Origin of the sequence: Sandarakinorhabdus sp., assembly GCF_040398665.1 — a bacterium.
Lineage (GTDB): Bacteria > Pseudomonadota > Alphaproteobacteria > Sphingomonadales > Sphingomonadaceae > Sandarakinorhabdus.
Genome location: NZ_JBBATQ010000004.1, coordinates 198234 through 310924, shown reverse-complemented (window position 1 = coordinate 310924; position 112691 = coordinate 198234). Strand labels below are relative to the sequence as shown.

116 protein-coding genes, 2 tRNA genes and 1 pseudogene (2 of these 119 cut by a window edge) are annotated in these 112691 nt (G+C 64.7%); 79 read left to right on the top strand and 40 right to left on the bottom strand.

The window, feature by feature from the left end; translation table 11 throughout:
* The 33 genes from fusA to ABWP22_RS07915 all read left to right on the top strand — a co-directional run.
* On the top strand, positions 1–1536 hold the 3' portion of the coding sequence (fusA, locus tag ABWP22_RS08075) for an elongation factor G (protein WP_353199444.1). The gene continues 558 nt to the left of window position 1, outside the view; the window shows 1536 of its 2094 coding nt (coding positions 559–2094); the start codon falls outside the window, past its left edge; it ends in the stop codon at positions 1534–1536.
* Between the two features lie 150 nt (positions 1537–1686).
* Positions 1687–2877, top strand: a complete 1191-nt coding sequence (gene tuf / locus ABWP22_RS08070; RefSeq protein WP_353199443.1) for an elongation factor Tu — start codon at positions 1687–1689, stop codon at positions 2875–2877.
* Between the two features lie 226 nt (positions 2878–3103).
* Positions 3104–3418, top strand: coding sequence for a 30S ribosomal protein S10 (gene rpsJ, locus ABWP22_RS08065; protein ID WP_017666958.1), 315 nt, complete (start codon positions 3104–3106; stop codon positions 3416–3418).
* Between the two features lie 106 nt (positions 3419–3524).
* Positions 3525–4280, top strand: coding sequence for a 50S ribosomal protein L3 (gene rplC, locus ABWP22_RS08060; protein ID WP_353199442.1), 756 nt, complete (start codon positions 3525–3527; stop codon positions 4278–4280).
* 2 nt (positions 4281–4282) lie between these two features.
* Complete coding sequence (rplD, locus tag ABWP22_RS08055; protein WP_353199441.1) at positions 4283–4906, top strand: 50S ribosomal protein L4; 624 nt, start codon at positions 4283–4285, stop codon at positions 4904–4906.
* Complete coding sequence (locus tag ABWP22_RS08050; protein ID WP_353199440.1) at positions 4899–5198, top strand: 50S ribosomal protein L23; 300 nt, start codon at positions 4899–4901, stop codon at positions 5196–5198. The genes rplD and ABWP22_RS08050 overlap by 8 nt, the downstream gene beginning before the upstream one ends.
* 16 nt (positions 5199–5214) lie before the next feature.
* On the top strand, positions 5215–6057 hold the full coding sequence (rplB, locus tag ABWP22_RS08045; RefSeq protein ID WP_353199439.1) for a 50S ribosomal protein L2: 843 nt from the start codon (positions 5215–5217) through the stop codon (positions 6055–6057).
* A gap of 6 nt (positions 6058–6063) precedes the next feature.
* On the top strand, positions 6064–6339 hold the full coding sequence (gene rpsS, locus ABWP22_RS08040; RefSeq protein ID WP_353199438.1) for a 30S ribosomal protein S19: 276 nt from the start codon (positions 6064–6066) through the stop codon (positions 6337–6339).
* On the top strand, positions 6339–6728 hold the full coding sequence (gene rplV / locus ABWP22_RS08035; protein ID WP_353199437.1) for a 50S ribosomal protein L22: 390 nt from the start codon (positions 6339–6341) through the stop codon (positions 6726–6728). Before rpsS ends, rplV begins: the two co-directional genes overlap by 1 nt.
* A complete protein-coding gene (gene rpsC, locus ABWP22_RS08030) occupies positions 6728–7423 on the top strand; it encodes a 30S ribosomal protein S3 (protein ID WP_353199436.1) in 696 nt (231 codons plus the stop codon). Before rplV ends, rpsC begins: the two co-directional genes overlap by 1 nt.
* 13 nt (positions 7424–7436) lie before the next feature.
* On the top strand, positions 7437–7865 hold the full coding sequence (gene rplP, locus ABWP22_RS08025; RefSeq protein WP_353199435.1) for a 50S ribosomal protein L16: 429 nt from the start codon (positions 7437–7439) through the stop codon (positions 7863–7865).
* A 5-nt stretch (positions 7866–7870) separates the two neighbouring features.
* A complete protein-coding gene (gene rpmC, locus ABWP22_RS08020; protein WP_353199434.1) occupies positions 7871–8083 on the top strand; it encodes a 50S ribosomal protein L29 in 213 nt (70 codons plus the stop codon).
* 3 nt (positions 8084–8086) lie between these two features.
* Positions 8087–8323: a 30S ribosomal protein S17 gene (gene rpsQ / locus ABWP22_RS08015; protein WP_353199433.1), complete on the top strand. Its 237-nt coding sequence runs from the start codon at positions 8087–8089 to the stop codon at positions 8321–8323.
* A 74-nt stretch (positions 8324–8397) separates the two neighbouring features.
* A complete protein-coding gene (gene rplN, locus ABWP22_RS08010; RefSeq protein WP_353199432.1) occupies positions 8398–8766 on the top strand; it encodes a 50S ribosomal protein L14 in 369 nt (122 codons plus the stop codon).
* Entirely contained in the window at positions 8766–9086 is a 321-nt protein-coding gene (rplX, locus tag ABWP22_RS08005; RefSeq protein ID WP_353199431.1) for a 50S ribosomal protein L24, read from the top strand. The genes rplN and rplX overlap by 1 nt, the downstream gene beginning before the upstream one ends.
* A complete protein-coding gene (gene rplE, locus ABWP22_RS08000) occupies positions 9079–9657 on the top strand; it encodes a 50S ribosomal protein L5 (protein ID WP_353199430.1) in 579 nt (192 codons plus the stop codon). The genes rplX and rplE overlap by 8 nt, the downstream gene beginning before the upstream one ends.
* Positions 9658–9660: 3 nt before the next feature.
* Positions 9661–9966, top strand: a complete 306-nt coding sequence (gene rpsN, locus ABWP22_RS07995; RefSeq protein ID WP_353199429.1) for a 30S ribosomal protein S14 — start codon at positions 9661–9663, stop codon at positions 9964–9966.
* Positions 9967–9976: 10 nt separating this feature from the next.
* Entirely contained in the window at positions 9977–10372 is a 396-nt protein-coding gene (rpsH, locus tag ABWP22_RS07990) for a 30S ribosomal protein S8 (RefSeq protein ID WP_353199428.1), read from the top strand.
* 1 nt (position 10373) lies between these two features.
* On the top strand, positions 10374–10907 hold the full coding sequence (gene rplF, locus ABWP22_RS07985) for a 50S ribosomal protein L6 (protein WP_353199427.1): 534 nt from the start codon (positions 10374–10376) through the stop codon (positions 10905–10907).
* Complete coding sequence (gene rplR, locus ABWP22_RS07980; RefSeq protein ID WP_353199426.1) at positions 10904–11257, top strand: 50S ribosomal protein L18; 354 nt, start codon at positions 10904–10906, stop codon at positions 11255–11257. Before rplF ends, rplR begins: the two co-directional genes overlap by 4 nt.
* Position 11258: 1 nt before the next feature.
* Positions 11259–11972, top strand: a complete 714-nt coding sequence (rpsE, locus tag ABWP22_RS07975) for a 30S ribosomal protein S5 (protein WP_353199425.1) — start codon at positions 11259–11261, stop codon at positions 11970–11972.
* Positions 11973–11995: 23 nt separating this feature from the next.
* Positions 11996–12178: a 50S ribosomal protein L30 gene (rpmD, locus tag ABWP22_RS07970; RefSeq protein WP_353199424.1), complete on the top strand. Its 183-nt coding sequence runs from the start codon at positions 11996–11998 to the stop codon at positions 12176–12178.
* A gap of 42 nt (positions 12179–12220) precedes the next feature.
* Positions 12221–12763: a 50S ribosomal protein L15 gene (rplO, locus tag ABWP22_RS07965; RefSeq protein WP_353199423.1), complete on the top strand. Its 543-nt coding sequence runs from the start codon at positions 12221–12223 to the stop codon at positions 12761–12763.
* 109 nt (positions 12764–12872) lie between these two features.
* A complete protein-coding gene (secY, locus tag ABWP22_RS07960) occupies positions 12873–14225 on the top strand; it encodes a preprotein translocase subunit SecY (protein ID WP_353199422.1) in 1353 nt (450 codons plus the stop codon).
* Positions 14222–14869: an adenylate kinase gene (locus tag ABWP22_RS07955; protein ID WP_353199421.1), complete on the top strand. Its 648-nt coding sequence runs from the start codon at positions 14222–14224 to the stop codon at positions 14867–14869. The genes secY and ABWP22_RS07955 overlap by 4 nt, the downstream gene beginning before the upstream one ends.
* Before the next feature lie 164 nt (positions 14870–15033).
* Positions 15034–15402 (top strand): 30S ribosomal protein S13, encoded by a 369-nt coding sequence (gene rpsM, locus ABWP22_RS07950; protein ID WP_353199420.1) that lies wholly within the window; start codon positions 15034–15036, stop codon positions 15400–15402.
* Positions 15403–15451: 49 nt separating this feature from the next.
* On the top strand, positions 15452–15841 hold the full coding sequence (gene rpsK / locus ABWP22_RS07945) for a 30S ribosomal protein S11 (RefSeq protein ID WP_353199419.1): 390 nt from the start codon (positions 15452–15454) through the stop codon (positions 15839–15841).
* Between the two features lie 107 nt (positions 15842–15948).
* A complete protein-coding gene (locus tag ABWP22_RS07940) occupies positions 15949–16998 on the top strand; it encodes a DNA-directed RNA polymerase subunit alpha (protein ID WP_353199418.1) in 1050 nt (349 codons plus the stop codon).
* Between the two features lie 126 nt (positions 16999–17124).
* On the top strand, positions 17125–17538 hold the full coding sequence (rplQ, locus tag ABWP22_RS07935; protein WP_353199417.1) for a 50S ribosomal protein L17: 414 nt from the start codon (positions 17125–17127) through the stop codon (positions 17536–17538).
* A 68-nt stretch (positions 17539–17606) separates the two neighbouring features.
* On the top strand, positions 17607–18110 hold the full coding sequence (gene secB, locus ABWP22_RS07930; RefSeq protein WP_353199416.1) for a protein-export chaperone SecB: 504 nt from the start codon (positions 17607–17609) through the stop codon (positions 18108–18110).
* Positions 18111–18194: 84 nt separating this feature from the next.
* On the top strand, positions 18195–19766 hold the full coding sequence (gene murJ, locus ABWP22_RS07925) for a murein biosynthesis integral membrane protein MurJ (protein ID WP_353199415.1): 1572 nt from the start codon (positions 18195–18197) through the stop codon (positions 19764–19766).
* Entirely contained in the window at positions 19763–20770 is a 1008-nt protein-coding gene (gene trpS, locus ABWP22_RS07920) for a tryptophan--tRNA ligase (protein ID WP_353199414.1), read from the top strand. Before murJ ends, trpS begins: the two co-directional genes overlap by 4 nt.
* A gap of 95 nt (positions 20771–20865) precedes the next feature.
* Positions 20866–21582: a DUF4136 domain-containing protein gene (locus tag ABWP22_RS07915; RefSeq protein ID WP_353199413.1), complete on the top strand. Its 717-nt coding sequence runs from the start codon at positions 20866–20868 to the stop codon at positions 21580–21582.
* A gap of 209 nt (positions 21583–21791) precedes the next feature.
* Here the strand turns inward: ABWP22_RS07915 and ABWP22_RS07910 are convergent, their stop codons facing one another.
* The 7 genes from ABWP22_RS07910 to ABWP22_RS07880 form a co-directional block, all read right to left on the bottom strand.
* Positions 21792–22262 carry a hypothetical protein gene (locus ABWP22_RS07910; protein ID WP_353199412.1) on the bottom strand — a complete coding sequence of 157 codons (471 nt, stop codon included), beginning with the start codon at positions 22260–22262 and terminating at the stop codon, positions 21792–21794.
* A 148-nt stretch (positions 22263–22410) separates the two neighbouring features.
* On the bottom strand, positions 22411–22674 hold the full coding sequence (locus ABWP22_RS07905; RefSeq protein ID WP_353199411.1) for an ATP synthase F1 subunit epsilon: 264 nt from the start codon (positions 22672–22674) through the stop codon (positions 22411–22413).
* A gap of 108 nt (positions 22675–22782) precedes the next feature.
* Positions 22783–24231: a F0F1 ATP synthase subunit beta gene (gene atpD / locus ABWP22_RS07900; RefSeq protein WP_353199410.1), complete on the bottom strand. Its 1449-nt coding sequence runs from the start codon at positions 24229–24231 to the stop codon at positions 22783–22785.
* Positions 24232–24244: 13 nt separating this feature from the next.
* A complete protein-coding gene (locus ABWP22_RS07895) occupies positions 24245–25126 on the bottom strand; it encodes a F0F1 ATP synthase subunit gamma (RefSeq protein WP_353199409.1) in 882 nt (293 codons plus the stop codon).
* 10 nt (positions 25127–25136) lie between these two features.
* Complete coding sequence (gene atpA, locus ABWP22_RS07890) at positions 25137–26666, bottom strand: F0F1 ATP synthase subunit alpha (RefSeq protein WP_353199408.1); 1530 nt, start codon at positions 26664–26666, stop codon at positions 25137–25139.
* Positions 26667–26678: 12 nt separating this feature from the next.
* Positions 26679–27239, bottom strand: a complete 561-nt coding sequence (locus tag ABWP22_RS07885; protein WP_502951100.1) for a F0F1 ATP synthase subunit delta — start codon at positions 27237–27239, stop codon at positions 26679–26681.
* Between the two features lie 115 nt (positions 27240–27354).
* On the bottom strand, positions 27355–27741 hold the full coding sequence (locus ABWP22_RS07880; protein WP_353199407.1) for a hypothetical protein: 387 nt from the start codon (positions 27739–27741) through the stop codon (positions 27355–27357).
* Positions 27742–27798: 57 nt separating this feature from the next.
* On the opposite strand from ABWP22_RS07880, the gene ABWP22_RS07875 reads away from it, so the two are divergent.
* Positions 27799–28539 carry a hypothetical protein gene (locus tag ABWP22_RS07875; protein WP_353199406.1) on the top strand — a complete coding sequence of 247 codons (741 nt, stop codon included), beginning with the start codon at positions 27799–27801 and terminating at the stop codon, positions 28537–28539.
* On the opposite strand, the gene ABWP22_RS07870 is transcribed toward ABWP22_RS07875, so the two are convergent.
* From ABWP22_RS07870 to ABWP22_RS07860, 3 genes are all read right to left on the bottom strand, one after another.
* Positions 28540–30837, bottom strand: a complete 2298-nt coding sequence (locus ABWP22_RS07870; protein WP_353199405.1) for a patatin-like protein — start codon at positions 30835–30837, stop codon at positions 28540–28542.
* Between the two features lie 110 nt (positions 30838–30947).
* Positions 30948–32195 (bottom strand): M20/M25/M40 family metallo-hydrolase, encoded by a 1248-nt coding sequence (locus ABWP22_RS07865; RefSeq protein WP_353199404.1) that lies wholly within the window; start codon positions 32193–32195, stop codon positions 30948–30950.
* A gap of 42 nt (positions 32196–32237) precedes the next feature.
* The gene (locus ABWP22_RS07860) at positions 32238–32720 is read right to left on the bottom strand and encodes a GNAT family N-acetyltransferase (protein ID WP_353199403.1); all 483 of its coding nucleotides are present in this window, start codon (positions 32718–32720) and stop codon (positions 32238–32240) included.
* Between the two features lie 116 nt (positions 32721–32836).
* Here ABWP22_RS07860 and radA point away from each other — a divergent pair, with 116 nt between their 5' ends.
* The 9 genes from radA to ABWP22_RS07815 all read left to right on the top strand — a co-directional run bounded on the left by radA (position 32837) and on the right by ABWP22_RS07815 (position 41431).
* Positions 32837–34216, top strand: coding sequence for a DNA repair protein RadA (gene radA, locus ABWP22_RS07855; protein ID WP_353199402.1), 1380 nt, complete (start codon positions 32837–32839; stop codon positions 34214–34216).
* Positions 34217–34255: 39 nt separating this feature from the next.
* A complete protein-coding gene (locus ABWP22_RS07850) occupies positions 34256–34936 on the top strand; it encodes a CvpA family protein (RefSeq protein WP_353199401.1) in 681 nt (226 codons plus the stop codon).
* Entirely contained in the window at positions 34933–36282 is a 1350-nt protein-coding gene (gene cysS, locus ABWP22_RS07845; protein ID WP_353199400.1) for a cysteine--tRNA ligase, read from the top strand. Before ABWP22_RS07850 ends, cysS begins: the two co-directional genes overlap by 4 nt.
* A gap of 39 nt (positions 36283–36321) precedes the next feature.
* The gene (locus ABWP22_RS07840) at positions 36322–36555 is read left to right on the top strand and encodes a DUF433 domain-containing protein (protein WP_353199399.1); all 234 of its coding nucleotides are present in this window, start codon (positions 36322–36324) and stop codon (positions 36553–36555) included.
* Positions 36552–36938, top strand: coding sequence for a DUF5615 family PIN-like protein (locus ABWP22_RS07835; protein ID WP_353199398.1), 387 nt, complete (start codon positions 36552–36554; stop codon positions 36936–36938). Before ABWP22_RS07840 ends, ABWP22_RS07835 begins: the two co-directional genes overlap by 4 nt.
* Before the next feature lie 10 nt (positions 36939–36948).
* Positions 36949–37380, top strand: a complete 432-nt coding sequence (locus tag ABWP22_RS07830) for an iron-sulfur cluster assembly scaffold protein (protein ID WP_353199397.1) — start codon at positions 36949–36951, stop codon at positions 37378–37380.
* The gene (locus ABWP22_RS07825) at positions 37377–39167 is read left to right on the top strand and encodes a monovalent cation:proton antiporter-2 (CPA2) family protein (protein ID WP_353199396.1); all 1791 of its coding nucleotides are present in this window, start codon (positions 37377–37379) and stop codon (positions 39165–39167) included. The genes ABWP22_RS07830 and ABWP22_RS07825 overlap by 4 nt, the downstream gene beginning before the upstream one ends.
* A 139-nt stretch (positions 39168–39306) precedes the next feature.
* Positions 39307–40356 (top strand): phosphotransferase family protein, encoded by a 1050-nt coding sequence (locus ABWP22_RS07820; RefSeq protein WP_353199395.1) that lies wholly within the window; start codon positions 39307–39309, stop codon positions 40354–40356.
* Between the two features lie 4 nt (positions 40357–40360).
* A complete protein-coding gene (locus ABWP22_RS07815) occupies positions 40361–41431 on the top strand; it encodes an Rv3169 family protein (RefSeq protein WP_353199394.1) in 1071 nt (356 codons plus the stop codon).
* Between the two features lie 4 nt (positions 41432–41435).
* On the opposite strand, the gene ABWP22_RS07810 is transcribed toward ABWP22_RS07815, so the two are convergent.
* Positions 41436–42209 carry a molybdopterin-dependent oxidoreductase gene (locus ABWP22_RS07810; protein ID WP_353199393.1) on the bottom strand — a complete coding sequence of 258 codons (774 nt, stop codon included), beginning with the start codon at positions 42207–42209 and terminating at the stop codon, positions 41436–41438.
* Positions 42206–43045: a cytochrome b/b6 domain-containing protein gene (locus ABWP22_RS07805; RefSeq protein WP_353199392.1), complete on the bottom strand. Its 840-nt coding sequence runs from the start codon at positions 43043–43045 to the stop codon at positions 42206–42208. The genes ABWP22_RS07810 and ABWP22_RS07805 overlap by 4 nt, the downstream gene beginning before the upstream one ends.
* On the opposite strand from ABWP22_RS07805, the gene ABWP22_RS07800 reads away from it, so the two are divergent.
* Positions 43044–44087 carry a magnesium transporter CorA family protein gene (locus ABWP22_RS07800; RefSeq protein WP_353199391.1) on the top strand — a complete coding sequence of 348 codons (1044 nt, stop codon included), beginning with the start codon at positions 43044–43046 and terminating at the stop codon, positions 44085–44087. The genes ABWP22_RS07805 and ABWP22_RS07800 overlap by 2 nt on opposite strands.
* 3 nt (positions 44088–44090) lie before the next feature.
* Here the strand turns inward: ABWP22_RS07800 and ABWP22_RS07795 are convergent, their stop codons facing one another.
* The gene (locus ABWP22_RS07795; RefSeq protein ID WP_353199390.1) at positions 44091–44468 is read right to left on the bottom strand and encodes a hypothetical protein; all 378 of its coding nucleotides are present in this window, start codon (positions 44466–44468) and stop codon (positions 44091–44093) included.
* A 26-nt stretch (positions 44469–44494) separates the two neighbouring features.
* Here ABWP22_RS07795 and ABWP22_RS07790 point away from each other — a divergent pair, with 26 nt between their 5' ends.
* From ABWP22_RS07790 to ABWP22_RS07760, 7 genes are all read left to right on the top strand, one after another.
* On the top strand, positions 44495–45604 hold the full coding sequence (locus ABWP22_RS07790) for a serine hydrolase domain-containing protein (protein WP_353199389.1): 1110 nt from the start codon (positions 44495–44497) through the stop codon (positions 45602–45604).
* The gene (locus ABWP22_RS07785) at positions 45601–46089 is read left to right on the top strand and encodes a UPF0262 family protein (protein WP_353199388.1); all 489 of its coding nucleotides are present in this window, start codon (positions 45601–45603) and stop codon (positions 46087–46089) included. The genes ABWP22_RS07790 and ABWP22_RS07785 overlap by 4 nt, the downstream gene beginning before the upstream one ends.
* Entirely contained in the window at positions 46089–46643 is a 555-nt protein-coding gene (gene dcd / locus ABWP22_RS07780) for a dCTP deaminase (protein ID WP_353199387.1), read from the top strand. The genes ABWP22_RS07785 and dcd overlap by 1 nt, the downstream gene beginning before the upstream one ends.
* A gap of 51 nt (positions 46644–46694) precedes the next feature.
* Positions 46695–47570, top strand: a complete 876-nt coding sequence (rarD, locus tag ABWP22_RS07775; protein WP_353199386.1) for an EamA family transporter RarD — start codon at positions 46695–46697, stop codon at positions 47568–47570.
* A gap of 68 nt (positions 47571–47638) precedes the next feature.
* Positions 47639–48454: an enoyl-CoA hydratase gene (locus ABWP22_RS07770; protein ID WP_353199385.1), complete on the top strand. Its 816-nt coding sequence runs from the start codon at positions 47639–47641 to the stop codon at positions 48452–48454.
* Positions 48455–48495: 41 nt separating this feature from the next.
* Positions 48496–49779, top strand: coding sequence for a UDP-N-acetylglucosamine 1-carboxyvinyltransferase (gene murA / locus ABWP22_RS07765; protein ID WP_353199384.1), 1284 nt, complete (start codon positions 48496–48498; stop codon positions 49777–49779).
* Complete coding sequence (locus ABWP22_RS07760) at positions 49772–50176, top strand: DUF2948 family protein (RefSeq protein ID WP_353199383.1); 405 nt, start codon at positions 49772–49774, stop codon at positions 50174–50176. Before murA ends, ABWP22_RS07760 begins: the two co-directional genes overlap by 8 nt.
* 103 nt (positions 50177–50279) lie before the next feature.
* Here ABWP22_RS07760 and ABWP22_RS07755 read toward each other — a convergent pair whose 3' ends face one another.
* The 8 genes from ABWP22_RS07755 to ABWP22_RS07720 form a co-directional block, all read right to left on the bottom strand.
* Entirely contained in the window at positions 50280–50798 is a 519-nt protein-coding gene (locus ABWP22_RS07755) for a biotin transporter BioY (RefSeq protein ID WP_353199382.1), read from the bottom strand.
* Positions 50798–51232 (bottom strand): cytochrome c maturation protein CcmE, encoded by a 435-nt coding sequence (gene ccmE, locus ABWP22_RS07750; RefSeq protein ID WP_353199381.1) that lies wholly within the window; start codon positions 51230–51232, stop codon positions 50798–50800. Before ccmE ends, ABWP22_RS07755 begins: the two co-directional genes overlap by 1 nt.
* The gene (ccmD, locus tag ABWP22_RS07745; protein WP_353199380.1) at positions 51229–51381 is read right to left on the bottom strand and encodes a heme exporter protein CcmD; all 153 of its coding nucleotides are present in this window, start codon (positions 51379–51381) and stop codon (positions 51229–51231) included. The genes ccmE and ccmD overlap by 4 nt, the downstream gene beginning before the upstream one ends.
* A complete protein-coding gene (locus ABWP22_RS07740) occupies positions 51381–52109 on the bottom strand; it encodes a heme ABC transporter permease (protein WP_353199379.1) in 729 nt (242 codons plus the stop codon). The genes ccmD and ABWP22_RS07740 overlap by 1 nt, the downstream gene beginning before the upstream one ends.
* 53 nt (positions 52110–52162) lie before the next feature.
* A complete protein-coding gene (locus ABWP22_RS07735; RefSeq protein WP_353199378.1) occupies positions 52163–53602 on the bottom strand; it encodes a serine hydrolase domain-containing protein in 1440 nt (479 codons plus the stop codon).
* A gap of 172 nt (positions 53603–53774) precedes the next feature.
* Entirely contained in the window at positions 53775–56414 is a 2640-nt protein-coding gene (locus ABWP22_RS07730) for a valine--tRNA ligase (RefSeq protein ID WP_353199377.1), read from the bottom strand.
* A 49-nt stretch (positions 56415–56463) separates the two neighbouring features.
* On the bottom strand, positions 56464–56751 hold the full coding sequence (locus tag ABWP22_RS07725; protein WP_353199376.1) for a DUF2497 domain-containing protein: 288 nt from the start codon (positions 56749–56751) through the stop codon (positions 56464–56466).
* 50 nt (positions 56752–56801) lie between these two features.
* Complete coding sequence (locus ABWP22_RS07720; RefSeq protein WP_353199375.1) at positions 56802–57443, bottom strand: protein-L-isoaspartate O-methyltransferase family protein; 642 nt, start codon at positions 57441–57443, stop codon at positions 56802–56804.
* A gap of 131 nt (positions 57444–57574) precedes the next feature.
* Between ABWP22_RS07720 and ABWP22_RS07715 the strand changes: the two genes are divergently transcribed.
* The 5 genes from ABWP22_RS07715 (at position 57575) to ABWP22_RS07695 (ending at position 62610) form a co-directional block, all read left to right on the top strand.
* A tRNA-Cys gene (locus ABWP22_RS07715) sits at positions 57575–57648 on the top strand.
* A 208-nt stretch (positions 57649–57856) separates the two neighbouring features.
* On the top strand, positions 57857–59089 hold the full coding sequence (locus tag ABWP22_RS07710) for a tyrosine-type recombinase/integrase (RefSeq protein WP_353199374.1): 1233 nt from the start codon (positions 57857–57859) through the stop codon (positions 59087–59089).
* 1 nt (position 59090) lies between these two features.
* Positions 59091–59579, top strand: a complete 489-nt coding sequence (locus ABWP22_RS07705) for a hypothetical protein (protein ID WP_353199373.1) — start codon at positions 59091–59093, stop codon at positions 59577–59579.
* A gap of 92 nt (positions 59580–59671) precedes the next feature.
* The gene (locus tag ABWP22_RS07700) at positions 59672–59860 is read left to right on the top strand and encodes a helix-turn-helix domain-containing protein (RefSeq protein ID WP_353199372.1); all 189 of its coding nucleotides are present in this window, start codon (positions 59672–59674) and stop codon (positions 59858–59860) included.
* 392 nt (positions 59861–60252) lie between these two features.
* On the top strand, positions 60253–62610 hold the full coding sequence (locus tag ABWP22_RS07695) for a DUF3987 domain-containing protein (RefSeq protein WP_353199371.1): 2358 nt from the start codon (positions 60253–60255) through the stop codon (positions 62608–62610).
* A gap of 515 nt (positions 62611–63125) precedes the next feature.
* On the opposite strand, the gene ABWP22_RS07690 is transcribed toward ABWP22_RS07695, so the two are convergent.
* Entirely contained in the window at positions 63126–63353 is a 228-nt protein-coding gene (locus ABWP22_RS07690) for a helix-turn-helix domain-containing protein (protein ID WP_353199370.1), read from the bottom strand.
* Between the two features lie 454 nt (positions 63354–63807).
* Here ABWP22_RS07690 and ABWP22_RS07685 point away from each other — a divergent pair, with 454 nt between their 5' ends.
* A complete protein-coding gene (locus tag ABWP22_RS07685) occupies positions 63808–64488 on the top strand; it encodes a transferrin-binding protein-like solute binding protein (RefSeq protein ID WP_353199369.1) in 681 nt (226 codons plus the stop codon).
* A 230-nt stretch (positions 64489–64718) separates the two neighbouring features.
* The gene (locus tag ABWP22_RS07680; RefSeq protein WP_353199368.1) at positions 64719–65639 is read left to right on the top strand and encodes a porin family protein; all 921 of its coding nucleotides are present in this window, start codon (positions 64719–64721) and stop codon (positions 65637–65639) included.
* A gap of 594 nt (positions 65640–66233) precedes the next feature.
* Here the strand turns inward: ABWP22_RS07680 and ABWP22_RS07675 are convergent.
* A complete protein-coding gene (locus tag ABWP22_RS07675; RefSeq protein WP_353199367.1) occupies positions 66234–67928 on the bottom strand; it encodes a class I adenylate-forming enzyme family protein in 1695 nt (564 codons plus the stop codon).
* Between the two features lie 116 nt (positions 67929–68044).
* On the bottom strand, positions 68045–69133 hold the full coding sequence (locus ABWP22_RS07670) for a peptidyl-alpha-hydroxyglycine alpha-amidating lyase family protein (protein WP_353199366.1): 1089 nt from the start codon (positions 69131–69133) through the stop codon (positions 68045–68047).
* A 354-nt stretch (positions 69134–69487) separates the two neighbouring features.
* Here ABWP22_RS07670 and ABWP22_RS07665 point away from each other — a divergent pair, with 354 nt between their 5' ends.
* Entirely contained in the window at positions 69488–72355 is a 2868-nt protein-coding gene (locus ABWP22_RS07665; RefSeq protein WP_353199365.1) for a TonB-dependent receptor plug domain-containing protein, read from the top strand.
* Positions 72356–72462: 107 nt separating this feature from the next.
* On the opposite strand, the gene ABWP22_RS07660 is transcribed toward ABWP22_RS07665, so the two are convergent.
* The 6 genes and pseudogenes from ABWP22_RS07660 to ABWP22_RS07635 form a co-directional block, all read right to left on the bottom strand.
* Positions 72463–73776 carry a M28 family peptidase gene (locus ABWP22_RS07660; RefSeq protein ID WP_353199364.1) on the bottom strand — a complete coding sequence of 438 codons (1314 nt, stop codon included), beginning with the start codon at positions 73774–73776 and terminating at the stop codon, positions 72463–72465.
* 41 nt (positions 73777–73817) lie between these two features.
* Entirely contained in the window at positions 73818–75599 is a 1782-nt protein-coding gene (locus tag ABWP22_RS07655; RefSeq protein ID WP_353199363.1) for a DUF4231 domain-containing protein, read from the bottom strand.
* A 184-nt stretch (positions 75600–75783) separates the two neighbouring features.
* Complete coding sequence (locus ABWP22_RS07650; protein WP_353199362.1) at positions 75784–76872, bottom strand: PEPxxWA-CTERM sorting domain-containing protein; 1089 nt, start codon at positions 76870–76872, stop codon at positions 75784–75786.
* 121 nt (positions 76873–76993) lie between these two features.
* Positions 76994–77086: pseudogene (locus ABWP22_RS07645) on the bottom strand (PEPxxWA-CTERM sorting domain-containing protein); the annotation flags it as partial.
* 67 nt (positions 77087–77153) lie between these two features.
* Positions 77154–79010: a toll/interleukin-1 receptor domain-containing protein gene (locus ABWP22_RS07640; RefSeq protein WP_353199360.1), complete on the bottom strand. Its 1857-nt coding sequence runs from the start codon at positions 79008–79010 to the stop codon at positions 77154–77156.
* A 4-nt stretch (positions 79011–79014) separates the two neighbouring features.
* Positions 79015–79320 (bottom strand): hypothetical protein, encoded by a 306-nt coding sequence (locus tag ABWP22_RS07635; protein WP_353199359.1) that lies wholly within the window; start codon positions 79318–79320, stop codon positions 79015–79017.
* 75 nt (positions 79321–79395) lie between these two features.
* Between ABWP22_RS07635 and dgcA the strand changes: the two genes are divergently transcribed.
* Together dgcA and ABWP22_RS07625 are read left to right on the top strand one after the other, a co-directional pair.
* Positions 79396–80385 carry an N-acetyl-D-Glu racemase DgcA gene (gene dgcA / locus ABWP22_RS07630; RefSeq protein WP_353199358.1) on the top strand — a complete coding sequence of 330 codons (990 nt, stop codon included), beginning with the start codon at positions 79396–79398 and terminating at the stop codon, positions 80383–80385.
* A 42-nt stretch (positions 80386–80427) separates the two neighbouring features.
* Positions 80428–83208, top strand: coding sequence for a [protein-PII] uridylyltransferase (locus ABWP22_RS07625; protein WP_353199357.1), 2781 nt, complete (start codon positions 80428–80430; stop codon positions 83206–83208).
* A 6-nt stretch (positions 83209–83214) separates the two neighbouring features.
* Here the strand turns inward: ABWP22_RS07625 and ABWP22_RS07620 are convergent, their stop codons facing one another.
* The gene (locus tag ABWP22_RS07620) at positions 83215–83418 is read right to left on the bottom strand and encodes a hypothetical protein (RefSeq protein ID WP_353199356.1); all 204 of its coding nucleotides are present in this window, start codon (positions 83416–83418) and stop codon (positions 83215–83217) included.
* A gap of 245 nt (positions 83419–83663) precedes the next feature.
* On the opposite strand from ABWP22_RS07620, the gene ABWP22_RS07615 reads away from it, so the two are divergent.
* The 6 genes from ABWP22_RS07615 to ABWP22_RS07590 all read left to right on the top strand — a co-directional run bounded on the left by ABWP22_RS07615 (position 83664) and on the right by ABWP22_RS07590 (position 90713).
* Positions 83664–84290, top strand: a complete 627-nt coding sequence (locus tag ABWP22_RS07615) for a biliverdin-producing heme oxygenase (RefSeq protein WP_353199355.1) — start codon at positions 83664–83666, stop codon at positions 84288–84290.
* Positions 84283–86910, top strand: a complete 2628-nt coding sequence (locus tag ABWP22_RS07610) for an HWE histidine kinase domain-containing protein (protein ID WP_353199354.1) — start codon at positions 84283–84285, stop codon at positions 86908–86910. The genes ABWP22_RS07615 and ABWP22_RS07610 overlap by 8 nt, the downstream gene beginning before the upstream one ends.
* Positions 86911–87003: 93 nt before the next feature.
* A complete protein-coding gene (gene scpA, locus ABWP22_RS07605; RefSeq protein WP_353199353.1) occupies positions 87004–89142 on the top strand; it encodes a methylmalonyl-CoA mutase in 2139 nt (712 codons plus the stop codon).
* 56 nt (positions 89143–89198) lie between these two features.
* Positions 89199–90029, top strand: a complete 831-nt coding sequence (locus tag ABWP22_RS07600) for a TauD/TfdA dioxygenase family protein (RefSeq protein WP_353199352.1) — start codon at positions 89199–89201, stop codon at positions 90027–90029.
* A gap of 61 nt (positions 90030–90090) precedes the next feature.
* Positions 90091–90315 carry an AbrB/MazE/SpoVT family DNA-binding domain-containing protein gene (locus tag ABWP22_RS07595; RefSeq protein WP_353199351.1) on the top strand — a complete coding sequence of 75 codons (225 nt, stop codon included), beginning with the start codon at positions 90091–90093 and terminating at the stop codon, positions 90313–90315.
* Positions 90315–90713 carry a type II toxin-antitoxin system death-on-curing family toxin gene (locus ABWP22_RS07590; RefSeq protein ID WP_353199350.1) on the top strand — a complete coding sequence of 133 codons (399 nt, stop codon included), beginning with the start codon at positions 90315–90317 and terminating at the stop codon, positions 90711–90713. The genes ABWP22_RS07595 and ABWP22_RS07590 overlap by 1 nt, the downstream gene beginning before the upstream one ends.
* 34 nt (positions 90714–90747) lie before the next feature.
* On the opposite strand, the gene ABWP22_RS07585 is transcribed toward ABWP22_RS07590, so the two are convergent.
* On the bottom strand, positions 90748–91602 hold the full coding sequence (locus ABWP22_RS07585; RefSeq protein WP_353199349.1) for an SDR family NAD(P)-dependent oxidoreductase: 855 nt from the start codon (positions 91600–91602) through the stop codon (positions 90748–90750).
* Positions 91603–91774: 172 nt separating this feature from the next.
* Here ABWP22_RS07585 and ABWP22_RS07580 point away from each other — a divergent pair, with 172 nt between their 5' ends.
* The 6 genes from ABWP22_RS07580 to ABWP22_RS07555 all read left to right on the top strand — a co-directional run bounded on the left by ABWP22_RS07580 (position 91775) and on the right by ABWP22_RS07555 (position 96076).
* Entirely contained in the window at positions 91775–92089 is a 315-nt protein-coding gene (locus tag ABWP22_RS07580) for a hypothetical protein (protein ID WP_353199348.1), read from the top strand.
* Positions 92090–92304: 215 nt separating this feature from the next.
* On the top strand, positions 92305–93042 hold the full coding sequence (locus ABWP22_RS07575; protein ID WP_353199347.1) for an ice-binding family protein: 738 nt from the start codon (positions 92305–92307) through the stop codon (positions 93040–93042).
* 91 nt (positions 93043–93133) lie between these two features.
* On the top strand, positions 93134–93556 hold the full coding sequence (locus ABWP22_RS07570) for a protein tyrosine phosphatase family protein (RefSeq protein WP_353199346.1): 423 nt from the start codon (positions 93134–93136) through the stop codon (positions 93554–93556).
* On the top strand, positions 93553–93936 hold the full coding sequence (locus ABWP22_RS07565) for a hypothetical protein (protein WP_353199345.1): 384 nt from the start codon (positions 93553–93555) through the stop codon (positions 93934–93936). The genes ABWP22_RS07570 and ABWP22_RS07565 overlap by 4 nt, the downstream gene beginning before the upstream one ends.
* A complete protein-coding gene (locus ABWP22_RS07560; protein WP_353199461.1) occupies positions 93936–94868 on the top strand; it encodes a sterol desaturase family protein in 933 nt (310 codons plus the stop codon). Before ABWP22_RS07565 ends, ABWP22_RS07560 begins: the two co-directional genes overlap by 1 nt.
* Positions 94865–96076: a nitroreductase family protein gene (locus ABWP22_RS07555; RefSeq protein WP_353199344.1), complete on the top strand. Its 1212-nt coding sequence runs from the start codon at positions 94865–94867 to the stop codon at positions 96074–96076. Before ABWP22_RS07560 ends, ABWP22_RS07555 begins: the two co-directional genes overlap by 4 nt.
* Before the next feature lie 28 nt (positions 96077–96104).
* Here ABWP22_RS07555 and ABWP22_RS07550 read toward each other — a convergent pair whose 3' ends face one another.
* The 3 genes from ABWP22_RS07550 to ABWP22_RS07540 all read right to left on the bottom strand — a co-directional run bounded on the left by ABWP22_RS07550 (position 96105) and on the right by ABWP22_RS07540 (position 101616).
* Positions 96105–97829 carry a DEAD/DEAH box helicase gene (locus ABWP22_RS07550; protein ID WP_353199343.1) on the bottom strand — a complete coding sequence of 575 codons (1725 nt, stop codon included), beginning with the start codon at positions 97827–97829 and terminating at the stop codon, positions 96105–96107.
* 152 nt (positions 97830–97981) lie between these two features.
* A complete protein-coding gene (locus ABWP22_RS07545; protein ID WP_353199342.1) occupies positions 97982–100891 on the bottom strand; it encodes a TonB-dependent receptor in 2910 nt (969 codons plus the stop codon).
* 236 nt (positions 100892–101127) lie between these two features.
* Positions 101128–101616, bottom strand: a complete 489-nt coding sequence (locus ABWP22_RS07540; RefSeq protein ID WP_353199341.1) for a hypothetical protein — start codon at positions 101614–101616, stop codon at positions 101128–101130.
* Positions 101617–101811: 195 nt separating this feature from the next.
* On the opposite strand from ABWP22_RS07540, the gene ABWP22_RS07535 reads away from it, so the two are divergent.
* The 4 genes from ABWP22_RS07535 (at position 101812) to ABWP22_RS07520 (ending at position 106877) form a co-directional block, all read left to right on the top strand.
* Complete coding sequence (locus ABWP22_RS07535; RefSeq protein WP_353199340.1) at positions 101812–103251, top strand: FAD-binding oxidoreductase; 1440 nt, start codon at positions 101812–101814, stop codon at positions 103249–103251.
* A gap of 136 nt (positions 103252–103387) precedes the next feature.
* Positions 103388–104146 carry a SapC family protein gene (locus ABWP22_RS07530; RefSeq protein WP_353199339.1) on the top strand — a complete coding sequence of 253 codons (759 nt, stop codon included), beginning with the start codon at positions 103388–103390 and terminating at the stop codon, positions 104144–104146.
* 83 nt (positions 104147–104229) lie between these two features.
* Complete coding sequence (locus tag ABWP22_RS07525) at positions 104230–104643, top strand: hypothetical protein (RefSeq protein WP_353199338.1); 414 nt, start codon at positions 104230–104232, stop codon at positions 104641–104643.
* Positions 104644–104768: 125 nt separating this feature from the next.
* Positions 104769–106877 (top strand): TonB-dependent receptor, encoded by a 2109-nt coding sequence (locus ABWP22_RS07520; protein ID WP_353199337.1) that lies wholly within the window; start codon positions 104769–104771, stop codon positions 106875–106877.
* 224 nt (positions 106878–107101) lie between these two features.
* Here ABWP22_RS07520 and ABWP22_RS07515 read toward each other — a convergent pair whose 3' ends face one another.
* Entirely contained in the window at positions 107102–107974 is an 873-nt protein-coding gene (locus ABWP22_RS07515; RefSeq protein ID WP_353199336.1) for an N-formylglutamate amidohydrolase, read from the bottom strand.
* A gap of 111 nt (positions 107975–108085) precedes the next feature.
* Here ABWP22_RS07515 and ABWP22_RS07510 point away from each other — a divergent pair.
* Positions 108086–108160, top strand: a tRNA-Val gene (locus ABWP22_RS07510).
* A 40-nt stretch (positions 108161–108200) separates the two neighbouring features.
* Here the strand turns inward: ABWP22_RS07510 and ABWP22_RS07505 are convergent.
* The 4 genes from ABWP22_RS07505 to ABWP22_RS07490 form a co-directional block, all read right to left on the bottom strand.
* Positions 108201–109367 (bottom strand): glycosyltransferase, encoded by a 1167-nt coding sequence (locus ABWP22_RS07505; RefSeq protein ID WP_353199335.1) that lies wholly within the window; start codon positions 109365–109367, stop codon positions 108201–108203.
* A 100-nt stretch (positions 109368–109467) separates the two neighbouring features.
* Entirely contained in the window at positions 109468–110004 is a 537-nt protein-coding gene (locus ABWP22_RS07500) for a DUF2141 domain-containing protein (RefSeq protein ID WP_353199334.1), read from the bottom strand.
* Positions 110001–110966 carry a hypothetical protein gene (locus tag ABWP22_RS07495; RefSeq protein ID WP_353199333.1) on the bottom strand — a complete coding sequence of 322 codons (966 nt, stop codon included), beginning with the start codon at positions 110964–110966 and terminating at the stop codon, positions 110001–110003. The genes ABWP22_RS07500 and ABWP22_RS07495 overlap by 4 nt, the downstream gene beginning before the upstream one ends.
* Positions 110967–111062: 96 nt before the next feature.
* The gene (locus ABWP22_RS07490) at positions 111063–111824 is read right to left on the bottom strand and encodes a 3'(2'),5'-bisphosphate nucleotidase CysQ (RefSeq protein ID WP_353199332.1); all 762 of its coding nucleotides are present in this window, start codon (positions 111822–111824) and stop codon (positions 111063–111065) included.
* A 140-nt stretch (positions 111825–111964) separates the two neighbouring features.
* Here ABWP22_RS07490 and ABWP22_RS07485 point away from each other — a divergent pair, with 140 nt between their 5' ends.
* Positions 111965–112691: the 5' portion of a spinster family MFS transporter gene (locus ABWP22_RS07485; RefSeq protein ID WP_353199331.1), read on the top strand. Its footprint extends 575 nt past the window's final position; the window shows 727 of its 1302 coding nt (coding positions 1–727); its start codon is at positions 111965–111967; the stop codon falls past the right edge of the window.

Sequence of the window (112691 nt, the reverse complement as noted above, 5' to 3'; positions counted from 1 at the left end):
CAGAACCGCGCCATCGTCTGGCTGGAAGAATCATTGGGCGCCAAGTTCGAATACAAGGACATCCCGGCCGACATGGCCGATGAAGCCGCTGCGGCGCGTTCCGAATTGATCGAAATGGCTGTCGAGCAGGACGACGCGCTGATGGAGGCCTATCTGGAAGGCACCGAGCCGACGACCGCGCAGCTGAAGGCGCTGATCCGCAAGGGCACGCTGAATTTCGATTTCGTGCCGGTTCTGTGCGGTTCGGCGTTCAAGAACAAGGGTGTGCAGCCCTTGCTCGATGCGGTCGTGGATTATCTGCCCAGCCCGCTCGACATTCCGCCGATGCACGGCATCAACCTGAAGGATCAGGACGAAATCCGTGAAGCGTCGGATGACGCGCCGTTCTCGGCGCTGGCCTTCAAGATCATGACCGATCCGTTCGTCGGCACGCTCACCTTCGCGCGCATCTATTCCGGCAAGCTGGAAGCAGCCTCGACGGTGCTGAACAGCGTGAAGGACAAGCGCGAGAAGATCGGCCGCATGCTGCTGATGCACGCCAACAACCGCGAAGACATCAAGGAAGCCCTGGCCGGCGATATCGTCGCGCTGGTCGGCCTGAAGGATGTCACCACCGGGGACACGTTGTGCTCGGCGCTGAAGCCGATCATCCTGGAGCGCATGGAATTCCCCGAGCCGGTGATCGAAGTCGCCGTGGAGCCGAAGACCAAGGCCGACCAGGAAAAAATGGGCATCGCGCTCAACCGCCTGGCGCAGGAAGATCCGTCTTTCCGCGTATCGTCCGACAACGAAAGCGGCCAGACGATCATCAAGGGCATGGGCGAACTGCACCTGGAAATCCTGGTCGATCGCATGCGCCGCGAGTTCAAGGTGGAAGCCAACGTCGGCGCGCCGCAGGTCGCTTATCGTGAATCGCTGGCCCGCAAGGTGGATGTGGATTACACCCACAAGAAGCAGTCGGGCGGCTCGGGCCAGTTCGGGCGCATCAAGTTCACCGTCGAACCCGGCGAGCGCGGTTCGGGTGTGTTGTTCGTCGATGAAGTGAAGGGCGGCAACGTTCCGCGTGAATATATCCCCGCGGTCGAAAAGGGCATCCGCGAAGTGGCTTCGTCGGGGCACCTGATCGGCTTCCCGCTGATCGACTTCAAGGCGACCCTGTATGACGGCGCCTACCATGACGTCGATTCGTCGGCACTTGCGTTCGAAATCACCGGCCGCGGTGGCATGCGTGAAGCGGCTGACAAGGCCGGGATCAAGATCCTGGAACCGGTGATGAAGGTTGAGGTGGTGACGCCCGAAGATTATCTGGGCGACGTCATCGGCGATCTCAACAGCCGTCGCGGCCAGATCCAGGGCACCGACAGCCGTGGCAACGCCCAAGTGGTCGAGGCCATGGTGCCGCTGGCCAACATGTTCGGATATGTGAACAACCTGCGGTCGATGTCGCAGGGGCGTGCGCAATATTCGATGCAATTCAGCCACTATGACGAAGTGCCGTCGAACGTGGCCGAGGAGATCAAGCTCAAGCTGGCTTGATTTTTCGGGAAAGCCGGCTAGTGACCGCGCCTTGCACGGCGCGCTGATTCGGCCGGTGTCCCCCAGACACCACCGCCAAGGCGCTTCCAACGGAAACGTCCGGCATCATTGAACGTCTCACAAATGTGAGCAAGGAAGAAGGTTACGGCCATGGGCAAAGCAAAGTTCGAGCGGAACAAGCCGCACTGCAACATCGGGACCATCGGTCACGTCGACCATGGCAAGACCTCGCTGACCGCCGCCATCACCAAGGTGCTGGCCGAAACCGGTGGCGCCACCTTCACTGCCTATGACCAGATCGACAAGGCCCCGGAAGAGCGTGAGCGCGGCATCACCATCTCGACCGCGCACGTCGAGTATGAAACCGTGAACCGTCACTATGCCCACGTCGATTGCCCCGGCCACGCCGATTATGTGAAGAACATGATCACCGGCGCCGCGCAGATGGACGGCGCCATCCTGGTGGTGTCGGCCACCGATGGCCCGATGCCGCAGACCAAGGAGCATATCCTGCTCGCCAAGCAGGTCGGCGTGCCGCAGATGGTCGTGTTCATGAACAAGGTCGATCTGGTTGACGATCCGGAAATCCTGGAACTCGTCGAGCTGGAAATCCGCGAGCTGCTGTCCAAGTATGATTTCGACGGTGACAACATCCCGATCATCGCCGGTTCGGCCGTGAAGGCGCTGGATGGCACCAACGAAGAGATCGGCCGCGCGGCCGTGCTCAAGCTGATGGCCGCCGTTGACGAGTGGATCCCGCAGCCGGAGCGTCCGCTGGACAAGCCGTTCCTGATGCCGATCGAAGACGTGTTCTCGATCTCGGGCCGTGGCACCGTGGTCACCGGCCGTGTGGAAACCGGCATCGTCAAGGTTGGCGAAGAACTGGAAATCGTTGGCATCAACGACACCCGCAAGACGGTGTGCACCGGCGTCGAAATGTTCCGCAAGCTGCTCGACCAGGGCCAGGCTGGCGACAACATCGGTGCGCTGCTGCGCGGCGTGGGCCGTGAAGAAGTCGAGCGCGGCCAGGTGCTGTGCAAGCCCGGCTCCATCAAGCCGCACACCGAGTTCACCGCCGAAGTCTATGTGCTGTCGAAGGATGAAGGTGGCCGTCACACGCCGTTCTTCGCCAACTACCGCCCGCAGTTCTATTTCCGCACCACCGATGTCACCGGCACCGTTGAGCTGCCGGAAGGCACCGAAATGGTGATGCCCGGCGACAACGTGCAGCTGAAGGTCAAGCTGATCGCCCCGATCGCCATGGAACAGGGCCTGCGCTTCGCCATTCGCGAAGGCGGCCGTACCGTCGGCGCCGGCGTGGTTGCATCGATCATCAAGTGAGTGTAGAGGGCCGTTTCCCTAGGGAAACGGCCCTGATTCGTTGACGCGCAATCGTTGCTGCGTCAGCCCGGATCGGAGCCTCGACTGGATCAGACCAGCCTGGTTCTGAAAGCCCGGGGACAGAGTTTCAAGCGGCCGGTGCAACCCCGACCTTCCGATCGGGGTTGCACCGGTCCGCGTTTTTTTCCGTGCCGCAAGGCAGGGCTGTTTGAACAAGATTGGTATCATGGACGCACAGAACATCCGCATTCGCCTGAAGGCTTTTGACCATCGTGTGCTCGATCTGGCCACGGGTGAGATTGCCGACACTGCAAAGCGGACGGGTGCTGCGATCCGTGGTCCGATTCCGCTGCCGACGCGCTTCGAGAAGTTCACCGTGAACCGCTCGCCGCATGTCGACAAGAAGAGCCGTGAACAGTTCGAGGTGCGCACCTACAAGCGTCTTCTCGACATTGTTGACCCGACCCCGCAGACGGTGGACGCGCTGATGAAGCTCGATCTGGCCGCCGGCGTGGACGTGGAAATCAAACTCGGCAAGTAACCACCCGACCAAATACGCGGAGCGACTTTGGAAGGGTCACGCCCCATCCCGGTGCAAGCCGGGAACCTGGAAACAGGAGTTGGGCCTCTGATGAAAGGAATTGATCATGCGCACAGGCGTGATCGCGAAGAAAATGGGGATGACGCGGATCTTCCGCGACGACGGCCGGCACGTGCCCGTAACCGTTCTCGCCCTCGAGAATAACCAGGTCATCGCGGTGAAGACCGACGAGACCGATGGCTACACGGCCGTGCAGCTTGGCGCCGGCACGAAGAAGGCCAAGAACACCACCAAGCCGGAGCGCGGCCATTTCGGCAAGGCCGAAGTGGAGCCCAAGGCCAAGGTCGCCGAATTCCGTGTGGCCGATGATGCCGTGCTGGAAACCGGTGCCACCATCAGCGCCGATCACTTCATTCCGGGCCAGCTGGTCGATGTCACGGGCATCACCCAGGGCAAGGGCTTTGCCGGCGTCATGAAGCGCTGGAACTTCGGCGGTCTGCGCGCCACCCACGGTGTCTCCGTGTCCCACCGCTCGCACGGTTCGACTGGCCAGCGCCAGGACCCGGGCAAGGTGTTCAAGGGCAAGAAGATGGCCGGGCACATGGGCGCTAAGCAGCGCACCCAGCAAAATCTTGAAATCGTTTCGACCGACGTCGAGCGCGGTCTGTTGTTCGTGATGGGCTCGGTGCCCGGATCGAAGGGCGGCTGGCTGCTCGTCAAGGACGCCGTGAAGGTGCCGCGCAAGGCCGACGTGCCGTATCCGGCGTCGCTGCGTGTGGTCGCCAACGATGTCGCCAACGATGCCGCTCCGGTCGAGGCTGATGCCGCACCGGTCGCTGCTGACGAAACCACGGAGTCCTGATCATGAAGATTCAGGTAACAACCCTGACCGCGGCTGATGCCGGCGAGTTGGAACTGTCGGACGCCGTGTTCGGCAAGGAGCCGCGGCTCGATATCCTGCACCGTGTGGTGACCTGGCAGCTTGAAAAGCGCCGTGGTACCGCCCGCAAGGCACGGGAACGCAGCGAAGTTGCGCGCACTGGCAAGAAGCTGGGCAACCAGAAGGGCGGCGGTCGGGCCCGTCACGGCAACCGCGCTGCGCCGCAGTTCATCGGCGGCGGCAAGGCCCATGGTCCGCGCAAGCGTGATTTCGATCCGTCGCTGAACAAGAAGATCCGCCGCCTCGGCCTGGCCACCGCGCTTTCGGTGAAGGCCCAGGAAGGCAAGCTGATCGTGGTCGAAGACCTCAATCTGGGTGAAGCCAAGACCAAGGCCTTCATCGCATCGATGAGCGCCCTGGGCATCACGTCCGGCCTGTTCATCGATGGTGCGGCTGTGGACACCGGGTTTGCGCGGGCTTCGGCCAATGTGCCCCACATCGACGTGCTGCCGGCGATCGGCGCCAACGTCTATGACATCCTCAATCACGACACGCTGGTGCTGACCCGCGCTGCCGTTTCGGCACTGGAGGCCCGGGTCAATGGCTAACATCGACATCAAGCATTACGACGTGGTCGTGAAGCCGGTGATCACCGAAAAGTCGACCCTGGTGTCCGAGTACAACCAGGTTGTCTTTCAGGTCGCCCGCGATGCCACCAAGCCGCAGATCAAGGCCGCCATCGAAGCGCTGTACGGCGTGAAGGTGCTGGCCGTGAACACCCTGGTTGCCAAAGGCAAGACCAAGCGGTGGCGCGGCCAGGAATATCGCCGGTCGGACGTGAAAAAGGCCGTCGTGACGGTCGCCGATGGCGATCGCATCGATGTGACCACCAGCATCTGAGGGCGGGAACTTAGCAATGGCACTCAAGAGCTATAATCCGACCAGCCCGGGCCAGCGTGGCCTGATCCTGGTCGATCGTTCGGCCCTGTTCAAGGGCCGGCCGCTGAAGACTCTCACCGAAGGTCTGAAGAAGACCGGCGGCCGCAACAACAAGGGCCACGCCACGGCGCGCGGCATTGGTGGCGGTCACAAGCGCCTGTATCGCGTCGTCGATTTCAAGCGCCGCCTGTGGGACGTTGCCGCGACCGTGGAACGGCTGGAGTATGACCCCAATCGTTCGGCGTTCATCGCACTGGTGAAATATGCCGACAAGGAAGGCACCCAGGCCTATATCATCGCGCCGCAGCGCCTGAACGTTGGTGACAGCGTGATCGCCGGCAAGAAGGTCGACGTGAAGCCGGGCAATGCCATGGAAATCGGCCAGATGCCGGTTGGCACCATTGTCCACAATGTCGAGCTGAAGCCCGGCAAGGGTGGCCAGATGGCGCGCGCCGCCGGCACGTTCGTCCAGGTGGTGGGCCGCGACAAGGGCATGGTGATCATCCGTCTGAACAGCGGTGAACAGCGTTACGTGCGTTCCGAATGCATGGCGACGGTTGGCGCGGTGTCGAACCCCGACAACAGCAACCAGAACCTCGGCAAGGCCGGCCGCAATCGCTGGCTGGGCTATCGTCCGCTGACCCGCGGTGTGGCCAAGAACCCGGTCGATCACCCGCACGGCGGTGGTGAAGGTCGTACGTCCGGTGGTCGTCACCCGGTGACGCCATGGGGCAAGCCGACCAAGGGCATGAAGACGCGTTCGAACAAGGCGACGGATCACATGATCATCCGGTCGCGCCACGCCAAGAAGAAGAGGTAAGCGCGCATGAGCCGCTCCGTCTGGAAGGGTCCCTTCGTGGACCTGTCATTGCTGAAGAAAGCCGAAACCGCGCAGGCTTCGGGGGTGCGTTCGCCGATCAAGACCTGGTCGCGCCGCTCCACCATCCTGCCGCAGTTCGTCGGGCTGACCTTCAGCGTCTACAACGGCAAGAAGCACATCCCGGTCATGGTCAATGAAGACATGGTCGGCATGAAGCTTGGTGAATTTGCGCCGACGCGCTTCTTCCCCGGCCACGCTGCTGACAAGAAGGGCAAGCGCTGATGTCCAAGCCCAAGTCCCCCCGCAAGGTTGGCGACCGCGAGGCGCTGGCCATTGCCACCACCATTCGCGGTTCGGCCTACAAGCTGAATCTGGTTGCCGGCCTGATCCGTGGCCGCAAGGCCGCCGACGCGCTCAACATCCTCACCTTCTCCAGCAAGGCGATGGCGGTTGATGTGCGCAAGGTGCTGGCTTCGGCCGTCGCCAATGCCGAAAACAACCATAATCTCGATGTTGATGCGCTTTATGTGAAGGAAGCCAGCGTCGGCAAGGCGATCAGCATGAAGCGGTTCACGCCGCGTGCCCGCGGCCGCGCCGCATCGATCACCAAGCCGTTCAGCCGCCTGCGCGTTGTCGTGCGCGAGATGGACGAAAGCGGGAGCGCCGAATAATGGGTCACAAAACCTCCCCCATTGGTCTGCGCCTGCAGATCAACCGCACCTGGGACAGCCGCTGGTTCGCCAAGGGCGCCGAATATGGCAATCTGCTGCTGGAAGATCTGCGCATCCGCGAGTTCATCCTGAAGCATCACGCCCAGGCCGCAATTTCCAAGGTGGTGATCGAGCGTCCGGCCAAGCTGGCCCGCGTGTCGATCTTTGCCGCGCGCCCCGGCGTGATCATCGGCAAGAAGGGCGCTGACATCGAGAAGCTGAAGAAGCAGATCGGTCAGATGACCCGCAGCGATGTCAGCTTGAACATCGTCGAAATCCGCAAGCCGGAAATCGATGCCAAGCTGGTGGCCGCCGGTGTTGCCGATCAGCTGGAGCGCCGCATCGCCTTCCGCCGTGCCATGAAGCGCGCCGTGCAATCGGCGCTGCGTCTGGGCGCCGAAGGCATCAAGATCACCTGCTCGGGTCGTCTGGGCGGTGCCGAAATCGCCCGCATCGAATGGTATCGCGAAGGCCGGGTGCCGTTGCACACGCTGCGCGGCAACGTCGATTATGCCGAACACCAGGCCCATACCGCCTATGGCGTGTGCGGTGTGAAGGTGTGGATTTTCAAGGGTGAAATCCTTGGCCACGATCCGATGGCCCAGGATCGCCTGATGATGGAAGCCCAGACCTCTGGCGTCCGTCCGGCGCGCTGAGGAGTAGTCAGACATGTTGTCCCCCAAGCGCACAAAATTCCGCAAGGCCTTCAAGGGCCGCATCCATGGCACGGCCAAGGGCGGTACCGCGTTGAACTTCGGCGCCTTCGGCCTGAAGGCCATGGAACCGGAGCGGATCACCGCCCGCCAGATCGAAGCGGCCCGCCGCGCGATTTCGCGTCACATCAAGCGTCAGGGACGCTTGTGGATCCGCATTTTCCCGGATCTGCCGGTGTCGTCCAAGCCTGCCGAAGTCCGCATGGGTTCCGGCAAGGGTTCGCCCGAATATTGGGTGGCGCGCGTCAAGCCGGGCCGCATCATGTTCGAACTTGATGGCGTGCCGCACGATGTGGCCGCCGGTGCCTTCGAGCGCGCGGCAGCCAAGCTGCCGATCAAGACCAAGATGGTGGTGCGCCTCGGCGAACCGACCGGCCAGGATTGAGAGCCATGGGAAACAAGATTTTCGCTGATCTGAAGATTGCATCCGACGATCAACTCGCCACCCGGCTTTCCGAGCTGAAGCGCGAGCAGTTCAACCTGCGGTTCCAGGCGGCCACCGGCCAGCTGGAGCGGCCGGGCCGGGTGCGCGAAGTACGCCGCACCATCGCTCGCATCAAGACCCTGCAATCAGGCCGCAAGGCCGTGCAGGCGGGAGCATAAGAGATGCCGAAACGTGTATTGCAGGGCACCGTGGTGTCCGACAAGGGTGACAAGACGGTCGTCGTGCTGGTGGAGCGCAAGGTTGCGCACCCGGTGTACGGTAAGATCATCCGTCGCTCGAAGAAGTATCACGCCCACGATGAGGGCAATGTGATCAAGGCCGGTGATACGGTGCGCATCGAAGAATGCGCGCCAATGTCCAAGCTGAAGACGTGGACCGTACTCGAGAAGGTTGGCTGAGCCAGTCCTTTCGGGATTTTCAAGAGGCGTCTGCCGGTCGGAATCGGCAGACTTATGAGTGAAGGATCGAAAACATGATCCAGATGCAGACGAACCTCGATGTGGCGGACAACAGCGGCGCCAAGCGGGTGATGTGCATCAAGGTCCTGGGCGGCTCCAAGCGTCGCTTTGCCGGCGTGGGCGACATCATTGTCGTGTCGGTGAAGGAAGCGCAGCCCAAGGGCAAGGTGAAGAAGGGTGATGTGCATCGCGCTGTCGTGGTGCGCACCGCCAAGGACATCCGCCGCGCCGATGGCTCGGTGATCCGTTTTGACAGCAATGCTGCCGTGTTGATCAACAAGAACGAGGAGCCGATCGGCACCCGTATCTTTGGCCCCGTGGTGCGCGAGCTGCGCGCATCGGGCCACATGAAGATCATCAGCTTGGCGCCGGAGGTGCTGTAATGAGTGCTGCGAAGATCAAGAAGGGTGACACGGTCATCGTCCTGTCCGGCAAGGACAAGGGCAAGGAAGGCACCGTGACCCGCAACCTGCCGCGCGATGGCAAGCTGGTGGTGTCGGGTGTCAACCTGATCACCCGCCACAACAAGCCGACGCAGGCGAACCCCAATGGCGGCATCGAGCGCATCGAAGCGCCGATGGCGGCCTGCAAGGTGGCGATCAAGGACCCGACCACGGGCCAGCCGACCCGCGTCGGTTTCGAAATGATCGACGGCAAGAAGGTGCGCGTCGCCAAGAAGTCGGGAGCCCGGATCGATGGCTGATAATCCCACACCGCGCATGCAGACGCTGTACAACGACAGCATCCGCGCGAAGATGACCGAGTTGTTCGGCTACAAGAACGTCATGGAAGTTCCGCGCGTCGACAAGATCGTGCTGAACATGGGCGTTGGCGAGGCCACGCAGGACAAGAAGAAGGTCGAGCAGGCCGCCGGTGAAATGGCGCTGATCGCCGGGCAGCGCCCGGTCATCTGCCGCGCCAAGAAGTCCGTCGCGCAGTTCAAGCTGCGTGAAGGCATGCCGATCGGCTGCAAGGTCACGCTGCGTCGCGATCGCATGTATGATTTCCTGGACCGCTTCGTCACGATCGCGCTGCCGCGCGTTCGCGATTTCCGTGGCCTGTCCGCCAAGTCGTTCGATGGCCGGGGCAATTATGCCTGCGGTATCAAGGAACAGCTGATCTTCCCGGAAATCAACTATGACCGGATCGAGAAGATCCGCGGCATGGACATCATCGTGACGACCACCGCGAAGACCGACGAGGAAGCGCGTGCGCTGCTCGCGCTCTTCGGGTTCCCGTTCATTGGCTACACTCTTGAAAAGCAGGCGGCCTGAACCATGGCAAAGCTGTCGATGATCAACAAGAACGAGAACCGCAAGGCGCTCGTGGTGAAATATGCCGGCAAGTTCGCCGTGCTGAAGGCGATTGCTGCCGACAAGAGCCGTCCCGATGAGGAACGGTTGATGGCGCGCCTGAAGATGGCGGAACTGCCGCGCAACGCGAACCCGACCCGGGTGCGCAACCGTTGCGAACTCACCGGGCGCCCGCGCGCCTATTACCGCAAGTTCAAGCTTTCGCGCATCATGCTGCGGGAACTGGCCAACAAGGGCCTGATCCCCGGTGTGACCAAGTCGAGCTGGTAAGGATAGACCCATGTCAATGTCTGATCCTCTGGGCGACATGCTCACCCGGATCCGCAACGGCCAGCAGGCCCGCAAGGATTCGATTCTCACCCCTGCATCCCGGCTGCGTGCCCGGGTGCTGGATGTGTTGCAGCGCGAAGGCTATATTCGCGGCTATTCGTCGGTGCTCAATGGCGTGCACCAGAATCTGCGCATCGACCTGAAATATTTTGAAGGTCGTCCCGCCATCCAGCATGTTGCCCGCGTGTCGAAGCCCGGCCGCCGCGTTTACAGCGGCGCCACCGAGCTGCCGCGCGTCCGCAACGGGCTGGGCATTGTCATCGTTTCGACGCCTCAGGGCGTTCTGTCGGACGCGGAAGCGCGCGACAAGAACGTCGGCGGCGAAATCCTCTGCCAGGTGTTCTGATATGTCGCGCATCGGAAAAAAGGCCGTTGCCATTCCGGCCGGCGTCACCGCCACCATCAACGACCGCATATTGTCGGTGAAGGGTCCCAAGGGCGAGATGTCGATGCCGCTGGTCGACGACATCAGCTACACCATCGATGCCGGCCTGATCGCCGTGCAGCCGGCCAGCGACACCAAGCGCGCCCGTGCCTTCTGGGGCATGCAGCGCACACTGGTTTCCAATCTGGTGACCGGGGTGACCGAGGGTTTCACCAAGGTGCTGTTGATCACCGGGGTCGGCTATCGCGCGTCGGTGCAGGGGGCGAACCTGAAATTGCAGCTTGGCTACAGCCACGATGTCGATTTCGCCATCCCCGAAGGCATCACGATCAAGACGCCTGATCAGACCACGGTGGAAATCAGCGGGTCCGACAAGCAGCGTGTTGGCCAGGTCGCCGCCGAGATCCGCCGCTGGCGCAAGCCGGAGCCGTACAAGGGCAAGGGCATCAAGTATCGCGGCGAGTTTATCTTCCGCAAGGAAGGGAAGAAGAAATGAGCAAGCTCACCCCCTTCAACCAGCGCCGGCGCCGTGTGCGCACCGCCATCCGCCTCAAGAGCGGTGGTCGGCCGCGCCTGTCGATCCATCGTTCGTCGCAGCACATCTATGCGCAGGTCATCGACGACGACAAGGGCATCACCCTTGCCGCCGCATCGAGCCTGGAAAAGGACGTGCGCGATGTATCGGGTGCGACGATGGCTGCCGCTGCCGACGTCGGCAAGCGCCTGGCCGAGCGGGCCAAGGCGGCCGGCGTGTCGGCTGTGGTGTTCGATCGTGGCGGTTTCCTGTTCCATGGCCGCGTGAAAGCCCTGGCCGATGGCGCCCGCGAAGGCGGGCTGGAGTTCTGAGATGGCTGATGAAATCGAAGTGAGCGGCGCAGCGCCGGAAGCCGAAAACCGCGGTCGCGGCAATCGTGGACGCGGTGGCCCCGGTGGCGGCGGTGATCGTGGCCGTGGTGGCGGTGATCGTCGTGGCGGCCCGAACGACCGCAACAAGCGCGGCCGTGACAACAATGGCGAACCGCCGGGCGAAGAGCTGATCGAAAAGCTCGTGCACATCAACCGCGTGTCGAAGACCGTGAAGGGCGGCAAGCGCTTCGGCTTTGCGGCACTGGTCGTCGTCGGTGATGGCAAGGGCCGGGTTGGTTTCGGCCATGGCAAGGCGCGCGAAGTGCCGGAAGCCATCGCCAAGGCGACGGCGGCCGCCAAGAAGGCGATGATCCGCGTGTCGCTGCGCGATGGCCGCACCCTGCACCATGATGGCTACGGCCATTTCGGCGCCGGCAAGGTCTATGTGCGGTCGGCGACGCAGGGGACCGGCATCATCGCCGGTGGCCCGATGCGTGCGGTGTTCGAATCGCTGGGTGTGGCCGACGTGGTCACCAAGTCGGTGGGCACCAATAACCCGTACAACATGATCCGTGCCACCTTTGCGGCGCTGTCCGGCCAGGTCAGCCCGAAGAGCGTCGCCCAGCGCCGCGGCAAGAAGGTGGTGGATCTGCTGGCACGGCGCGGCGATGTTTCGGCCAAGACGGCTGAAGCTGACGCTGAAGCAATTGCCTGAGCAGGGGCTTGAGGAACAACACCATGGCCAAAGTGAAAGTCACCCAGATCGGTTCGCCGATCCGCCGCACGCCGGTTCAGGAAAAGAACCTGATCGGCCTGGGTCTCAACAAGATGCATCGTTCGCGCGAGCACACCGACACGCCGGAAATCCGCGGCATGATCAAGCGCGTGGCGCATCTGTTGAAGGTCGAAGAACTGGCGTAACTGCCACATTATCAAGCGCGTAAGCGAAAGCGAGTGCATCACATGACGACGAAACTCAGCGACCTTCACGACAATCCCGGCGCCCGCAAGAAGCGCGTGCGCGTCGGCCGCGGCATCGGTTCCGGTGTCGGCAAGACCGCCGGTCGCGGCCAGAAGGGCCAGACCAGCCGCTCGGGTGTGGCGATCAAGGGCTTTGAAGGCGGCCAGATGCCGCTCCACATGCGCATCCCGAAGCGTGGCTTCAACAATATCTTCCGCAAGGATTATGCCGTGCTCAATCTGGGCACGCTGCAGTCGGCGATCGATGCCGGCCGCATCGATGCCGGCCAGTTGATCGACGCGCAGGCGCTGGTTGATGGCGGCGTCATCACCCATGCCCGCGACGGTGTGCGCCTGCTTGGCGTCGGCACGTTGACGGCCAAGGTCACGCTCAAGCTGGCCGGTGCTTCGGCCACGGCCAAGGCCGCTGTTGAAGCCGCCGGTGGCAGCATCGAAGTGCCGCCGCCGCCGCCGGAGCCGCTGACCAGGGACGAGCAGAAGGCGGCCCGCGCTGCCGCTCGCGCTGCCAAGGCGGCCGGCAAGTAAGCTTTGCATTCGGGTCAACGGACCCCATGGCAATTGCGCCGCGTGTCGCCTACATGGAACGGGCACGCGGCGCTTTGCCGTTCTGGACCAGCATGATCGGGTGAGTGCCATGGCGACAGCCGCCGAACAAATGTCTGCGAACCTTTCGTTCGCCAATTTCTCCAAGGCCACCGAGCTGAAGAACCGCATCTGGTTCACGCTCGGCGCGCTGGTGGTATTCCGCCTGATCAGTTTCGTGCCGTTGCCCGGCATTGATCCGCTGGCGCTGTCCAGCCTGTTCAACCAGACGCGCGGTGGTGTGCTGGATTTCTTCAACATGTTCTCGGGCGGCGCCCTGGAGCGCATGAGCCTGATCGCACTCGGCGTCACGCCCTATATCACGGCCTCGATCGTGGTGCAGTTGCTCACGTCGCTGATCCCCAGCTTCATCTCCCTGAAGAAGGAAGGTGAATCCGGTCGCAAGACGCTGAACCAGTACACACGCTATGGCACCGTGTTCCTCACCATCGTGCAGGGCTATGGCATCGCTGTCGGCCTGGAAAGCTGGGGCGCCGGCACCGGTGCGTCGGCCGTGCTCGATCCGGGCTGGTTCTTCCGCGTCTCCATCGTGATCTCGCTGCTTGGCGGCACGATGTTCCTGATGTGGCTTGGCGAACAGATCACCAGCCGGGGCATCGGCAACGGCATCTCGCTGATCATCATGGCCGGCATCGTCGCGCAGTTGCCGATTGCGCTGGGCACCATGTTCGAACAGGGCCGCACCGGCGCGCTGTCGGTGGGCTTCGTGTTCCTGGTCGCCGTGCTGGCGCTTGGCACCATCGCCTTCATCTGCCTGATGGAGCGCGCGCAGCGCAAGATCCTGATCCAGTATCCCAAGCGCCAGACCGGCAATCGCACCTTCCAGGGTGATAGCAGCTTCCTGCCGTTGAAGATCAACACCGCCGGTGTCATCCCGCCGATCTTCGCGTCGTCGCTGCTGCTGATGCCGCTGACCGTGGCGCAGTTCTTCAGCCAGCAGGGCTCGATGCCGGAATGGATGACGACGGTGACGACCGCGCTGCAGCACGGCGCGCCGCTGTACATGTTCCTCTATGCCGCCGGCATCATCTTCTTCAGCTTCTTCTACACCGCCGTGGTGTTCAACCCGGAGGAGACCGCGGAGAATCTGAAGAAATACGGCGGCTTCGTGCCGGGCATCCGGCCCGGTGCGCGCACCGCGGATTATCTGGATTATGTGCTCACCCGGCTGACGGTGATCGGCGCTGCCTATCTGACGCTGATCTGCCTGCTGCCGGAATTTCTGATCAGCGAGTTGAAGGTGCCGTTCTATTTCGGCGGCACCTCGCTGCTGATCGTGGTGAACGTGACGATGGATACGGTGGCACAAATTCAAAGCCACATGCTCGCCCACCAATATGAGGGACTCATCAAGAAGTCCAAACTCAGGGGGAATCGCCGTTGAATCTGATCTTGCTGGGCCCGCCGGGAGCGGGCAAGGGCACCCAGGCCAGCCGCCTGGTCAAAGAGCGCGGCATGGTCCAGTTGTCGACGGGCGACATGCTGCGCGCCGCCGTTTCCGCCGGCACGCCGGTCGGCCTGGCCGCCAAGGCGGTGATGGAAAGCGGTGGCCTTGTCTCTGACGAGATCGTCAACGGCATCCTGTCGGAACGGCTGGACCATCCTGACGCGCGCGCCGGCTTCATTCTTGATGGTTATCCGCGCACCGATGTGCAGGCCGACGCGCTTGATGCGATGCTCAGCGCCAAGGGCCTCACCCTCGATCATGTGATCGAGCTGGTGGTGGACGAAGATGTGCTGGTCGATCGCGTCACCGGCCGTTTCACCTGCGCCAAGTGCGGCGAAGGCTATCATGACCGGTACAAGCTGCCGGCGGTCGACGGCGTGTGCGATGCGTGCGGCAGCGGCGATTTCAAGCGCCGTTCCGACGACAATGAAGGCACGGTGCGCCAGCGCATGGCCGAATATCGCGCCAAGACGGCTCCGATCATCCCGCATTATTCGGCCCGCGGCATCGTTGCCCGCGTGGACGGCATGGCCAGTATGGACGATGTCGCGGCCAGCATCGATGCCATTGTGGATGTGTGAACGCCGGCCGGCACAGCAGGCTTGACAAACGCTCGACTCCTGCCTAACCCGCTCGCTTCCGCATGGACGGACGTTGACCGGCGGCCCGTCAGGGTGGTCGGCACGCTGCTTTGAGATGGTGGTTCCCTGCCCCGAACCGCCGTGGAGCATGAAAGGATCAATCTGTGGCACGTATTGCGGGTGTTAACATCCCGACCAACAAGCGCGTTGAAATCGCCTTGACCTATATCCACGGCATCGGCCGCACCACCGCCAGCCGCCTGGCATCCGAACTCGGCTTCCCGCCGGAGCGCCGGGTGCAGGAACTGACCGACGCCGAGATCCTGCTGATCCGCGAAAAGATCGATCGCGAACTGACCGTCGAAGGTGATCTTCGTCGTCAGAATTCGATGAACATCAAGCGGTTGATGGACCTGGCCTGCTATCGCGGCCTGCGCCATCGCAAGGGCCTTCCGGTCCGCGGCCAGCGCACGCACACCAACGCCCGCACCCGCAAGGGCAAGGCCAAGCCGATCGCCGGCAAGAAGAAGTAAGCGCGTCACCGCCGCTCTTCTTCATCACAGGCTTTAAGGGAAATTCGAAATGGCTCGCGAAGTAGCACGCATCAAGCGCCGGGAGCGCAAGAACATCACCAGCGGCGTGGCGCATGTCAACGCCAGCTTCAACAACACCATGATCACCATCACCGATGCGCAGGGCAATGCGATTGCCTGGTCGTCGGCTGGCACCTGTGGTTTCAAGGGCAGCCGCAAATCGACGCCGTTCGCGGCGCAGATGGCTGCCGAAGATGCCGGCAAGAAGGCCGCCGAACACGGCGTCCGCACGCTGGAAGTGGAAGTGCGCGGCCCGGGGTCAGGACGCGAATCGGCTTTGCGGGCGTTGCAGGCGGTGGGCTTCACCATAACGGCGATCCGCGACGTGACGCCGATCCCGCACAACGGCGTGCGCCCACCCAAGCGCCGCCGCGTCTGAATCATCTGCCCTGGCGCCGGGGCCCCGACGGCGCTTGCGTTCCATACCCAACGTATAACGGGACGAGCGGGTGACGATCCGCTCCTTCCAAGACCGAGGTGAACACTGTGGCAGTCATCGCCAAGAACTGGACTGAACTCAAGAAGCCCAACCGCCTGGAACAGCGCGCGACGGGCGACGGCAAACACAAGTCGGCCTTCGTGGCCGAGCCTCTGGAGCGTGGCTTTGGCCTGACGCTGGGCAATGCCCTGCGCCGGGTGCTGCTGTCGTCGCTGCAGGGTGCGGCTGTCACCGCCATCAAGATCGATGGCGTGCTGCATGAATTTTCCAGCCTGACTGGCGTGCGTGAAGACGTGACCGATATCGTGCTGAACATCAAGCAGGTGGCGATCCGCATGGCGGGCGACCAGGCCAAGCGCGTTTATCTGAACGCCACCGGCCCCGGCCCGGTCACCGCTGGCCAGATCGCCGTGACCGGCGACATGGAAGTGATGAACAAGGGTCTGGTGATCTGCACGCTCGACGAAGGTGCGACGCTCAACATGGAACTGACGGTGGAAACCGGCAAGGGCTATGTGCCGGCCAGCGCCAACCGTCCGGCCGATGCGCCGATCGGCCTGGTGCCGGTGGATGCGCTCTATTCGCCGGTGCGCCAGGTCAGCTACAAGGTGGACAACACCCGCGTTGGCCAGGAACTGGATTATGACAAGCTGACCATCACGGTGGAAACCGATGGCAGCCTGTCACCCGACGATGCGCTGGCCTATGGTGCCAAGATCCTCCAGGATCAGCTGCAATTGTTCGTCAACTTCGAAGATGCCGCCGTCGCGGCACCGGTCACGCATGCCACCACCGGCAGTGTCGTTGAAGTGGACGACAGCGCCAGCATCAACCGCTATCTGCTGAAGAAGGTGGACGAGCTGGAATTGTCGGTGCGTTCGGCCAATTGCCTGAAGAACGACAACATCATCTACATCGGCGATCTGGTGCAGAAGACCGAAAGCGAGATGCTGCGCACGCCGAACTTCGGCCGCAAGTCGCTGAACGAGATCAAGGAAGTCTTGTCCCAGATGGGCCTGCGCCTTGGCATGGAAATCGCTGGTTGGCCGCCTGAGAATATCGAGGAAATGGCCAAGAAGCTGGAACAAGAGTTCTGATCTCTGGCCGCCCGGTGACGGGCGGCCATCGTTCATGACGCGTCATGACTGGGGGCATCTGGCTGGCCCCACCATCAGCCTGGATCGGGGTGCCTGATACGGCCCCGATACGAACGGAGAAGACCCATGCGCCACGGCGTTGCCCATCGCAAACTCGGCCGGACCAGCGCGCATCGCATCGCGATGCTGCGCAACATGTCGGCCAGCTTGATCAAGCACGAGCAGATCAAGACCACGCTGCCCAAGGCCAAGGAATTGCGCCCCTACATCGAGAAGCTGGTGACGCTGGCCAAGCACGGCGGCCTGTCCAACCGTCGTCTGGCGCTGGCTCGCCTGGGCGATGAAGCGCAGTTGTCCAAGCTGTTCGACGAACTGGCGGCACGCTATGCCAACCGCGAAGGTGGCTATATCCGCGTGGTCAAGGCCGGTGTGCGCCGTTCCGATGCCACGCCGATGGCGATCATCGAGTTCGTCGATCGCAATGTCGACGCCAAGGGCCAGGATTCGGGTCCGGTGCAGGAATTTGGTGCGGACGATTAAGCGTTGGGCGGCTGAGGCGTTGGCCGCCAAAGCCCGCACAAGCGTGTTTGCCAGAAGGAACCGCCAGCATGACCGACGAAATCGATCTGGGCGCATCGCCTGAAAATGGGTTTGGCGAAGGCAGCTTCGACAGTGAGGCGATGCCGCAGGTTTCGATCATCACGCAATATGTGAAGGATCTGTCGTTCGAAAATCCGAACGCGCCGGCCAGCCTGCAGATGGGCGGCCAGCCGCGCATCGACGTCAATGTCGGCGTCAATGCCCGCAAGGCAGCCGACAATGTGTTCGAAGTCGAGCTGAAGATCACCGCCAAGGCCGATGTCGATGGCACCGCCACCTTCCTGGTTGATCTGCTCTATGCCGGCCTGTTCGGCTTGCAGAATGTGCCGGAAGAAGCGCTGGAGCCGTTCTGCATCATCGAAGCGCCGCGCATCCTGTTCCCGTTCGCCCGCCGCATCATTGCCGATGCCGTGCGCGACGGCGGCTTCCCGCCCCTGATGCTCGATCCGATCGATTTCGGTGCGCTCTATCTGGCGCAGCAGGGCGGCAACGGCCAGATCGGCAACGCTTGATCCCCTCTCCCCTTGCGGGAGAGGGCGACTCGCCGTAGGCGAGCGGGGTGAGGGGTCCTTCGCCTTGTTTTGCGCGATAATCGGATGAGCCTCGTCCGCGCCTCTGCCACCATCGGCAGCTTCACTCTGCTTTCCCGCATCGCCGGTTTTGTCCGCGATGTGCTTCAAGCGACTTTGCTGGGCGCGGGCCTGGCCGCCGATGCCTTCCTGATCGCCCAGCGCCTCCCCAATCTGTTCCGCGCGCTGTTTGCCGAAGGCGCGCTGGCCGCCGCCTTCGTGCCGATGCTCAATCAACGGATGGGCGCTGAAAACGGCGGCGTCGATGCTGCCCGCCGCTTTGCAGAGGCGGTGCTGGCGGTGTTGCTGCCGTTCCTGTTGCTGTTCACCATCGTGATGGTGGTGGCGACCGCGCCGGTAGTTTGGGCGCTCACAGGCGGCTTCCCCGATGCAGCGCCGGAAAAATTTGCGCTCACCGTGCACTTCACCCGGCTGACCTTCCCCTATCTGATGCTGATCAGCATCGTGTCGCTGCTCGGCGGCTTGCTCAACGCGGTCGGTCGGTTCGCGGTCAATGCCGCAGCACCCATCCTGCTCAATCTGGTCTTGATCGCCGGGCTGTTCTGGTCGGCCGGCAGCGATGCCGTGGCCGTGGCCGGGGTGCAGGCGATCTGCGTCACCCTGGGCGGTGTGGCCCAACTGATCTGGCTGATGTGGTCGTGCCAGCGCGCTGGTTTCGGCCTGCGGCTGCGCGTGCCACGGCTGACCCCAGAGGTGAAGGCGCTGCTGCGGCTGATCCTGCCAGCCGCGCTCGGGGCAGGGGCGGTGCAGATCAACCTGCTGATCTCCACGGCGTTGGCGGCGCGGTTCCTGGGCGAAGGCGCCGTAAGCTGGCTCTATTATGCCGACCGGCTGAATCAATTGCCGCTGGGCATCATCGGCATCGGGGTGGGCACCGCGCTGCTGCCGGCGATGTCGCGGCTGCTCGCCGCCGGGGACGCCAGCGCGGCGCTGGCCCAGCAGAATCGCGCCATCGAACTGGTGCTGCTACTTACCCTGCCGGCTGCAGCAGGCCTGGCGCTGGTGGCCGCGCCGATCATCGGCGTCCTGTTCCAGCACGGTGCCTTCACCGCGCTGGATACGCGGCAGACGGCCGCGGCGCTGGCGGCGTTCGCGCTCGGCCTGCCGGCCTATGTGCTGATCAAGGTGCTCACGCCGGGCTTTCACGCGCGCAGCGACACGCGCACGCCGGTTCGGGTGGCGCTGGGGGCGATGCTGGTCAATCTGGCGGCCAATCTGCTGCTGGTGTGGCCGTTCGGTCATGTCGGCATTGCGCTGGGCACGGCGATCGCGGCGTGGGGCAACGCCGGGGCGCTGTGGTGGCTGCTGGTCCGGCGTGGGCAGTTCGCGCTGGATGAACGGGCGCGGCGCAGCCTGCCGCGCCTGGTGATTGCCACGGTTGCGATGCTGGCGGTGCTGGCGGCGGCCCAACACGCGATGGCGGCCTTTGCCACGCCCGATGCCGCCGTGCCGATGCGCATCCTGGCGCTGGCGCTGTTGCTTGGCATGGGCGGCTTGGCCTATCTGGGGGCCGCGCGAGCACTGGGCCTGTTCACCTTGTCAGGCCTCGCCGCGCAATTGAGACGGAAGCGCCAATGAAACGGGTTTTTTCGGGCATCCAGCCCACCGGCAATCTGCATCTCGGCAATTATCTGGGGGCCATCCGCAATTGGGTGCGCATGCAGGATGAAGCCGAATGCATTTTCAGCGTGGTCGATCTGCATGCCATCACCGTGGCGCAGGATCCGGCGACGCTGCGCCGCGGCATTCGCGAGATGGTGGCGGCACTGATTGCGGCGGGCCTCGATCCCGAACGCTGCATATTGTTCCCGCAGAGCCGGGTGCGCGTGCACGCCGAGCTGGCCTGGGTGCTGATGTGCACGGCACGGGTCGGTTGGCTCAACCGCATGACGCAGTTCAAGGAAAAGAGCGGCAAGGATCGTGAAGGCGCTTCGGTGGGCCTTTATACCTATCCGGTGCTGCAGGCCGCCGACATCCTGGCGTATCGCGCCACCCATGTGCCGGTGGGCGAGGACCAGAAGCAGCATCTGGAGCTGGCGCGCGACATCGCCATCAAGTTCAACAATGATTTCGGGCCCAGTTTCGGCGGGGAGCTGTTTCCGCCGCCCGAACCGGTGATCGAAGGCCCGGCGACGCGGGTGATGTCGCTGCGTGACGGCAGCGCCAAGATGTCCAAGAGCGATCCCAGCGACCAGAGCCGCATCAACCTGACCGACGATGCCGACACCATTGCCGCCAAGATCAAACGGGCCAAGACCGATCCGGAGGCCCTGCCATCGGAACCGGCCGGGCTGGCCGGGCGCGCCGAAGCGACCAATCTGGTCAACCTGATGGCGGCGCTGACGGACCGCAGCATTGCCCAGGTGCTGGCCGACCATGGCGGCCAGGGCTTCGGCGCCTTCAAGCCGGCGCTGGCCGACGTGATGGTGGCGAAACTGGCGCCGATCACGGCGCGCTTCAACGCGCTGAAGGACGATGCCAGCGCCATCGAAGCCATCTGCGCGCGCGGGGCCGATCGGGCGCGGGCGATTGCCGAACCGGTGCTGGCCGATGTGCACCGGGCGGTGGGCTTTACCGCCTGAGCGTGGTATCACATTAACTGTCGTTCATGTGGCAGTCAGTTGCGTTGTTGCATGGAAGGCGCATAACATTGTCACCACCTCATCCAGGGTCACATATGAACATTCGCTTCGCACCCCGTCATCTCACGCCGCTGCTGGCCGCGCTGGCCCTGAGTGCCTGTGTCGCGCCGTTCGAAGCGCGCGTGGCGCGGTTTCAGCAGTTGCCGGCCCCTTCGGGCAACAGCTTCGTGATCGAAGCCCGCGACAAGGCCAATGAAGGCGGCTTGGAATTTGCCACCTATGCCAATCTGGTCCGCCAGAAACTGGTGGCGGCCGGCTATCAGGAGGCTGCCAGCGCCGATGCGTCGGCGCTGACCGTGCAACTGGATTACAATGTCACCGCACCGCGTGAGAAAGTGCGCACCCGGCCGGGCATCGGCTGGGGCGGTATGGGCTGGGGCGGTTTTGGCGGCGGCTTTGGTGGCTGGGGCGGCGGTTGGGGCGGCGGCTGGGGCCCCTATTGGGGTGCCGGCTGGGGCGGTGGTTTCGGCGGCTGGGGCGGCGGCTTCGGTGGCGGCTGGAACAATGATGTCTATTCGGTCACCACCTATAACGCCGTGGTGGCCCTGCGCATCAACCGCAACACGGACAAGCGCAGCGTGTTCGAAGGCCGCGCCGAAACGGTGAGCAGCAGCAACAATCTGACCAAGCTGGTGCCCAATCTGGTCACCGCAATCTTCACCAATTTCCCCGGCAACAGCGGCGAGACGGTCTCGGTGCGGTTCGATCCGGCCAAGCCGGGCGTGGCGCCGACGGTCAAGCCGATGCGCTGAGGCTCCGCGCTGGATATTGAGGGGGCGCGCCGGGAAACCGGGGCGCCCTTTTTTGTCTCCCTCTCCCTTGATGGGAGAGGCGACCCGCTGACTTCGGCGAGCGGGTGAGGGTGTTGCTTTATATGATCGGGCGGGGATCACCCACCCCGCTCGGCTGGCGCCGAGTCGCCCTCCCCTGAAGGGAGGGACCCAAAGTGCAGCAGTTGCCCCTACTGCGGCGGAGTCGGCTCGCTATAGCCCATGCGGTTGGTGCGATCCTGTGCCCAGGCTTCGACCTGCCGGCGATCGCAGCCGGTGAAGCCGGCCGGCCCGACGGCGCTGCAACTGCCGATGCTGTTGCCGGCACCGCCCGCGCCATCGCCCAGCAGCATCGCCCGATTCTGGGTGAGCACGCTGGTGCGGGTTTCGGCACGGCGCAGGCGTTCCGGGATGCGATAGATTTCCGCTTCGGGCAGGCGGGCGCACACCACCACTTCATCGGGGGAATTCGGCTTGGGGCAGGCCTCGTTGCCGAACACCGTCACCATGCGCTGGCGCGGCTGGCTGCCATCGCCGGCGGGAATGTCGGCAGGCTTCAACATGCTTGGCCGCGGCGGTGCTGTGGTGGGGTTGGCCGGCGTCGGCTGGGAAAGGGCCGGCACAGCGACCAGCAGTGCGATCAGGGCAGGCAGAGGGCGCATCGCATCAGGCTCCAGCAACGTGTAACCGCACAAGATTAGGCGGTTTTGCCGACGGGGGAAACCGGCAATCACGTGGGCGAAGTTGCCCGTGCGGGCCTGTCTGGCGGCTGAACCGCCCAGTTCAGCCGATCTTTCTCAGGCGATTTTTTCAGGCGATTTTTTCGGCCAGGATGGTCAGGCCCTGCGGTGTCACTTCGGCAAAGCCGCCCTCGATCTCGTAACGCTCGGTGGGGCCGCTGCCTTCGGTGGCATAGACTTCGATGGTGCCGGGGCGAATGGTGCTCATCATCGGCGCGTGGCCGGGCAACACGCCGAAATCGCCTTCACTGCCGGGCACGACCACCATGGCCACCTTGGCCTTGGCAATGCGCCGTTCCGGGGAGACGAGTTCGAAATCGAGAAGGTCTGCCATGTTCCGCTCCGCTCCCCTCCCGCTTGCGGGAGGGGCTGGGGGTGGGTTTTTCGGTCAGGGTGGGTCTATTCCCACCCCCGACCCCTCCCGCAAGCGGGAGGGGAGAACTCAGGCCGCGTCGGCGGCCAGCTTCTTGGCCTTGGCCACCGCGTCTTCGATGGTGCCGACCATGTAGAAGGCCGCTTCCGGCAGATGATCATATTCGCCGGCGACGATGGCCTTGAAGCCCTTGATCGTGTCTTCCACGGCCACCAGCACGCCGGGCGAACCGGTGAAGATTTCGGCGACGTGGAACGGCTGGCTCAGGAAGCGCTGGATCTTGCGGGCGCGGCTGACGGTGAGTTTGTCCTCTTCCGACAGCTCGTCCATGCCGAGAATGGCGATGATGTCCTGCAGCGACTTGTACTTCTGCAGCACTTCCTGCACCGAACGCGCGACACCATAATGTTCTTCGCCGACAACGCGCGGGGACAGCACGCGGCTGGTCGAATCGAGCGGATCGACCGCCGGATAGATGCCGAGTTCCGAAATCGCGCGGCTGAGCACGGTGGTGGCATCAAGGTGGGCGAACGAGGTGGCCGGCGCCGGATCGGTGAGATCGTCGGCGGGCACGTAGATCGCCTGCACCGAGGTGATCGAGCCCTTGTTGGTGGAGGTGATGCGCTCCTGCAACTGGCCCATGTCGGTGGCCAGCGTCGGCTGATAACCCACGGCGGACGGGATGCGGCCCAGCAGCGCCGACACTTCGGAACCGGCCTGGGTGAAGCGGAAGATGTTGTCGACGAAGAACAGCACGTCCTGGCCTTCGACATCGCGGAAATATTCGGCGATGGTCAGGCCCGAAAGCGCGACACGGGCGCGGGCGCCGGGCGGCTCGTTCATCTGGCCATAGACCAGCGCCACCTTGGAGCCTTCGGAGATGGCATTGCCATCGGCATCCTTGGCGATGACGCCGGCATCGAGGAATTCATAATAAAGATCATTGCCTTCGCGGGTGCGTTCCCCCACGCCGGCGAACACGCTGGTGCCGCCGTGACCCTTGGCGATGTTGTTGATCAGTTCCTGGATCAGCACGGTCTTGCCGACGCCGGCGCCGCCGAACAGGCCGATCTTGCCGCCCTTGGCATAGGGCGCCAGCAGATCGATGACCTTGATGCCGGTGACCAGAATGGCGGCTTCGGTCGATTGATCGACAAAGTCCGGCGCCTGGGCGTGGATGGGGGCGGTGTTGGTCTGATCGATCGGGCCGCGCTCGTCGATCGGTTCCCCGATGACGTTCATGATGCGACCGAGCGTGGCCGGGCCAACCGGCACGCGGATCTGGCTGCCGGTGTCGGTGACTTCCTGGCCGCGGACCAGGCCGTCGGTGGCGTCCATGGCGATGGTGCGCACGGCGTTTTCACCCAGATGCTGGGCAACTTCCAGCACCAGGCGGCGATCGCCGATGCGGGTTTCCAGGGCGGACAGGATGGACGGCAGTTCGCCTTCGAAGGTCACGTCGACAACGGCGCCGATGACCTGGCTGATGCGCCCGACATTGTTCGTGGTGTTGGCCATGGTGGCGTGCTCCTTAAAGCGCTTCGGCGCCCGAGATGATCTCGATCAATTCCTTGGTGATCGCGGCCTGTCTCGTGCGGTTGTAGGTGATGGTGAGGCGGTTGATCATGTCGCCGGCGTTGCGCGTGGCGCTGTCCATGGCGGTCATGCGGCTGCCCTGTTCGGATGCGGCATTTTCCAGCAGCGCGCGGAAAATCTGCACGGCGAGGTTCTTCGGCAGCAGATCGGCGAGGATGGCCTCTTCGTCCGGCTCATATTCCACCGACGCGTCGGCGCCGGATTGGGCATCGCCGCCGGCGGGCAGCGCGGCGGGAATGATCTGCAGCCGCGTCGGCGTCTGCACCAGGGCGGAGCGGAAGGTCGAGAAGAACAGATGCGCCACGTCGAATTCGCCGGCTTCATAGCGGCGCACGACATCTTCCGACACGGATTTGGCATCGGTGAAGGCCAGGGTCTTCACATGGGTCATGTCGACCGTGTCGATGATGAGCTCCTTGTGGGTGCGTGCGAACGGCGCGCGGGCCTTCTTGCCGACAAACATCAACTTGACGGTTTTGCCCTCGGCCAGCAGTTCGTCCATGGTGCGGCGCGCCAGCTTGGCGATGTTGCCGTTGAAGCCGCCAGCGAGGCCGCGCTCCGACGAGCAGACCACCAGCAGATGCAACTGATCCTTGCCGGTGCCAGCCAGCAGCTTGGGCGATTCCGGGCCAACCGTGACGCGTGACGCGAGGCTCGCCATTACTGCTGCCATCCGCTCCGAATAGGGGCGCGCGGCTTCGGCGGCTTCCTGCGCACGGCGCAGCTTGGCCGCGGCGACCATTTTCATCGCCTTGGTGATCTTCTGGGTCGACTTCACCGAAGTGATGCGGACCTTCAGGGCTTTCAAGCTGGGCATCGTGCGTCGTTCAGGCGAAGGTCTTGGCGAAGGCGCCGATGACGTCCTTCAGCTTGGTGACCGTGTCCGGGCTCAGATCCTTCTTTGTGCGGATGTCGGTCAGCACATCGGCATGCGCCGACTTGATGTGGCTCAAGAGCGAGGCTTCGAAACGGGTGACGGCGTTGGCGTCCACCGTGTCGAGGAAGCCGTTGACGCCGGCAAAGATGCTGACGACCTGCTCTTCGAACGGCATCGGCTTGAACTGGTCCTGCTTCAGCAGCTCGGTCAGGCGCTTGCCGCGGTTCAGCAGCTTTTGCGTCGAGGCGTCGAGATCGGAGCCGAACTGCGCGAACGCCGCCATTTCACGATACTGGGCCAGCTCCAGCTTGATCGAGCCGGCGACCTTCTTCATCGCCTTGGTCTGCGCGGCGGAACCGACGCGCGACACCGAAAGGCCGACGTTGATGGCCGGGCGGACGCCCTGATAGAAGAGTTCGGTTTCGAGGAAGATCTGGCCATCGGTGATCGAAATCACGTTGGTCGGGATGTACGCCGACACGTCACCAGCCTGGGTTTCGATGATCGGCAGCGCGGTCAGCGAACCGGCACCCAGATCGTCATTCATCTTGGCGGCGCGCTCCAGCAGGCGGCTGTGCAGATAGAACACGTCACCCGGATAGGCTTCGCGGCCCGGCGGACGGCGCAGCAGCAGCGACATCTGGCGATAGGCGACGGCCTGCTTGGACAGATCGTCATAGACGATCACGGCATGCATGCCGTTGTCGCGGAAATATTCGCCCATGGTGCAGCCGGTGTAGGGTGCCAGGAACTGCAGCGGGGCCGGCTCCGACGCGGTGGCGGCCACCACGATCGAATATTCCATCGCGCCGTTTTCTTCCAGCGCGCGCACGATCTGCGCCACGGTCGAGCGCTTCTGCCCGATGGCGACATAGATGCAATAAAGCTTCTTCGATTCGTCGTCGCCAGCGTTCACCGTCTTCTGGTTGATGAACGTGTCGATGGCCACGGCGGTCTTGCCGGTCTGGCGATCGCCGATGATCAGTTCGCGCTGGCCGCGGCCGACGGGGACGAGGGCGTCGAGCGCCTTCAGGCCGGTCTGCATCGGTTCGTGCACGGACTTGCGCGGGATGATGCCCGGCGCCTTCACTTCGACGCGGCGGCGTTCGGCAGCGACGATCGGGCCCTTGCCGTCGATCGGATTGCCCAGGCCATCAACGACGCGGCCGAGCAGGCCCTTGCCGACCGGCACGTCGACGATGGTGCCGGTGCGCTTGACAGTATCGCCTTCCTTGATCTGGCTGTCCGACCCGAAGATCACGACGCCGACATTGTCGGTTTCCAGATTGAGCGCCATGCCCTGGATGCCGCCGGGAAATTCGACCATTTCGCCGGCCTGGACATTGTCCAGCCCATGCACGCGGGCGATGCCGTCGCCGACACTCAGCACCTGGCCGACTTCCGAGACTTGCGCCTCGGTGCCGAAATTGGCGATCTGATCCTTGATGATCCGCGAGATTTCGGCGGCGTTGATGTCCATGTCAGGTCCTTCTTAAGCCTTGAGCGCCTGGCCGAGCATGTCGAGCCGGGTGCGAATCGAAGAATCAATCATGCGGCTGCCCACGCGGACGACCAGCCCGCCCAGGATCGCCGGATCGACGGTGATGTTGAGCGCCACGTTGCGGCCGATGCCGGCCTTCAGCTTGGCAGCCAGCGCCTGTGCTTGCGTGTCGGTCAGCTTGTGGGCGGCGGTGACATCGGCGGTCACTTCGCCCTTGCGCGCGGCATTCAGCGCCGCAAAATCGCGGATGATCGCCGGCAGCAGCGCCAGCCGGCGATTGGCGGCGAGCACGCCGAGAAAATTCTTGGTCAGGCCATCGATGTTCAGCCCATCGGCCACACCGGCGACGGCTGCGCCGGCCGCGCCGCGCCCGACCACCGGGCTGTTCACCAGCGCGGCGAGATCGGCCGATTCGGCCAACGCCTCCTTCAGCGACGTCAGGCTGGATTCAACCGCGCCCAACGACTTGCCTTCAATGGCCAGCGTGAACAACGCACGCGCATAGCGCCCGGAAAGGCCGGTGGCCACGCTTGAGGAAATTTGTACGTCCAAGGCTTTGGCCCCGCTGTGATCATATATGACAAAGGGCACGGCAGGTGACCCCGCCGATGGTGGGGCGCGACTAGCATCGGGCTTGGCATGTTGCAAGGCAGCATATGGGCAGGAATCAGGCGCCTTGGCGTTTCACCCGCATCGGCATCGCCGCAAACGCCACCTGCCCGGCCAGGCCCAGCATGCCGGCCGGGGTGGCAAAGCTGGCCAGATACACGCAAGGCACCCGCCCGAACGCCAGCGCCAGCCCGAACTCAGCGAGCATCAGCCACACGAATGCCGAACCGCCCATCACCGCCCGCCCCGCCAGCCCCAGCTTCTGCCGGGCCAATAGCCGCCCGCTGCACCACCAACTGACCGCCAGGACAATCGGCGTTTCAATCGCCACCGCCGTGACCGCGCCAACCAGTGGCGCGAGCCACAAGGTGCGCACCGTGCCGAGCGCGAAGGCGACGGCAAATACGCCGGCGAAGTAGCACCAGCCAGTGATGAGCGCTGTCATGCCCGAAGTGTAGCACATATTGCCGCTGGGCCGGCACGGCGTTACCCTTGGCTTTCCATGCCCTGGCTGTTTCACATCTTCCTTGCCATCCACGTTGGCGCCGGCGTGGTGGCGCTCACCAGTTTCTGGGGGGCGGTGGTGACGCGCAAGGGTGGCCCGGCGCATCGGCGCTGGGGATTCGTGTTTTCGGCTTCGATCTACACGGCGGCGAGCCAGGCGCTCGGCATGGGCGCGCTGTCGCTGGTGTGGCCGCTGGCCATGCATCCTGAGTTGACCGATGCGGTGCTGTATCGCGGCATGTTCGGCACGATGATGGTCTATCTAGGCCTGCTGGCCGTCTCCATGACCAGATACGGCCTGGTGATGGTCGCCAACCGGCGGGATCACGACGCGAATCGGCACTGGTCGATGCTGGCGTTGCAGGGCACCACCATGGTCGCAGCCGGCATCTGCCTGGCGCACGGGGCGTATCTGCTTAACCGCAATGGCCCGGTGATGGAGCCGGTCCTGATGGTGATGGTCTCGCTTTTGGGGTTCGGCACCACCATCACCTATTTCCGCTACATCTTCGCTCCGCGCCCGGCGGCGCGCGCCTATATTCCCGAACATTTCAAGGCGATGGTCGCCACGGGCATCGCCGCCTACACGGCGTTCCTGTCAGTCGGCCTGATCGAGATGTTCCCCACCCACGCCTTCAACCCGGCGATCTGGGCGATCCCCAGCATGGGCGGCATGGCCATCATCATCCATTATCTGCGGCAGTATAAGCCGGCCGGCAAAGCCCAGCCCGCCGAATAGTCAATCCGGACCGAGCGCGGCCGCCAGCGCCGCAAATATGTCGTCGATGCCGTTCAGGTGCGGGCGTTCGGTGGTGACGATGGCGCGAAACGCTTCGCGGCGGATGCCGGCCAGCACCTGGCCGGTTGGCCTGGCCGCTTCGGGCAGGCTGGAGACGACCAGATCGATCATGCGTTCGGCGCCATGCAGGCGACCCCACAGATAATCATGCTCGCGGTAGGCGCGGCAGAAAAACGCGCCGAACGCCTTGAATTGTGCGCCTTTCAGATGGCGGCCGCCCACGCTGGCCAGCGCCATGCAATCATCGGGGCTGACGCGGTCGACCTTGATCTCGTCCAGCTCATCGCCGCCGCCATCGGCGATCAGCGGCAGGATGGCGATATCGAAGAAGGCAAAGCCCAGATAGGCGGCCAGCGCCTCGCGCCGCAGTCGGCGCGGCAGGCCGGTGCTGAGCAAGGCCACCAGTGCGGCATCGCTGCTGTCGTCCAGCGCCTTCAGATCGAGCGCGACCGCCAAAGCCGCCAGCGCCGCCGCCGGATCCCCGATCGCGCCGGCACAGGCGGCGCGGGTGGCGGGATCAAGCCGGCCGATGCCGCCGCGAGCCAGATGCGGGCCGAGGATGGCGTAGATGCCGGCCTTCACCGTGCCCAGCGCTTCGCCGGTGCGCTCGTCGGCGCCGGCCATCGCCATGTTGACCCGCCGGATCAGGAAGCGCAGGCGGCGGATGCGGAAATCCAGATCAAACTGGCGCAGGAACAGCACATGGGCCGATGCCGGCCCGGCCTTGCCCAGCGTCTGTTCGGGTTCGGCGATGCCGGCGGCCTGCACATGGTGCCACAGCGCGCTGCGCGCCCGCGCTGCGTCGATGTCCCCGGTCTTGGCGATCTGGTCGGCCAGGCGTTCCACGACGGTGGCGAATTTCAGCCGGCCATAGGCGCCATAGGCAAAGCCGGCCTGCCGCGCGGCTTCGCCGTTCATGCGGCTGCGCCATTCGGCCAGCCGGCTGGTGGTGGGCGAAAACAGCAGCAGGCGCATGCCGATGGCCGCATCGATGGCCAGATCGACCTGCGGGATCATGCCGATCACGATATGGCGCAGGCGGCGGGCACGCACCGATATGGCTTCGATGGCGGTCAGGCTGTCGCGGATCGGTTGCTGGCGCGGGATATCGGCCAGGCTGCGCAGGATGGTGGCGAAAAATCCCGGCGGCACGTCGCCGTCCGGGCCAGGACCGGGGTCGTGCATGCCGGGTTTGGGATCAAGATAGACGAAGCGGCGATCAACCTCGCGGTGCGCCGGGCGGCCGGGCAGCGCCGCCAGCGCCGGGCCGAACGGCCGATTGTCGAGCACGGCGCCATCGATGAGATCGACCAGCGCCGGATCGCGGCGGCCGGGAAAGTTGCGCGCCAGAAATGCCGCGCGCCCCGGCCAGGCCAGGCCGCGCGCCGCCAGCACCGCATCGATTTCGGACACGCGGGCCGGCGGGAAGGCACCGGGGAAACTGGCGGTGGCGCGGGCGGCCAGCACGAGTTCACCGGTTTCGCCAAGATGCCGATCCTCGCCGTCGCCGGGGCAGGACAGGCCAAGCACCAGGCGATGCTCCGGCTCGGTGACTTCCAGTGGGCTGTTCAGCCGCAGCCGCTGCGGCGCGCCATGATAATCGGTGACGGTGACGAACAGATCGAACGGGTGCAGGCGCGGCAGCAGCGGCGGCGTGCGGGTGCCGGCCGCCATGGCGGCGAAGGCATCGGCGAGCAGCCCCGAAAATGCCGCGCCTGAAAAGGGCGGCTTGAACCAGCGGCTGCGCATCAGGCGGGACAATTTGCGCTTCACCTCGGCATGGGCCTGCACTTGCGCCCTGTCGTCCGCTGCCAGCCCGCGCCGGCGCACCCACCACACCAGCGGGATCGCCCACAGCTTGGAAAAGCTGCGCGAGGCCGCCGCCGGATCGAGCAGCACATCGGAATCGGCGCCATCCAGCCACAGCGCGCGGATGGCATCCAGATCATGCCCCTCCACCAGCGCGCGCGCCAGCAGCACGCCATTGATGCCGCCGGCCGAAGCCCCCGCGACGATGTCGCAGATCACCCGCAGATCGAGGCCGGGAATGGCATCGAGCAGCGCCTGGTAAACAATCTCGGTGTCGCGCGCCGGCGGCATGTCGGCGGCGTCCGGTGCATGCCGGCGCATGGAGGCGCGGGTGAGCTTCCACACTTCCTTGGTGAGGCCGTGCATGTACACCGCCAGGCTGACCCCGCCGTAACAGACCAACGCGAGGCGCAATTCCTTGGTTTGCACGCATGCTCCTGTGCGGAGCTAGTGTAACGGGGTGTAACCAGTCGGCAAGCGTCGGATTTTCTGGGGTGCGCGCCCGGCCTCTTCTCCCCCGGTGGGCGCGGTTGCCAGGCTCAGCGCTTGATGTCGGCGGCAGCGACCACGATGTCGAAGGCCGTGGTGATGCCCTTCACGAAGGCGCCGCGCTCGACATTCACATATTCATCCAGCGCATGGGCGCGAAAGCCGCCGCCGCCGGCCGAAAGCGTGATGGCCGGAATGCCAAGGCTGATCGGGATGTTGCTGTCGGTGGAACTGGCGCCCAATTCGCTGCTGTAGCCGCCGGCGCCGAGGATGCGCGCGGCGGTGGTGATCAGCGGATCGGTGGCGGGCGTGGTGCCGGCGGGACGATCGCCGATCAGTTCGGGCGTGGCGCTGATCTTGCCGAAACGCGTGTCGCGTGCGGCGTTTTCGGCGGCGACATTGTCCGCGATCAGTTTCAGGAACTGCGTTTCCACCGCCTGCAGATTGGCCGGCGAGGCGGAGCGCATGTCGAACTCCATGGTGATCTCGTTGGGGATCGAGTTCACCGACGTGCCGCCGGTGACGGTAGACGCCGAATAGGTCGTCTTCACATCCGTGGGCGGCACGATCTTGTAAAGGCCGCTGACCGTGCCGGCCATTGCCACCATCGGGTTGACGATGCCGAACGCGCCATAGCTGTGGCCACCCGGCCCCTTGAAGGCGACGCGATAGCGCCGCGAGCCGACGCCGGCATTGGTGATGCGCCCCACCGTGCTGCCATCGAAGCTGATGAAATCACCGATGCGCGGTTTCAGCGGGCTGGCGGAAAACAGATGGCGCACGCCGCGCAGATCGCCCTGGCCTTCCTCCCCCACATTCGCCACGAAGATGATGTCACGCGGCGTGACGATCTTGCCGGCATCCATGGCGCGCACGAACGCCAGCAGCGCGGCCAGCGTGACCGTGGTGTCGCCAATGCCCGGCGCGTGCAGCGTGTCGCCTTCGCGGCGCACCTTGGTGTTGGTGCCTTCCGGGAAAACAGTGTCGAGGTGGGCGGCGACCATCAGCGCCTTGGCGGTGCGGTTCTTGCCGGGGCGGATGCCGATCACATTGCCGACCGCATCGACATGCACGTCTGTCAGGCCCAGCGCCTTGAACTTTTCCGCCATGCGGAGCCCGCGCACATTTTCCTTGAATGGCGGCGCCGGGATCTCGGTGAGCTCGATCAGCTCGGCGATGGTGGTATCATAATCGGCCGCCAGCTTGGCATGTGCGGCGGCCAGATTGGCGGGCTGGGCGACGGCGGGCGTGGCCAGTGCGGCGGCCAGCAGGAGCGGTAGGGCGATGGAAGGTTTCATGCGCGCATCTGGCATGGCGCAGCGCCGCAATGCAACAGCCGGTCAGAGCTTCTGATACATCACATAGGCGTCGACATCGCCGGCCTGCGGATGGGCAAAGGCACCGGGCAGGCGGCCGACGATGGCAAAGCCCATCGACTGCCAAAGATGCACCGCCGGTTCGTTGGTGCTCACCACGAAGTTGAACTGCATGGCGCGATAGCCTTGGGCACGGGCCTGATCCAGCGAATGGGCGCACATGCTGCGGGCCACGCCCCGCCCGGCCGCGGCCGCAGCGGTGACATAACCGCAATTGCAGACATGGCTGCCGCCGCCGGTCTGGTTGCGGCGGATATAATAGGTCCCCACGATCGCGCCGTCGGCCTCGGCCACAAACGTCGTCTTGTCCGGCGCCAGCCAATAGGCGATCGCGTCGGCCTCCGACATGGCGGGATCCTGCGTCAATGTCGTGCCGGCCCGGATTGCCGGCAGGATGATGGCGGCGATGGCGGCGCGATCGGCCGGGGTGGCGGGGCGGATGTGCATTGCGGCGCTTTAGCGAACCGGGGTTGGCATGCAAACACTGGGCAAGCCTGCCAAGCCCCTTGCGGGGAGGCCAGCCTCTGCTTATTGTTCCGCCTATGTTCCATATGTGAGGTGCCATGGCCAAGGGCAAATCCCGTTATGTCTGCCAGGCGTGCGGCGCGGTGTCGTCGCGCTGGGCGGGGCAGTGCGGCGATTGCAAGGAATGGAACACGCTGGCCGAAGAAGCCGCGCCGGTGTTCACGCCCTTTGCCGCCAAACAGTCGTTGCAGGCCGGCGGGCGGCGCATTGCGCTGGAAAGCCTGGCCGATGATGTGGCGCTGCCGGCGCGGCTGTCCACCGGCATCACCGAGCTTGATCGCGCGCTGGGCGGCGGGCTGGTGGCGGGCAGTGTCACGTTGATCGGGGGTGATCCCGGCATCGGCAAATCCACCCTGTTGCTGCAGGCCGCCGGGCGCATGGCGCGCGGTGGCACCGCGGTCGCCTATGTGTCGGGCGAGGAAGCCGCCGATCAGGTGCGGCTGCGCGCGCGCCGGCTGGGGTTGGCCAAGGCCGATGTCGCGCTGGCGGCCGAAACCAATGTGCGCGATATCCTCACGACGCTCACGGCGCTGCCGCAGCCGCCGGGCATGCTGGTCATCGATTCGATCCAGACCATGCACAGTGACACGCTGGAAGGCGCGCCGGGCACGGTTTCCCAGGTGCGCGCGTCGGCGCAGGAGCTGATCCGTTATGCCAAATTGTCGGGCACGGCGCTGATTCTGGTCGGCCATGTGACGAAGGACGGGCAGTTGGCGGGCCCGCGCGTGCTCGAGCATATGGTCGATACCGTGCTTTATTTCGAAGGCGAGCGCAGCCACCAGTATCGCATCCTGCGCGCCGTGAAGAACCGCTTTGGCGGCACCGACGAGATCGGCGTGTTCGCCATGGGCGCCGATGGGCTGGAGGAGGTCGCCAACCCATCGAGCCTGTTCCTGACCGCACGCGAAGGCCAGGACAGCGTGACCGGCGCCGTGGTGTTCGCCGGGCTGGAAGGCACGCGGCCGGTGCTGTGCGAAATCCAGGCGCTGGTGGTGCGGGTGCCGACCGGCGCCACGCCGCGCCGGGCGGTGGTTGGCTGGGATTCGGGCCGGCTGGCGATGCTGCTGGCGGTGTTGGAGGCGCGCTGCGGCCTGGCCTTCGGCGGCCACGAAGTCTATCTGAACGTCGCTGGCGGCCTGCGCATTGCCGATCCCGCCGCCGATCTCGCGGTGGCCTGTGCGCTGGTGTCGGCGCTCACCGATCGGCCGCTGCCGGTGGATGCGGTGGCATTCGGCGAAGTGGCGCTGTCCGGCGAATTGCGCCCCGCCGGCCTTGCGTCGCTGCGGTTGAAGGAGGCGGCCAAGCTCGGCTTTGGCCGGGCATTCGTGCCGGCTGGCACCGGCGGCGCCGGCACCATGCAGGTGGGCGGATTCGCCACGCTGAATGCGCTGGTCGATCACCTGGGCCGCCCGCAATGACATTTGCGCGGCCGTGTCATTCGGGTAAGGCACTTCGCTATGGAAATACTCGCTGCCCTTACCGGATTTGATTGGCTGGTCGTGCTGATTGTCGGCACCACGGCGGCATTTGGCCTGATGCGCGGCTTCATCGCCGAGTTCGCCAGCCTGGCGGCGTGGGTGGCGGGCTTTGTCGCGGTGCGCATGGTCTATGCCCCGGCACGGGCGGTGTTCGTGGAGGCCAGCGGCAGCGAGATGCTCGGCACGCTGGCGGCCGTGCTGGGGCCGTTTCTGCTGGCGGTGCTGTTGGTGAAGTTGCTCGGCAGCTTTCTGTCGAGCAGCGCCAAGGGCAGCCTGATCGGCCCGTTCGATCGCATGTTGGGGCTGGGCTTTGGCCTGGTGAAGGGCTTCCTGGTCGCCAGCCTGGCCTTCCTGCTGCTCACCCTGACGCTGACGATCCTGCCTGGCAAAGCGGATCGCCCGGCGTGGCTGGCCAAGGCACGCACAGCGCCGACATTGGCGTTGGTGGCCAATGCCATGGTCGGATATGTTGGCGATGCGTGGCGGCAACAGCAGGCGCCGAACGGCTCTGCCGGCAGCGACAATCCGCACGCCGGCCTGCCGGGCTTCGGCCCTGATGGCGAACCGGATGCCGAGCCCGGTTACGCCCCCGCTGATCGTCGTTCGCTCGACAGCCTGCTTGACCGGCAGGAGAAAACCACGCCATCCACCGCCATATGAGCCTTCGCCTCTACAACACCGCCGCCCGCGCCAAGCAGGATTTCGTGCCGATCGATCCGGATCGGGTGACCCTGTATGTTTGCGGCCCGACGGTTTATGGCCGCGCCCATATCGGCAATTTCCGCCCCGCCGTGGTGTTCGACGTGCTGCAACGGCTGCTGCGGCACATCTATGGCCCGGACAAATTGGTCTATGCCCGCAACATCACCGACATCGACGACAAGATCATGGACAAGGCGCGCGCCCAAGGCGTCCGCATCGAGGTGATCACCCAGCGCTATGAAGCGCTGTATCTGGAAGATGCCGCCACGCTGGGGGTGGAGCGCCCCGATCTGCACCCGCACGCCACCGGCAGCATCCCGGCGATGGTGGCGATGATCGAAACGCTGGTGGCCAAGGGCCATGCCTATGCCGCCGAGGGCCATGTGCTGTTCGATGTGGCGAGCCATGCCGATTATGGCCGCCTGTCGCGCCGCCCGCTGGAGGAAATGATCGCCGGCGCGCGCGTCGAAATCGCGCCCTACAAGCGCAATGCTGCCGATTTCGTGCTGTGGAAGCCGTCAACGAAGGATCAGGCCGGTTGGCCATCGCCATGGGGCCGTGGGCGGCCGGGTTGGCACATCGAATGCTCGGCGATGATTGCGGAAAGCCTGGGCGAGACCATCGACATCCATGGCGGCGGCATCGATCTGACCTTCCCGCACCACGAGAATGAATGCGCGCAAAGCGCCTGCGCCCATGATGGTGCGCCGCTGGCCAATATCTGGATGCACAACGGCTTCCTGAATTTCGGCGGGGCTGAGAAAATGTCCAAGTCGCTGGGCAATGTGCAGAGCGTCGGCGAGTTGACGGCGGCGGGTTGGTCGGGCGATGAGCTGCGCCTGGCGTTGCTCAGCGCGCATTATCGCCAGCCATTGTTGTGGGATGAGGCGCTGCTTGGCCAGATGCGCGGCCGGCTCGACAAATGGCTGCGCCGGTTGGGCGATGTGCCGCGCGGGGTGCGGCCGCCGCCGCCGCCGGCCGTGATCGAGGCGCTGTCGGACGATCTCAACACGCCTGCGGCGCTGGCGGCGATTGCCGGCGTGGAGCACGACCGCGAGGCGCTGCTGGGGGCGCTGGCGTTTCTGGGCCTGCCCGGCCTCGCGCCGGAACGCAGCCGCAGCGCCGCCGATGCGAAGGGCCATGCCGATCCCGATGCGGCCCGCATCGATGCGCTGGTGGCGCAGCGCACGGCGGCGCGCCAGGCCCGCGACTGGGCAGAATCGGATCGATTGCGCGATGCCCTGGCGGCGGAGGGCGTTGCTGTGGAAGACAGCGCTGGCGGGACGACCTGGCGGCGGGCCTGACGGGTGCAAACGCCTCGCAATTCTGCTAGAGGCACGGTCATGGCCACCAAGCTCTCCGCCCCGCCGCCGCCGCGCTTTGTCGAGGTCGTGTCAGATCCCGAAATCCTCGGCGGCTGGCCGGTGATTCACGGGACGCGGATTCCGGCGGAAACCATTGTCGCCTGCATCAAGGCCGGCGAGAGCGACTATGATATCGTTGTGGCCTATCCCTATATGCCATTGGGCGGCATTGATGCGGTGCGGCGTTGGGCCAAGGCGCAGGGTCTGCTTTGATCCGCTTGCTGATCGATGAATGCCTGTCACCGGCGCTCGCAGCCGAAGCGTTTTCGCGGGGTTTTGAAGCCCATCATGTCAACTGGCTGGGGCTGACCAGCCATTCGGATCGCGCCTTGTGGCCGCAGATCATCGGCGGTGATTTCACCTTTGTCACCAACAATGCCCGCGACTTCCTGCGCCTGTATCGTGGGGTCGATGTGCATGCCGGCCTGCTGGTGATCCTGCCCTCGGTTGGCACCGCCGAACAACTTCGCCTGTTTGCCGCCGCGCTGGATGCCATCATCGCCGCCGGCAGCGACATCACCGGCGAACTGGTTGAGGTGGACCGCGACGGCACGGTGCGATTTCGCCGCTATCCCGACCCACTCGGCAACGATTAGAGTGGGTGCCATGGCCGACACGCTTTATTCCGCTGCGATCCTGCGCCTGAAACTGGCGGGTGAAGTCGCGACCCGCCTGGCCACCGCCGATGGCAGCGCGGCGCGCGTGTCGCCGGTGTGCGGCAGCAAGATCGTCGCCGATGTCACGCTGGATGGGCAGGGGCGTATCGCGGCGCTGGGGTTGGATGCCAGCCGGGCCTGCACGCTGGGCCAGGCCTCGGCGGCGGTGGTGGCGGCGATGGCACCGGGGGCGGACGCGGCACAATTGGCGGCAATTCGCGCCGGGCTGGCGGATTTTCTGGGCCAGCGCGCCGATGCAGCCCCCGATGGCTGGCAGATGTTCGCCCCGGCCCGCGCGCACCGCGCCCGCCACCCGTCCATCCTGTTGCCGCTGGATGCCGTGCTGGCGGCGCTGGCCGCAGCCGGCCAGGCGGCGGCATGACCGAGGCCGGGCCCAATCTGCTGCGCGATGTCGTTGTCTATCTGGCGGCGTCGGTGCTGCTGGTGCCGCTGTTCATCCGGTTTCGGCTCGGCGCCGTGCTCGGCTATCTGGCGGCCGGCATATTGATCGGGCCGTCGCTGCTCGGCCTGGTCGGCAATGCCGAACAGACGCTGCATTTTGCCGAATTCGGCATTGTGCTGCTGTTGTTCGTGATCGGGCTGGAACTGCAACTGGCGCGGCTGTGGGCGCTGCGCAGCGATATCTTCGGGCTGGGCCTGGCCCAGGTGCTGCTTTGCGGCCTGGCGATTACCGGCCTGCTGCTGGTCACCACCAGCCTGACCTGGGAAGCGGCGCTGGTTGTCGGCCTGCCGCTGGGCCTGTCGTCCACCGCCCTGGTCATGCAACTGCTCAACGAACGGCAATTGGCGGCCACGCCGTTCGGGGAGCGCAGCTTTGCCATGCTGCTGTTCCAGGATCTGGCCATCGTGCCGCTGCTCACCATCGTGGCCGCCCTGTCGCGAGCGCCGCGAATCGATCCCGAACCGGGCTGGCTGGTTGCCGTCAAAACCCTGGGTGCGCTGGCATTTCTGGTGGCGGTGGGGCGCTGGGTGTTGCCGCGCCTGTTCCGCATCATCGGCACGCTGGGCGCGCGTGAGGCGTTCGTGGCTGCCGCCCTGCTCAGCGTGCTGGGCAGTGCGCTGTTGATGGCCAGCCTGGGGCTGTCCATGGCGCTTGGCGCGTTCGTCGCCGGCGTCATGCTCGCCGAATCGCCGTACCGCCATGCGCTGGAGGCCGATATTGAACCGTTCCGCGGCCTCATGCTCGGCCTGTTCTTCATCGCCATCGGCATGAGCCTCGATTTGGCGGTGGTGGCAGCCAACTGGAGCCTGATCGCGGCGCTGGTGGTGGGCGTGCTGGCGCTGAAGACCGCCGTGATCGCCGGCCTGGCCCGCAGCTTTGGCACTGGTTGGCGCCAGGCCCTCAAGATGGGCGTGCTGCTGGCGCAGGGCGGCGAGTTCGGCTTCGTGCTGTTTGCCGAAGCCGAACGCGGCCTGCTGATCAGCCATTCGGCGGCGCAACTGTTCGGCGCGGTGGTCACCTGCTCGATGGCGCTCACGCCGCTGCTGTTCCGGCTGGCTGGGCAGGCCTTTGCCGTGAAGGATGATCCCGGCAGCCGTGATGGCCCGGAATCGGCCGGCACTGCCGACCATGGCGGCCATGTCGTGCTGGTCGGCAGCGGCCGGGTGGGCCAGGTGATCGCCCAGATGCTGCGCGCGCGCGGGGTGGACATCACCGCCATCGATCTGGATGCCGAACTGATCGACGTGTCGAGCCGCTTTGGCAACAAGGTGTTCTGGGGCGACGGCACCAGGCTGGACATCTTGCGAACTGCCGGCGTCGATCGCGCCAGCGCGCTGGTGTTTGCCATCGATGGCGCGTGGGATCCGAAGCTGGTGCTGGAACCCATCCGCGCGCAATGGCCCGATCTGCCGATCATCGCGCGCGCCTTTGATCGCATGCACACCATCGCCCTGCGCCAGGCCGGTGTGGAGCATGTGACCCGTGAGACGCTGGAAAGCGCCGTCGCCATGGGCCGCGACGTGCTGGCCAACATCGGCACGCCCGCCACGCAGATCGACACCATCGAAACCGAATATCGCCGCCGCGATGCCGAACGGCTCGATCTGCAGTTGATCAGCGGCGACATGATGTCCGGCGCGGACACCATCATCCGCGAACAGATTGATCTTGACCCGGCCGCCCTGGGCGAAATCCCGCCGGCCTGAAAAGCGCCCAGGCCAGCCGGGTTGTTGCCACGCTGCCGCCCTTTCCCCTGATGCTTGTGGCAGTGATCGGCGGCGCCAGCCGGAAAGGCCATTGCCGCCATCCGCCGCGCTGCCTATCGCTTGCCGGGGAGACGGCAAGATGAGCGGGTTTCCGGCGCATCCGGACGAGATCACATCGGACTGGTGGGCCGCGATTTTGGGCCGGGCGCCGGAACGCTGGCGGTGGGAGAAGATCGGCACCGGCCAGGTCGGCGACAGCGTGCGGTTTACCCTCGATTTTTCGGATGGCCTGGGGCCGACGACGCTGGCCGGCAAATTTGCCGCCGCCGATCCAACGAGCCGCGGCACGGCCGCCATGCTTGGCCTGTATGCGCGCGAAGTGCGCTTCTACCAGGCGCTGGCTGCACAGTTGCCGATCCGCACGCCCAAAGCGTTGTTCAGCGACATGGATGCGGACGGGACATGCTTTTTCCTGCTGTTCGAGGATCTGGGGCCGGCGCGCGGTGGCAACCAGATTGCCGGCTGCACGCTGGCCGATGCCCGGGCGGTGGTGCAGCAGGCGGCCCGCCTGCACGCGCCGAGCTGGCACAATCCGGCCATCCTCGATCTTGCCTGGCTGCAACCCGATCCCGATGCGGCCGCGCAGGTCAGGGCGCTTTACCCCAAGGCGCAGGCGGTGTTTCGCGAACGCTATCGTGACCTGCTCGAACCCGAATACATGAATTTGTGCGAGGAACTGGCCGAGATCATGGCCACGAACCACCGGACGCCGCCAAGAACCAGTCTGGTCCACGGCGATTTCCGGCTCGACAACATGATGTTCGATATCCAGGGCGGGGCCGAAGCCGTCGCCGTGCTCGACTGGCAGACGCTGGCGATCGGCACCGGGTTGACCGATGTCGCCTATTTTCTGGGCTGCGGGATCGGCGACATTTTGCGCCGCGCCCATGAACGCGAACTGCTGGCGCTTTATTGTGCGGAAATGACCGGGCGCGGTGTGCCGCTGGGCATCGATGCGATTTGGGATGATTATGTGCTGGGTGGCCTGCACGGGGTGTCCACCGCCGTGTTCAGCAGCGCCTTCGTTGTGCGCACCGAACGCGGTGATGCCAATTTCCTGTCCATGGCGCGCGGCGCCTGCGCGCTGTGCCTGGAACATGGCAGCATCGCGCTGATGAAGAAGGGTTGATGTGATGGCACTGAGCCGCGGCGACGATTATCCGATCCACCAGACACCCGATCCGGTCGCCTTCGCGGGCACGGACCGCAATTTCTATGATCGCTATTTCTTCAACGGCTATGCGCCTGATGGCAGCAGTTTCTTTGCGGTCGCCTTCGGCATCTATCCGCATCTGGATGTTGCAGATGCACATTTCTGCGTGGTGAAGGACGGGGTGCAGCATTGCCTGCACGCCAGCCGCAAGCTGGGCATGGAGCGGATGGACCTCGCCTGTGGGCCGATCCGGATCGAAGTGGTCGAACCGCTGAACCGCCTGCGCGTGATCGTCGATGGCGAAGGCCTTGCTGCCGACATCGTCTTTGCCGGTCGGTCGTTTCCCATCGCCGAGCCGCGCTTCACATGGCGCGTCGGGCCGCGCACGATCATGGATTACACCCGCCTCACCCAGAACGGCCATTATGAAGGCTGGATCGCGATCGATGGTGCGCACGCGCCGCTGGCCGCCGGCAGCATGGGCACCCGCGATCGCAGTTGGGGTGTGCGCCCGGTCGGTGCGCCCGATGCGCAGTTCAGCGGCGGCGTGCCGCAGTTTTTCTGGCAGTGGACGCCGATCAACATGCCGCGGCGCAGCCTGTTCTTTCACCTGAACGCGCATGCCGATGGCCGGGCGTGGAACACGCGCGCCGTGGTCGCGCCCGATGGCTGCGGCGCGGATGGCTTCATCGAACATCACGAACCGCGCATGGACACCGGGCTCGCACCGGGCACGCGCTGGCCGGCGCCCAGCGTGCTTTCGGTCGGCGGGGAAAGATTCCGGCTGGAACCGATCAGACGGTTCCAGATGCGGGGCCTTGGCTATACCTCGCCGCGCTGGGGCCACGGTCTCGATCATGGCCTGCTGGCGGTAGAGCGCGAGGCCATCGACCTTGCCGGCACCGATCCGGCGCGGCCCGACAATCTGCACGTGCAGATGCTGTGCCGCGTGCACGGGCCGGATGGCGAGAGCGGCCTCGGCGTGTTCGAGCAGTTGGCAATCGGCGATTACGAACCACTGGGCCTGTCAGGGCTGGCCGGCGCGCGCTGAGCCGTCAGATCCCCGCGTACCATTCATAGCCACGGTCCGGCCAGTAACCGCCCTTGCCGCTGCCGAACGGGGCGAGGCTGTCCACGGCGAGGATCTGCATCAGATATTTGGCCTGCTTGTACCCCAATTGGCGCTCGACGCGCAGGCGGATGGGGGCGCCGTGGCCGGCATCCAGCGGCTGGTGGTTGAGCTGGTGGGCGAGGATGGTCTGGGGGTGGAAGGCGTCGACGAGGTCCACGCTTTCGTAATAGCGGCTGGCGGATTGCAGGCCGCCTTTGGACGCTTCGCCGCCATAATCGTCGGCGCACAGGAAGACGATGTAGCGCGCGCCATCGCGCAGGCCGGCGGCTTTCAGGATGCTGCCGAGCGGCACGCCGGTCCATTGGCCGACTGCGCTCCAGCCTTCGACGCAATCGTGGCGGGTGATCTGGGTGCGTTGCGGCAGGCGGGCGAGGTCGGCCAGGCTGAGCGAGAGTTCGCGTTGCACCAGCCCGCCCACCTTCAGTCGCCAATCGGCAAAGCCGCCGGCTTCGAGGCGCTGCCATTCGGGATTGGTCGGCCGGCGCGTGCCGTTCATCTTGAAGACCGGTGAGATATCGGAGGCGGCGAATTCGCGGGCCAGGCCATCACGGCCGACCAGCCGTTGCCAGCGATAGGTCGCCTGTTCGCCGGCGCCGACGATGGATTTCAGCGTGGGGTTGCTGGCCAATGAATCGCAGCCCGACAGCAGCAGCCCGGCGGGCAGGGCGGCGAGCAGGTTGCGGCGACGCAGGATCATTTGGTGCCTCCAATGGTCATGCGGCCGGTGATCATCGCGCCCAGCCCACGGATCGGCCCGGCCAGCACCACCAGCACCAGATGCAGGATCAAGAAGCCGGCGATGCCGCTGGCCGCGATGAAGTGCACCGATCGTGCCGATTGCCGGCCACCCCACAGCGCATCCAGAAACGGGAAGGCGGCGTTCAGCCCCGGCGACATCGCCATCCCGGTGAGGATCACCATCGGGATCAGCCCCAGCGTCACCCCGGCATAGGCGAGTTTCTGCAGCACTTCATAGCGCAGCGCGGCTTCGCCCTTGGGGAAGTTGAGGCGAAGATGCTGCACGATGTCGTGCCACAGATGCGCCGGTGCCAGTTCGCGCGCCTTGGGGATGATTTCACGCCACAGCCGGCCCGACAGGATCGCATAGCCCAGCCAGATCAGGCCGTTGACGATCAGCAGCCAGGCGGCGGCGAAATGCCAGCTGCGCGCCGTGGCCAGATCGCGGCCCGACGGGAAGGTCGCCCAGTGCGGGAAGGCGACGATGTTCCAGCTTGTGCCGCGTTTCGACACGCCGAGCACGCCGCTGGTGTCAAAGCGTCGGTCGCCAATGTCCACCCAGCCCTTGGGCGCCGCCATCATGCCGCCCACGCCCACTTCCAGCCATTGCCGCTCCACCTGATCCAGCGAGCCGCCATGGCCCCAATAGAGGCGCGGGTGGGCGCCGAAGATGTTCATCCCCGTCATCAGCAGGAAGAAGATCGCCAGTGCGTTGCCCCAATGGGTCAGCCGCACCAGCCAATGGTGGCGCAGCACGCGGCGGGGCAGGATTTGGGGGGAAGGGGCGCTGGCCATGGTCTGTCCTTCGCTCGATATCGCCAAGGGGTTACATCTGATCGCGGCCTGCGCCATGAAGAACGCCATGTTGCGCATTTATTCGCCCACCGACAACCGGACATTTGCCGATGGCGAGGCGTTGCCCGCCGACGCCGTGTGGATCGATCTGTACAATCCGACGCCAGCCGAAGAAGCATTGCTGGAAGCCGCGCTGGGCATCGATATCCCCACCGTTGATGACATGGCGGAAATCGAAACCTCCAGCCGGCTCTATCTGGACAATGATGCCATCGTGCTCACCGTCACGCTGGCGACCGGGATCCTCGCCGAAACGCCGGAAACCTGCCAGGTCAGCTTTGTGCTGGGCCGCCATCATCTGGTGACGGTGCGCTATCACGCGGTGCGCAGCTTTGAAAATTTTGCCGCCCAGGCGACGCGCAGCCCCGAATTGTGCGCCGGGCCGGCGGCGGCGCTGATGGCGTTGATGGATACCATCGTCGATCGGCTGGCCGACGGGTTTGAACATGTCGGCCGCGAAGTGGATGCGATTTCCCGCGCTGCCTTCCGCCGCGCCGATCCCGGCGCCCGTGGCCGCCAGGTGCGGCGATCGAACCTGGCGCTGCAATCCCTGCTCACCCGGCTGGGCGCCGCGCAGGACAGCTTGAGCAAGGCGCGCGAATCGGCGGTGTCACTGAGCCGGGCGCTGTCGTTCCTGTTGTTTGCCGCGCCGAAGGACGCCAGCCTTGCCCCCCATATCAAGACGCAGTTGCGCGATCTGGCCTCGCTGACCGATCAGGCCAATTTCACCGGCAACAATCTCACGTTCCTGCTCGATGCCACCCTGGGCCTGATCTCGATCGAACAGAATGTCGTGTTGAAGATTTTTTCGGTGGCGGCGGTGGTGTTCATGCCGCCGACGCTGGTGGCCGGCATCTATGGCATGAACTTTGCCTTCATGCCCGAATTGCAATGGCATCTGGGCTATCCGCTGGCGCTGCTCATCATGCTGGCCTCGGCGGTGTTGCCCTATCTGATCTTTCGCTGGCGCGGCTGGATGTGACCCTTATGGCGCGTCCAGCGAGCAGCCATATTCCGGATCGAAACGCGCCGTGCGGCTGGCAAGCAAAGCCACGGATGCCGTGATGGTGCGCGCGGCGCTGTCTTCGCTGACCTTGACGATTTCGGTGCCCGGCTCGCGATCGGTTTCGCAACTGGCCATGTCGCGGCCGCCGACATAGCGGCAGGCACACACGACATGCGCGATATAGCCGGTGGCGAGCTGCGCTTGTTTGCCGGTGGTGGAATATCGCAGGCCCAGCCAGCCGCCTGCAGCCGCGCACAACAGCAGCAGCGGCGCCCAGATCAGCCAGCGCCGGCGTGTCGGGGCGGGCGGCGGCGAGGGTGGTGGGGCAGATGGATCGAGCGTGTCACTTGCCAGCATGGGGGCAGGGCCTCTAGCGTGTAGGGATGATACGGTGCAGCATCCAGATCGCCCTCGCAAGCCTGTTGCTGGTTGGGCAGGCGGCTGCGCAAGCACCGGGGCAGGCGCCGGTCGCTGCACCCTCCGTCATTCCCGCAGCGCAGCCGGTGTCGGCGTTGCCGGCAGCGGATGCATTTTTCACCGATCCGCGCATGGGCGAAACCCGCGCGCTGATCGTGCTGCAGGATGGCAAGCGCATTTATGAACGTTATGGCACCGGAATCGGGCCGGGCACGCGATTGATCAGCTGGTCGATGGCCAAATCCATCACCTCGACCCTGATCGGCTTCCTGGTCGCCGATGGCCGGTTGCAGCTCGATACCCCGGCGCCGGTGCCGGCATGGCGAAATGATGCGCGGGCGAAGATCAGCTTGCGCCAGTTGCTGCACATGGCGTCGGGCGTGAAGCATCTGGAAGCCGGGCCGGCGCCGGAACTGGCCGATACCAACCGCGCGCTGTTCGCCGATCTGTCGGGCGATATCTACAAGGCGGCCGTGGCCGAACCGGCCGAAGTGGCGCCGGGCACCCGCTTTCAATACAACACGCTGACCACGCACATCCTGGCGCGCATCGTGGCAGACACGGTGGCGCCGGCTGCCAGAACGCCTGCGGAGCGCCGCCGCGCGGTGCGGGATTTCATCAGCCAGCGGCTGTCGGCACCAGCCGGCATGAACAGCCTGCTCTGTGAATTTGATCCCCAGGGCAATCTTTATGGCGGATCGTTGTGCCATGCCACCGCGCGCGATTGGGCGGCGTTCGGGCAATTGTATCTGGATGGCGGCGTCGTGGCCGGAACCCAGGTGGTGCGCCCCGATTGGGTGCGCTTCGTGACCACCCCGTCGCCCAGCAACACCGGCTATGGTGGGCAATTCTGGCTGAACCGCAAGCAATCCAGTGGCATGGACAATGCGCTGTTCTGGCAAAAGGGCCCGGCGGATGCCTTTGCCGCCATCGGGCATCTCGGCCAATATGTGATCGTGGTGCCGTCAAAGCGGCTGGTCATCGTGCGACTGGGCAAGACCCAGGATGAGGGGCTGCAACCGGTGCGCGACGGGCTGGCGCGGCTGGTCAATGGATTTGCGGCAACAGCACCATGACGGCCGATTATCGCTGCATCGATATCAAGCTGGATGAACGCACGATCCTGTGGCGCAATGCCGATATCGAACAGGAACGCCGCGTCGCCATCTTCGATCTGCTGGAAGGCAATATATTCAAGCCGGTCGCCGCGTCCGAGGCCGGCCACCACGGCCCCTATAAATTGCTGCTCGGCGTGGAGGATGGCCGGCTCGACGTGACGGTGAGCGATACGCTCGACCGGCCGGTCGATGCCTTCCAGGTGGCGCTGAGCCCGTTCCGGCGCACCATCCGCGAATATTTCGCCATCTGCGACAGCTATTACCAGGCCATCCGCCAATCCAGCCCCGGCCAGATCGAAACCATCGACATGGCGCGGCGCGGCATCCACAACGATGCCGCCGAACTGCTGAAGGAACGGCTGGAAACACGCGCCATCGTCGATTTCGATACGGCGCGGCGGCTGTTCACCCTGATCTGCGTGCTGCACATAAAAGGTCACTGATGTCCGTATTGTCCGACCGCTGGATTCGCGAAACCGCCTTGCGCGATGGCATGATCGAACCCTTCGTGGAGCGGCAGACGCGCGGCGGCTGCATTTCCTATGGCCTGTCCAGCTATGGCTATGACGCGCGGGTGGCCGATGAATTCAAGATCTTCACCAATGTCGATTCGGCGGTGGTGGACCCCAAGGATTTCAACCCGAACAGCTTTGTCGATCGCAAGACCGATGTGTGCGTGATCCCGCCCAACAGTTTCGCGCTGGCGCGCACGGTGGAATATTTCCGCATCCCGCGCGATGTGCTGGTGATCTGCCTGGGCAAGAGCACCTATGCCCGTTGCGGCATCATCGTGAACGTCACCCCGCTGGAACCGGGCTGGGAAGGCCATGTCACGCTGGAGTTCAGCAACACCACCCCGCTGCCGGCGCGCATCTATGCCAACGAAGGCGCCTGCCAGTTCCTGTTCCTGAAAGGCAACGAACCCTGCGAGGTCAGCTACGCCGACCGGGCCGGCAAATATATGGGCCAGAAGGGCGTGACATTGCCGAAGCTGTAGAGAATCGGCGCGGGGCTAGCGCTCCGGCGCAGCGCCCGCTAACCGGCAGTCGTGAGTTCCCGTCCCGCCCCTTCGCAGGCCCGCATCGGCTTTTTCGCCGGCATGGGCGCTTATCTGATCTGGGGCGTGATGCCCCTCTATCTGCGGCTGCTCCATGGTGTACCGGCACAGGATGTGCTGGCGCATCGCATCCTGTGGTCGGTGTTGGTGGTGGTGCTGCTGATTGCCGGGCTGCGGGGCTGGGACAAGGTGGTGGCGGCGTTGCGCCAGCCGCGCCTGCTGCTGATGCTCTTCGCCTCGGCCGTGTGCATCACGGTCAACTGGTTCGTCTATACCTGGGCGGTGCTGGCCGGGCATGTCATCGATACGTCGCTGGGTTATTTCATCAACCCGCTGGTTTCGGTGCTGTTCGGGGTCGTGCTGCTCGGCGAACGCCTGTCGCGCTTGCAATGGGTGGCGGTGGCGCTGGCGGCGCTGGGCGTCGCCGTGCTGGCCGTCGAGCGCGGCGCGCTGCCGCTGGTCAGCCTGGGGCTGGCACTGTCGTTCGGCATCTATGGCCTGATCCGCAAGCAGGCGGCGGTGGATGCCGCCACCGGGTTGTTCGTGGAAACCCTGATGCTGGCGCCGTTTGCGGCCGTATGGATCGTCGGCACGCCGCATGGCTTCACGGGCTGGCCGGCACCCACCTTGATCACGCTGGCGCTGGGCGGCGTGGCCACTGCGGTGCCGTTGCTGCTGTTCGGCATCGCGGCGCGGCGGCTGCCGCTGTCCACCCTGGGCTTGATGCAGTATATGGCGCCCACCATGGTGCTGGTCGAAGCGGTGCTGATCTTCGGTGAAGTGCTCGATCCGGCCCGGCTGGCGGCCTTCTGCTGCATCTGGGCGGGCCTCGCTGTCTACACGCTGTCGCTGCGGCGCACGGCCTAGCCACAATCAGGGTGTCGGATCGCGGCCCTTTGGCGCAACATCGGGTTCTGTCAGCAGGAAACGAAACCATGGCTTGTTCCGATGTGCTTTACGGCGTCGATGCCGGGGTTGCCACGGTGACTCTCAACCGGCCGGATCGGCTGAACGCCTGGTGCGCTTCGCTTGATGCCGATGTCCGCGCGGCGATGCGGGATGCCAGCGATGATGATGCGGTACGGGTGATCATCCTCACCGGGGCCGGTCGGGGTTTCTGTGCCGGCGCCGACATGAATGTGCTGCAGGGTATCCAGGATGGCGATACATCAGCCCGCCCCGGCCCGCCGGCGCCGTGGGATGCGGCCGCCCGTGCGGATTTTCAGAAACAATATAGCTGGTTTCCTGCCGTGCCCAAACCGATCATCGGCGCCATCAACGGCCCGTGCGCCGGGCTGGGCATGGTGCTGGCCCTGTATACCGACATAAGGTTCGCGTCGGATGCGGCGGTGTTCTCCACCGCCTTTTCGCGCCGCGGGCTGATTGCGGAGCACGGCATTTCCTGGCTGCTGCCGCGCTTGATCGGCATGGCCAATGCGGCCGACCTGCTGTTTTCGGCGCGCCGCATCGACGCCGCCGAAGCCAGAGCGCTCGGCCTGGTCAGCCGCGTCATCGCGCACGCGCAATTCATGGCCGAAGTCACCGCCTATGCCCGCATGCTGGCCACCGAAGTTTCGCCGCGATCACTGCGCGAAATGAAGCGCGAGCTGTGGAATGCCCAGTTCCAGGGCCTGGGCGAAGCGATCGAGGCCGCCAATGCCGATATGGCCGGCAGCTTTGCCAGCGCCGATTTCAAGGAAGGCGTTGCGCATTATCTGGAGAAGCGCCCGGCCGCTTTCACCGGGCAATAGCGCCCCTTCCCCCTGCGCAGCCTTCCGGCTAACAGCGTAACATGGACCAGATCGTCATTCGCGGGGGCCGCCGCCTCCAAGGCCGCATCCAGATTTCCGGCGCCAAGAATGCCGCGCTCACGCTGATGCCGTGCGCGCTGCTCACCGACGAGCCGCTGACCTTGCGCAACCTGCCGCGGCTGGCCGACATCGACAGCTTCGGCCACCTGCTCAACAACCACGGGCTTTCGACCACCATCGAAGGCACCAGCCCGGATGAATTCGGCCGGGTGATGACCGTGCGGGCCAACCGCATCACCTCCACGGTCGCGCCCTATGATATCGTCCGCAAGATGCGCGCGTCGATCCTGGTGCTGGGGCCGTTGCTGGCGCGGGCCGGCACCGCCACCGTGTCGCTGCCCGGCGGCTGCGCCATCGGCAACCGTCCGATCGATCTGCACCTGAAGGCGCTGGAACATCTGGGCGCCGAAATCGAGCTCGCCGCCGGCTATGTGAAGGCGACCGCGCCCAAGGGCGGCCTGCCCGGTGGGCGTTATGTGTTTCCGGTGGTGTCGGTGGGGGCCACCGAAAATGCCGTGATGGCCGCCGTGCTGGCCAAGGGGCCGTCGATCCTGGAAAATGTCGCGCGGGAACCGGAGATTGTCGATCTGTGCAACTGCCTGGTGGCGATGGGGGCGAAAATCGCCGGCATCGGCACCGAGAAGCTCACCATCACCGGCGTGAAGGAACTGCACGGCGCCACCTATGCGGTGATGCCCGATCGCATCGAGGCGGGTTCCTATGCCTGCGCCGCCGCCATCACCGGCGGCGAGATCGAGCTGGTCGGCGCATCGGCGAATGATCTGGGCGTGACCATCGACATGTTGCACGAAGCCGGTGTGTCCACCCAGGCCACCGACGATGGCATCATCGTGCGCCGCGATGGGCCGATGCACGGCATCAACGTTTCGACCGCGCCCTATCCCGGCTTTGCCACCGATATGCAGGCGCAGTTCATGGCGATGCTCGCGGTGGCCGATGGCGCGTCGCTGCTGACCGAAACCATCTTCGAAAACCGCTTCATGCATGTCCCGGAACTGGCGCGCATGGGGGCGGACATCACCGTGCGCGGCCGCAGCGCCGTGGTCCGCGGCGTGCCGCGCCTGACCGGCGCGCCAGTGATGGCCACCGATCTGCGCGCCTCGATGAGCCTGGTGCTGGCCGGGCTGGCGGCGGAAGGCGAAACCACGGTGGCGCGCGTCTATCACCTCGATCGCGGCTACGAGCGGCTGGAAGAGAAGTTGCAGGCCGTGGGCGCGGATATCGAGCGCATCGGCGATGGCTGAGTCTGCTCGCCTGGCCCTGCTGGGCCACGAACCGGCTGATATCGAGACGTTTTCGGCGCTGTTGCAGGATGCGACGCTGCGGCTGGCCGATGCCGGCTTTGATCGCAAGGCCCGGCGGCTGGTGTGCCTGGTCAACCGCTATCGCCGCGAATCGCCTGCATCCAGCCGCATCCGCTGCGCCTTGCGCGTCGAAACCGTGCAGGTTGTGCAGCGCACCGGCTGGCCCAATGATCCCGACGCCGTGACCGTGATCCTGTCGCTGGCGCAAGATGGCGACTGGCTGATCATCACCTGCGCCGCCGGCATTGCCCTGCGCGCCCACATCGAAGTGGTGGACCTGGTGCTGGAGGATATCGGCGAGCCGTGGGGCACGACGCGGGTGCCCAGCCACGATTGAATTCCCAGCCCCTCCCGCGAGCGGGAGGGGCGTGGTTCGCGCTTGCCCCTTCTTCTCCCCTCCCCCTCGCGGGAGGGGCTGGGGGTGGGCCTCACCGCCAGGCTCAAGCCGCAGTTTTGAACCGCCGCCCCACCACCAGCAACACCGCCATCGCCACAATCGACTTCACCCCCGCACCCGGCAGCAACACCGCCAGCGCCGCCAGATCGCCGCCGCGCATGGCGATTACTGCGCCGCCCAGCGCCAGCAACAGGCCATGCCCGGCCAGCATCAGCAGCAAGGTCGGCCGCCAGCGCCAGCCCGGCGCCCAGCGCATCGCCAGCCGGCAGGCCAGCGGCAGCGCGATCAGGAATCCGGCGCTGAAGCCGCTCATCGCGCCGATGCCGCCCTTAACGCCGGCCAGCACCGGCAGGCCCAGCGCCGCCAGCGCCAGCCAGGCGATGACGCCGGCCACGCCTGCGCCGCCGGCCAACGCACCCGCCAGCACGACGATCAAGCTTTGCAGGGTGATCGGTACCGATCCCGGTGGCAGGGCCAGCGGCGCGGCGGCGCACAGCAGGGCGCAGGTGCCGATGGCACCGGGCAGAGCCGAAATCGGTCGGTCTACCTTGGTCCTGGCCATCAAGTGCCGGCGGATACCGCGCCGGTCTTCTTCATCGCACCGGCCACTTCGGGCGGCATATATTTCTCGTCATGCTTGGCCAGGATGGTGTCGGCGGTGAATTGTCCGGTGGCCGCATCGATCTTGCCTTCGGCGATCACGCCCTGGCCTTCGCGAAACAGGTCGGGCAGGATGCCGGTGTAAGTGACGGGCACGGTCTTTGCCATGTCGGTCACCACGAAATGCACCGTGGCGCCGTCGCGCTGCAGGCTGCCCTTTTCGACCATGCCGCCCAGACGGATGGCGGCGGTGGGCGCCGGACCCTTGGCCAGATCGGACGGGGCATAGAAGTAAGTCGCCTTCTCACCCAGCGTCGAGAAGGCCAGCGCACCGGCCCCGCCCAGCGCGGTGAGTGCGCCGACGACCAGCCACAGGCGTTGATGTTTGGCTTTCATCGACGTTTGCTTTCCTCGGCCTTTTTCTCGGCGCTGCGCATGGAGACAAAGGCCCAGACCAGCAGCCCGATGAGGCCGACCAGCGTCAAGCCATAGGCCGGCCAGATGAAATTGGCCCACAGATCGGGGCGGGCGACGACTCCGTCCATCAGGCCACCGCCTCCGCCAGCCGCCGGCTGCGCGCATCGATGCGCTGCTGCGCCAGCATCGCCCGCATCCGCATCAACACGATGGCGCCAAACAGGAAGCTGAAGCCGGCGACCGACAGCAACAAGGGCGTCAGCAATTCCGGCGCAATCGAGGATTTGGCATTCACCACCGAAATGCTGCTGCCCTGGTGCAGCGTGTTCCACCATTCCACCGAATATTTGATGATCGGCAGGTTGATCACGCCCACCAGCGCCAGGATCGCCGCCGCGCGGCTCTCGCCGCCCTTTTCCGCCTCGCTGGCCGACAGCGCCAGATAGCCGAGATAGAGGAACAGCAGCACCAGCATCGAGGTCAGCCGCGCATCCCACACCCAATAGGTGCCCCAGGTCGGCTTGCCCCACAAAGCGCCCGACACCAGGCAGATGGCGGTGAAGGCCGCGCCGGCCGGGGCAATGGCGCGCGCCGCGATGGTGGCCAGCGGGTGGCGCCAGATCAGCGCGGTGGCGGATGCAATGGCGAGGCCCAGATAGCCGCCAGCACCCAGCCAGGCGGCGGGTACATGCACATACATGATGCGCACGCTTTCACCCTGCTGGTAATCCGGCGGGCTGGCGAACAGGCCGATCCACAGGCCGGCGGCGGTCAACGCCAGGCCGAGCAACGCCAGGATCGGCGTGGCAACACGGGCGATCTTCAGGAATCGCGCGGGGTTCGCAAAACGGTGCACGCGCGCCTTCTAGCAGAAGGCGAAGGGGAGGGAAGGGGGCGCGATGGCGCGCTTTACCATCCGTCGATGCGCGTGCTCCAGCCATCGCCCAGGAACATGCGGGTGATCTTGCCGTCCTTTTCCTCGAATCGCACCACCTCGCCGATGGAACTGCCGCCGGTGGGCGCCATCAGCTTGAACTGGCCGCCGCCCAAGGGCTCCAGCACGCTGCGGGTTTCCGCGGCGGCGGCGGTTGCGCCCAGCAGCACCAGTTGCTGATTGAGCAGCACCACCTGCGTCACGCCATCATCGCCGCCGCGATAGCGCCCGGCAAAGCGCGCCCAGGCCGGGTCCCAGGCGGGCGTCGCCTTGGGCTTGGCGGCCTTGGCCACCGCTTCGCCCACGGTGATCATCAACTGGCGGGCGATGTCGGACGGGTTCGAATCATTGGTGTTGGTCAGCACGATCACGCCGACCTTGTCGTCGATCTGCGCCAGCGTCATCGTGGTGTTGCCGGGATAGCCGCCGCCGTGGCCGGCGTAGGTGCGATCCTTGAAGCGGCTGTGATCGAAACCCAGGCCAGACCCCGACTGCCAATTTTCATCGACCGACCGCACGCGCAGCGCCTCGCGCCACGATCCAGCCGACAGGATGTTGTTGCCGCCGGCCTTTGGCGCGCGGCGGAACTGCGCGGCGATGAATTTGGCCAGATCATTGACGTTGGACGACAGGCCGGTCGCCGCCGCCATGCCCTTGGCATCGACAAAGCCCATCACGCGCCTTGTGCCTTCCGGGGTGCGCACCGCATAGGGCGTGGCGAGGCCGGGATCTTGCTTGTCGATGCTGGTGGCGTTCATCTCCAATGGTTTCAGGATGTTGGCGGTCACATAATCCGCCCAGCGCTGGCCGGTGATCTTTTCCACCACCAGACCGGCGACAGCAAAGGCGAGGTTGGAATATTTCCAGCGCGTCTGCGGCGGGAAGCTGGCCTGACGATCCGGCATCAGCTTGATCAGCTCGGCCTCGGTCGGGAAATTGTAGCTCGACCAGTGATCGCTGGCCTCACGTTGCAAGCCGCTGCTGTGGGACAAGAGCTGCTCGACGGTGATCGGGCCATCGTCGGGTCCGGCCGGCTTGGGCGTGAACCACGGCAGATATTTCACCACCGGATCATCCAGCCGCAATTTGCCGGCCTCGCGCAGTTGCAGGATGGCGATGGCGGCGAACAATTTGGAATTGGATGCGATGCGGAAGCGCGTGTCGGCGGTCATCGGCTTTTTGGCGGCGATGTCGGCGTAGCCGAAGCCCTGGCTCCACACGAGTTGCTGATCCTGCACGACGCCCACCGCCACGCCGGGCAGGCCGCGATAGGCGATCTGGCCTTCCAGCCAGGCGCTGAACAGGCGCTCGGCGGCCTGCACGTCGGGGTTGGCAGCGATTGCGGTGGCTGGCGGCGCGGTTTGCGCAAGGGCGGGTGTGGTGGCGAGCAGCAGCGCGATGGCGAGATGTTTCATGGATGGTCCCCCGGTTGTGGGGACAGGCTAGCAGGTTGGTGCGGGCCGCCAAGCCCCACCCCCAACCCCTCTTGGCTGCGGGAGGGGCGCGGATTGGGCGTGAAGGAAGCGTGCGCCACAAGCCGACACGGCTCCCCTCCCGCAGCCAAGAGGGGCTGGGGGTGGGAAAAGCCTACCCCAACCGCGCTAGCGCCGCGGCCAGCCGCTCCGCCTCAGCGCTGCGCGCTTCATGGTCTTCGCGGGCCTTCTCCACCGCTTCCGGCTTGGCCTTTTCGGTGAAGCCTGGGTTGCCCAGCCGCCCGGCCAGCGCGTCGCGTTCCTTGATCGCGGCGGCCAGTGCCTTGTCCAGCCGGGCCTTTTCGGCGGCCAGATCGATCACGTCGCCGATCGGGATCAGGAAGGTCGCTTCGCCGTGCACCAGTTGCAGGCGGCCACCTTCCGGCGCCGCGCCCGCCGTCACGCGCGCCAGCCGCTCGATGGCGGGCGCATTGGCGGCCAGCCGCGCGGTGGTTTCAGGCGAAGCGCCCTCCACGGCAAACGGCAGCTTCGCCGATGGCGGCACATTCACCTCGGTACGCGCCGAACGGATTTCGCTGATCAGCCCGATCAGCCAGTCGATATCCGCGCTGGCCGCCGCGTCTTCCGGCAGCGCAGCGGTCGCCACCCATTGCGCCAGGATCAGATCATCGCGCGTCCCCAACTGGTGCCACAATTCCTCGGTGAGGAACGGCATCACCGGGTGCAGCATCACCAAAATCTGATCGAGCGCCCAGCCTGCGGTGCTGCGGGTTTCGGCGGCAACATCCGCATCCGCACCTTCGGCCAGCAGCGGCTTGATCAGTTCCAGATACCAGTCGCAGAAGCGGCTCCACACCAATTTGTAGATGGCGTCGGCATAGGCATCGAAGCGGAAATCGGCGATCGCCTGTTCCAGCGCGCGGGCCGTCTGCTTCACCTCGCCGATGATCCAGCGGTTGACCGGCTGGGTCGCGGCCGGCGGCATTATGTCCGGGTGCCCGGCGATGCCGTTCATCTGGGCAAAGCGCGCGGCGTTCCACAACTTGGTGGCGAAGTTGCGATAGCCTTCGATGCGGCTCTCGTTCAGCTTGATGTCGCGCCCCTGCGTTTCCATCGCGGTCAGCGTGAAGCGCAGCGCATCGGCACCATATTTGTCGATCAGCACGAGCGGATCGACGGTGTTGCCCTTGGATTTGCTCATCTTCTGGCCCTTGGCGTCGCGCACCAGGCCGTGGCAATAAACGGTGCGGAACGGCACCTCATCCATGAAATGCAGCCCCTGCATCATCATGCGGGCGACCCAGAAGAAGATGATGTCAAAGCCGGTGACGAGCACGTCGCCGGGGTAGTGACGGGCAACGTCCGGCGTTTCCGCCGGCCAGCCCAAGGTCGCGAACGGCCACAGCGCGGAGGAGAACCAGGTGTCGAGCACGTCCTCGTCGCGGGTCAGTGCCACGTCGCCGGCCTGGGCCTGCGCTTCGGCTTGCGTCTCTGCCACGAACACCCGACCGTCGGGCGCATACCAGGCCGGAATCCGGTGCCCCCACCACAGTTGGCGGCTCACGCACCACGGCTGGATATTCTCCATCCAGTTGAAATAGGTTTTTTCCCACGTCGCCGGCACAAAGCGCGTGCGGCCATCGTGCACGGCGGCCAGCGCATCCTTGGCCAGTTCGCCGGCATTCACATACCACTGGTCGGTCAGCCACGGCTCGATCACCACACCGCTGCGGTCGCCATAGGGCATCTGGATGGTCTTGTTCTCGATGCGCTCGATGCGGTCGAGGGCTTCGAGATCGGCCACCACCTGCTTGCGCGCCGCCTCGCGGGTCAGGCCCACATAGGCTGCCGGCACGCCGTCCGCCACGCAGATATTGGCTTCGGCATCGAGGATGTTGATCCAGCCGATGGCCTTGTTGCGTTCATACACCGCCCAATCGTTGAAATCATGCGCCGGGGTGATCTTCACCGCGCCGCTGCCCAATTCGGGATCGGCGTGTTCATCGGCAATGATCGGAATCCGCCGACCGGTGATCGGCAGTTCCACAAATTTGCCAATCACCGAGGCATAGCGCGCGTCCTCCGGATGCACGGCGACCGCGGTATCGCCCAGCATGGTTTCCGGGCGCGTGGTGGCCACGATGATATGATCGGCGCCGCTGTCCAGCACCGCGCCATCGGCGAGCGGATAGCGGATGTGGGTGAAGGTGCCGGCGACTTCGCGGGTTTCCACCTCAAGGTCGGAAATCGCGGTCTTCAGCTTCGGGTCCCAGTTCACCAGCCTTTTGTCGCGGTACAGGAGCTTCTGGTTGTACAGTTCCACGAACACCTTGATCACGGCCGCATTGAAGCCGTCGTCCATGGTGAAGCGTTCATTGGCCCAATCGCAGGACGCGCCCAGCCGCCGCAATTGCCCGGTGATGGTGCCGCCGGATTCGGCCTTCCATTCCCACACCTTGGCTTCGAATGCGGCGCGGCCCATGGCGGTGCGGCCCGGTTGCTGCGCTTCGGCCAGGCGGCGTTCCACCACCATCTGGGTGGCGATGCCGGCATGATCGGTGCCGACGATCCAGCGCGCATCGCGGCCATTGAGCCGGTGCCAGCGGATGAGGATATCCTGCAACGTGTTGTCCAGCGCATGGCCGATGTGCAGACTGCCCGTGACATTCGGCGGCGGGATGACGATGGTGAACGGCTGCGCGTCAGGGCGCGCCGGGCGGAAGCGGGCGTTGCGTTCCCAATGCGCATACCAGCGCTGTTCAAAACTGGCGGGGTCGAAAATACGGTCGATCATGCGACGGCGATAGCCGCTGGCTGGCGGCGGGGAAAGCCCGAAGGCTTGGCTACAGCTTCCCGGTCAGCCGGCGGATTTCCTCGCGGGCGACCTTCTCGACGATTTCCGGCATGTTGGCATCCAGCCAGGCCTTGATGTGCGGTGCCATCATGTCGCGAATCAGCGCATCCAGGGTGATGCTTGCCATGTCCGGCGGCAGGGTGACGCTGGCCAGCGGCACGATGTCGGGTTCGGGGGTCGCGGGCGGCGCTGACAGTTCCGGATCAGGCTCCGGCCCGGTCACGCGGGCGCGGATGGAAGCCAGAATGGCATCGATGGAGGCCGGCGGTTCAGACATGCCCTCTTGTTACGCCATTGCGACAGTTACGGCCAGAGCGACCCGGCTGCTCAGAAGGCAAAGGCGGGAGCGCGCGCAAAGCCGGGCAGCGGCGGCGCGGCCATCTCGATGAACGCCAAGCCGGCCGGTTCGCCGGTTGGCGTCAACGGCCCGACATAGGCGCGGCCAACGCCAGACTGGCGGAGCACCGCAGCGATCCGGCCACCGGGTGCCAACTGCGCGGCAATCGCCGGCGGCACGGTTTCGATGCTGCCTTCGAACAGGATCAGATCATAGGGCGCGCCCGCCGCCCAGCCTTCAGCCAGCGGGCCGACCAGGCTCGTCACGCCGGCCGCCGCCGCCATGGCGACCAGCGCAGCATCGTTTTCGAGCGCGCTGACCCGTGCGCCCAGCCGCGCGATGATGGCGGCCGAATAGCCGCTGGCACTGCCGACCACCAGCACATGTTGCCCTGGCTGCACCGCGGCATGCTGCAACAGCAGCGCCAACGCCAGCGGGGCGAGCAGGCAACGGCCGCGTGCGACTTCGTGGGCGGCGTCGGCATAGGCCAGTTCGGCCAGCCCAGCCGGCAAATAGGGCTCGCGCGGCACATCGGCAAAGGCAGCCAGGACCGCGGCGTCGGTGACCGCCACGGTCTTCAACTGCGTGTCCACCATGGTCTGGCGCTGAGCAGAGGAACCGATTGTCGTCATGGCGCTGTCTTTGCCTCGCGGCGGCGCGGCGCGCAATGCTGATGTTGCAAAGCGATCGGTGGCGCGAATCCTGCCAGCGAATCCTGATTGCCCATCGCCACCCGGCTTGCTAGGGACGGCGTCCACCGAGAGGCCCGATGGCGGAGTGGTGACGTAACGGACTGCAAATCCGTGCACCCGGGTTCGATTCCCGGTCGGGCCTCCACTTTCTTGACCAGTCACGTTCGACTGCGTCTGGTAAATACAACGAAAATCATTATATTAGCGGCATAAACGGCCGTTGGCGTTCAATGCTGTTCGCCTGCTACCACCTTGTTTTGGGGGCCACTTAGGGGGCCACTTTGGGGCCAGCGGCTTACTGCTAACATGAGTGGCCCCCACATAGGGCCACATCCGAAGAAGCTTGGCGCATCATGGCTCTGACAGACGTTGCGATAAAGAACGCGAAATCGCACGAAAAACCCTACAAAATGGGCGATGCAGGCGGCTTGTTCCTGCTGGTGCAGCCCTCAGGCGGCAAGCTATGGCGCTTGAAGTACCGAGTCGACGGCCGAGAAAAGAAGCTCGCAATCGGTCCCTACCCGGAAATCAGCCTCGCTGAGGCACGCCGGCGGCGTGATGATGCTCGAACGTTGATCGTCACAGGCAAAGACCCGTCTCGCGAGAAGCAGCGCGACAAGGTTCGGTCTCGCGCACAAGCCGAAAGCACGTTCGCCGCGATCACAAAGGAGTATTGCGCCAAGCGCAAACGAGATGGCGACAAGGCTTGGGCAGCAGCTACTGCAACGCGCAGTGAATATCTTTTGTCCTTGCTCGACAGTTCTATCGGTCGTGTGGCCATCGCCGAGATCAAGCCCCCGGACGTGCTCGCTGCCGTCCGCAAGATTGAGGACAAAGGTAGGCGCGAAAGCGCGAGGCGCACGCTCCAACTGGCTAGCGCCGTGTTCCGCTACGCGGTAGCGACAGGCCGGCTGGCTTCTGATCCGACCCGCGATCTTCGTGGCGCCCTAACTGCGCCTACTGTTAAGCATTATGGGGCGATCATCGACGCTAAGCTGGTTGGCGAACTGCTCCGGGTTATTGATGGCTATGTTGGTCAGGGGCTCACAAAGCTGGCCTTGCAGCTTGCACCTCACGTATTCGTCCGCCCCGGTGAGTTGCGCCATGCGGAGTGGAGCGACGTCGATCTAGATGGCGCGCTTTGGGTGATCCCGGCGGAGAAGATGAAGATGCGCAAGGCGCATCACGTGCCACTGTCCCGACAGGCCCTAGCCGTCCTAAGTGAGGTGCGGGCTGTCACTGGTCCTTCGGGTTATGTCTTTCCGTCAATGCGGACGCGGTCCCGTCCCATGAGCGAGAACACGATCAACGCTGCGCTTAGGCGGCTGGGGTATGCATCCGACGAAATGACAGCGCACGGCTTCCGGGCCATGGCATCAACCCTACTGAACGAATCGGGAAATTGGCATCCCGATGCCATCGAGCGGGCACTTGCTCACAGCGATAAGGACAAGGTCCGCGCCGCTTATCATCGGGGCCAACACTGGAAGGAGCGCGTCGAGATGGCCCAATGGTGGAGCGACTACCTCGATCAGCTTCGGAAGGGCGCAGAGATCGTGCAGTTCCCTGAGCGGAAGGTAGGCTGAGATGGCGACCCACGATCATGATGATCTTCTGGATAAGCTACGAACGTTTGCTAGCGATCCAGCCAGAACGGAGTTCACGCGACCCAACCTGATTGCCTTGCTTGACGTCCTTACCGACCATCTTGATGGAGCACTGGCCACCAGGGAGGGAGAGTTGGAGGACGGTACGCTAGTGGAGGCCCAGCACCCTGTGGCGGCGCAGTTGTCTGGGCTGACAGCGGCGCTGCGTGATTTAGACCAAGGGCTGACAGACCCGGTGCTGAAGCGGATAGGCGGCAAGAAAAATTCCGCTAGGCCATGGCGCTTAAAGCAGGACGACGATGCTTTGTTTGAGGCGCTGGAAGTATTCCAACGGATGCAAAACCTCCCCGACCTAAAGGCGGCCGCGGAGCGTTTAGCGGTGAAGCTTCAGTTCACCGGATACAGGCGTAGGGGGAAGGGAATGAACGGATCGAGCCTTAAGTCGCTGTATTACAAGCACCGGTGGTAGCTGGTTACTGCGATTTACGTTCACTGCGTTGAGCGTAAATTTGACCTGACACACATGTTCCGACGGCCGCTTTTGGCCGTTGGAGTGTCCAGATGAACATCAACAACCCTCACCCGCTGGCATATTCGATCAAGGATGCTTGCTCCGCTTCAAGCCTTGGCCGCACAACCCTGTATTCTCACATCGCAGCAGGACGCCTGAAGGCCATCCGCGTTGGCGGTCGCACGCTGATACCTGCGGAAAGCCTGCACACCCTTCTGAGCGGGGAGGCAGCAGAATGACCTGCCATCTCAATGATTACGACTATGGGCACGCTGGGTGCTGCGGATGTGAACGCGATCTTGACCTTGCAACTGCGCCTTTTTCTCTGAACTGCCGGGAGGGGAACATAGGGCTTTACTTCTACTTCTGCCGGGAGTGTTTCAGTAGCTTGCAAGCGCGAGGGCTAGCGGCTTGTGACGAGGCCGTTGCGCGCGTGCTTAGACTGGGACGGGCCGCGTTGCCTGACCGCACCGGTTTTGCAGTGACCACGTCTCTCGCTCTGCAAGCGCATGACGGTGACTTGGTTGGCGCTTATGAAGTCGGCCCCAAGTTGCCGCGTATCGTTCACGACGCAATCGTGGCTAGTCAAACTGACGTCGCAATTGTTCCTCCCTTTGACTGGGAGGCGTAAATGGACAGCGCTATCGATTATATCGCTCATGGGATTGCACTTATTGATATCCCGCCTCGCCAGAAAGGGCCAAACAGCACCGGCTGGAACGAGGAGAAGAACGCCATCACCGACCCGAAGAGGGCCAGTGAACTTTGTGGCAATATAGGCATTGCTCACGCATACTGTTCGCCGTTGCCCACAATGGCACTCGACATTGACGATCTCCAAAAGGCACGCGCTTGGTTGGCGGAGCGCGGGATCGATTTAGACACGCTCCTCGATGCGGATGACGCTGTTCAGATTTCGTCGGGTAAGAAGGACAGTCGGAAGCTTCTTTACCTGTTACCGGCAGATGCTTCGCCTATCCCGATGAAGAAGATTGTCGATCCAGAAACGAGGGACACGGTCTTGGAGTTCAGGTGCGCTTCTGCGAATGGTCTTACTGTGCAGGATGTGCTGCCCCCGTCTATCCATCCGGATACCGGAAGGCCCTATCAATGGGCAGGCAAGGGTAATTGGCGGTCTATCCCAACCATCCCTTTGGCTCTGTTATCTGTCTGGCAGTCGTTGCTGAACCCTGCTGCGGAGCAGTCGCTTGGCGAGCGGGCCTGTGCAGAAGATAGTTCTATGGTCACGCTGCCGGCTGAAACCATCCAGCATCTTCGCAGTGCCCTTCTGTCGATGCGGTCAGATGACCATGGGCTTTGGGTCAAGGCCGGCTTGGCGCTGAAGGGCTTGGGCAACGTCGGACGCGGGCTCTGGTTGGAATGGTCGCAGACGTCCGAAAAATCCCAAGATCGTGGGCCACTTCATCTCAGCAGGACATGGGATGGCTTCACCCCAAAAAGCATTGATTACCGATCCGTCTTTGCCGAGGCCCAGCGCCAAGGCTGGGTAAACCCGACCAAGGTTTATGCCTCGCCTATTATGGCCGCCGCTGAAGATGCAGACGGCTGGGCTATGCCCCAACCGCTGCCGGGCGAGCTCCGGCGTGTCAAAGCGCTAGACGTGGGCTGCCTGCCATCAACCGTTCGAGACGCGGTTCAAGATATAGCAGAGCGCCTCTCATGCCCGGTTGATTATGTGGCGGGGTCCTTGTTGGTTGGTGCCGGTGCTCTCGTCGGCAACCGGGTCGGGATCATGCCCAAGCAGCATGACGAGACGTGGGAGGTCTACCCTGCGTTCTGGGGCGGCATCGTTGGTCCACCGGGCTCTATGAAGACGCCCGTACAGCAAGAGACGATGAAACCCCTTCGGCACGTCGAGGAACAGGAGAGCATCGGCTACGCATCTGCCCTTGCGAAGTACCAGGTAGAGAAGAAGCAGTTCGACAAGGCGCTAGCAGCGTTCAAGGCCGGCAAGCTGGGGACCGTCCCGGTGGAGCCGCAGGAGCCGAAGAAGCCGCGCCTGATCGTCAACGACACCACCTACCAAGCCTTGGGGGACATACTGGCGGCCAACCCGCGCGGGGTTCTTGTCCACGGGGACGAACTATCAGGCTTATTGCAGAGTCTCGACACGGCTGGACAGGAGGCAGCGCGGGGGTTTTATCTCTCCGGCTGGGGCGGAAACGGCACATACTCATTCGACCGTATCGGTCGTGGCAGCATCCGTCTGACGCATTATGCCTTGTCGGTCTTCGGTGGGTTCCAGCCTGACAAGATCAAGCATTATGTCCGCATGGCCCAAAGCGGTAGTGCGCAGAACGACGGGCTCCTTCAGCGGTTCCAGCTGCTTGTTTGGCCGGATCAAGTCGAGGATTTCGTACTGGTAGACAGATGCCCCAATCAGGAAGCGTTGGCGGCGATGAACCGGGCGATACTTGGGTTGCGGACCGAACCTACGAGCGGCAAACGTAACAAGCATGGTTCGCGGCTGCTGCATTTCGATGAGGACGCACAGGTCAGCTTCAACGCGTGGTACGCGGCCAATGAAGCGATGCTGCGCAGGGATGACTTGGGGCCGGCAGAGCAAAGCCATTTTGCTAAGTACCGCAGCTTGCTCCCCGGGCTGGCGCTGCTTTTCCACCTGCTTGAGGGGCATGCCGGTGAGGTGTGCAGTGCGTGCCTGTCAGGCGCGCTTGGTTATGCGAAATATCTGAAGTCGCACGCTATGCGGGTGTACGGCGCTGTGCACAGCGTGGATGGGGCTGGCGCACATGCTCTGGCAGGACGGCTTCTACGCGGCGAACTGCAATCCGGCTTTAGGGCGCGTAGTGTGTACGCCAAAGGTTGGCGCAACCTGTCAGAACAATACAAGGTCCAGCAGGCGGTTGACCAGTTGGTCGAGCTAGGCTGGCTGATGGAGCGGGGCGTCGAAACGGGCGGCAGGAAGACGGTTGCTTACGACGTCAACCCGCGCATCTTCGCGCAGTGAGTGTGTGGCGACCTTTTGTCGGTTTTGTAGGTACCCCCCTAACACATTTTTCCACTCTTCCAGCTCGTAGTAGCGTGCTGAACGGGGTGGGGGTAACCGACAAAACCGACAAAAGCCCCCCTGCTTGCATAGGGTATGCGCCGATTAAAGTTTTTGCCCGTCGCGGCCGCCTCTCGCCAAGTGTAATGTAAGGAAACCGACATGCTGCTGCCAGGCGTTGGAGACACCGTCAAACAGTGTACGGCACGCGCCAAACACTCGGGAGCTAGGTGCAGAAATCCTGCCGTGGTCGCTTGGGGGAGCTCTGGGCGGGTCTGCCGCATGCACGGCGCGCGCAGGTCAGAGACGGTCAGGCGAGGTGCAAACCATCCGCAGTATAGGCATGGCGGGGAGACGCTGGGGGCCAAGGCCGAGCGCAGCCGGGTGCTTGTGGAACTGCGGGAACTTGAGGCACTATCATTCGCGTTGGGACTGGCCAGTGGGCCGAGGTGGCGTGGGCGCAAACCTAAAACGGTCTAAGGGGCGCTGTGCTTTAGTAGGTCCACCGGCGTGCAACCCAGCGCTGCCGCCACCCTAACGATGACGCTTAGGGAAGGGTTTTCCTGACCGCGCTCTATGCCCCCAAGATAGCGAACATCCACCCCGACGCGGTCAGCGAGCTCCTCTTGGTTCAGACGCAACGCCCTCCTCCGCAAACGCAAGTTTGCGCCCAGAATTTTAGCCCAAGGACATTCGTGCCGCACCTGGCAAAGGAGTGGCGTTGCGCACCCAAAAACAAGGAACTATAAACCTGATTCGTTAAACTTAGGTGGGGAGCAGTCCATGGGGGAAGACGCAGAACGGCATGAAGCTGGGGCGAGCCCCGCCTTCCAAAGCGCCGTCACTCGTGCCGCCCAGAGCGCGAGGCAGCTTAGCTCTCTAGGTAAGCCATTTTCTCCCCGCTACGTTGCCATGCTCATTGCGCCATGTCTGCTTTCGGCCTGTGGCGGTTCATCTGGCGGGGGCAGCGTTAATTCAACTCCTATCCCACCGGCCGCAAATCCCGCGCCGCAGTTCACAAGTTTCCAGGCTGTGCAGTCAGGTGTTACCACTACGGTATCGGGTACAACGCGAGAAGGTAGCATTGCCGTAGACGCAACAGGTGCTATCCTACAAAGCGGCGTCTCCAATCCGACCCAAGGCGCCGCAACCGTAAATTTGAACGTTAACAGTGCCCGGCAGACAAAATCACTGCGTATTGATGGAGCATTGTCGAGCTTTAATTTTAATTCTGGCAGCGTGAATACGGCTGGACTGCTCTTCGGTGGTGCCCAAATCGGCGTGCTGGCTTCTAATGCGGTCGGTTCTGAGCAAGCCGCATGGCTCGACCCGTACGCGGCCAACTTTAATTACCAATCGTTTGGGGTCTGGGGAACTGGCCTAGTGGCAGGCTCAACTGGTAAATATGGCGTCGCTTCGGTCGGCGCAGCGACTGGCGGCAGTGCAATCCCATCGGCAGGCACCGTTGCCTTCCGAGGGATCGCTGCGGGCATTTACACAGACGGCTCAGCCTCGCGTTACGCCGCCAATGCAACGTTCAACGTCAATTTCGGCGCAAGAACAATTGAATTTACAACTAGCAACCAAACTATAACTGATATCAGGACTAACCTAACTATACCGCTTACTTGGTTGGATTTAAATGGAACGATGACTTATGCTGCAGGCGCCAATAACTTCTCGGGCAACGTCGCAGCCAGAGGCCAGACGTCATTTCAAAACCTGACAGGTGCCGCGTCTGGCCAGTTCTACGGCCCGAATGCTAACGAGCTTGGCGGAACCTTCTTCCTTCGCGGCTCGGTAAATACACTAGTTGGGGGCTTTGGCGCAAAGCAGTGAGGACAATCCTGTTGGCTGGCGCTGCTATATCGGCGGCATCCACGGCCCAGACAGTTGACGCAGAGGTCCAAGCTAGGTTTATAAGAGCCCTAGCGTTAGCAGATGCTGGGCAGTTCCGCTTCGCTGCAACTGAGTTGGGTTCTCTGTATCTGAAGGCACCGACGCCGCGTATTCGGTTGGAGCTGGCCAGGGTTCTTATGCTCTCGGGTCAGTTATCCGATGCTCGGTCCTTGTTCCTGAAGGCGTATGCGGACAATCCGCCGCCCGATGTGAAAGCAAATATCATTGAGCTTGTCCGACGAATCGACCAGCGGAGAGGTCGTTTAGCGCTTAACTTGGGCGCCGCCTTCTACGCCAATCCCCTGCAACAGCCCGGTGCTTTTGGCTTCACCGTCAACGGGGTCGATCTGGATTATGCCCCGGACAGTCAGTACCGGAACCAGTGGGGTATGACCTATGGCGCGTCCTACACAAAGAGTATTGCCTCGTGGGACCTTGCGCTGAGCGGCTCGTTTCGGGATTTACCAGGCACTCGCGCTGATCGATTAATTGGCGAGGCATCCGCCGGGAAACGTCTTGGAGGGGGGCAGTACGAGCTCCGCGCCGGCCTCACACACCTAGGCCAAACAGGCCTGTCCTTCTCCTTGCCATTCGTTGAAGGTCGCATCGCCAAACGGCTTTCGGTCAACATGTCCCTCCAACCCTCCTTGCGGGTCGGGCGCTTTATCTCAGAAGCTGGGGGCGGGATTTCTGGATGGCAGTATGATGTGTTTGCACCTGTAACTTATAGCCCTTCACCGGCGAAGACCTTTGCGGTCGGCCCAACGCTGCTCAGACAAGAGGCCCGGTTTGGAGAGCAGGGGTTCTATTCCTACGGCGCGCGTGGTGTTGCCTTGTGGCGCTCAGGCGCTATTAATTTGGAAGGTCTCCTTCAGGGTCGCATGTCACAGTACGACCAAGACGATCCGTTTTGGGGCGTGAGGCGCGTTGATAAGACCCTTAACACTGGTGTTTATTTGAACTCGGATAGGATCGAGCTTGCAGGATTGCTACCAACGATTGGCGGCACCTGTGACCTCAACTGGTCGACCATTTCGTTCTTCAACCAACGAGGTTGCGCCCTAGCTTTTGAGTTACGCAGGCAGTGGTAGCAGAGGGTTGCTTTAAGACCGTGAGTGCCAAGGGGCAGTGCAGAGGAAACCTCGAAACGGAATAAGCAGATCAGTATGTACTAAGGAAGCGTGGGTCCCATATCTGGGAAAAGGGGGGTACCCCCGGGGTGGGGTCTGGCTGAGCAGGAATTTGAAGGGGGGTGGGGGTGCGACACTGTAGTTGCGCCGCCTTGCAGATAGTCACTTTGTTCAATCGCGTTCGCCTACAACCGCTCCCTTTGGGGGCCATATCGGGGGCCACCTCGCTTCTATCTCTGGAATATTTTCATATATTCATAGTCTTATGAGAATATTGCGATTCCCGGTCGGCCTCCAGTGAATGTTTCCAATGTGACAAGTCAGTCGACGACGGAGAGGGTGTCTCGCCTTCTTAGCGACCGGCGCCACCTGCGCTTCTGACGGTCGGTCTCGACAGGCTGATCTGGCGGGGTATTCCTGCTGGATCACGAGCCGCTTTCGCGGAGAATCCCTGCGGCGCGTTCTGCACCGCAGGAACCCGTATCGGGGTGATGTCCACGATTGCGGCGCGATCCGGCTCGCCCGCGTCCGTCCCGGGCAGCACGCCAGGGCCAATCAAGGTGTCGGCAGATCCTGGCTCAGCCGGTCGCGCAACTCGCGCCTCAGGAACTTGCCGCTGGCATTGCGCGGCAGCGGCTCGGTCATGAACAAGATGTGGCGCGGCACCTTGTAGTTGGCGATCAGGCCGCCGCAGAAGCTGCGCAGCCCGGCGTCATCCAGGCGTTCGCCGGGTTTCAGCAGGACAGCCACGCCGACTTCCTCGCCGAGCCGGTGATCGGGCACGCCGAACACACAGCATTCGGCGATCGCGGGATGGCGGTAGATGGCGGCTTCCACTTCGGCGCAATAGACATTCTCGCCGCCGCGCAGCACCATGTCCTTCTTGCGATCCACGATGAAGATGAAGCCATCCTCGTCGATGCGGGCAATGTCGCCGGTGTGCAGCCAGCCATCCGTGATCGCGGCCGCCGTCGCTTCGGGGCGGTTGATATAGCCCTTGATGACAGCGGCGCCCCTGACCCAGAGTTCGCCGATGTCGCCCGGCGGCACGGTGTTGCCGGCGTCATCGACGCATTTGGCTTCATAACTGGGCATGGCGGGACCGGCGCTGTCGGGCTTGTCGACAAAGAAGTCGCCAGAGACGGATGTGATGATGCCGCAGGTTTCGGTCATGCCGTACCCGGTGCTCGGCCGGGCGCTTGCCACCCTGGATTCGATCTTGTGCACGAGATCCGGCGGCACCTGGGCACCGCCGCCCGACATCGCGGTCAGGCTCGACACATCGGTGGTGGCGAAATCCGGATGGTTGATGAGCTCGCGCGCCATCACCGGCACGCCGCCGATCGAGGTCACGCGCTCCCGCGCGATGATGCGCAGCGCTTCGCCGGCGTCCCAACGGTACATCAGCACGATGGTGCCGCCGGCCGCAGTGGTCGCATAGGCGCCGCAGTTGTTGGCGGTGACGTGGAACAGCGGCGTCGTCAGCAAGGACACCGGCACCGGCGGCGACGCCGGCGGCGCGACGTCCGTGGCCCGCTGCACCGCCAATGCTGTCGAAGCACCGGCATAGAGCATGTTGTACAAATTGGTGATGCAGCCGCGATGGGTCAGCTGTGCGCCCTTGGGGAAGCCGGTGGTGCCCGATGTGTAGAAGATGCAGGCATCGGCATCGGGATCGATCGCCACCTCGGGCATGGCACCGCCATGGGCGATGACATCGGCGAGCGACGACACGCCCGGCTCGGGCCCGCGCAGCCGCACCCCAACGAGTGTCACCGCCGGCGGCTCGGCGATTTCCCTGAAGCGATCGAGTCGCTCAGCATCGAGGAACAGGGCCTTTGGCGCCGAGTCTGCCAGCGCGTAGGCCATTTCCTCGGCCGTCCACCAGGCGTTCATGCCGACGACGGCAAGGCCTGTGCTGACGCAGGCCCAATAGATCAGCAGCCATTCGGGATAGTTGCGCATGGCGATCGCCACCCGGTCGCCCGGCTGCACGCCCTGCGCCGCCAGCCAGGCGGCGATGGCATCGACGTGGCCATGGGCCTCGGCATAGGTCAACCGCTCGTCGCCAAAGACGAGATAAGTCCTGTCGGCGAAGGGCTTGGTCGATTGCCACAAGGCCCGCACATCGGGCAGCGCATGGCGAAAGGCGCGCACCGCGATGCCATTGACGTCGATCCTGATGATCTCGAACGCGCCACCGGGGCCCGTCAGCTCTTCGCGCGCTTTCGCCAGTTCCGCGTAGTGCATGGATCTCCCCGGGGCTTTGTTGTTACCAGACGGTGATACACGCGATCGGGTGTCCGGCAAGCTATCTAGAGCCATCGGATAAGAGGCCGCTCCCCCGCCCCGGCTGAACAGCGCGGCTAGGGGTGCAGTGTCAGTTTCTGGAGCCGCCAGTTGAGCAGTTCGGCAACGTACAACTCGTTCTCGGCGGGACAGGCGATCTCGTGGATCCAGCCGAACTGCCCCAGTTGTTTGCCGGATCCGCCGAGCCAGCCCAGCACCTTGCCATCGAGCGAAAGCTTGTAAATTCGGCCAGGCCACGCATCGGAAACATAGAGGACCTGCTTGCCGTCGCGGTCGCGCGGCGTGATGCACAGCGCCCACGGCGCACCCGGCATCATCGTCTTGGTTGCCACCGTGTCGGGGCCGGCGGGTGGCACGACCGGGCGGTTGCCGATCGCCGCCGGCGCGTCGGCGGGGGAGGGGACATTGATCTGGATGATGCGCAGCAAGGTGCCGGCGGTGTCGAACACCTGAATGCGCCGGTTGCCGCGGTCGGCAACGTAAACCTCGTCACGCGCATCGACGGCAATCGAATGCAGCGTGTTGAACTGTCCGGGCGCGCTGCCGAAGCTGCCCCACGAGCTTAACCAGCGGCCATCCGGCGCGATCTTGGCGACGCGCGAATTGATGTAACCGTCGCTGATATAGGTGTTGCCCTGGCTGTCCCACGCCATGTCGGTCACTTCGCGAAACTGCCCGTCAACGGCCGGCAGCGGCGGCTTGGGATGTTCGAGCGGGCGGGCGTTTTCGTCGCTGGCTTCGGGCTTGCGGCCGAAGACCATGGCGACGCGCCCGGCGGGGTTGAACTTCACCACCATGTTCGATCCCTTGTCGGCCGCCCAGATATTGCCGGCGGCATCGACCCGCGTCGCATGGGCATAGGACCAGGCATAAAGATTATGCCCGATCTCGCGCACGAATCGCCCGTTGGCATCGAATTCGAGCAGTTGGGCGGCGGCCGCGGCATAGGCCGGGCCCTGCGTGTTGCCACGCTGGAAAACATAGACCTGGCCTGCTTTTCCGAGCGCAACACCAGCGACTTCGCCCAAATGAAGGTCGGCCGGCGGCTTGAGGAAGTCGACGGAGTCAAAACGAATTTCCGGGACGTCCTGCGCCGAACTGGCCGAGGCCAGCAGCACGGCACAAAAACCAATCGCTCGCAACATGATGCATCTCCCCCTGATGTCAGGTCCGATATAGCCCCTCTGTGCCGGTCACGGTAGCTGCCTTCGAAACGAGGTGCGGGCGGCCCTGGCCGCGGTCCGACCATGCCGCAGCCCGCCGAACCGCCGGGCGCCCTGCGGCGCCATGTCCGGGCAGAAACGGCACACAAGCCGCCATTTTTCGGCCGTTTGCTGCAATTGTAAGGCACAATACGTCATTTCCCCCGCAGCATTGCGGCGGTTCTTCGTCTCTTCCCCTCAGATTGGTTTGCCTGGCACTGGTGCCAGCAATGGGGGGTAGCCTGAATGCACAATGCTTGTCGATTTTCCCGGTTCGGGGCAACGTCTCTGGCGGTGATGGCCGCAGCGCTGGCGGCAACGCCGGCGGCTGCCCAGGCGGCCGCACCCGCGCGGCCGGCAACGGCGGCTTCCGCGCCGGCAGCCGTTGCCAGCGCCGAGCAGACCGAGATGCCGGCGGAAATGGTCGTGACCGGATCGCGCATCGTGCGCGACGGCACCCAGGCGCCGGTGCCCACCACGGTGGTGACGATCGAGGATATCCAGGCCCGCAACCCGACCAACATCGCGGATTATGTCAACCAGTTGCCGGCGATCGGGCAGGGCCAGTCGCCGCGCGCCACCACGCTGTTTGCCAACGCCAATGGCGGCGCCAACCAGATCAGCGCGCGTGGCCTGGGCATCAACCGTACGCTGGTGCTGCTCGATGGCCGCCGCGTCGTCGGTTCCGGCCTGTTGCCGGCGGTGGACATCAACCTGCTTCCGCAAAACCTGGTCAGCCGGGTCGATGTGGTGACCGGCGGGGCCTCGGCGGCTTACGGTTCGGATGCGGTGGCCGGCGTGGTCAACTTCATTCTTGATACCAAGTTCACCGGCCTGAAGGGCAGCGTCAACTATGGCATCACCGATCGCCGGGATGGCCAGATCGTCAACGGGGATCTGGCCTATGGCACGGCCTTTGCCGGCGGCCGCGGCCATCTGCTGTTGAGCGGCAATTATTACGAAGGCGAGCGCATCGATTTCTTCGATGAACCGCGCGACTGGTTCCAGCCCGGTCTGCGCCTGCTGCAGAACCCGACCTGGACCGCCACCAACGGCCAATCCGGCCAGATCGTGCGCACCGATGCCGGCTTCACCAGCACGCCCGGTGGCGTGATCATCGGCGGGCCGCTGGCCGGCACCAATTTCCTGCCCGGCGGCACGACCAACCAGTTCCAGTTCGGCACCGCCGCCCTCACCCAGGGCAGCGTGCAGGCCGGCGGCACGGTGGAGCCGCTGTCGGTGCGCGGCGCGCTGCTGCCCGACGACAAGCATTGGAGCCTCTATGGCCGCCTCAGCTATGAAGTGACCGACAATGTGAACGCCATTGTCGAGGCCAGCTATGCCGGCAACGACACGATCAACTGGTCGGCGGTGTACAACCGTCAAGGCTCCGGCGCGACCGGCGCGCTGCTGATCACGCGGGACAACCCGTTCTTGCCCACGGCCGTGCGCCAATCGATGGACGCGCAGGGCGTCACCTCGTTCCGCCTGAACCGCCTGTTCTATGACATGATCAACCGGCCCGGCGAACATATCGGCGAGGCCGGCTACAACCGCCGCCAGAGCCGGATCCTGTTGGCGCTGGAAGGCAAGTTTGCCGACAGCGGCAAGTGGCGCGCCTATTACCAGCGTGGCCGCAGCCAGGTGTGGTACACGCGCGACAACAACGTGATCATCGATCGCTTCAACCAGGCGGTGGACGTGACCGGCAATCCGGCGCTTGGTGGCGTGCCCGGTGTCGCCGTTGGCGCGCCGGTGTGCCGCTCCACGATCACCGCAAACAGCAACGGCTGTGTTCCGATGAACGTGTTTGGCGAAGGCGCGCTCGGCAAGTCCGCGATCGCCTGGGTGACCGGCGAAAGCGATGGCTTCCGCACCCGGCAGGATCTGGACATCGCGCTCGATGTCTATGCGATCGACGGCCAGTACAGCCCGTTCAGCACCTGGGCCGGCCCGGTGTCGCTGGCGGCGGGGTTTGAATATCGCAAGGAATCCTTTGCTGCCACATCGGATGCAGTCTCACAGGCGCGGCGCTGGAACGTCGGCAATTTCCAGCCCGGCGCCAATGGTTACAATGTGAAGGAATTCTTCGGCGAAGCCCTGGTGCCGCTGTTGAAGGATTCGGCGGTCGGTGATCTGGAGCTCAACGGCGCCGTGCGCCGCACCGATTATTCGACCAGCGGCGAAGTGACGACGTGGAAGGTGGGCGGCGCCTATCGCTTTGGCGATCTGCGTCTGCGCGCCACGCGATCGCGCGACATTCGTGCGCCCAACCTCAATGATCTTTATGCGCCGCAAAGCCAGTTCGTGAACCAGTTCCTGGATCGCAGCCAGCCGACCAGCCCGTTGGTGCAGTTCATCACGTTGAGCGGCGGCAACCCGCGGCTGACGCCGGAAATCGCCGACACCTGGACGGCTGGCGGGGCCTATCAGCCAGGTTGGGCGCCGGGCCTGACCGTCACGGTCGATTGGTACAAGATCAGCATCAAGGATGCGCTCTTCGGTGTCGGCGGCCAGTTGTTGCTCGATCTCTGCTATGGCTTCAACCGCCCGGCCAGCCCGGCCGCCTGCCAGTCGATCGTGCCCGTGGCGGGCAGCGCCGGCCTGACCGGCGCCACCTTGCTGACCGGCGCCATCAATGCCCAGAATGTGGATGTGGAAGGCATTGATTACGAAGTCAGCTATCGCACCCAGCTCAGCAATATTTCCGAAAAGCTGCCGGGTTCGCTGTCCTTGCGTGTGCTGGCGACCCAGCGCTTGCAGGATCAGACCAACCTGCCCGGTGACAGCCAGCCGCCGGCGCTGGGCACGTTCGGCAGCCTGAAATGGCGCGGGTTCGGCTCGGCCACCTATTCGGTGGGGTCCAGCCGCACCACGATCACCGGGCGCTACCTGGGCTCGGGCACGGTAAGCAATGACGCGGAAACCAGCCGCAACGGCATTCCGGCGGCGTTCAACCGCGTGCCGGCCCTGTGGTATTGGGAAGTGTCGCAGAATGTCGACGTGAAGGTGGGCAACACCAAGGTGACGCTATTCGCCGTTGTCGAAAACCTGTTCGACCGCAATCCGCCGGCGATCCCGTCGAACGGCACGTCGTTCGGCACCTCGCCGATCTATGATCTGCTTGGCCGCAGCTATCGCCTCGGCTTCCGCTTCAAGATGTAAGCCGGCGCTGCCGGGCGCTGCCCGGCGCGGCACTGCCAATGAAAAGCCCCGCGCCGGATCGTCCGGCGCGGGGCTTTTTCTTCGGGTTCGGCCCGGCGGGCCGCCGCTTATTGCGGCGCGCGCTGCGCGCGACCGCCGAAGGTGACGATGCTTTGGGCACCGCTGGCCGAAAGCGAAGATACGCCGACGAAATGATCGTCGACATTGATGTCCTTCAGCACGCTTTGCGTCTCGGCGGCCGGCACGTCGCGGCTCTGTGTCCAATCCTGGGCGTCGTTGCGGCGCCAGTGCACGCGATAACCGGCCGCGCCGGGCACTGCCGCCCATGTCACCTTGATGTCGCTGCCCACCGCGCCCTGCAACGCCACATCAGCCGGGGCCGCCGGCGCCGCTGCCAACCGCTGGATGGCGGCCACGTTGATCGCGGTCACCGAGGCCAGATATGGGAAATCCATCTTGTCCACGGTATCGCCATATTCGACGCCGGCCGCGGTGCGCAGATCCTGGTGCTGCTGGTTGTAATTCTCGATCCCCACCGTGAAGCGCACCGCCGGGAAGCCGAGCCGCAAGAAGGGTTCATGATCGCCGCCGCGCCCAAAGCGATCCGGCCGGCGATCGACAAACACATCGATGCCGCCGGTGATGCCGGCTGCAACATGGTCGATGGCCTTGGCCAGGGCGCGGCTGGGGCCGTCATCCTCGCCGCCATTGCCGCGGCGCAGCGCCTGTTCCGCTTGGCTTTCCGAAATGCGGATGCCTTCGGAAAACACCCGCACGCGGTCGGCGACGCGGCTGCCGTTCTGGCCCACGGTGTTGCCGACGATGTCGTTGTTGAGCACTGCGCTCACCACCCAGCCGCGCGCTTTGGCGGTTTCGGCCAGCAACGTCCCGCCGAGCAGGCCCTGCTCCTCGCCCGACAGCGCGGCATAGATGATGGTGGCATCGAACTTCTGTTTGGAAAGCAGCCGCGCCGCCTCGATCACCAGTGCCACACCCGACGCATCGTCGTTGGCACCCGGTGCATCGCTGGTGGCATTCATCACATCGCTGACCCGGCTGTCGATATGGCCCTGCACGATCACCACGCGGTTCGGATCGCGTCCCTGCTGGATGCCGAGCACGTCGACCACCCTGGCACCCTTGGGCGAACGATCATTGGTGAACAGGCGTTCCAGCGTCGAAACCGTGATGCAGCCGCCGCAGCCGGCGCCGATCTTCGTCATCTCGGCGGCATACCAGCGCCGGGCGGCACCGATGCCGCGCGTCGGATGATCCGCATCCGACAAGGTGTGGCGGGTGCCGAAACTCACCAGTTTCTCGACATCGGCCTTCAGGCGGGCGGCGTCCGGCGCGGTTTGCGCCGAAACGGTGGCGGAAGCCAGGCTGGCCAGCAGGCCAATCCGAATCAGGTGGGTGATCATTCAGTGTCTTTCGCGTTTGAGTGAAGGGATGGTGAAACTGGTCAGGATGGCACCGCAAGCTTGCGATCGGCATAGCTGGACCGCCATTCCGCCAGATCGGCCAGCATGATGGCGGCGGCTTCTTCAAGCGCGCGGGCGGCAAAGCCGGGCGCGAGCCCGTCACGGCGCAGCAGATCGGCGACGCGCGCCAGCCGCTCCGCCGTGGCCTGCGATCGCCGCGCCACGCCCGCAAAATCGCCGGCACCGCGCAAGCCGAACAAGGCACTGCCCAACGTGGGCAGGGCGGCACCGAGCAGGCTGAGCTCCAGGCTGAACGGCTTGATCGTGGCATAAGCGAACACCAGCCCGAGCAGCGTGCCAACACCCACGAGTCCGGTGAGGATCAGCAAGGTTTCGCCACTGTTGTGCAGCCGGTGATCCAGCCGGTGCATGCGGTGATGCACGATATGATGATAGGCGATCTGCCCATCCAGTTCATGCGCCACGATGTGCCGGGTCAGGGCGGTGAAGGCGGCCTTGTCGGCCGGCGCGGGCGGCCGCGGCAGCCCCTGCCAGATTGCCAGCGCATACCAGTCGGTCCAGCGGCGTGGGCCGACAAGATCGTGCCCCGGCGGGCTGGCGGCGCCCAAAAGGCGCAGGCTGCGCTGCAGCCGCAGGGTTTCGGCGAGATAGCGGTAATCCAGCCACCGCCGGTGCCATGACTGGCGGTTGCCGATGCTGGTGTTGAGCACCACCGCGCCCACCACCAGCAATTCCAGGATCAGCAGCACAGTCTTGCTGCCCGGCAGCAAGCCGGCGAGCAGCGCCAGGATCACCGCCACCGCGGCACCGAGGAAATTGAACACCATGCCGCTGCGGAACACATGGGCATAATGGGTGGCGAGGCCATCGGCCCAGGCAAAGGCCGCCTCCAGCCGATCATGTCCGGTGGCCGGCACGCCGGCGTCGGCACAGCCCTGCGCATGGCCGGCCCAATCATCGCGATTGGCCTGCAGATAGGGGGTTGCCTGCAGGAACCCGCGTTTCAGTTTCTGCACGCCGGTCACCGCCAGCAGCAGCGGCCATTCCGCCCGCCAGCGCCGCAGATGTTCGGTTTCGCCCAGATAGATATCCAGTTCACTGGCCGGCAGCGGCGGGGTGAGCAGCACCGCCAGCACCCGCGCCAGCGCCGCATCATCCAGCGCTGCCATCGGCACCGTATCCAGCCGCAGCCGTTCGGGCGGCACCGCATCCAGCCCGGCCCACAGCAGTTCGGGCGCGCCGCCCGTGCTGGGCACATGCACCACCGGCACGCCGCGCCGCACCGCCTCGGCCACCACCGCCGCGGTGCCGCCGGGCCCGCGTTCCGGTTCGCCATCCCACACCGCGATCAACAGATCGCAGCCGGCAACCGTCACATCGCTGGCCAGCACATAGGCCGCGTCCCCCGCTGCGGCGTCCATGGGTGCCTCCCACACATACGCCGCTTGATCGAGCAGGGCGGCAAGGCCGGCTTGATCGGCGGGCGCCATGGTCTGGGCATATTGCGCACGTGGGAACGGCAGCACCACCTGCAGGGCATAGCCCTGTGCAAGTGCGGCCCGCGCGGCGATCTGGTCGGCCCCGGCAGCCAGGCCGGAGATCAGCGACAGGCGAGCTGGATCATCGGCAAAATGATTGCGATGCAGGGCGGCAATCGTCGCCACATCGGCCTGCACGCGCGCCAGCAGTGCGCCGATGGCCGCCGCCAGCACAGGCGCCACCACCGGATCCAGCACGCGGTGACCGGTGATGGCCACGGTCAGCGCCAGCCCTGGACGCGGCGGGTGGTGCGCGGCGGTCACGCCCGGCCCCTGCGGCGCTGCCGCCGGCCGTTATCGGCCAGCCTCTGGCTGTAACATCGCATCGCCGCCCACCCCGATTGCCGCCGCCGGATCGCGCCGACATGCAGGATTTTGGGTAAAGACCGGGCCAGCAACTTGCAACCCGGCAGCAGCGATTCAGGCCGCCAGATTCAGGCCGCCTCTGTCAGGCTGCGCGCGCGGCTGTGCGCGGCCGTTGCCGGCGCTGCATGGCGCCCACCAGGCCAAAGCCGCTGATCAGCATCAGCCAGCTCGCCGGTTCGGGCACGGCAGCCACCAAATCCACCGGCGGCAGCCAATCGAAGGTGGCGGGCGGGGCCGGATCGGGCAGGGCCGGCGGCGCCGGCGCGTCAATGTCCACCACATCGGCCATGGAATAGTTGGTGGCGTCGAAACGCCGGCCGATCAGCAACTGGTCGTTGGTGACCGGCACGTTGAACGACCCGCCATCGACAAAGGCCGCCGCGCTGAATGGTGAGGAGCTGCCATCGTTGCGCGGATCGCCAAAGGCCACCTGCACGCCTTCGCAACCCAGCAAGGTGGCGCAGAAGCCATTGACGATGTTGATCCGGGTGAAGTTGTAATAATGGACATAATGGGTGTCGCCCGCGGCGATCGGCGCCAGCGCCAGGCTGAGCGGCGTTGCACCCCATTCAAAGGCGACGCGATCGCCCAGGGCGGAGACGTAGGAGGAGAAGCCGGTGAACTGCCGGCTGTCCGATGTCACGATGCTGTTGGGTTGCGGGCCGGTGTGATCCAGGGAACCGCTGGCCTGATAAAGATCGGTCCGGGCGCCAAGGGTGGGATGGTTGGCGAACTGCCGCACGTGGAAGAGGAACTGCACTTCGGAATCGGTGTTCTGGCCCTGGAACCCGATGAAGCCGGGTGTGATCAGCGAATCAAGCCGCAGAAAAGCCGTGGAGGCGCTGTTGTTGGTGATCGCGATCGTCAGATCGGTGATCATTTCGACAAAGCCTTGGCCTTGCGTATAGATATTGTGCAGGAAGAAGAAGTTGCCGCCGGCGCCAAGCCTGGTGTCAAGCTGGGCGCCCAACCGCCGATTGCCGCCTTCGAAACTCAGTTCCTTGGTGTTCACATTGTCGAAGGTTTCACCTTCCACCGGCGAATCATGGGTAAAATACTGGACACTGCTTGTCATCGTCAGCACTTCGCTGATGTCCGGTGCGGCCGCCGCGGGCAGGGCGGCCGCCCCCGAAAGCAGAGCAAAGCCGATGATGTTCAGTGTCGTGCGCATATTGGCTCCCGGATCGCCAGCAGGCCCGCAAACGGCGAACTGGTCATAGAAAGATACTTACGGAAGAAACATGGCGCTGGCCAGATGGTTAAGCGGCGTTCAGAAAAATCTTTCCGCCGCTTCAGGCCAGGCGATACCGGCGTCGCCGCATCGTGCCACCAACCAGGCCAAAACCGCTGATCAGCATCAGCCAACTCGAGGGTTCCAGCACGGCGCCGGCCAGGCCGTCAACCGGCGGGAGCCAGTTGTAGTTCACGGGCGGCGGCGACAGCGCATCCGGATCAGGTCTTTGGCAGGGCGTCGCACTGGCGCCCGGCCTCCGCCAGCACGGCCGGCGCGGCCTTGATGCGGCGATCGAGGGCGATGGCCGCCTGACAACTGGCCAGCGCGTCGGCGGCGCGTCCGCCGCGCGCCAGCACACGGGCCTTCAGCAACAGCAATTCCGCCTGATCCGGATCATCCGGGCCATATTCGGCGTCATAGATGGGTTTGACCGCCGCCACATGGGCCAGCGCCGCGGCCATGCGCCCGCGCTGGCTTTCGGCTTCGGCCATGTAGAATTCGGCATCGCCAACCGCAGCATTGCCGGGCCCGTACAGGCGGGAATAGATCCCCTTTGCCCGGTCAAGAGCAGCAAGCGCCGCTTCGCCAGCGCCGGCAGCGGTTTCGATACGTCCCTGAAGGATCAACGTGTCGGCCAAGAACGGATGATCCCCTTCCAGCACGCGGGCATAGATGCGGTTTGCCACGGCGATCCGCTGTTGCGCCTCGGGCAGATCACCGGCTTCGAAGGCAGCATAGGCGCGGTTCTTGGTGGCGGTGGCGGTCTTCTGGTGGTTGCGGCCATAAAGGCTGATATTGAGCGCCTCGGCGGCGGCAAAATCCCTGGCCGCGCCGGCGGAATCGCGCAATTTCATGCGGGCGCGGGCGGTGTCGGTGAACGCATCGGCACGATCGGCGCGGTGGTCGCCGGGCAGCGCCTGGTAGGCCGCCGCCGCCGCACCCAGTTCGCGCACGGCCAAGGCATAATCACCGGCCTGATGCGCCAGCAGGCCGCGGTGCTCCAACAGCATGGCATCGAGCAGCGGGCCGTCGGCACTGTCCCGTTCAAACGCGGCCGATGCTGCTGCAATAAGGCGCGCAGCCTTGTCAGTGTCTGCCGCGCGAATGGCGGCACTTGCCAGTTTCATCAGCACCTTGGCGCGCTCCGGGCTCTTTGCCGGCAGGCGGGTGAGCGCCCGTTCCAGATCGGCGACCGCCTCCTTGGGCAGGCCGAGGTTCAGATAAATCGCTCCGGTGGTGGCCAGCAGGCGCGCGCTGACCATTGGTTCTTCCGGCAATTCCACCGCTGCGCGCCTGCTGGCGCGTTCGAGGATGGTCAGCGCGGTGATGGAGCGCGGATTTTCGGTGGCCGGGTTGGCGATTTCGAAGGTGCCGATCAGGAAATCCAGGCTGCGCGTGGCGACCAGTTGCTGGCGCACGGCTTCGGCGCGCTGGAGATTGGCATAGATGGCCAGGGCGATGGTGACCAACGCGATGCTGAGCGAGCCGGCGGTGATGGCCAGCAACTGGCGCTGGCGGCGGGCGGCGTCGCGCTGCGCCAGTTGATCGAGCTTCAGCCCGGTGATGCCGGCAATCAGCTTGAGCAGCGCCAGTCTTTTGCCGTCCTTGCCTTCGCGCAGATCGGCGGCGATCGGCTCGGCCGGCACATCCGACAGGCTGCCATCGGCGGCCAGCTTGAAGCGCAGGGCGGGCGGGAAACATTCGCGATCATCACCGGTATAAGGCTCGCCATCGATGATCAGCGGCAGCACGCGGGCTTCGCCATGGGCGCGCTTGAAGGCGAGGATTTCCTCGTTCACCCAGATGGATTTCGCCGAACGCGGGCTGCACAGCACGATCTGGAAGCGCGCGGCGGCCAGCGCAGCGCGCAACTCGCCGCCCAGATCGGCGCTGGCCGGCAATTCGTCGCGATCGCGGAACACCGGTGGCAGCCGCGCCGGCACCGGGCCAAAGGGCGACGCCTGGCCCACCAAAGCGCGGGGCAGGCGATAGGATTCCAGCGCCTTGTGCAGCCACTTCGCCACCGGCGTGTCGGCGTGGCTGTAACTGATGAAGGCGCTGAAGCGTTCGGTCATGGGGTCAGGCCGGATTGTCCCGCACGTGGCGTTCCAGATCGTCGAAGAACCGTTCCAGATTGTGCAGCACCATCATCTTGAACTCGTAATTCACCTCTGGCGAGGTGCTTTCGATGATCGGGCTTTCATCGACCTTTTCAGTATAGGCCTTGGCGATGGTCTGCACATAATCGCCGGTCAGGCTGATCTCGCCCATCTTGTCGAGGATGCGCAGCTGAACGATCATGATCTGGCGCACCAGCATTTCCAGCGCCGTGATGCGCGACACCGTGGCGACCGCATCCAGTTCGACTGAGTCGTCCTCGTCCATCTTCGGAACATGCCCGGCTTTTGTGGCAGCGCAAAGCCTGTTGCCGACGCGCTCGCCTTGCGGCAGTGCAGCACCATGGCTCGCACGCTTCACGCCGCAATCGAAACCTTCCCCGCGCGTGGCAGCTTCACCATCGCGCGCGGCGCCAAGACCCATGTCGATGTCGTGGTGGCCACGGTAAGCGATGGCAATCATGTCGGCCGCGGCGAAGGCACCGCCATCTATTACACCGGCGACAGTGCCGAGGCGGCGCTGGCCGCGCTGAATGGCATCGGCGCTGCCATCAATGATCTGCGCCGCGCCGATCTGCTGGCGCTGCTGCCGGCCGGCGCGGCGCGCAACGCGCTCGATTGCGCGTTGTGGGATCTGGAGGCCAGGCAGGCGGGCACGCGCGTCTGGCAGATGCTGGGGCTGCCCAAGCCGCTGCCGATGCTGACGGCCTATACGATCAGCCTGGCCGATGCCGCGACCATGGCTGCAGCGGCCACGACGGCACGCGGGCGGGAGTTGCTGAAGGTCAAGCTCGGCGGCAGCGATGGCCCGGATGGCGATCTCGAACGCCTCACGGCCGTGCGCCGCGCCGCGCCCGATGCCCGGCTGATCGTCGATGCCAACGAAGCCTGGGGCGGCACCGATATCGAACGCACGCTGGCGCGGCTGGCGACGCTGGATGTCGAACTGGTCGAACAGCCGGTGCCGGCCGGGCGCGATGCCGAACTCGATGGCGTGCGCGCCGCCGTGCCGCTGGCCGCCGACGAAAGCTGCCATACTCGCGACAGCCTGGATGACATCATCGGCCGTTATCGCTTCATCAACATCAAGCTCGACAAGGCCGGCGGCCTGACCGAGGCGCTGGCGCTGCGCCATGCCGCCGCCACGCGCGGGCTGGGGGTGATGACCGGGTGCATGCTGTGCACATCGCTGGCCATCGCGCCGGCCTTCCATGTTGCCATGCAGGGCACCTATGCCGATCTCGATGGGCCCTTGCTGATTCACGACCGTCCGCATGGTCTGCGTTTTGATGGCAGCGACGTGTGGCCGCCGGACGCAGCGCTGTGGGGCTGAAGCGGTGGCCATTTTCCCCATCCGCGCCTATGTTGCGGATTGATGATCCGTCCTGATGCCATTGCCAATCGCCGTACGGTGATCGACCGGCGCGCGCTGGCCGACAGCCTTGGCGAAGGACTGGCGCGCTGCGCAGACTTTGCGGCGCGGCGGCAATTGCTGGCCGATACGCTGCGCGGCGCCTTGCTGGCCGGCCGCACCGAAATTGCCGAACGGCTGGAGGCGCATCCGGGGCGTGGCCTCGAGCTGGCGGCCGCACAAAGCTTCCTCATCGATCAGGTGCTGCGCCTGGCCTGTGATACGGTGGTCAGCAGCCTGTATCCACTGGCCAATCCCACCCAATCCGAACGCCTGGCGATCGCGGCGGTGGGCGGCTATGGCCGTGGCCAGATGGCGCCGTTTTCCGATGTCGACATCGTGTTCATCACGCCCTGGAAACAGACGCCATGGGGCGAACAGGTCATCGAAACCCTGCTCTATCTGCTGTGGGATCTTGGCCTGAAGGTCGGCAACGCCACGCGCAGCCTGGATGATGTGGTGCGCATGGCCAAGGCGGACATGACCATCCGCACCGCCTTTCTGGAAGCGCGCTTCGTGTGGGGCGATCAGGCGCTGTTCACCGAAGCCACCACCCGTTTCCGCCGCGAGGTCGTGGCCGGCACCGCACGCGCGTTTGTCGCCGAAAAGCTCGCCGAACGCGAAGCCCGCCACAAGCGCATGGGCGACAGCCGCTATGTCGTCGAACCCAATCTGAAGGAAGGCAAGGGCGGCCTGCGCGATCTGCACGCACTGTTCTGGATCGGGCGCTATCTGCACGAGGTGGATGGCGTGATCGAACTGGTCGACAAGGGGCTGCTGACGGCGGCGGAATTCCGTCAGTTCCGCCGCGCCGAAAGCTTCCTGTGGTCGGTGCGCTTCATGCTGCACCATGTGACGGGCCGCGCCGAGGAACGCCTGGCCTTCGATGTGCAGCGCGAACTCGCCGGGCGGCTGCGCTATGCGTCGCGCGAACGCATGAGCGCGGTCGAACGTTTCATGCGCCATTATTTCCTGATGGCCAAAACCGTCGGCGACCTGACCGGCCTGTTCCTTGCCCACCTTGATGAATCGACCGCGCGCCTGGCCTGGTTGCCCTCGCTCACCCGCCGGCCGGGCCGGTTGAAGGGCTTCACCCTGCGGCGCGGCCAGATCGGGCTGCCCGCCGATGATTTCTTCCGCGCCGATCCGGTGCGGCTGCTGGAAATGTTCGCGCTGGCCGACAGTGAAGGCCTGCCCATCCACCCGGTTGCCATGCGCACCGCGGCGCGCGATGCCGGGTTGATCGACGATCGGGTGCGCTGCGACAAGACCGCCAATGCGCTGTTCCTCGGCGTGCTCACTTCCTCGCGCGATCCGGAAACCGTGCTCAGGTGGATGAACGAAGCCGGCGTGTTCGGCCGCTTCGTGCCGGATTTCGGCCGCGTCGTCGCGCAGATGCAGTATGACATGTATCACCATTATACGGTGGACGAACACACGATCCGCGCCATCGGCCTGGTGGCGAAAATCGAACGTGGCGAGCTGAAGGACGATCACAGCCTGTCCAGCGCCATCATCCACCAGTTGAATGATCGCCGGGTGCTGCATGTCGCAGTGCTGCTGCACGATATCGCCAAAGGCCGCAGCGGTGATCACAGCTTGCTGGGCGCCGAAGTGGCGCGGCGCCTGTGTCCGCGCTTTGGCCTGACCCCGGCTGAAACCGAAACCGTGGCGTGGCTGGTGGAATTTCATCTGTTGATGAGCCGCACCGCCTTCAAGCGCGACCTTTCGGATTTCAAGACCATCCTCGATTTCGCCGCCGCCGTTGCCAGCCCGGAACGGCTGCGGCTGCTGCTGTTGCTCACCGTGGTCGATATCCGTGCCGTGGGCCCGGGCGTGTGGAACGGCTGGAAGGCGCAGTTGCTGCGCGATCTTTATGAAAGCGCCGAGGAAGTGCTGCGCCTGGGCCACAAGCAATCCGGCCGTGCCGAGCGCATTGCGGCGCGACAGGGCGGGCTGAAGGCGGCGCTGGATTGGTCGGAAGAGCGCTTTGCGGCCCATGCCCGCCGCCTGCCCGACAGTTACTGGATTGCCGAAGCCCATGATGTGCTGATCGCCAATGCCGCGCTGGTGGCCGGGGCCGATGGCGGGGTGTCGGATGATGCGGCCTCGCTGGCAATCGCCTGCACCCCCGACGCGGCGACCGGCACCACATTGGTTTCGGTTTATGCCACCGATCACCCCGGCCTGTTTTATCGCATCGCCGGCGCGATTTCGCTGGCCGGCGGCAATATCTTCGATGCGCGCATCCACACCACCCGCGATGGCATGGCGATCGACAATTTCGTGGTGCTCGATCCGTTGGGCCAGCCGTTTGCCGAAGCCTCGCAACTGGCCCGGTTGAAACGCTGCATCGAAGATGTGCTCACCGGGCGCATCCGTCTGGCCGACCGGCTGGCGGCGCGCCCGCTGGCGCGGCGCAAGGCGGAATTGTTCGGCGTGGAGCCGCGCGTGCTGATCGATAACAAGGCGAGCAATCGCTATACCGTGATCGAGGTCAACGCCGCCGATCGCCCGGCGCTGCTGTTCAGCCTCACCAACGGCCTGTTCCAGAACCGTCTGACCATTCGCAGCGCCCACATCGCCACTTATGGCGAAAAGGCCACAGATACCTTCTATGTCACCGATCTCACTGGCGCGAAGGTCGATAGCCCCGGCCGCATGAAACAACTGGAAAAGCGCCTGCTCGCCATCGCCGGCGGCGCTCCGCCGCGCGTCGAGGCGCTGGCGGAAGCGGCGGAATAAGCTGGTTCAATCCAGCTTTGGCGCTTCGGCACTGTTCGGCGCGTCGTCCAACCCGCCCGACCAGGCAAGATACACCGACACCATCGCCGCCACCGCCAGCAGCACCGATATGGCCAGCACATAACGCACATTGTGCCCGATCACCCCGCCGCGCGCCTTCACGGTGGAAATGATTTCGGGTTTTTCGAGGGTTGGCGGTGTTTCAGTCATAGCATGGACAACGGGCAACCGTTGCAACGGTTCCGCTCCGCATTTTCGCGGGCATGAGTGCGCGTTCGTCCAGCATCGATAGGCCATCATAGAAACGTGACTGAGCCGGTGGTTGCGAGCCCGATCGGCTACGGTGCCGGATCTGCGCAAATCTGCTGCCGATTGCCCACGACATCAGTTGCAGATGCTGTTACGATGGTCGTTGGAACGGGATCGATCAACGATAGCGGGGATCTGATATCCGAATGCAAATCCGAAAATCTGAACTTGTCGGCGACGGCGAAATTGTTCGATTGCCGTCCGGGGCGGCAGGTTTGAGAGAGGCCTTGAGGGCGGCCACTTCTGAGGTTCATGAACGGCTTCATGGTCATGACGGGTTTGCGGCGGTCCAGGCCGGAACGATCGACGGCAAGGCCTACCGACACTTGTTGAGCCGCCTTTACGGCTTTTACCGCCCGTTCGAGGCCGCGGCACGGCTTGCACCGCAGCGGACGCGGTGGCTGGAACAGGATCTGGAGGCGTTGGGTGTCTGCGCCGTGTCACGCGTTACGCTGCCGCGCTGCGCTGCGTTTCCGCTGCGCCTGTCTGCGGATCATGTTCTGGGTGCGCGCTATGTGGTCGAAGGTTCGGCGCTTGGCGGGCGCGGCATGGCGCGTCAGCTCGATGCGCTGCTCGGGCCAGGGGTGATGGCCGGGCGACAATTTTTCAGCGGACATGGCGCAGACACCGGTTCGGCATGGCGTGACTATCTTGCGCTGCTGGCGCGGGAGCCAAGGCCGATGCCGCAGTGCAGCGCCATCATCGACGGCGCGAATGCCACCTTCGCGACATTTGAACATTGGCTTGCTGGATGGAACATTGATCATGGCTGATTCCATCCTTGACCGCGACCAGGTCGATCTGACGAATTGCGACCGCGAACCGATCCATATTCCGGGCGCCATCCTGCCGCACGGTGCCATGCTGGTCTTGGAATGCGGCACGTTACGTATCCTGCAGGCTGCAGGAAATACGGCGGGATTGCTCGGCAGGCCGCTGGCGGATTTGCTCGATCGACCCGTCGACGGCATATTCACGGGTGCCCAGTTGAATCTGCTGCATGCGTTGAGCCGGGAGGCCGAGCTTACCAAGCCACGCCATTTCCTTGATCCCGTTCTTCGCGTTGTCAGCGATCAGCCGCTCGACACCAGTGTCCACCGGATCGACAATGTCCTGGTGGTCGAGTTCGAAGCGGCCGAAATGACCGATGCCTTCGTCAGCGACCCGTTGGCTGCCGTGCAACACATGGTCGAGAACTTCAGTTCTGCCGCCTCGCTGAATGATCTCTGCCAGATGGCGACGGCGAGCGTCCACCGCGTTGCACAGTACGATCGGGTGATGATCTACCGGTTCATGGCCGATGGTTCGGGCTGGGTGATCGCCGAAAGCCGATTGCCCGAGCTGGAGCCGTTCCTCGATCTTCATTACCCCGCCGCCGATATCCCGCAGCAGGCGCGCGCGCTGTATCTCAGGAGCTGGCTGCGGCTCATCACGCAGGTCGATTACGATCCCGCGCCGCTGAAGCCGACGCTCAACCCGCGCACCGGAAAGCCGCTCGATATGAGCTATGCCATCCTGCGTGACGTCTCGCCGATCCACCGCGAATATCTGCGCAACATGGGCATCGACGCATCGATGTCGATCTCGATCATCGTTGCCGGCAAGCTGTGGGGCCTGATCGCCTGCCATCACAACAGCCCACGGATCTTGCCGCGTCATCTGCGCGCGGTCTGCGAGTTGTTCGGGTCGATTTTCTCGTTGCAGATCGAGGCGCGCGAGAACAGCGAGCAGTTCGAGGCCCGGCTCGCCAGTCGCAAGATCCTGCAGGAGTTGATGCTCAACCTCGCCGGGATCGAGGATTACGCCCATGGCCTGACCCAGCAGACGCCGAACCTGCTCGACTTCATCCATGGCGGTGACGCTGCGCTCGATGGCTCGCGCCGGGGCGGCGTTGCCGTCAGCGTCGAGGGCGATGTGACCTTTCTGGGAACGACACCCAGCCGCCCGCAGATCCTCGCACTGACGCAATGGCTGACGTCGTACATGATCGAGACCGAGGGCGTTTTTTCCACCGATCGGCTCAGTGAAATCTACGCGCCGGCAAAGGCGTTCACCAATGTCGCATCGGGGTTGTTGGTGATCGCCGTCTCGCGCGATCCGTCGGATTTCATCCTCTGGTTCCGCCCCGAACTGGTCGAAACGGCGTTGTGGGCTGGCGATCCGGCCAAACCGGTGACGATCAGTGCCGATGGCAGTGACAAGCTGTCACCGCGCAAGTCGTTCGAAGTGTGGAAACACACGGTGCGCAATCGGGCGCTGCCCTGGTCCCGGGCGGAACTTGATTCCGCCTTCGATCTGCGGGTTTCGCTGCTGCAGGTGGTGCTCCGCCGGATCGAGGCTGCGTCACGCGAACGCGCGAAGGCGCATGAGCGGGACAAGCTGCTGATGGCGGAACTCGACCACCGGGTGAAGAACACATTGGCGAATATCCAGGCCCTGGTCACCCAATCCAGCCGCAGCGCCGGATCGGTGACGGCCTTCGTGGACGAGCTCGACAAGCGCATCCATTCGATGGCCAAGGCCCACAGCCTGTTGACCCAAAGCCGGTGGGAGGGTGTGTCGGTCGACGGGATGCTGCGCGAGGAGCTGGAAGCGTACGGACCCGCATCGGGTGTGGTGTCCCTGGCCGGGGATGATGCGGTGCTCACGCCGAAATCCGCGTTGGCGCTGTCGCTCGCGGTGCATGAACTTGCCACCAATGCCGCAAAATACGGTGCGTTCTCGGTGACGACCGGCCATGTTGTGGTCAAGTGGCAAATCCGCGCCGACGGCGGGCTCGGTCTGTCGTGGACGGAAACCGGGGGACCGCCGGTGGTGTCGCCGACCCATCGCGGCTTTGGGTCAACCTTGATCGAACGGGCGCTGACATTGGAAACGGGCGGGCGCGCCACGATCGATTACCGGCCGGGCGGCGTCGTTTGCGACATTGTCCTGCCACAGGCCTCGCTTGTCGCGCTGAGCGTCAAGCCGGTTGCCAAACTCGAACCATTGGACGTCGCCATCTTGCAAGACGCGATGCCCGTATTGCCCCGGCTGCTGGTCGTTGAGGATAGCTACCTGCTGCTGTTGCCACTCGAACTCATGTGCGAAACCCTTGGGTGGCAGATCGTCGGGCCTGCCATCCGGCTCGACCAGGCATTGGAGATGGCACGGACAGAGACGTTCGACGCGGCCCTGCTCGACGTCAACCTGAATGGAGAAATGGCATGGAGCGTCGCCGATGTGCTCAAGGCCCGGGGCATCCCGTTCGCCTTCAGCACGGGCTATGATCAGACCGACATGCTGCCGGCTCACCTGGTCGGCACGCCGGTTTTCGCCAAGCCGTACCGGATCGCCTACATCGAGAAACAGCTTCGCCAGATGATGACGGCCGGTGCCAAGCCAGCGGATTGAAGTGCGCCCACCGCCCACCCCATAGCTGCGCAAATCCGTCCGCTTGCCAGCCCGCCCGCCCACCGCCTATGCGGTTGGGCGACGGAGGATGCGATGACCAAGCCGACAGTGAATGATTGGGCCGCGATGGCCGCCAAGGAAGTGAAAGGCGCCAGCCTCGATTGGCCGACGCCGGAAGGCTTCACCGTCAAGCCGCTGTACACGGCCGCAGATACCGAAGGCTGGGACCCCGGCCTGCCCGGCTTCGCGCCGTTCACCCGCGGGGTGCGCGCCTCCATGTATGCGGGCCGGCCGTGGACGGTCAGGCAATATGCCGGGTTTTCGACGGCGGAAGAATCCAACGCCTTCTATCGCCGCAACCTCGCCGCCGGCCAGAAGGGGCTTTCGGTCGCCTTCGATCTGGCCACCCACCGCGGCTATGATTCGGATCACCCGCGTGTGTCGGGCGATGTCGGCAAGGCCGGCGTGGCGATCGATACCGTCGAGGACATGAAGATCCTGTTCGACGGCATCCCGCTCGATCAGATGTCGGTTTCCATGACGATGAACGGCGCGGTGATTCCGTGCCTGGCGTTTTTCATTGTTGCCGCCGAAGAAGCCGGCGTGCCCCAGGCCAAGCTGGACGGCACCATCCAGAACGACATCCTCAAGGAGTTCATGGTCCGCAATACCTATATCTACCCGCCGGAACCCTCGATGCGCATCGTGGCGGACATCATCAGCTACACCGCGCGCAACATGCCGAAATTCAACAGCATTTCGATTTCCGGCTATCACATGCACGAAGCCGGGGCGACGGCGCTGCAGGAACTGGCCTTCACCCTGGCCGATGGCATGGAATATGTCCGCGCCGCGCAGAAGCAGGGCCTGGATGTCGATGAATTTGCAGGGAGACTGAGCTTCTTCTTCGCCATCGGCATGAATTTCTTCATGGAGGTCGCCAAGCTGCGCGCCGCCCGCACGCTTTGGGCCCGCATCATGGCGAATTTCGGCGCCAAGGACCCGCGCAGCCTGATGCTGCGCACCCATTGCCAGACCAGCGGCGTGAGCCTGCAGGAGCAGGACCCATACAACAACGTCATCCGCACCACGATCGAGGCGCTGGCCGCCGCGCTGGGCGGCACGCAGAGCCTGCACACCAACGCGCTGGATGAAGCCATTGCGCTGCCCACCGATTTTTCGGCGCGCATCGCCCGCAACACCCAGATCGTGCTGCAGGAGGAAACCGGCATCACCAAGGTCGTCGATCCGCTGGGCGGCAGTTTCTATGTGGAGGCGCTGACCAAGCAACTGGTGGATGACGCGCAGGCGATCATCGACAAGATCGAAGGCCTGGGCGGCATGACGCAAGCCGTGGCCACCGGCCTGCCCAAGCTGGAGATCGAAGCCGCCGCCGCCGCCAAGCAGGCCGGCATCGACATGGGCGAGACGGTGATCGTGGGCGTCAACAAGTACAAGCCGGCGACCACCGATGAATTCCCGGTGCTGGATGTGGACAATGTCGCGGTGCGCGCCAGCCAGATCACCCGCATCGAAGCGGTGAAGGCCGCGCGTGATTCCAGGCGGGTCGATGCGGCCTTGCAAGCCTTGCGTGATGGTGCGGCGAGCGACGGCAATGTGCTGGCGCTGGCCATCGAATGCGCGCGCGCGCGCGCCACGCTGGGCGAAATCAGCGCGGCGATGGAAGACGTGTTCGGGCGTCACGTGGCCATCGTGAAGATGGTGAAGGGCGTCTATGCCGATGCCTACAAGGCCGATCCCGCCTATGCCCGCGTGGCGGAAGGGGTGGAGTCGTTCGAGCGCCGCACCGGGCGCAAGCCGCGCGTGCTGATCGTGAAAATGGGCCAGGACGGCCATGATCGCGGCGCCAAGGTGGTCGGCACGGCACTGGCCGATCTGGGGTTTGACGCCACGGTCGGGCCATTGTTCCAGACGCCGCAGGAAGCCCGCGAACTGGCGCTGAAGCTTGATGTCGATCTCGTCGCCGCCTCTTCGCTGGCGGCCGGCCACAAGACGCTGGTGCCGGCGCTGATCGACGAACTGAAATCGGTGGGCCGCGGCGATATCAAGGTGATCGCCGGCGGCGTGATCCCTGCGCAGGATTATGAGTTCCTGAAAAATGTTGGCACCGTCGCCATTTTCGGCCCTGGCACCAACATCGTCGAAGCCGCCGCCGAACTGCTGCGCTTGCTCGGTCACAATCTGCCGCCGTTGAACGAAGCGGCGCAATAGGCTCGGCTTGCCGCAACGCCTCCACCCTGCCACCATCGGGTGAGGAGGGCGCAGCCATGAATGTCGAACCAACCGGGCAGGCCTGCGGCGCCCATGTGACCGGCCTCGATCTGTCGGCGCCGCTTGATGTCGGCACCATCGCCGCCATTCGTGCGGCATGGCTCCAGCATCATGTGCTGGTCTTCCCCGATCAGCACCTGACCGACGATGATCTGGAACGTTTCACCATCGCCATGGGCGGGTTCGGCGAGGATCCGTTCATCGCGCCGATCCCTGGCCGCCAGCATATCATCGCGGTGGCGCGCGCCGCTGATGAAACCGCGCCGGTCTTTGCCGAAAACTGGCATACCGATTGGAGCTTTCAGGCCCGCCCTCCGGCCGGCACCTGCCTGTATGGCATCACCATTCCGCCCATCGGCGGCGACACGTTGTTCGCCAATCAGCATCTGGCGCTGGACGAAATGCCAGCCGATCTGTGCGCCCGCATCGAGGGGCTGGTGGCCATCCACAGCGCGCAGAAGGCCTATGCCCCCGATGGCTTTTACGGTGCGGCGGACAAAGGCCGTTCCATGGACATCCGCCCGTCCGAAACCGCGCGGGCGACACAGACGCATCCCTATATCCGCAATCACCCCGAAACCGGCCGTCCCGGCCTGTTCAGCTGCCTTGGCTATATCATCGGGTTCGAGGGCATGGCCGAAGCCGACGCGATGGCGCTGCTGGTGGAACTCTATCACTGGCAGGGGCAGGAACGGTTCCAGTATCGCCATCGCTGGCAGCCGAACATGCTGGTGATGTGGGACAATCGCAGCGTGCTGCATGCCGCCACCGGCGGCTACCAGGGCCACGCCCGCCGCCTGCACCGCACCACCATCGCGGCGGCCTGAACCGGTTGGCAGCCCGCCGCTGCAATGTTATAACGCCCGTATAAACAAGCGAGCGAAACCCATGCAGCATCTTAAGATCACCGCCATTGGCAACAGCGCCGGCATCATCCTGCCCAAGGAGGTGCTGGCGCAACTTGGCGTCGACAAGGGCGATACGCTGTCGGTGGTCGCCACGCCCAACGGCATCGAACTCAGCCCTTATGATCCGACCTTCGATGAACAGATGAAGGTCGCGCGCGATATCATGGCGCGTTATCGGAACGCGCTGCGCGAACTCGCCAAATAATGCCGGCCAGTTGGTTCTGGCCGGGCGAGGCCTTGGTGCGCGCCATGCACAGCGAGCAGCTTGCTGTCCACGGCGGTGGTGCCGGCATCCGCGACGCCGGCTTGCTCGACTCCGCGCTTCAACGGCCGCGCAATCTCGCCAACTATGGCGATCCCGATGCGCCGGCGTTGGCGGCATCCTTGGCCTTCGGTATCGCGCGCAACCACCCGCTTGTTGATGGCAACAAGCGCACCGCCTTTGTGGCCGGTGCTGCGCTGCTCGAATTGAATGGCTGGCGCTTCGGTGCCAGCGAAGCCGACGTCGTTGTCACATTCCTCGCGCTGGCCGCCGGTGACATGACCGAGGACGAACTTGCCACCTGGTTCCGCGCCAACAGCCAGCCCACCAGCGTAGCCTGAAACCGCCGTTTACCGGCGTTATTCGACACCGCCGTTAACGGCGGGGCACCCGCCCCCTGATCTGGTCAAATCCGGCCTTGATCGCGGCAAAGCGCGCGTCCACGCCCATTTCGAAATCATTGTCGGTGAAGATATAGGCCCAGTCGTTCTGGATGGCCTCCACCACCAGTTCACCCACATAAAGCGGATCGACGCCGTTGGTGATGGCGTGGGCGAACATCGCCGCCATCTCGGCCGGCACCGCGGCCGGATCGGGCAGGGCGACCTGCCCGGCCAGGCGTTCGGGGATGGCGCGGGCGCTTTCCATGATGCGGGTGCGCACAAAGCCGGGGCACAGCACCGACACACCGATGCCGCGCGCCGCCAATTTGGGCCGCAGCCCTTCCGACAGCGCGACCACGCCATATTTGGTGACGTTGTAGCCAGGCGCCACCGCCGCCACCAGACCGGCCATCGACGCGGTGGAAACGATATGGCCGCCGTCACCGTGCGCCTCGATCAATGGCCCGAAGATTTCGAACCCCCACACCACGCTCATCAGATTGACGCCGATCACCCAATCCCAGCCGGCATCGTTCCAGCCGCCATAATCGCCGCCGCCGCCCACGCCGGCATTGTTGATCACGATATGCACCTGGCCAAAGCGTTCGATGCACGCGTCCGCTGCCGCCTGGATCTCCGCCTTCAACGACACATCGGCGCGGATGCCCGCGACATCGGCATTGGTGGCCGACAGCCGGGCGACTTCGCGGGCCAGCGCCTCGCCATCGATATCAGCCATCATCACCTTCACGCCCGATTGTGCCAGCGCCTCGGCAATGCCGAGCCCGATACCCGAAGCGGCGCCCGTGACGAAGGCCACCTTGCCGGCCAGTTGCTGCATGATCATCACTCCCGAAACCTGCCGCATCCTGACGCACGCGCGGCCGGCTGCAAACTGTCAGAAGCAGGCGGCTGGACGTGGAGAAGGGTGACAGCGCCGCGCTGCATGATGATGGCCAAGGCGGCCGGCGCATCGTCAAGTCCGACAAAGCATATGCGGCAGCCACGGCGTTCGGGTCTTGGGCGGCGATGCCGTGACGTTGTTCGACGTCGCAGCCGCGATTGGCCATTTGATCTGCAGGGATCGCCATCCCTTTGTGGACGGCAACACGCGCGCTTCGTGGTTCACCAGCTTCGTGACCTTGCGGCTGAACTTATATCATCCGGACGGGCGCGAAGCGGAGGCCAGCGATATCGTGCGTATCATCGCTGAAGGCTCGTGCAGCGAAGCTGATCTGACGGCATTTCTGGCAGACAATGTTCGGAAACCATGGCGTGTTTCTCAGCAATGTCCTGAAAAATTGAAACAACGCCTTCAAATATCAATTGCGTAGATTCCGAAGATTATGATCCGAGGTCCAATATCATATTATCCAAAGTGGAGCTGAGTATAGATTTCAAGATTTTCGGGAGACACGAAATGCGTTCGACGCCGATCGTTTGCTAGGATTCGACTGGCCTCTCCAAGCTCTGTATTGCGATCTCCCTCGCGATGGCCGCCGCGCCGGTATCTGCGGCGAGTCCGCTGGGTTCAGCCACAGGCTACGCCGTGATCGGCAGTGCCACCGTCACCAATACCGGTGCCACCACCATCATCGGTGATATCGGCGTGTCGCCTGGCACGGCCCTCACCGGCGCCGTCAGCATCACGCAAACCGGTGCCGTCCACCTTGGTGATGCCCATGCCCTTGCTGCGCACAACGATGCCCGCACCGCCTTTGATGCGCTGGCGGCGCTGCCGATCGGCACAGATTTCACCGGTTTCGATCTCGGCACGGTGGGTGTGTTGACGCCGGGCACCTACAGCTTTGCAAGTTCGGCGCAGCTTACCGGCAGCCTGCTGCTCGATTTCACCAGCAATCCTGGCGGCCGCTTCCTCTTCCGGATCGGCTCCGGGCTCACCACCGCGTCGGGCTCGGCGGTCAACGTGCTCGGCGGCAACAGCGGCAGCGGCATTTTCTGGCATGTCGGTTCGTCCGCCACGCTGGGCACCGGCACGATATTTGCCGGCAACATCCTGGCGGATCAAAGCGTCACCTTGAACACCGGCGCATCGATCATCTGCGGCCGTGCCATCGCCCTGATCGGCGCGGTGACCATGGATGGCAACATCGTTTCAAATGGTTGCAGTGGCGGCGGCGATGTCGGCACCGGCCGCAGCGATTTCGACAGTGTGGGTTTCGCTGCCAATGCCGTGCCGGAACCGGCAAGCTGGGCCATGTTGATCATCGGCTTTGGCGCGGTTGGTGCCGCGCTGCGCCGGCGTCGGGTGGCTTTCACCACCTGACCGCATCACGACAAGCGATCGGTAGGCCTTGGATCGCTCGCAGCATATCCGCACTTGAGCGCAGCTGCCGGGACGCTTAGGCTGCCGCATCATGTTCATCCGCATCACCGAAGGCGTGTCCGTCGCGCCGCAAATCTCGCCCGATGCCGTTGCCGATGCGGCGGCGCAGGGCTTTCGCACCATCGTCAACAACCGTCCGGATGGCGAAAGCCATGATCAGCCGCCCGGCGCCGAGATTGCGGCGGCCTGCGCGGCGGCCGGACTGGCCTATGTCGCCATCCCCATCGATCACACCGGCTTCAGCCTGGAACAGGTAACGGCCATGGCCGAAGCACTGCAGGATGGCCCGGTGCTGGCCTATTGCCGGTCGGGCACGCGCAGCTGCAATCTGTGGGCGCTGGCAGCGGCTTCCCAGGGGGAAGCGCCGGATGCGATCATCGCGGCGGCGCAGGCTGGCGGCTACAATGTCGCCGGTCTGCTGCCTCTGTTCCGGCAGTTGGCGGCAAGCCGGTGAACCAGATCGACATGCTGGTCTTCTCGTTGATCGGCGTCGCGCTGCTGATTGGGCTGGCGCGGCTGCTCGGCTTTGCCCGGCGCGGGGGCCTGGTTGATGCCGGGTTGGCCGAACGGCTGGCGGTCGATGCCCTGCCAGGCTTTCGCCCTTGCGACGTGGCGGTCAGCCGCGATGGCGCCGGGGCGCTGGTGGCCGGGCGCGATGGCCGTGTCGCGCTGGTGCGCCCGCTGGGCGATCGCTTTGTCGTCCGGCCGCTGGCCCACCCCCTGGTGGCGCGGGCCGGCGCCGTGCTGCGCGTGCGACCCGACGAAATGATGTTTCCCGAAACCGCGCTCGATCTGGGCGAAGGCGCGGCCAGCCTGTGGGCTGCGCGGCTGTGATCGACCAGCTTGTCACCATCGATCCGGTGGCCATCGCCATCCCGGCGTTCGTCGCGTTGATCATCATCGAGCTGCTGGCCGTTCGGCTGGGCTGGCATGGTGATTATGATTGGCGCGATACCGGCACCAGCCTGGTGATGGGGCTGGGCAGCACCATCGCAGGCGCTGTTGTGGGCGGCGCGGTGGCCGGTATCGCCATCTTTGTGTGGCAACACCGCTTGTTCGACGTGCCGCTCACCTGGTGGAGCCTGGCGCTGTGTTTTGTGCTCGATGATCTGGGCTATTATGTCTTCCACCGTTCGGCGCATCGGGTGCGCTGGTTCTGGGCCAGCCATGTCATCCACCATTCATCGCAGCATTATAATCTGTCGACGGCGCTGCGGCAGACCTGGACCGGCGCGTTCAGCCTGGGCTTCATCTTCCGGCTGCCGCTGCTGCTGATCGGCTTCCCGCCGGCGCTGGTGATCTTCTGTGGCGGGGTGAACCTGATCTATCAATTCTGGATTCACACCGAACTGGTCGGCCGGATGCCGCGCTGGTTCGAAGCGGTGATGAACACGCCGTCGCACCACCGCGCCCACCATGGCACCAACCCGCGCTATCTTGATCGCAATTTTGCCGGGGTGTTCATCATCTGGGATCGCATGTTCGGCACCTTTGAAGCCGAACGCGCCGATGATCCGCCGCGCTATGGCATCATCCGCAATCTGGCCACCTTCAATCCGCTGTGGGTGGCGGTGCATGAATGGCTGGGCATCGCCCGCGATCTGGCCGGCGCGCGCAGCCTGAAAGCCGCCTGGGCGGCGATTGCGGCACCGCCGGGCACCTTGTCGGGCGAAACCGCCGATATGCTGCGGGCGAGCTGGCAGGCCGATGCCGGCGTTGCCGCGCCGACGCGCAATCAGGCCGGCGCTGCCGTTCCGGCCGAATGATCAATCGCCGCCAGATCATGGCCGGCGCCGGCGCGCTCGCCGTGGCCGGTGTTGCCGGCCGGGCCTGGCAGCAGGGGCTGCTGGGCAGCAGCCATCCGGCACTGGCGGCGTGGGATGATTGGAGCCGCCAGCGCCAGGCCGGCGCGCTCCGGTTGGTGGGCGGTGCCGTGCTCGCCGCCAGCCCGCACAATACGCAGCCCTGGGCGTTCGCGGTCGGGCGGCTGGGCGTCGATATCTTCGAAGTGCCGGGCCGCGCACTTGGCACCATGGACCCGTTCGGCCGCGAACGGCTGGCCGGGCTGGGCGGGGCCATTCACAACATGGCGCTGGCCTCCACCGCGCTCGGCCGGGCAGCGCGGGTGCGGCTGTTGCCTGATCCGCAAAACCCGCAGCATGTGGCGCGGGTGCTGTTGGGGCCGGACAACAGCGGGCCGGCGCCGCACCGGCTGGTGCCGTTCATCGGCCAACGCCACACCCATCGCGGTGCCTGGCACGGCGGCGCGTTGGCGACCGCCAAGGTGAAGGCGTTGCTGGATTTCCCGGCCTTTCCGGATGTGCGCGTCCTGTTGTTTGAAGCGGCGTCCCCGCGCGGGCAACGCTTTGCCAAATTGACGGGCGATGCCACCGCCGCGATTGCCGGCGATGCCGCGATGATGGCCGACAGCCACCGCTGGTTCCGCCACGAACGCAGCGTTGCCGATGTGCAGATGGACGGGCTGACGCTGGCGACATCGGGGGTATCGCCCTGGCTGGCGGCCGGCGCGGCGCTGTTGCCGGCGCAATCGGCGGACAGCGAGGGGCGTTACTGGCTGGCGGCCACGCGCGACACGCATCTGCCGACCGCATCGCTGTTCGGCCTGATCCTCACCCCCGATCCGCATGACCGCCGCGCTGCGCTGCTGGTGGGCGGCGCGTGGCAGCGGCTGCATCTGAATGCGACGGCGGCCGGGTTGGTGGCGCAGCCGCTCAACCAGTTGCCGGAAATCATCGACCGCCAGGTGCAGTTGCGCCAGCCGCCGGCCTTTGCCCGCGCGGTTGATGCGCTGCTCGACGATCCGGCCTGGCGCCCAAGTTTCGCGTTTCGCATCGGCACGGCGGATGCGCCGGCCGGGCCCGCCCTGCGCCGCCCGGTCAGCGACGTGCTTGGCCCGCCGGCGCGGCTGGCCTGGGAAGTGGAACAGTGGCGGGAAGCCGGCGGCGCGTTCTGATCGCGCTGCGCCGGCTCAGCCGGCGGCCTTAATTGGTGGGAAGCGGTTTGATCGGGCGGGACAGGAAATCCGGCACGCCTTCCGGGCCGAAGCCGATGAAGCGTTCGCCGCCATCATCATCGCGATGCCGCGATTGGCCGGACGTGGCGATGGCGCGGTAACTTGCCAGCGGATCGCGCGCGGTCGGCCGCGGCGCGTGACGAGCCGGTGCTTCGGCGCGGGGTGCCCGATCCCGGGTTGGCGCTGGGTCGCGGGCAGGCGGCAGTTCAGGCCGGCTGGCGACAGCGGCCGGTGGGTGCTGCTCGCGGGGGCGTTCATCAGGGCGGCGATCATCAGGGCGGCGGTCGCCACGGCCCTTGCCGCCAGCACGGCGACGGTCGCCGCGGCCGGATTCGGCCTTGGGTTCGACCTTGGGTTCGGCCCTGGGTTCGGCCTTCGGTTCTGGGGCTATGTTTGCGGGCGCATCGGGGGCGCGGCGCGGTTCGTCGGTCTTGCGGGCTTCGGCAGGCGGTGCCTTGCCACCACCGCGGCCACCGCGGCCACGACGTTCGCGCGCCGGCGTCGGCGCTGGCGTGTCGTCGTCGGCCGGGTCGATTGCAGCCACCGGTGCGGCAACAGCGGCGGCCGCAGCAGCGGCGCCTTCACCCGGCCAGCGCGGGATCTTGAACTGGGTCAGCTTCTCGATCTCGGTCAGATGCTCGGCATCATCCGGCGTCGCCAGCGAAAAGGCGATGCCGGTGCGCCCGGCGCGGCCCGTGCGCCCGATGCGGTGCACATAATCATCCGGGTGCCACGGCACATCATAGTTGATGACATGGCTGACGCCTGGAATGTCGAGCCCGCGCGCCGCCACATCGCTGGCGACCAGGATGGTGACGGCACCGGATTTGAAGCGCTCCAGTTCCCGGATGCGATCGGATTGTTCCATGTCGCCGTGGATCTGGCCCACCGGCAGGCGGGCACGCTTCAGCGTTTCGGCCAGTTCGCGCACCATCGTCTTCTTGTTGCAGAAGATGATCGCGGTTTTCAGCGCCTCGCTGTCGATGATGTCGCGCAGCACGTCGCGCTTGGCCCGCGCCGTGGTTTCCACCACCCACTGGGTGATGTTGGTGTTGGTGCTGGCGGCGCGCGCCACCGAAATGCTCTTCGGATTGGTGAGAAACTGGTCCGACAATTTCTTGATCGGCGGCGGCATGGTCGCCGAAAACAGCAGGGTCTGGCGTCCCTTGGGCAGTTTGGAACAGATGGTTTCGATATCCGGGATGAAGCCCATGTCGAGCATGCGATCGGCTTCGTCGATGACCAGCAGCGCACAGCCTGACAGCAATATCTTGCCGCGGGCGAACAGGTCCATCAACCGGCCCGGCGTGGCGATCAGCACATCGACGCCCTTTTCCAGCGCCGCCAATTGATCGCCCATCGAAACGCCGCCGATCAGCAGCGCCATCGAAAGCTTGTGATACTTGCCATATTTGTCGAAATTTTCGGCGACCTGCTGCGCCAGTTCGCGCGTCGGTTCCAGGATCAGGCTGCGCGGCATCAAGGCCCGGCTGCGGCCTTCGGCCAATATGTCGATCATCGGCAGCACGAAGCTGGCGGTCTTGCCGGTGCCGGTCTGGGCGATGCCGATGATGTCCTTGCCCATCAGCACCGACGGGATGGCCTGGGCCTGGATGGGCGTGGGCGTGTCATAACCGCTGTCCGCAATGGCGCGCAGCAGGGCATCGGACAGGCCGAGATCGGCAAAACTCATTCAGGCGGGCTCATCAAAACGGGGGGTGGGCAGAAATATGCCCTCACCGGGCCATGGGCGGCAGGGCGACAAAAGTCAATGCAGGGGCTTTGGGCAATGTGCAAAGGGGCGGCTGTTGCCAGCCGCCCCCTCACGTGTCGAAGCGAAGTCGATCAGAAGCGGAAGCCAGCCGCCACACCATAACGCCGGGGTTCCAGCGTGAAGATGTTGGTGAACAGGCCCGACGACTGGTCGGTGACATACAGGCCGGTGACGGCGCTGTTGTTGGTCAGGTTCTGCACGAAGCCGCGCAGATACCATTTGTCGTCCTTGCCGTTGAACTGCACCTGGGTGTTGATCACGGTGTAAGACGGCACGCGGTTGATGAAGCCATTGAAGATGTTGCCATAGCTGGAACCAGTGTGGGCAAGATCGACACGCGGCACCAGGCTGGAGCTGTCACCGATCTCGAAGGTGTACTGGGCACCCGCCGAGAACTTGTACTGCGGCGCCTGCGGCAGTTCGTTGCCGCGCAGGTTGGACAGCACGCCTTCGGGCAGCATCTGGAACTGCGTGCCGGCACCCACGGCCTGCAGCACACCGCAGATGCCGAAGGCACCGCCAACACCGGTCGGCAGACCGCTGTCAGCCGGGAAATCAGCCGGTCCGCGCAGGCCAGCCCCGGCCTGCAGGCCCGGGATGGCACCGGCATTGATGGCGTTGTTGGCGCCGGTCACGAAGGCACGGGTGGCGGCCTGGCCACCGGCGCCGTTGTTGACGACGGCGCAGTTCGAACCGTTGGTGATGTCCTTGATGATCACCGCATCGCTGCGGTTGCCGGCCGGATTGCGCGGGTTGGCCAGGAACTTGTCCGTGGCCACGCGGGTCTTGAGGTAGGACGCATTCATGTTGACGACGAAGTTGCGCGTCGGCTGGATGATGAATTCGCCTTCCAGACCATAGACCACGGCATCGACGTTGTCGTTGACCGAGGTGCGGGCCGTGATGCGCGACAGCTGCAAGCCCTTGTATTTATAGTAGAAGGCTGTGAGGTTGGCGCGCAGCGCTCCATCGAGGAAGCTGTTCTTCGAACCGATTTCGAAGGCGTCGACGAATTCCGGCGTGAACGTGTCCGGCACCGCGAAGATCGGCTGCAGCGGCGGGTTGATACCGCCCGATTTGTAGCCGCGGGAGTAAGAGGCATAGATCAGATTGTCGTCGCTGATCTTCCAGTCGAGCACGACCCGGCCGGTGACAGCCGTCTGGCTGACACCGCGGATCGAGAAGGGCTGGATGCCGGCGCGATTGGGATCGCCATCGAAGCCTGCCGCTGCCGGCGAATTGAAGGCACTGCCCCTTGTGCCGAACGGCACGAAGAAGCTGGCCAGCGTCGACCGCGCACTCACGTCCTTCTTGTCGCTGTTGTAGCGAATACCCGCCGTCAGCTTCACAGTGTCGGTGAAGTTGTAATAGGCTTCACCGAACAGGCCATAGCTTTCCAGCGTATAGCGTTGTGTGTTGTTGCGGAAGAACGGGGTGCCGAGGAAGCCGCCATTGGCCGCGCCCAGCACGCCGACCAGATAATCGATGCCCCAGCTGTTCACATAATAGCTGTTTTCCGGCAGCACGGTGTCGACATAGATGCCGCCGACGAGGAAGTTGAACTTGCCTTCGAATTCCGAGCTGATGATGGCTTCCAACGTCTTGGCGCGGACGATCTGGTTGGACCGGTCATAATCCTGCGGAGTGGAGAAGCAGTTGCGGAGCCCGCCATAGGCTCCAAGGCCAGATTCTTCGGTCTGCGACGTGCAGAACTGGCTGCCGCTCGAAATGGCATTGACCACATTGGTCAGGCCCGGGATGCCAGCCGAAACAGCACGGGCGGTCGCCAGCGCTGCAGTCGCCACTGCCGGATTGAACACGCTCTGGTTGTAATCGACCGAGCTGTCCACCGCGTTGCGCTGGTACATGCCGGTCAACTGCGCCTTGATGCCGCCGAAGTCATGCTGGATGCGCAGCATATACTGCTCTTCTTCGGCGAAATATTTCGGCGTGTAGTCGGTGCGGATCTGACGCACGTCGGTCGGCTGGGTGTGGCCGGCATAATTATACGGATCGGGGGCATAGAGGCTGCCCAGGCCGAGCGCACCGAAGCCGGCACCGCCCTGCGTGGTCAGGAACTCGCGGCTGGCCAACGTGCCGACGAAGGTGGAATTGGCGTTGATGAAGCCGTTGTCCAGCCGGCCGGGCAAGCAGCCCAGCACGCCGGTCGGGTCCGTCTGGCACAATTGCTTCTGGTTGCGATTGCGATCATCCTGCTCACGGAAATAATAGGCCATCGCGTCGATGGTGGTATCGGGCGTCGGCTCCCAGCGGACGCTGCCGCGGATGGCATAAAGATCGCGGCCATCGATGCGGCTGTTGTTGAACACATTGGTCGTGTAGCCGTCGCGCTTCAGATAGGTGCCCGCCACGCGCACCGCCAGATTGTCGGTGATCGGCAGGTTGAACATGCCCTTCAGGCGCAGCGAATCGAAATTGCCATATTCGACTTCGCCAGCGGCGTGGATTGCATCCATCTTGGGCTTGGCGTTGACGAAGTTGACCACGCCGCCGGTGGCATTGCGGCCGAACAGCGTGCCCTGCGGGCCGCGCAGCACTTCAACGCGCTCCAGATCGAAGAATTCGGTTTCGAACAGGCGGGTGGCGAACAGCGGCATGCCTTCGGCGTGGATGGCGGTAGCCGAATCGCAGGTCACGCCGACGCACAGATCGCCGATGCCGCGGATGGTGAAGCTGGCGCCGGTGAAATTGCCCTTGGTGAAGGTGACGTTGGGCAGGGTCAGCTGGATATCGAGCGGATTGTTGATCTGCTGGCGCTGCAGCGCTTCAGCCGAAAAGGCGGTCACCGCGATCGGCACGTCTTGCAGGCTTTGCGCCGTGCGCTGCGCGGTAACGACGATTTCCTCGATTCCGTTGTCCTCGGCTTGGGCGGCCTGCTGAGACCAGGCCGGCATGGCCCACAAACCGATGACAGATGCGCTGCCGACCAGCGCAAGACGGAATCCCGATAGCTTCTTCATGTGCTTCCTCCCCGTTAACCCAGATGGAAGGACCCTTTTGATCGGCTCTGATGGCCGGGCCCCGTTCCATTGCATGAGGCCGCTTGCCGGCCCGTTGTTGCAACAATCAGTTTGGACAGGCATCCGGGGCTTTGTCCAGACGGTGGACAAGAAGTGCCGCCATGGCGGCGTCGTGACGCACGGCCTGTGGCCTTGCTGCAACAGTTTCAGCGACATCTGGCAGTAACAGCCCGGCCTCAACGCCGGCGCGGCTTCCGCACCGGCGGCACCGCCACGATCGCCGCAATGCCGCACTCTCCGCCCGACCGTGCACCAATGGCATCGCGCCCGGCACACAGCAGGCCGGCCTGTTTCTGCTGGTAGTAAAACCCCTGATAGAAGGACAGCGCCGGGCATTCCTGCGCCAGGTGCATGCGCCAGCGCCGCCCGCCCTTCATCGTCAATTCGATGGCGCGATCACCATAAAGCTGGGCGCCGGCAACCGTGCCGATGGCGATGCAGCGATGATGACCGGCGCGCGGTGGGGCGGGCCGCGGCGGCGCGGCCGGATCCAGCATCCCGCCCGGTCGCACCGGTACCCGCCGCCAGGCCTGGCCATCAAAGCTCTGCGGCAGCGTGCGTGATGCCAAAGGCTGCGCCATCAACGGCCCGGCAGCCAGAGCAGCAGCCAGCAGCACCGTGGTGAGCCAGCAATGTGCCCCCACTGCCTGCCTTGTTGTGCCCATCCAAATCGCCAATCACGCCACCTGTGCCAGCTTTGGCTGACGTTCAGCCGCAAGCTGCCGCGCTGTTGCGGCCGGGGCGTTGAACCATGACTGAATGATGGCACGCAAGCGACTTTGATGGTGTTGGCGCCGGCTGCCCATGGCCCAAGCCCTGCCGGGGGTTCTGCCAGGCCGCAAATCGGCTAAAAGCGCAGGATGACCAGCCCAGTTGCCGCCCTGCGCCCGCCCCCGCCAGCCGCCCTCGCAGCCCTGAAAGCCGCAGCCGGTGCGGATTGGACCGACGATGCCGCGCTCATCGCCCCCAGCCTGACCGATTGGCGCGGGAAGTTCACCGGGGCAACGCCGCTGCTGTTGCTGCCGCGCGATGCTGCCACCGTGGCGGCCATCGTGCGGGTGGCCGCCGAACATCGTGTCGCCCTGGTGCCGCAAGGCGGCAACACCGGCCTGGTGGGGGGCGGCATCCCGGCGGCCGACGGCTCGGCCGTGCTGCTGTCCACCCGCCGCATGAACCGGATCAGGCGGGTCGACGCCGCCGGCCAACTGCTGGTCGCCGAATCCGGCGCGATCCTAAGCGATGTCCATGCCGCCGCTGCCGCCGCTGGTCTGGCGTTTCCCCTGTCGTTGGGCGCCAAGGGCTCTGCCACCATCGGTGGGCTGGCAGCGACCAACGCCGGCGGTGTGCAGGTGCTGCGCCACGGCACGATGCGGGCACTGGTCGCCGGGCTGGAAGCGGTGCTGCCCGATGGCAGCATCCTCAATCAACTGCACGGCCTGGTGAAGGACAACAGCGGCCTGGATCTCAAGCAGATGCTGATCGGCGCCGAAGGCACGCTGGGCATCATCACCGCGCTGGCGTTGAAGCTGGTGCCGGCCCCGGCGTATCGCGCCATCGGCTGGGCCGGCGTTGACCGGCCACAGCGCGCTTTGGCGCTTCTGGCGCGATTGCGCCAGTTGAGCGGCGGGCAGGTCGAAAGCTTTGAACTGATGCCGGCCGATGGCGTGGCGCTGCTGGAACAGCAATTCGGCCTGCGCCCGCCCCTGGCCGGGGTGCATCGCTGGCAGTGCCTGGTGGAACTGGCCGGGCCGATGCCGCTGGATGATCTGCTGGCCGAAGGGCTGGCTGATGCCGATGATGCGGTGATCGCGCAAAGCGAGGCGCAGGGCCAGGCGCTGTGGCGGCTGCGCGAGGAATTGCCGCTGGCCGAACGCCGCGATGGCCCGGCCGTGCACCATGATATTGCCGTGCCGGTGGCCGACATGCCGGATTTCGCCGAGTCGGCCACCGCCCGCGTCGAAGCCGCCTTTCCCGGCGCGCGCGTCATGGCCTTCGGCCACCTGGGCGACGGCAATCTGCATTTCAACGTGCGCGCGCCCGCGCCGGATGCGCTGGTCGCCGATCGATTGGCAGACGAATCGCCAGTCGCGTGGATTGCCGCCCGCCACCAGGCGATCACCGCCCTTGTGCATGATCTGGTCGCAGCGGCTGGCGGATCGATTTCGGCCGAACATGGCATTGGCGTATTGAAGCGCGCCGATCTCGCCCGGCTCGGTGATCCGGCACGATTGGCTGCAATGCGCGCGATCAAACGGGCGCTGGATCCGCTCGACATCATGAATCCGGGGAAGATCTATTGATCATGTGCCGAATTGGTTCCGTCTGGCCGGGCTTTGCATAACCGGGTCGCACCATAGTCTTGCACTGAATTCATCAGCGCACTAGGAAAGCGGTTCCAAAATCGTCCCCTCGAGTCACGAAAGATCATGTGTCCCCATGGCCAGCCAGCCTCCTGCCAATCAGCTTCCGCTTTTCTACAACAGCCTGGCGCCGTTGTCGTCGCAACTGCACCCCAACCATGGCCTGAAGCCGCTGGGCAATCTGGCGTTCACGCGCGGCACGCACGCCATTCCGGTGACCGTGGACGAATTTCCGCTGGTGCAGCGCAATTATCCGATCGTGTTCGGCGTGGGCGACAATCCCGCTCCGCTGGCTTTGGTCGGCCTGCAGGAAGGCCAGAACCTCTACGTCGGCGCCGATGATCAGTGGGAAGCCAATCTCTATATTCCGGCCTTCGTGCGCCGCTATCCGTTCATGCTGGCGCGGTTGACCCCGGATGCGCAGGAACTTTCGTTGTGCTTTGATGATGCCGCCGGCATCGTGGTCGATAACGACGGCGAGAAATTGTTCGACGGCACCGATCCGACCGACACCACCAAGAATATCCTGGCGTTCTGCGAGCAGTTCGAACAGGCCGTGGCCCGCACCCGCGGCTTCATGGAGGAACTGACCAAGGCCGATCTGCTGATGGACGGCGAAGTCACCATCCAGCGCGAAGGTCTGGCCCAGCCGGCCGTCTATCGCGGCTTCCGCATGGTCGATGAACAGAAATTGCAGAATCTGCGCGGCGACCAGACCCGCAAGATGGTGCAGTCGGGCCTGCTCGGCCTGATCTATGCCCATCTGTTCAGCCTGTCGCTGATCAGCCCGCTGTTCGAACGTCAATATGCGGCCGCGACGGCACCGGCGGCCTGATCCAGCAACCAGATTGAAAAAGGGGGCGATGGCCGTTGCCATCGCCCCCTTTTTCATGGCCGCGGATCAAGGGCCGATGATCAATGCAGCGTCAGCGCGCCGTGATCGTCGCAGTGGCTGCCGTCGGCGCCGGCGTGGACATGTTGCAGCCGGCCATCGGCCAGATAATCGACATGATCGCCATGCGGCACAGCCTCGTGACCGCAATCGAGCCCATGCACATGATCACACCCCGGCGTCGCGGCGCAGACATCGGGATTGATGGCAGAAACCGCAACAACATGTTCATCCACATGGTCGCCGTGGACATGGTGGAGATGGCCGTCGTGCAGATAATCAATATGGTCATCATGTCGGACGGCGGTATGGCCGCATCCGGGGCCGTGGACATGAACATGCTCGGAATGGACTTGGCAGTTCATTGGCAGACCTTTCCCAAACAGGCAGTCGTTCGTTCCGGCAACCGTTGTGACGTATGCGCAACTATCCAATGTTAAGAACGTCATCCGCTTGTCGCCAGTGACACGTTGTTGAACAGGCTTGACATGATACATAGTATCATCATATCGCCACAACCAGGCAACCAAGGAGCCGCCGGTTCCAATCACATGAGGCGAATTCGATGATCGTTCGTGCGTCCGTTGCTGCCGTCTTGCTGCTGTCAACCGCCATGCCCGCGTTGGCGCAGGATGCGCCGCAAGGCACGCCGACGACAGATGGCCAGCATGACAGCATTGATCCCGAAATCATCGTGAGCGCGCCCTATGCGCGGGATCGCAAACTGGTGGCCACCGCCGTCACGGTGCTGCAGGGCGATGCCTTGCAGCTGCAGATGCGATCCACCATCGGCGAAACCCTGGCCCGCCAACCGGGCGTGAGCGCCAGCTTCTTCGGCCCCAACGCCTCGCGGCCGATCCTGCGCGGCCTGGACAATGAACGCGTGCGGGTGCTCACCGATGGCATCGGCAGCTTCGATGTCTCCAACACGTCCGTGGATCACGCGGTGGCGGCCAATCCGCTGCTGGCCGATCGCATCGAGATCTTGCGTGGGCCGGCGGCGCTGCTGTTCGGGTCGGGCGCAATCGGCGGCGTCGTCAACATGCGCGATCTGCGCATCGCGCGCGAGGTGCCCGACGGCGGGGCGCATGTCGATGCCAGCGCCGGCGTCGGCTCGGCCGCACGGGAGCGCAATTTTGCCGCCGCAGTGAATCTGCCGCTGGGCGCGGGCTTTGTCGCCCATGTTGATGGCAGCTTCTTTCAATCCGATGATTATCGCACCGGTGGCTTTGTCTATAGCGAGGGTCTGCGCAAGGAAGCCGCGGCCGAAGGCGGCGATGTCGCCGAAGACGCACAGGCGCGCGGCCGGGTCGACAACAGCGCCGGGCGCACCTGGGATGTCGCCGGCAGTATCGCCTGGATCGGCGAGAACGGCGCGAATTTCGGCTTGGCCGTCAGCCACCTCGCCAATCGTTATGGCATCCCCAACAGCCTTGAGATCGAGCATCACGACGAAGACCATGGTCACGCGGAAGATCATGAGGAAGAGGCGCACGCCCATGAAGACATTACGCTCGACATGCGTCAGACTCGCGTCGATCTGCGCGGCGCGGTGCCAATGCCGGGCCCGTTCAAGGAACTGCGGGTGCGGGCCGGCTGGGCCGATTATCGCCACGACGAGATCGAAGCCGATGGCGCGATCGGCACCAGCTTTTTCAATCGCAGCTGGGAAGCGCGGGCCGAACTGGTGCAGGCCGATCGCGGCGGCTGGCAAGGCGCATCCGGCATGCAATTTTTCAGCCGCAATTTCAACGCAGTGGGTGAGGAAGCCTATATCCCCGCCAACGAAACCCGCCAGTTCGGCCTGTTCACCCTGCAGGAATTCGATCTGGGCAAGGTGCGGCTTGAAGGCGGCGCGCGCTATGAACACGCCCAGGTGTCATCCGCTGTTGTCAGTCGCGATCGCAGCTTCGATGCGCTGTCCGTGTCGGTCGGTGGCTCGGTCGATCTGGGCAGCGGCTTCCGCTTCGCGTTGAGCGGCGCGCGCACTGAACGGGCGCCAGCGGCAGAAGAATTGTTCGCCAATGGCGCCCATGCCGCCACCAGCGCCTTTGAAATCGGCAATCCGGATTTCAGCAAGGAACGGCAGCTCGGCGCCGAAGCGGTTCTGCGTGGCCGCGGCGATGCCTGGCGGATGGAATTGTCGGCCTTCATCAATCGGTTCGACAATTATATCTTCCTCGATCCGACCGGCTTGGAAGAAGATGGCTTGCCGGTGTTCCAGTATCGCCAGACCGACGCGCGCTTCTGGGGTGTGGAAGTGGAAGGCGCGCTGAAGGTCGCGCAACTGGGTGCCACGCGGGTCGAGGCCACCGGCCTGCTCGATTTCACCCGCGCCACCGTGCTGAACGGCGGCGGCGCCGTGCCGCGCATTCCGCCGCTGCGCATGATCGGCGGCATCGAAGCCACCGGCGGCGTGGTCGGCGGCCGCGTCGAGGTTGAACATGCCACGGCGCAGGATCGGCTGGCGGCGTTCGAAACCCGCACCGCGGCCTATACGCTGGTCAATGCCAGCCTGTCGTGGAAGCCCTTTGGCGTCGATTCGCCGTCCACGCTGATCGTGCAGGCCAACAACATCTTCGATGTCGAAGCACGCCGGCACAGCAGCTTCCTGAAGGATGTGGCACCGCTGTTCGGCCGCGACATCCGGGTATCGCTGCGCGTGGCGTTCTGAGCTTGGATCAAATCGGCAAGCGCAGGGCTTGAAATCCCCGCGCCACATCCCAGATCATGGGAACGGCGGCACTGCTTCCCCCCTTGCGGTGGCCGCCCGTGGCACATGCCTGCCACATCTCCCCGGGTGCTCGACCGCCCGATGTCGCGCCCGAACCGGCCGCGCCGGCTTTCCCCCCAGCCGGCGCGGCCTTTCGCGTTTCAGGGGCATTCATTCAGGGGCGGTCATTCAGCGGCCTGGGCAAAGGGCGGAGCGGCCAGCAAGCGCGGCCAATCGGCCAGCAGGCGCTGCGCCAACCCGGTAAAGGCCGCGCGCACCCGGCCAGCGCCGCTGTGCAGGGTCAGGCGATGCTGATCCAGATACAGGGCGCGATCGATCTCGATCTGCACGGCATGGATGCCGCTGTCCGGTTGGCCGTGGCGGCGCGTGGTGTGGCCGCCGGCATAGGGGCTGTTGCGTGCCACCCGCCAGCCCTGGCGGCGAAAATGATCCTCGATCGCCGTCATGATCGCCGGGTGGCTGCTGCGGCCATGGCAATCGCCCAGCACGATCTGTGGCGGGCGCGGGCCCGAAGGCGATGGCATCGAATGGCAATCAATGAGCAGGGCGGCGCCATGCCGGCGGCGCGCGGCCGCAAGAATGCCGGCAATCTGATCGTGCCACGGGCGATGCAGCGCCGCCAGGCGATCGGCAGCTTGCCCAGCGGGCAGGCGCGCGGCGTTGATTTCCAGGCCATGGCCGGCCAGGCGCGGGATGACGCCCAGTCCGGCCAGCACCCGCTCGCTGATCGTGACGGGCACATCGAGCGCGCCGTCGAACATCGCCGGATCAAGTTCATCCGGCGCGCGGTTCAGATCGATCCAGCAGCGTGCGTGGGTGGCGCTGATCACCGGCACGCCCGATATGCCATCGAGCAGCGCATCGACAAAGGCATCTTCGGCACGGCGCAACTGCATCAGGCCGAGCCGCGAGCCGGCCAGCAGCGCCGTCGGGTAATGGCGGCCACTGTGCGGGGAGGCCAGCAGCAACGGCCAGCGGCCATCCGGTTCGCCCGTCAGGTGCCAGGGCGGCAGATCATTCGGGGTCGCGGCGGCCATTTCCCCTGCTAGGCCAGCGCCGCGCCGGCGCAAAGCTGCCAATTGACGCGTATGCGGCTGCCAGTGGGGCTTGCCAAGGCGAGGGGATGCCACTAACAGCCTCCAACCCGTGGACGCGTAGCTCAGTGGTAGAGCACTGTGTTGACATCGCAGGGGTCGCAGGTTCAATCCCTGCCGCGTCCACCATTCCCCAAAATCAGCCACCTGCCGCCGTTGACTTCAGCCCTCACGCCGCGCGGCGGCTGTTCACCACATCGGCATAGCCGGCGAACAGCTGCGCGAAATGCGCATCAATGGTGCGCGCCGTCGGGGCGGCAGCGATCGCGTTTGCCCGCAGCGCCGGCAACTGCGGGATGGCGGCGGCCACAACCCCGGCCAGGCTGGCGGCATCCAGTGATTTGAACGCGAGGCCGAGGCCGGGGGACAATTGGTCATAGGCGGCGCCTTCGTCCGGCACGATCAGCGGCAGGCCGCTGGCGCGCGCTTCGGCGCAGGCGATGCCGAAGGTTTCGGCCGGCGCGCCGTGCACCATCATGTCGGCGCTGGCCAGGATGCGGGCAAATTCGGCACGGTCACGCACCGGGGCGATCAACTGGATATGCGGATTTTCGCCCACCGCCCGCGCCACCGACGCCCTGGCATGGCCATCGCCCAGGATGATCATGCCCAATGGCCGGCCATAGCTGGCGGCGGTGACGCCGGCGATCACCATCGGCCATTGCTTTTCCGGGCTGTGCCGCCCCACGCCCACCAGCAGCGTGGCATCGGCCGGCAGGCTGCATTGTGCCAACAACTGCGCGCGCAGCGCCTCGTCGCGATTGGCGGGGGAGAAGACGCCCGGATCGACGCCCAGGGCATTGTCGACAATCTTGGTCAGCCCGCCATCGCGCAGTCGCTTCGACAGGCTGGGCGCGGCCGAGATCACCTGATCATAACGCGCGTCGAGCCGGCGCAGATAGCGCCAGAACCAATCGAAGCCGCGATCGATGGCATGGCGCGGCAACAACCCATCGAGATAGCGATAGACCCAGGCCGACAGCGGCTCGGCGTGCATGAACAGGCTGCGCGGTGCGGCGCCCGGCCAGGCGGCCACCGCCGCGGCACTGCCCCATGGCGAGGAACATTCGATGAAATCCGGCTGTTGCTGATCCAGCACATCATGGATGATGCGGTCATTGGCGAAATAGAAATAGTTGCGATCAAGCGGGAAGCGCGGCGATCGCAAGCTGATCAGGCGGGCGTGCCCCACCTGGCGCACGCTATCGTCAGCACCCGGCACCACCACGGTCAATTGCACGCCATGCTGCTGCGCCACCTCCAGCTTGCGGTGGGTGTAGGTGCGGATGCCGCCGCCATCGGGCGAATACAGGGCTGAAATATCAACGACGTGCATGCGGATGACCCATGCTGATCATGGTGGCTGGCGTGCGGCTGCACCATGCTTTCTGCGTGTGCGCTATCCGGGTCAAGCCCGCAAACGCCAGATGGCCCGATCAGTTCCGCTCGCGCAGCGGCCCGAAGCTGAGCAAGCCCTTGCGGTAATTCATCCGGATGGTGATGTAGGTGATGCCGGCCCCGGCCGCAACGCGCACCGCGGCGGCCTTGGGTTTGCCCAATCCCAGCTTTGGATTGTTCGGGAACCCGACGCCATCGGACGAAAGCCCGAATTTGCGATTGCTGTCGCGATCATGCAGAAACGCCAGTGTATAGCTGCCGGGCCCCGGCGTGCGGATGCACAATTGTGCCACGCCCGATGTGGGCACCGGAATTTCCACGCGGCGGAAGGTCTTGCCGCTGTTCACCAGCACATTGTCGTCCTGCAGGAAATCCTGATCATTGTCGGGATAGAGTTCGGCGCGCAGCACGCCCTGGCGATCCTTCAGGCCGGCCGCCGTGATGATCACCGCCGGGCCGGTCTCGTTCGGATGGCACTGGCCTTCGGCCTTGCCCAAATTGGGGCTGGATTCCACCTGCGCCGCCGCTGGTGCGGTCAGCCCCAGCAGCGCAGCCAGCAATATGCCTTGCTTCATTTCCGGCGCCATCCCACTGCTTCGCCGCCGACCAGCAGCAGCCCGAGGCCGAGATGGGTGACCAGCAACAGGCTGGCCATCATCGTCATCAGCGCCCCAACTTCGGCATCATGGCCGATCATGAACACGGCCAGCCCGGCAAACACCACATCCTTGTTGGGCAGGAAGGGCAGGCGCGACAACAGCATGCGCATTGCCGACAGCAGCACCCACAATTGCAACGATTCCGCCGGCAGGGCCAGATGCCAGCACCAGCCGGTCAGCACCAGCGTGGCGATCACACGCGCCATCTGCACCACCGTGACATGCCACAGGTCCGGCGTCGGCAGGCTGAACAGTTTCTTGCGGAAAAACAATATGCTGCTGGAAATCACCAGCATCACCGCCACCGATGCGAAAAATGCCGTGCTGTCGATGCCCAGATGCAGCGAATCGAGCAGCGGATAGGCCAGCACCATCAACACCAATGTGACGGCATTGGCCGCCATCGCCGACAGGATCGCCACATCCTTCACCGCCCCGAACGGCGCCGAGGTCATCGTCGTGCGCTGCCGCGCCCAGGTGTAGAAATAAAGATCGCCGACATAGCCGGTGATGAGTTCGTTGCCGATCAGCTTGCGCAGCAGCGCCAGAAAGCCATCGGCCGGAATCTGCCACAGCCGGCGGAAGATGATGAAATCGCCCAGCGGCCCGGCAAAATAGGACAGGGCATAGACCAGCCAGAACGCCGGCGCGCTTGGCACGACGGCGGCAACACGCGCCAGATCGACCTGCGCCAGTTGCATCAGCGCGGCGCCCAGCACGGCGAGCGTGATCAGCGTGCCCAGCCACCAGGTCCAGCCGCGTTCCGTGCGCGGCAGTGCAGGCAACTGCGCCGCCGACGGTGCTGGCGATGGATTCGGGGCCAGGCTGGCTGGGGCTGGGCTGGCGTCACTTGGGTACATGTCTGGCGCCAAACTCATTGATCCTTCCCGGCCCGTAGCGGCCCAATATGGCAATTTCAGGACGTGCACCAGTGCAGCGTGTGGATCAGCAGCGCGATACAACCGCTGCCGGTCCTACCCTCTCTGCAAACGCGCGACCGCCGCCAGCAGCTCTGCCTGCACGCTGCGGTGGCAGATCAGCACATCGGGCGTGATCGGCCGCGCCTGATTGAACAGCAGCGGCCGGCCATCGAGATGGCTGACCGTCAATCCGGCCGCCTGCGCCACGGCAGCCGGCGCGCCGCTGTCCCATTCATACATGTCGCCCTGGTGCAGATAGACGTCGGCCTCGCCGCGCAGCACCGCCAGGGTTTTCACCCCGGCGCTGCCCATCGGCACCAGCACCGCGCCGATCGCGTCGGCCAGTTTGGTGGCGATGCTGGCCGGGCGGCTGCGGCTGACGGCGATGCGCAAGGGACCTTGGGGCGGGCGCTGCGGCAACAGCAGCGCCGGCGGATGCGCGGTGCAGAAACATTGGCCCAGCGCCGGCTGCGCCACCGCGCCATCGGCGATGCGGCCATCGATGCTGAGGGCAACGTGCACCGCCCAATCATGGCGGCGCTCGCCATATTCGCGGGTGCCATCCAGCGGATCGACCAGCCAGACGCGCCGCGCGCCCAAGCGGCTGCGATCGTCGGCTTCTTCTTCGGACAAGATGGCATCGTCCGGCCGTTCGCGGCGCAGGGCGGTCATCAACAGATCATTGCTGGCCTTGTCGGCCACGTCGCCCAGTGCCTTGGCATCGGCGGGGCCGCTGCGGTGCAGTTCCATCAGCAACTGGCCAGCCTCGATGGCGAGGCGGCGGGCGAGATCGGCATCGGCATCGGATGGGCTCATGGCCGCTGCCCTGCCACCGGGCCGGGACGCCGGCAAGACCTGCGAATGCCGGCCTATTACATGCAAGTGGCTTGCCAGCCGGCAGCGCGACAGGCAGGTTGCCTGAAACCAACAAGATGGCCGGGTTTTGGGGAGACGCTATGGTTTCGACGGGACCGCCTGTGCAGGTGAAGCCGCGGCTGCTGCTGTGGACGCTGTTGGTCGTCTATATCTTCAATTTCATCGATCGGCAGATCGTGGCGATCCTGGCCGAACCGATTTCCCGCGATCTCGGCCTCACCGACAGCCAGTTGGGCCTGCTGACCGGCCTGGCCTTTGCGCTCTTCTATGCCACGCTGGGCGTGCCGATTGCGCGCGTGGCTGACAACGGCCGCACCAACCGCAGCCGGCTGATCGCGGTGTGCGTGGCCGTGTGGTCGGCGATGACGGCGCTGTGCGGCATGGCGCAGAATTTCTGGCAATTGCTGCTGGCCCGCATCGGCGTGGGCGTGGGGGAGGCGGGTTGCACACCCACAGCCCACGCGCTGATCGCCGACAGCCTGCCGCCCGAAAAACGTGCTGGCGGCATCGCGTTCTTTGGCCTCGGCATTCCGATCGGTGGCTTGCTGGGCACGCTGATCGGTGGCGGCATGGCGGAAATGCTCGGCTGGCGCGCGGCGTTTTTCGTCGTTGGCCTGCCGGGGCTGCTGCTGGCGGTGTGGGTGTGGTTTTTCCTGAAGGATCCGCGCGAGATGCGCGCGCCCGGCGTGGCGGCACCGCCGCGGCTGTCGATGTGGGCCAGCCTGAAGGCCCTGGCATCATCGCCGGCCTATTGCCTGTTGCTGTCCGGCGCATCGCTGGTGGCGTTCCTGTCTTATGGCAAGGGCG

Coding starts and splice junctions, on each gene's coding strand:
- tuf (WP_353199443.1), top strand. CDS start 1,687: ATGGGCAAAGCAAAGTTCGAGCGGAACAAGCCGCACTGCAACATCGGG.
- rpsJ (WP_017666958.1), top strand. CDS start 3,104: ATGGACGCACAGAACATCCGCATTCGCCTGAAGGCTTTTGACCATCGT.
- rplC (WP_353199442.1), top strand. CDS start 3,525: ATGCGCACAGGCGTGATCGCGAAGAAAATGGGGATGACGCGGATCTTC.
- rplD (WP_353199441.1), top strand. CDS start 4,283: ATGAAGATTCAGGTAACAACCCTGACCGCGGCTGATGCCGGCGAGTTG.
- ABWP22_RS08050 (WP_353199440.1), top strand. CDS start 4,899: ATGGCTAACATCGACATCAAGCATTACGACGTGGTCGTGAAGCCGGTG.
- rplB (WP_353199439.1), top strand. CDS start 5,215: ATGGCACTCAAGAGCTATAATCCGACCAGCCCGGGCCAGCGTGGCCTG.
- rpsS (WP_353199438.1), top strand. CDS start 6,064: ATGAGCCGCTCCGTCTGGAAGGGTCCCTTCGTGGACCTGTCATTGCTG.
- rplV (WP_353199437.1), top strand. CDS start 6,339: ATGTCCAAGCCCAAGTCCCCCCGCAAGGTTGGCGACCGCGAGGCGCTG.
- rpsC (WP_353199436.1), top strand. CDS start 6,728: ATGGGTCACAAAACCTCCCCCATTGGTCTGCGCCTGCAGATCAACCGC.
- rplP (WP_353199435.1), top strand. CDS start 7,437: ATGTTGTCCCCCAAGCGCACAAAATTCCGCAAGGCCTTCAAGGGCCGC.
- rpmC (WP_353199434.1), top strand. CDS start 7,871: ATGGGAAACAAGATTTTCGCTGATCTGAAGATTGCATCCGACGATCAA.
- rpsQ (WP_353199433.1), top strand. CDS start 8,087: ATGCCGAAACGTGTATTGCAGGGCACCGTGGTGTCCGACAAGGGTGAC.
- rplN (WP_353199432.1), top strand. CDS start 8,398: ATGATCCAGATGCAGACGAACCTCGATGTGGCGGACAACAGCGGCGCC.
- rplX (WP_353199431.1), top strand. CDS start 8,766: ATGAGTGCTGCGAAGATCAAGAAGGGTGACACGGTCATCGTCCTGTCC.
- rplE (WP_353199430.1), top strand. CDS start 9,079: ATGGCTGATAATCCCACACCGCGCATGCAGACGCTGTACAACGACAGC.
- rpsN (WP_353199429.1), top strand. CDS start 9,661: ATGGCAAAGCTGTCGATGATCAACAAGAACGAGAACCGCAAGGCGCTC.
- rpsH (WP_353199428.1), top strand. CDS start 9,977: ATGTCAATGTCTGATCCTCTGGGCGACATGCTCACCCGGATCCGCAAC.
- rplF (WP_353199427.1), top strand. CDS start 10,374: ATGTCGCGCATCGGAAAAAAGGCCGTTGCCATTCCGGCCGGCGTCACC.
- rplR (WP_353199426.1), top strand. CDS start 10,904: ATGAGCAAGCTCACCCCCTTCAACCAGCGCCGGCGCCGTGTGCGCACC.
- rpsE (WP_353199425.1), top strand. CDS start 11,259: ATGGCTGATGAAATCGAAGTGAGCGGCGCAGCGCCGGAAGCCGAAAAC.
- rpmD (WP_353199424.1), top strand. CDS start 11,996: ATGGCCAAAGTGAAAGTCACCCAGATCGGTTCGCCGATCCGCCGCACG.
- rplO (WP_353199423.1), top strand. CDS start 12,221: ATGACGACGAAACTCAGCGACCTTCACGACAATCCCGGCGCCCGCAAG.
- secY (WP_353199422.1), top strand. CDS start 12,873: ATGGCGACAGCCGCCGAACAAATGTCTGCGAACCTTTCGTTCGCCAAT.
- rpsK (WP_353199419.1), top strand. CDS start 15,452: ATGGCTCGCGAAGTAGCACGCATCAAGCGCCGGGAGCGCAAGAACATC.
- rplQ (WP_353199417.1), top strand. CDS start 17,125: ATGCGCCACGGCGTTGCCCATCGCAAACTCGGCCGGACCAGCGCGCAT.
- secB (WP_353199416.1), top strand. CDS start 17,607: ATGACCGACGAAATCGATCTGGGCGCATCGCCTGAAAATGGGTTTGGC.
- murJ (WP_353199415.1), top strand. CDS start 18,195: ATGAGCCTCGTCCGCGCCTCTGCCACCATCGGCAGCTTCACTCTGCTT.
- trpS (WP_353199414.1), top strand. CDS start 19,763: ATGAAACGGGTTTTTTCGGGCATCCAGCCCACCGGCAATCTGCATCTC.
- ABWP22_RS07915 (WP_353199413.1), top strand. CDS start 20,866: ATGAACATTCGCTTCGCACCCCGTCATCTCACGCCGCTGCTGGCCGCG.
- ABWP22_RS07910 (WP_353199412.1), bottom strand. CDS start 22,262: ATGCGCCCTCTGCCTGCCCTGATCGCACTGCTGGTCGCTGTGCCGGCC.
- ABWP22_RS07905 (WP_353199411.1), bottom strand. CDS start 22,674: ATGGCAGACCTTCTCGATTTCGAACTCGTCTCCCCGGAACGGCGCATT.
- atpD (WP_353199410.1), bottom strand. CDS start 24,231: ATGGCCAACACCACGAACAATGTCGGGCGCATCAGCCAGGTCATCGGC.
- ABWP22_RS07895 (WP_353199409.1), bottom strand. CDS start 25,126: ATGCCCAGCTTGAAAGCCCTGAAGGTCCGCATCACTTCGGTGAAGTCG.
- atpA (WP_353199408.1), bottom strand. CDS start 26,666: ATGGACATCAACGCCGCCGAAATCTCGCGGATCATCAAGGATCAGATC.
- ABWP22_RS07880 (WP_353199407.1), bottom strand. CDS start 27,741: ATGACAGCGCTCATCACTGGCTGGTGCTACTTCGCCGGCGTATTTGCC.
- ABWP22_RS07875 (WP_353199406.1), top strand. CDS start 27,799: ATGCCCTGGCTGTTTCACATCTTCCTTGCCATCCACGTTGGCGCCGGC.
- ABWP22_RS07865 (WP_353199404.1), bottom strand. CDS start 32,195: ATGAAACCTTCCATCGCCCTACCGCTCCTGCTGGCCGCCGCACTGGCC.
- ABWP22_RS07860 (WP_353199403.1), bottom strand. CDS start 32,720: ATGCACATCCGCCCCGCCACCCCGGCCGATCGCGCCGCCATCGCCGCC.
- radA (WP_353199402.1), top strand. CDS start 32,837: ATGGCCAAGGGCAAATCCCGTTATGTCTGCCAGGCGTGCGGCGCGGTG.
- ABWP22_RS07850 (WP_353199401.1), top strand. CDS start 34,256: ATGGAAATACTCGCTGCCCTTACCGGATTTGATTGGCTGGTCGTGCTG.
- cysS (WP_353199400.1), top strand. CDS start 34,933: ATGAGCCTTCGCCTCTACAACACCGCCGCCCGCGCCAAGCAGGATTTC.
- ABWP22_RS07840 (WP_353199399.1), top strand. CDS start 36,322: ATGGCCACCAAGCTCTCCGCCCCGCCGCCGCCGCGCTTTGTCGAGGTC.
- ABWP22_RS07830 (WP_353199397.1), top strand. CDS start 36,949: ATGGCCGACACGCTTTATTCCGCTGCGATCCTGCGCCTGAAACTGGCG.
- ABWP22_RS07825 (WP_353199396.1), top strand. CDS start 37,377: ATGACCGAGGCCGGGCCCAATCTGCTGCGCGATGTCGTTGTCTATCTG.
- ABWP22_RS07820 (WP_353199395.1), top strand. CDS start 39,307: ATGAGCGGGTTTCCGGCGCATCCGGACGAGATCACATCGGACTGGTGG.
- ABWP22_RS07815 (WP_353199394.1), top strand. CDS start 40,361: ATGGCACTGAGCCGCGGCGACGATTATCCGATCCACCAGACACCCGAT.
- ABWP22_RS07810 (WP_353199393.1), bottom strand. CDS start 42,209: ATGATCCTGCGTCGCCGCAACCTGCTCGCCGCCCTGCCCGCCGGGCTG.
- ABWP22_RS07800 (WP_353199391.1), top strand. CDS start 43,044: ATGGTCTGTCCTTCGCTCGATATCGCCAAGGGGTTACATCTGATCGCG.
- ABWP22_RS07805 (WP_353199392.1), bottom strand. CDS start 43,045: ATGGCCAGCGCCCCTTCCCCCCAAATCCTGCCCCGCCGCGTGCTGCGC.
- ABWP22_RS07795 (WP_353199390.1), bottom strand. CDS start 44,468: ATGCTGGCAAGTGACACGCTCGATCCATCTGCCCCACCACCCTCGCCG.
- ABWP22_RS07790 (WP_353199389.1), top strand. CDS start 44,495: ATGATACGGTGCAGCATCCAGATCGCCCTCGCAAGCCTGTTGCTGGTT.
- ABWP22_RS07785 (WP_353199388.1), top strand. CDS start 45,601: ATGACGGCCGATTATCGCTGCATCGATATCAAGCTGGATGAACGCACG.
- dcd (WP_353199387.1), top strand. CDS start 46,089: ATGTCCGTATTGTCCGACCGCTGGATTCGCGAAACCGCCTTGCGCGAT.
- ABWP22_RS07770 (WP_353199385.1), top strand. CDS start 47,639: ATGGCTTGTTCCGATGTGCTTTACGGCGTCGATGCCGGGGTTGCCACG.
- murA (WP_353199384.1), top strand. CDS start 48,496: ATGGACCAGATCGTCATTCGCGGGGGCCGCCGCCTCCAAGGCCGCATC.
- ABWP22_RS07760 (WP_353199383.1), top strand. CDS start 49,772: ATGGCTGAGTCTGCTCGCCTGGCCCTGCTGGGCCACGAACCGGCTGAT.
- ABWP22_RS07755 (WP_353199382.1), bottom strand. CDS start 50,798: ATGGCCAGGACCAAGGTAGACCGACCGATTTCGGCTCTGCCCGGTGCC.
- ccmE (WP_353199381.1), bottom strand. CDS start 51,232: ATGAAAGCCAAACATCAACGCCTGTGGCTGGTCGTCGGCGCACTCACC.
- ccmD (WP_353199380.1), bottom strand. CDS start 51,381: ATGGACGGAGTCGTCGCCCGCCCCGATCTGTGGGCCAATTTCATCTGG.
- ABWP22_RS07735 (WP_353199378.1), bottom strand. CDS start 53,602: ATGAAACATCTCGCCATCGCGCTGCTGCTCGCCACCACACCCGCCCTT.
- ABWP22_RS07730 (WP_353199377.1), bottom strand. CDS start 56,414: ATGATCGACCGTATTTTCGACCCCGCCAGTTTTGAACAGCGCTGGTAT.
- ABWP22_RS07725 (WP_353199376.1), bottom strand. CDS start 56,751: ATGTCTGAACCGCCGGCCTCCATCGATGCCATTCTGGCTTCCATCCGC.
- ABWP22_RS07720 (WP_353199375.1), bottom strand. CDS start 57,443: ATGACGACAATCGGTTCCTCTGCTCAGCGCCAGACCATGGTGGACACG.
- ABWP22_RS07710 (WP_353199374.1), top strand. CDS start 57,857: ATGGCTCTGACAGACGTTGCGATAAAGAACGCGAAATCGCACGAAAAA.
- ABWP22_RS07705 (WP_353199373.1), top strand. CDS start 59,091: ATGGCGACCCACGATCATGATGATCTTCTGGATAAGCTACGAACGTTT.
- ABWP22_RS07700 (WP_353199372.1), top strand. CDS start 59,672: ATGAACATCAACAACCCTCACCCGCTGGCATATTCGATCAAGGATGCT.
- ABWP22_RS07695 (WP_353199371.1), top strand. CDS start 60,253: ATGGACAGCGCTATCGATTATATCGCTCATGGGATTGCACTTATTGAT.
- ABWP22_RS07675 (WP_353199367.1), bottom strand. CDS start 67,928: ATGCACTACGCGGAACTGGCGAAAGCGCGCGAAGAGCTGACGGGCCCC.
- ABWP22_RS07670 (WP_353199366.1), bottom strand. CDS start 69,133: ATGTTGCGAGCGATTGGTTTTTGTGCCGTGCTGCTGGCCTCGGCCAGT.
- ABWP22_RS07665 (WP_353199365.1), top strand. CDS start 69,488: ATGGCCGCAGCGCTGGCGGCAACGCCGGCGGCTGCCCAGGCGGCCGCA.
- ABWP22_RS07660 (WP_353199364.1), bottom strand. CDS start 73,776: ATGATCACCCACCTGATTCGGATTGGCCTGCTGGCCAGCCTGGCTTCC.
- ABWP22_RS07650 (WP_353199362.1), bottom strand. CDS start 76,872: ATGCGCACGACACTGAACATCATCGGCTTTGCTCTGCTTTCGGGGGCG.
- ABWP22_RS07640 (WP_353199360.1), bottom strand. CDS start 79,010: ATGACCGAACGCTTCAGCGCCTTCATCAGTTACAGCCACGCCGACACG.
- ABWP22_RS07635 (WP_353199359.1), bottom strand. CDS start 79,320: ATGGACGAGGACGACTCAGTCGAACTGGATGCGGTCGCCACGGTGTCG.
- dgcA (WP_353199358.1), top strand. CDS start 79,396: ATGGCTCGCACGCTTCACGCCGCAATCGAAACCTTCCCCGCGCGTGGC.
- ABWP22_RS07625 (WP_353199357.1), top strand. CDS start 80,428: ATGATCCGTCCTGATGCCATTGCCAATCGCCGTACGGTGATCGACCGG.
- ABWP22_RS07620 (WP_353199356.1), bottom strand. CDS start 83,418: ATGACTGAAACACCGCCAACCCTCGAAAAACCCGAAATCATTTCCACC.
- ABWP22_RS07615 (WP_353199355.1), top strand. CDS start 83,664: ATGCAAATCCGAAAATCTGAACTTGTCGGCGACGGCGAAATTGTTCGA.
- ABWP22_RS07610 (WP_353199354.1), top strand. CDS start 84,283: ATGGCTGATTCCATCCTTGACCGCGACCAGGTCGATCTGACGAATTGC.
- scpA (WP_353199353.1), top strand. CDS start 87,004: ATGACCAAGCCGACAGTGAATGATTGGGCCGCGATGGCCGCCAAGGAA.
- ABWP22_RS07600 (WP_353199352.1), top strand. CDS start 89,199: ATGAATGTCGAACCAACCGGGCAGGCCTGCGGCGCCCATGTGACCGGC.
- ABWP22_RS07595 (WP_353199351.1), top strand. CDS start 90,091: ATGCAGCATCTTAAGATCACCGCCATTGGCAACAGCGCCGGCATCATC.
- ABWP22_RS07590 (WP_353199350.1), top strand. CDS start 90,315: ATGCCGGCCAGTTGGTTCTGGCCGGGCGAGGCCTTGGTGCGCGCCATG.
- ABWP22_RS07585 (WP_353199349.1), bottom strand. CDS start 91,602: ATGATCATGCAGCAACTGGCCGGCAAGGTGGCCTTCGTCACGGGCGCC.
- ABWP22_RS07570 (WP_353199346.1), top strand. CDS start 93,134: ATGTTCATCCGCATCACCGAAGGCGTGTCCGTCGCGCCGCAAATCTCG.
- ABWP22_RS07555 (WP_353199344.1), top strand. CDS start 94,865: ATGATCAATCGCCGCCAGATCATGGCCGGCGCCGGCGCGCTCGCCGTG.
- ABWP22_RS07550 (WP_353199343.1), bottom strand. CDS start 97,829: ATGAGTTTTGCCGATCTCGGCCTGTCCGATGCCCTGCTGCGCGCCATT.
- ABWP22_RS07545 (WP_353199342.1), bottom strand. CDS start 100,891: ATGAAGAAGCTATCGGGATTCCGTCTTGCGCTGGTCGGCAGCGCATCT.
- ABWP22_RS07540 (WP_353199341.1), bottom strand. CDS start 101,616: ATGGGCACAACAAGGCAGGCAGTGGGGGCACATTGCTGGCTCACCACG.
- ABWP22_RS07535 (WP_353199340.1), top strand. CDS start 101,812: ATGACCAGCCCAGTTGCCGCCCTGCGCCCGCCCCCGCCAGCCGCCCTC.
- ABWP22_RS07530 (WP_353199339.1), top strand. CDS start 103,388: ATGGCCAGCCAGCCTCCTGCCAATCAGCTTCCGCTTTTCTACAACAGC.
- ABWP22_RS07525 (WP_353199338.1), top strand. CDS start 104,230: ATGCAGCGTCAGCGCGCCGTGATCGTCGCAGTGGCTGCCGTCGGCGCC.
- ABWP22_RS07520 (WP_353199337.1), top strand. CDS start 104,769: ATGATCGTTCGTGCGTCCGTTGCTGCCGTCTTGCTGCTGTCAACCGCC.
- ABWP22_RS07515 (WP_353199336.1), bottom strand. CDS start 107,974: ATGGCCGCCGCGACCCCGAATGATCTGCCGCCCTGGCACCTGACGGGC.
- ABWP22_RS07505 (WP_353199335.1), bottom strand. CDS start 109,367: ATGCACGTCGTTGATATTTCAGCCCTGTATTCGCCCGATGGCGGCGGC.
- ABWP22_RS07500 (WP_353199334.1), bottom strand. CDS start 110,004: ATGAAGCAAGGCATATTGCTGGCTGCGCTGCTGGGGCTGACCGCACCA.
- ABWP22_RS07495 (WP_353199333.1), bottom strand. CDS start 110,966: ATGAGTTTGGCGCCAGACATGTACCCAAGTGACGCCAGCCCAGCCCCA.
- ABWP22_RS07490 (WP_353199332.1), bottom strand. CDS start 111,824: ATGAGCCCATCCGATGCCGATGCCGATCTCGCCCGCCGCCTCGCCATC.